The sequence below is a fragment of the Sphingobium sp. WR1 genome (genome assembly GCF_059693745.1).
In genome coordinates this window covers 170595-285937 of the sequence record NZ_JCATID010000005.1, presented here as the reverse complement: position 1 = coordinate 285937, position 115343 = coordinate 170595, and the positions used below count along the sequence as shown (strand labels likewise).

Sequence of the window (115343 nt, the reverse complement as noted above, 5' to 3'; positions counted from 1 at the left end):
GCCGGCCAGGATCAGCGACAAGGTACCGCCGCTGCGCGACAGCAGCAGGGCAAGGCCTGCCGTGACGAAGCCACCGATCAGCCCGAACAGCGGCGTCGCCAGCACGAAGCTGCTCGCGAAACCGTAATAGATGGCGATCACCGCCCCGAGCGCCGCACCCGCCGATACGCCGAGCGTGCCCGGTTCGGCCAGTGGATTACGGAGCAGCCCTTGCAGCACTGCGCCCGACAGACCCAGAATGGCCCCGACCATGATCGCCAGGATCACGCGCGGAAGGCGGATTTCGATGAGGATCAAGCCCGCGAGATCAGTCTGGGGATGGGCTAGCGTCCACACCACCTCTTCGGGGCGCAGCCAGACGGTGCCGGCCAGCAAGGACGCGCCCACCGTCAGCAGCAGGAGCAGCAACAGAACAGGCAGCAGCCACCGCGCCATCATCGGGCGCCGCCCGGCGCAAAGGGCAGCGGCGAGCGCACCGCTGCCGCCGCGTTACGAAGCTGCGCGCGCAAGGCCAGCACGGCATCGCCGATCAGGGGCGTGCCGCAGACATAATAGGCCTGCCGGATATGGACCGTGCGCGCGCCCGCCCAATAGTGGCGGACCAGCGGATGTCGCGCCAGATTGACGCCAAGGCCCGGTTTCTCGTCGATCGGCATACCCTGCACCAAAAGAGCCGGCGCGGCCCGCAGCAGCACTTCGGCATCGGGCGCCCCATAGCTGGACGCGGGCGGCCGGTTGGCCACATTGACCGCGCCGGCGGCGGTCAGAACCGCATCATACAGCGTGCCCTTCGCGGCACTGAAGCCCGAGCCATCCCAGGCGGCGACCCGGACGGGAGGCGCCGGATTTGCGGCGATGACGGCAAGCTGGCGATCCATCCGCGCGATCAGGGCCTCGCCCTGGGCGGTTTCGCCCACAGCCTTCGCCACCTGCCGCGTGATCGCCCGGATGCCGGCAAAATCATTGGCCGTTTCAACCTCGATCATCGGGTAACCCAGCCGCTTGAGCAGAGCGCGTGTTGCCGGGGTGGTGAAGCTGCCCGCGATCACCAGATCCGGCTTCTGGCGAACCACCTCCTCGGCCAGGCCGTGATTGATGCCGACATGCATCGCCTCGGCCGCCATCAGCGATCCGCCGGCATTGCGCGACAGCCAGGTCACCGATGCGATGCGATCCGGCGGCAGCAGCGCCAGCAGGAGTTGGTCGGTACACTGGTTCATCGACATCACCCGTATCGGCGGGAGGGAACCAGCCGGCGCGGCATGACGAACCGCACTGCCGACCCAAACCGGCAGCGCGGCCATCAGCAATCCCGCGAGAATGCCGATGCCTCTCATCAGAAGCGGACGCGCACGCCGCCATAGGCCGCACGGCCGGGGTTCGCGAAACTGAACACTTCCTCATAATCTTCGTCGGCCAGATTCTCGGCGCGGCCGAAGATCGTCACGTTGGTGGTCAGCTTATATTCCGCATTCAGGTTCACCAGCACATATTCGCGCAGCGAGACCGGCACCGGCACATAGCTGGGATCGGTATAGGCGACGTCGCGCTGACGGCCATTATAGCGCAGGGTCAGCGTGCCTGAGAAACGCTCGTCGGTGGAGAAGACCGTCGCGTTGAAACTCGCGACATGTTTGGGCCGCCGCACTTCGACCGCGCCATTCTCGCGCGCCTTGAGATAGGTATAGGCCGCGTCCAGGCGAAGCTGCGGGATCGGCCGCGCACTGACGAACGCCTCGATGCCGTGCTGCTTCGATTGCGTCGTCCGGTTGCCCGGCGTCGCGACATAGTCAGGGGCGGGATAGGTGGTGTAGATCTCGTCCTTCAGCTTGCTGTCGAAATAGGTGATGCCGATGGTCGAATTGCCGCCGATGGTCTGTTCGATCCCGGCTTCCCAGCCTTGCGACTTTTCCGGCTTCAGGTTCGGGTTGCCGATATATTCGCCGTCGGAATAGCCGTAGAGTTCATAATAGCCCGGATTCTTGACGCCCGTGCCATAAGCGCCGCGAATGCGCGTGCCAGTGGCGAAGACATAGCTGCCCTGGACCCGCCAGGTGGTGACATCATCGAAGCGGTTATTCTCGTCGCGGCGGATGGAGCCGCCCAGCGACAGGGCATCGTTGACCAGCAGTTCATACTGGCCGACCAGGCCGACATTGTCGGTATGACGCTTGCCGTTGAAGGCGAAGGCGGGCGCGGTGTTCCGGAACTGCTCGCGCTCCACATCGACGGCGGCGGTCAGGCGATGAACGACCGTGTCGGTGCCGAAGCGCAGGCTGCTGACGAACGATCCCTTGTAGCGCTGACCTTTGTCGCCATAGTCGAATGCGTCGGCATCATAGCCCTTGCGCGTCGTATCGGTAATCTGGCCCGTCAGGCTGTTGGTCCAGCGTCCGTCGAGCGCTATATGCTCGATGCTGACGAGACCGTAAAAGGCCTTGTTCTTATAATAGGAGCCGGGACTGTCGACGGTGTAGCCGAACAGCGGGCTGGCAGGGTTGCTCTCGCTGTCATTGATATCCGCATCGGTGTAGCTGTAGCGCGCGACGCCGGTGACCTTCAGGCTTTCGGTCGGCGTCCAGATCAGCTTGGCGCTCAAGCCCAGATTGTCCGAACCGACATCGCGGGTGCCGTTGCGGGCGGTGGGCGTACCATCGGTATGATAGTAGGCGGCCGACACCGCGTAGTCGAGGTCGCCCGCGACACCGGCGGCGCGCGCGTTGCCGGTATAGGTGCCGAACGAGCCGCCTTCCGCGCGGGCGGAGAAGCCGGGGGCTTCGGCACCCGACAGGGTCATATAGTGGATCACGCCGCCGATCGCGTCGGACCCGTAGAGCGAGGATTGCTGCCCGCGCAGCACTTCGATCCGCGCTTCGGGATCGGCGATCAGCGTGCCGAAATCATATTCGCCATAATAGGGGTCGGCCGCCTCTATACCGTCGATCAGGACCAGGACATGATTGCCCTCGGTGCCGCGCAGGCGGATCTGGGTCAGGCCGCCGATCGCGCCGGTCCGGTTGACGGCGACGCCCGGCACGTCACGCAATATGTCGGACACGATCCGGGTCTGGCGGGTCTCCAGCGCCTGTGTGTCGAGAATGGTGACGGACGCACCCAGCTGGCTCACCTTCACGCCTTCGCCCGATCGGCTGGCGGTGACGACAATCTGGTCATCGCCGGCGTCGCCGGATGCGGACTGCGCATGGGCGGGCGTGGCCGCGGCGATCGCGATCATCGATGCAAATATGGTCTTCATGGTCTTCCCCCTTGGCACCCGGAGTAACGTGAAAGGCGGGGCGTCTTGGATAGTCTCCGGCCGACGCGCAACGACGGGCGGGCGCCCCTGGCACCCGTTGTCACGCAACCGCGCGGCCCCGGCCGCATAGTTTGTCGCTCAGACGGAAAACTACCGTGCCGTGACCATCCCCTGGACCAAGGCAAGAGCGACCCGTGCGCCGGCAGGTCTCCTGGCTCGCGGGTCACAGCTGCCTGTCAGGGCGGCTGGCTAAAGATCATCGCGTCAGCGCCCCTGGATCTCGACCGTGATATGGGCAAGCTCATGCACAGGTCTTAATCGTGCCCGCACCATTTCCGCGTCGAGCGGCTCATCGCTCGCCAATGTGACGATCGCGCCATAGGCGTCGGGACCGAGGCGCCAGATATGAAGATCGCGAAGATCAAGACCGCGCACCTCGTCCAGACAATCCAGAACCTCTTCCTCGATCTGGAAGTCGGTCATATCGAGCAAGGTCGCGGCGGTATCCTGCATCAAGGCCCATGACCATCGGGCGATCACCACGGCGCCGACAAGGCCCATCACCGGATCGAGCCAGATCCATCCCAGCCAGCGTCCCGCCAGCAAGGCCAGGATCGCCAGGATCGATGTCAGGGCATCGGCCAGGACATGGAGATAGGCCGCGCGCAGATTATTGTCGCTGTGCGCATGGGCGTGCCCATGATGATGGTCCTGGTCCGGGCCGTGCCGATGACCCAACAGAAAGGCGCTGGCGATATTCACGACAAGGCCGAGAATGGCGATCAGGGCCGCTTCCTCGAACGCGACATGCACCGGTTCGAACATTCGCCATAGCGATTGCCATCCGATCCCCAGCGCGACAAGGCCAAGTCCCAGTGCCGAAGCGAAGCCGGCGAGGTCGCCGACCTTGCCGGTGCCGAAGCTGAACCGCCGGTCGCCGGCATGGCGCGCCGCAAAACCATAGGCCAATGCCGCGACGCCCAATGCGCCGGCATGGGTCGCCATATGGAAGCCATCCGCAAGCAGCGCCATCGATCCGGTCAGATAGCCCGCGCCGATTTCCACGACCATCATCACGGCGGTCAGGACGACCACCCAGTGCGTGCGGCGGGCATTGTGGCTGTGATGCGAGCCGAGGAAGACATGGGAATGCGGGGGAGCCAGAGCCTGCGTCACGACGGGAGGCAATCTTTCAGGGGCTGGGTCATAAACTGTTGAGGTCAGCATCAATCTTCGTCCATCCCGTCATGAATCTTGCGCCAGAGCCGGGCGGGACCGTGCGGATCGCGCTGGCCGATCCGGCGCAAGGCGATGCGTGCCACAGTGCGGGCGCGGCGAGTTTCCGGCCAGTGGAAGAATTCCGGTGCGACCGCCGCATCAACCACCTCTTCGATTTCCGCACGCACCCGATTTTCGTCGGCAAGCCCATAGTCCTGAAGGATCGCCAGAAAATCAGCATCAAGATATGGGTCGAACGGCACAGCCTGTCCCATGGCATCGCGCCAGGGGGAGAGCGGATGCAGCATCAGCGCCGGCTGCATTCCCTCGGGTATCGGCGCATTGGCGGCATGGGTGCGGCCGGCCTTGATCAATTTGGGCAGTAAATGGGTATGCGGCCCCGACGGGCTTTTGCCGTCGGGCGCGGGAATCGGCGTATAGATTTCGACCCGGCCGAGCGGCGACAGCAGAACCCGCTGGGGCTGTGCCCGCATGACATGCGTCATCACCGGCGCGGCCGTCTCGCTGAACAGCGGTTGATCGGCCGCGGCATCCAACGCCGCGATAAGCCCATGATCCTTGGTGCGCAGGCAAAAATGCACATGCCCTCTGCCTACGCCGAGATCGAACAGATGGCTGCCTTTGTCCTCCGCACGAACTGCATCATCGTCGAGACCCAGCGGCACGATCCGGCCATGTTCGGGTTCAGGCGGAAGCGGCAGGCAGAAGGCAACGGCCTGTCCCCAGCTTTCGCCGTCGCTCGACAGCGTTTCGAAGGCGATGATCGAAGGATTGCAGTCGAGCCGGATGCGGATTGCCGCGCGCGGCGTATGGGCGGCGACATTCTGTTCTGTCCGATCCCAGATCACCGCTTCATCGGCATCGCGCATATATTCGCCGACAGCGCCGAACGTGCCGATGCTCCAGCCGTGGCGGCTGTCGGCAAGCGCCGTGGTGACCAGCTGCGCGAAGGATGAAGCATTTGTCGATCTTTCAAGCACTATTGTGTCTGGCATACCCACTCCTGATTGCGTTTAAGACGCTCGGCGCCGGGAAGGATCGGGCAACTGGCGCAGAAATGCCGTTGGGGACCTTTATAGAAGAGGCAGCAAGCCTTGCGCCGCTGACAGATTTTCGACCGCTCGCCGAAGCGCACCTCATAGATTTCGGGCATCGCCTTGTTGAGTTGCGGTTCGTCCGCCAGCATCAATCGGGTTTCCTGGACGGCCGTATCGCGGCACCCGATCCGCTCGCCGATCGCCGTATATTGCGCGGCCCAGGACGAAGTGAGCATCGACCAGAGCGCATGACGGGAATAGCCCGACCAGCGGTGCTGGCTTTCGACCAGGGCCTCGCTGAACGCCATCAGAGCGCCGCGCACGGCCTGTCTTGTCGCTGCCGCCGATGGCCGTGCCGCAAAGCTTGCCCGGCGTATCCAGATTCCTTCCACCAGGGTCGATGTGGAGAAGCGCAGCGCAAAGTCATGGATGGTCATCGCCTGCCCCAGCACGAGATGCGCGGATGCGATCGGGCCGGCCGCCCAGCCATAACGCAGCATCAGCGATGCCGCGGCTGCCCGGCGATTGGCCCCAAAACCGGCTCCGGCAAATCGGTCGAGCAGGTCCGCCAGCGGCCCGGATTGAGGATCGGTCAGCGCCACCGCATCGATAAATTCGTCGCCGTCGGGGGGATCGTCGGTCACGCGCAAATAGGCCGTCGCCGCCGCCAGCGCCGCCATGTCGGACGGCGCGTCGCCCACCCGCGCACGCATGGGCGTCAATGCGGTCATGCCGCCGTTGCCCAGCCGAAACCGGCGCTGCTTTCGTCAAACGCCTCGGGCATTCGTCCCAGATAGCGGCGCGCGATATCGCGCCACATCGCCAGCCGCGACCAGTCCGGCGCATCGGCCAGCCTGTCGCCACCCGCCAGGAAGGGGTTGGCGAAGTAAATGGACAGCATCGGCGCGCCTGCGCCGTTGCGCATCTCAAATCCCCAGCTATTGGGCGCGCCCTGCGCGTCGAGCGACCGGAACAGGCTGGCCTCTCCGGGGCGCCGTTCCTGCAATGAAGCGGCATGGGCCGTATCCGTGGGCGCCGTGCCATCGGCACCGATGCAGAGATGAAAATGCGGCCCGCCAAAGCCGATCGTCAGATAGCCGCCGGACAATTCGATCCGGTCCGGTGCGACGGGGCAGGACCATTCATAGGCGGCGCCCGGAATGATGGGGCCAAAGATGATCTGGTCCCAATAGGTCTCGAAAATATCGGTCAGGATGCGGAGCAGATAATCAGGCGCCGTGGGGAGCATCCACCGCTGCGTCGCGGGGCGGCCATGCCGGTCGCGTTCGATCACGGGTTCTAGCGGTATCGTCGGCGCAGTCATGAATATCCGTCTCCATCCTTCATTGTTTTTGGGCGACCTTCCCCGGAAAAAGCGCGACCTGGCGGCAATGCCAGGTCGCCATGAGAGGGGAAGGAAAAGTTGAAACGTCCGCAAATGTTCGCGGCCGCCGGATGTATTCGATGCACTCCTCTGCTGTTGTGTCTCTTCCGATGGCAGGTGGCGGCGGCTCGATCACGTTAGTTACGGTTAACTCCAACGGTAACGGCACGTTCGCGACAACGTTGCTGTGCAGATTCGCTATTTGGTACGGTTGTCCTGGCGGCGTCTCGAACCGCGTCGCGCGCGTGCTTGCGCGGGCCGTTGCCGTTGATAAACGGCAACGGCCCGCTCGACCGTCCTCCGCGGACTTGCAACGACCCCAAGTTCATGTGCCAGAGCATTCCAATGGGTCTTGGCGGCATTCGATCCGACTTCACTGGCAGCAGAAGCGCGAGCAAGCCCTGCTAATAAACAGCGCAGCATTACTTGACATACAAATCTCTACTTAAATGATAGAAAAATCGTCCCTAACGCTGGAGGACGATAGCGATATGGCATGGACAAGGCGGTGGAAGGACAGGTTTGCCCGGTTGCAACATGCCGCCCGGCAGGAATTTCTCCGCGATCCGACGGTGACATTGTTCGAGCGCGACGGCGGAGGCGCGCGCGGACGGGACGTGGCTGGCGGTCGCTGAGATGTTTTCCAGACGCAATCTGCTGGGCGCGGCGGCGGGCAGCGTGCTGCTTTCGGCCTGCGGTACTGCCGGCAAGGGCCGCCCGGCCTTGCGCGTGTCGATCACCGGCAAGGGCGATGGCGATACGCGACTGCTGTTCAAGGCTGCTGGGATCCAGCCTAGGAACTTCGACCTTGTCTATAACGAGTTCCAGTCCGGCCATCTGGTGGTCGAGGCGCTCAATGGCGGATCGCTCGACTATGGCGGGATGAGTGAGATTCCGCCGATTTTCGCGGCGGCTTCGACCATCCAGAGCTTTCGCCAGATCGCGGTCGCCCATGGCGACGTCAACAACCAGGTGGTGCTGGTGCCGAAGGGATCGAAGGCACGCTCGATCGCTGACCTTAAGGGCAAGCGCATCGGCTATGTTCGCGCCACCACCGCCCAATATTTCCTGATCCGTATGCTGGAGGAGGCAGGGCTCAATTGGGACGACATCACCCCCGTCGCGATGGGCGTGTCGGACGGTGCGGCGGCTTTTTCGCGGGGATCGCTCGATGCCTGGGCGATCTACGGCTACCCGATCCAGCGCGCGATTGCGACCGATGGCGCGCGTATATTGCGCACGGCCTATGGCATCCTCTCGGGCAATTATCTCGTTTCCGCCCATGTCTATGCGCTGGCCGATCCGGGCAAGGCGGCAATCATCCGCGAATATCTGGCGCTGGTGCAGCATGGCTTCGGCTGGGCCGCGGCGCATCAGGAGGAATGGGCCGGCATCGTCGCCCAGGATATCGGCGTGCCGCGCGACTATGTGCTCGATCAGTTCCGTCGCAGGAGCGCGACCTATGAGCTGCGCCCGGTAACACCCGAGGCGATCGGATCGCAGCAGCAGGTCGCCGATGTCTTCTTCAAGGCCGGGCTGGTCCCCAAGCGGGTGGATGTCCGTCCGCTCTGGGACGCCCGCTTCAACGACGCCATTCCCAAGAGAGGCTGATATCATGGCCACCCAGGCAATTTCCGTGCAACCGCTGCCGCCCGAAGGATCGGTGCCTGCCGACCAGCTCGATCGGCTGACCCGGCTGCTGGCGGCCAACGCCGAACATTATGACCGCAGCGCCGAGTTTCCCCGCGCCAATTTCGACATATTGGCGGGGCAGGGGCTGATCGCGCTCACCGTGCCTCGTGCGCTGGGCGGGCGCGGGGCGTCGGTGTCCGAAGCGCTGCGCGTGCTGGCGGCGGTGGCGAAGGGCGACCCCTCGACCGCGCTGATCCTGTTCATGACCTATCATTATCATGCCAGTCCCACGCGCGCCCAGGGCTGGCCCTTGCATATTCATGAGCGGCTGGCGCGCGAGGCCGTGGCGGGCCGGGGCCTGATCGGCGGCCTGCGGGTCGAGCCGGAACTGGGGACGCCGGTGCGGGGCGGTCTGCCGGCCACGATCGCGCGGCGGACGGCGGATGGATGGGCGCTCAGCGGCACGAAAATCTATTCGACCGGATCGACCGGGCTGGACTGGTTTTCGGTCTGGGCGAAGACCGAGGAGAATGACCTCCGGGTCGGCAATTTCCTGATCCGATCCGACAGTCCGGGCATCACCATAGAGCCGACATGGGATCATCTGGGTATGCGGGCGACGGTCAGCCATGCCGTCCATTTCAACGATACGCCGACCCCCTTGGATCATGCGGTCGACATTCGCCGTCCTGAAGACTGGGCGGCCGGCGCAGGCGATCCCGGCCCTGCGATCTGGAACGCGCTGTCCATCTCGACCATCTATGATGGCGTGGCGCGGGCCGCGCGCGACTGGCTGCGAGCCTATCTCAATGATCGCGTGCCGACCAATCTGGGCGCATCGCTTGCCACCCTGCCGCGTGTCCAGGAGAAATTCGGTGAGATAGAGGCATTGCTTCAGGTCAACCGCACGCTGATCCGAGACGCAGCCGTGCGGCATGACGCGTGCGATCCGCCAGGCGCGGGCGAGGTCAACATGATCAAATATGTGACCACGGCCAATGCGATCAGGGCGGTAGAGATTGGTCTCGAACTGACCGGCAATCCGGGGATCAGCCGGAAGAATCCGCTGGAGCGTCATTATCGCGACGTGCTGTGCAGCCGTATCCATTCGCCCCAGACCGACACGATATTGATCGCCGCCGGTCGTGCCGGGCTGGGGAACTGATATGTCCTTGATCATCGCCAGTCAGCTCGACGCCGATTTCAACCGGGGTCTGGGTCAGCATCCGATCGCGCCGATTCTGATCGATGTCGCCGACGATGAGCCATGGAGCGCGGCAAGCGAGGCGGATCTGCTGCTGGTCCGTCCGTCACCCGCCTGGCGACAGCCGCCGGTCGCCCGCCCGCCGCTGTGGCCGGGCCGGCTGAAATGGGTCTACAGCGCCTCGGCCGGTGTTGATGTCTATCCCCAATGGCTGCTCGATGCGCCGCTCGTCACCTGTGGGCGCGGCGTCGCTGCGGACGAGATCGCCGATTATGTGATCGCCGCCATCTATGCCCATGCCAAGAATCTGGAAGCTGTGACGGCCCGGTCGCGTGCCGAATGGATCAACGTGCCGCTTGGCCGCGTGTCGGGCACGACGATCGGGATCGTCGGCCTGGGGGCGATCGGCCAGGCGGTGGCGCGGCGTGGCCTGGCGCTGGGCGCGCAGGTCGTGGGATTGCGCCGCTCGGGCATCCAGGCCGGCATCAGCGGCGTCGAGCATGTGCGTGACATCGGGGCGCTGGTGGCGCAATCCGACCATATCGTCATCGCCGTGCCGGCGACGCCGCAGACATATCATCTGTTCGATGACGCCCTGTTCGCGCGGGTAAAGCCCGGCGCCCATATCATCAATGTCGCGCGCGGATCGGTGATCGACCAGGACGCTCTGGTGCGGGCGCTCGACCGCAACGATGGGCCGGGCTTTGCGACGCTGGACGTCACCGATCCCGAACCGCTGCCGGAAGGGCACAGGCTCTACATGCACCCGCATATCCGGCTCACCCCCCATGTTTCCAGCAATCATACGCAGGTGCGTCATCGCCTGCTGGAAAAGGTGCGCGACGATATTTCCCGCTTCATGCGCGGCGAGCCGCCCAGCGATATCGTCGATCCGCTGCGGGGATATTGATGGAGGCAGCGCGGGAGGCGGTTCAGAGCGCCTCCACCGTTTCCCGCGCCAGTTCGGCCAGGCGATGGGCGGCCTGGTCCAGCTTGTCCCCGGAACGGAGGATGGCGGCGACGCGCGGGAGCGGCGGCAGGCGATCATGGTCCAGCGCCGGGCCGTCGCCAAGGAACAAGTGGGTGCGGCAGGTAATGCCCAGGCCCGCGCCCACCGCCGCCTTCAATGTCGCCAGATTGGGCGTTTCCACGGCGATCCGCCATTGCAGCCCCGCATCCTCCAGCCCCCGGATGGCGGCTTCGCGAAAGCGGCACGGTTCCTCCAATACCGCCAGCGGAATGACGGCGCGATCGGCCAGCGCGGCCTCGCCATACCAGCTCATCGGCGCGACCGTGACGGCATGGCTGTCATTGGGCGCGGCGAAGCCCAGCACGATGTCCAGTTCCCGCCGCTCCAGCAGCGTCTGCAGCTCGGCGGTGCCCGCGACTCGCGCGTAGATCTGCGCATCGGGGTGCAGTTCGGAGAAGCGCGACAAAAGGCCGCTGAGCAGCGTATCGGCGAAATCCTGCACCATGCCGATCCGCGCGGGACCGGCGAAGCGTCCCGCGCTGACGGCGGCGACGGCTTCGTCATGCAGCAACAGCACCCGCCGTGCATAATCGAGCAGAAGCTCCCCGGCCGCCGTCAGGTTGAGGCGACGGCCTTCGCGCAGAAACAGCGTCTGCTGCACCAGTTCCTCCAGCCGCTTGATCTGAAGGCTGAGCGCGGATTGGGTCACGAACACCTGTTCCGACGCGTTCAGCATCGATCCGGTGTCGACGATGGCGACGAAACTGCGCAGCAAGTTGGTCGGCAGATTGACCGGCACGGCAGGCCCTCCTTCATATATGGGAAGATGGTCGATCCGATGTCGGGACCGGGGCGTTCATCTATCGCCGATACTCATATATCAATCAAAATAGTAGAGATTTAATCCGTCGAGAAAAAACTTGCCAAGGATGATCCGACAGGCGGAGGAACCAGCATTTTCCGCGCTGATCCGCCCCGCAGCGGCGATGAAACGGGACCTATGAAGAATGCTGATAGGTTTGCCGCAAAAAACTCAATTGAATAAGTAGACAATTCATGTTGGCTTGTCCGGGCTTTCACAAAAGGCCCGGACATGGCGGTTTTGACGATCAACACTCTTTTCCGCGTGAGAAGCGGGCGCACGCCTGCTCCGGCGCGGCGCTTTTCGCTGTCCCGCTTCGGCGGCCGCTGGTTGTCCCCCTTGGCGTTGTTGCTGCTGTGGGAGGCGGGGTCGCGCATCGGCCTGATCCCGGAGCGCACGCTGGCGCCCCCGTCCGCCGTTCTCGGGACGCTGATCGAAATGGTCGTGTCCGGCGAATTGCCGTCCAACTTGCTGGTATCCTTCGCGCGCGTCGCCGCCGGTCTGCTGATCGGCGTCGGCCTGGGCCTGGCGCTCGGCTTGGTCGCCGGCCTTTCGCGCGCCGGAGAGCTGGCGGTCGATCCGCTCATGCAGATCAAGCGCACCATTCCAGCGTTGGCGCTCACACCGCTGTTCATCGTCTGGTTCGGCATCGGCGAAACGCCCAAGGTCGCGCTGATCGCCTTCGCGACGATCTTCCCCGTCTATCTCAACCTCTACAGCGGGATACGCGGGGTGGATTTGCGCCTGCTCGATGCGGCGAAGAGCTTCGGCCTCAGCCGCTGGGAACAGGTCTGGCATGTCGTGCTGCCTTCGGCGCTGCCCGCGCTGCTGGTGGGTTTGCGCTACGCCCTGTCGGTGTCGATCCTGGTTCTGGTTGTGGCCGAGCAGATCAACGCATCGGCGGGCCTTGGCTATCTCATCAACAATGCCCGTGATTTCATGCGGACCGACATCATCGTCGTCTGCCTCATGGTCTACGCCATTCTCGGTCTTGGCGCCGACTGGCTGGTCCGCACCATCGAAGCCCGCGCCCTCATCTGGCGCCCCAGCATAGTGGAGCAATAAGCATGGACGCTCGCCTCGGCTTTTCCACGGTGGACAGCGCCGTCCACCAGCCCCAGCCAGATCCCGTCGTCCGGCTGCGGGGGTTTATCCGCCGCTTCGGGGCCAACACCATCATCGACGGTCTGGACCTCGACATAGCGCCCGGCGAGTTCATCGCCCTGCTGGGCCGGTCGGGATCGGGCAAGACGACCTTGCTGCGGACGCTCGCGGGTCTGGACGAGGTGCGCGGCCAGGATGTGGACGTGCCCGATTCCCGCGCCGTGGTGTTCCAGGACGCGCGTCTCCTTCCGTGGAAACCCGTCTGGAAGAATGTGGCGCTCGGGCTGAAGAGCAATATCCGCGCCCGTGCGGAGGCGGCGCTCAGGGAAGTGGGGCTGGGCCATCGCATCGACGCCTGGCCGCTGACCCTGTCGGGGGGCGAGGCGCAGCGCGCCGCCCTGGCCCGCGCCCTGGTGCGCGAACCCCGGCTGCTGCTGCTGGACGAGCCTTTCGCCGCGCTCGACGCCCTGACCCGCTACCGGATGCATGATCTGGTCCTGTCGCTCTGGCGCACCCATCGCCCAGCCGTGCTGATCGTGACCCATGATGTGGAGGAAGCCATCGCGCTGGCCGACCGGGTGCTGGTGCTCGACAAGGGGCGCATTGTTGCAGAAGAACGCATCGTCGCGCCCCGTGGCGAACGCGCGAGCTTTGCCCCGCGCCTGCGCGAAAAGCTGCTGTCCCATCTGGGTGGCGACGATCATGGCGATGGCGTCGTGCGGTTCGCGCCGATCGCGGAAGCTGCGGAATGAGCGCGGCCGCTGTCCTCGAACGGCCTGTCGATACGGCGCGGTTGCGCGGCTTCGTCACGGCCTTTGCCGATCTGCTGGCGGCCACGCGGGATGAGCAGGCGATACTGGAAAGCGGCCGTTCGCTGCTCGCCCGCCTGATCGCGACCGACGACTGGCTGCCGCCGGCCTACACGCGCCCCGATCCCGATCGCTATCAGCAATATCTGCTCCACTGCGACAGCCGCGAACGCTTCAGCGTCGTCAGCTTCGTCTGGGGACCGGGCCAGTCGACCCCGATCCACGACCATGGAATCTGGGGCTTGGTCGGCGTGCTGCGCGGCGTGGAGAAGGTCGAGCGTTTCCGCCGCCTGCCGACTGGCGGACTGGTGGCGGAAGGTGACGAACTGCTGCGCCAGGGGGAAGTGGACGCCTTCTCGCCGCGACTGGGCGACATCCATCGTGTGACCAACGGCCTGACCGATCGGCCGTCCATCAGCATCCATGTCTATGGCGCCAATATCGGCGCGGTCGAGCGGGCGACCTACGCGCCCGACGGCGCGCCCAAAAGCTTCATTTCGGGTTACGCCAACGGCGTAATCCCCAACCTCTGGGACAGATCGAAAAGCATATGAGCCTTGATACACTGGACCGCGTCCAGACAGCGACGCCGCAGGATATTCGCCACGCTCTTCTCATCGGCAGTGAAATCGCCATCATCGACGTGCGCGAGGAGCATGAGTTCGCGCAGGGTCATCCGCTGTTCGCCGCGCAGATCCCGTTGCGTCGCATCGACGAGGAAGCGCGCTGGCGCATCCCGCGTCTCGACACGCCGATCATCGTCTATGACAATGGCGAAGGCCTGGCCCGCAAGGCGGCCGTCCGGTTCGAAGGGCTGGGCTATACCCATGTGCGCGAACTGGACGGCGGCCTCTCGGCCTGGCGCGACGCCGGCTATGAATTGTTCGAGGACGTCAACAGCTATTCCAAGGCTTTCGGCGAACTGGTCGAGCATCGCCGCCACACGCCCTCGCTTGCGGCGGAGGAAGTGCAGGCGCTGATCCGCGAAAAGGCCGACATCGCCATTCTCGATGCGCGTCGTTACGATGAATATCACATAATGAGCATTCCTACCGGCACCAGCGTGCCGGGCGCCGAACTGGTGCTGCGCGCGCGGGCGATCGCGCCCGATCCCGACACGACGATCATCGTCAACTGCGCCGGTCGCACCCGCTCGATCATCGGCGCCCAGTCACTGGTCAATGCGGGCCTGCCGAACAGGATCTTTGCGCTGCGCAACGGCACGATCGGCTGGACGCTGGCGGGGCAGGAACTGGAAAACGGCCAGACCCGCGTCGCACCCGAAGTCGATGATGCGGCAACCGAAGAAGCGCGCACCCATGCCCGCGACGTCGCCTATCGGGCGGGCGTCAAACGCATCGGCTGGGAGGAACTGGCGGCGTTCAGGGCCGATAGCGGCCGCACCCTCTACCTTTATGACGTGCGCCAGCCGCGCGACTATGAAAGCGGCCATCTGCCCGGATTCCGCAACGCGCAGGGGGGGCAGCTGGTGCAGGAAACCGATCATAATGCCCCGGTGCGCGGCGCGCGCATCGTCGTGACCGATCCTGTCGGGCCGCGCGCCGACATGACCGCCTCCTGGCTCGCCCAACTGGGTTGGGACGTGTCCATCCTGGATGTCGACTGGTCGACGGTCGCGCTCGAAAAGGGATCGGACGGCGCGCCGCCTCCGCGCGGGCCGGAGGGGCGCTACAAGCGGCCCTATGAGGGCACAGACAACAAGGCCGCCGCCATGCAGGCCTATCTCGACTGGGAATATGGCCTCGTCGCCCAGCTGGAGCGCGACGGCACCCACGGCTTCTACGTCATCTGACACTCTGGAGAAGGCATATGAGCGTCAAATTCATCGGCTATATCGGTTTCAACAACGGGTCCGAAACCCAATCGGCGGTGCGCAGCCGCGCGCTCGACACCGACTATGTGAACGCAGCCGCCAGAGCGCAGGAGGAGGGCGGCTTCGACCGCGTCCTCATTCCCTTCGGTTCCAACAGCCCGGAAAGCCAGATCGTGGCGGCCCATGCCGCCGCCATCACCACCCGTCTCGGCTTCCTGGTCGCGCATCGTCCCGGCTTCACCCAGCCGACCGTCGCTGCGCGCCAGTTGGCGACGCTGGACCAGCTTTCCGGCGGCCGCGTCGCGGTCCACATCATCACCGGCGGCGCGGACGAGGAAATGGCGCGCGATGGCGATACGCGGACGGTCAAGGCGGAACGTTATGCCCGCACCGACGAATATCTGACGATCCTGCGGCAGGAATGGACGGCGGCCCAGCCCTTCGACCATCAGGGCAAATATTATGATATCCGCCAGGCGTTCAGCGCGATCAAGCCCGACAATCTGCCGGTCTTCTTCGGCGGATCGTCGGACGAGGCGATCGAGGTCGCGGGCCGCCATGCGGATGTCTATGCGCTCTGGGGCGAAACGCTGGAAGCGGTGAAGGACACGGTGCGCGCCGTGCGCAAGTCGGCATCGCGCCATGGCCGCGATCCGGGCTTTTCGCTCTCGCTGCGTCCGGTGATCGCCGATACCGAAGAAGCCGCGTGGAAACGCGCGGCGGAGATCGAAGAGCAGGTGCGCGAAAATCGTCTCGCCGCCGGCTTGCCGCTCACCGGCCATCGTCCGCCCAATGCGGGGTCGCTGCGCTTGCTCGACACGGCCAGCAGCAACCGCCGCGATACGCGGCTGTGGACCGGCGTCGCGGCGCTGACCGGGGCTGCGGGCAACAGCACCGGGCTGGTCGGCACGCCCGAACAGGTGGCCGACGCCATGCTCGATTATTATGATATCGGCATCGATCATTTCCTGATCCGCGGCTTCGATCCGCTGGGCGATTCCATCCTCTATGGCCGGGAATTGCTGCCGGTGGTTCGCCGCAAGGTCGCCGAGCGCGAGGCGACGGGCCTCGCACTGGCGGGCTGATCCATGTCGAAGAGAAACGTCGCCATCCTGCCAGCGTCCCTTGTCGCGGTGGCGGGCCTCGGGCTCGCCGCCGCGACTTTTAGGCATAGCGACGACAATGTCCTGCGTGTCGCCAACCAGAAGGGACAGGTCCGGGCGATGATGCTTGCCTCGGGCGTGCTCAAGGGCGCGCCCTATAGCGTGGAATGGTCGGAATTTCCCGCCGCCCAGCCGCTGCTCGAAGCGGTGGGCGGCGGGGCGGCCGATCTCGGCCTTGCCGCCGACGCTCCCTTCATCTTCGCCTATCAGAGCGGCAGCCCGGTCAAGGCCATCGCTGTTCAGGCGCCCGCCAACCAGGCGCCGGAGGCGCTCGCCATCCTCGTCAAGACGGACTCGCCGGTGAAGGGCGCGCAGGATCTGGTCGGCAAGTCGATCGCCACGACGCGTGGGTCGATCGGCCATCATCTGCTGCTCCAGGCGCTGGAGCGCGCCCATATTCCGGCGGACAGGGTGCGCGTCACCTTCCTGCCGCCGGGCGACGCCAAGGCGGCTTTCGACAGCGGATCGATCGACGCCTGGGCGACCTGGACGCCCTATACCAATGTGGCGATCAAGGAAGGCGCGCGCGCTGTGGTGGACGCAAAAGACTATGGCCTGCCGCTCTATATCGACATCGCCCATGCCGATTCCATCGGTCCCAAACGGGCCTTGCTGGCCGATTTCCTCCAGCGCGAGGCCAGGGCCGTCGCCTGGGCGCGCGCCCATCCCGATCGGTTCGCGCAGGTGCTGGCCCAGGAAACCGGCCTGCCGCTCGACATCGCCCGCGCCAGCTTCGACCGCAACAATCGAGTGTCCCGACCGATCGATGCCGGGATCATCGCGCATGAACAGGCGATCACCGGGCGTTTCCGCAAGGCCGGACTGACCGATGGCGAGCGGGACGTCGGTGCGGCGTTCGACACGAGTTTCGGAAAAGGTAGTTGAAACAATAAATTTCGCTTTAGAAAGATGATCTAAAGTTAAGCCTTACTCATAGATCGTCACGCAAAGTCGATGTTCAACTAAAATTATAGAAAATAAACGGTCCCTCGAAATACATATGGGGGAATAGAAAATGCACCGCCACAAAACCTACCTTGCCTCCACCGCGCTCGCGATTGTCCATTTCGCTGTCGTGCCGGCGACCGCGCAGGCACTTGCCGCGCCGAAGGCGGCGGCAGGCGACGCCGCGGAGCCGGGAACGATCATCGTCACCGGCGTCCGCGGCGCGCCCCGCACCGTGGCGGAAAGTCCCGCGCCGATCGATGTGGTCGGCGCGGAAAAATTGCAGGCGACCGGCTCGGCGGAATTTGGCGAAGCATTGTCCAAATTGCTGCCGTCGCTCAATTTCGGGTCGACCCATGCCGGCGTCTTCTCAATCGGCCGCCCCGTCACCAATCGCGGTCTGGCGCCCGCCTATACTTTGGTGCTGGTCAATGGGAAGCGGCGGCACAATGGCGCCTTCCTCAACAATTCGACCGCCGATACGTCCGGCGCCAACCCGGTCGACATCGACCTCATCCCCACCAGCGCGATCGACCGGATCGAGGTGTTGAAGGACAGCGCCGCCGCCCAATATGGCACCGATGCGATCGCCGGGGTCATCAACATCCAGCTCGCCGAAAAGGAGGGGCTGAGCGGTGATTTCACCTATGGCACGCTTTACGAGGCCAATGGCAAGCCCGACAGTTGGAAGGGCACGATCCGCTATGGCACGAAAATCGGCGATGGCGGCTTCCTGACGATCAGCGGCGATGTCCGCAAGCGGGGCGGCGCCTGGTGGAACCTGCCCGCGACCGATGCCAATGTCTATGGCCTGCCGTCGGGTCGCACCATCGACCAGGTGGTGGCGACCAGCGGCCTGACCCGCGCGCAGGTGGAGGCGAACATCGCCGATGCCAACGCCCGCAATGCCCAGTGGAACCGCGACGGCGCGCATAATGGCGATCCGCAGATCAAGGCGTTCAACCTCGCCTATAATGCGCAACTGCCGGTGACGGACAACGCCACCCTCTACAGCTTCGGCACCTATGGCGAACGTGATGCTGAGATCGGTAATAATTTTCGCCGTCCCAACAGCACCGCCAATTTCACGGCCCTGTTCCCGGACGGCTATTATCCGCTGAACAATATCGACGAGAATGATTTTCAGTTCGTCGGCGGCCTGCGCGGAACGCTGGCCGGGTGGGATTATGACGTCTCCTCCTCCTTTGGCCGCAACGCCAGCCGCCAATATTCCAAACTTTCGATCCGCCCCTCGCTGGGACCGGACAGCCCGACCAGCTGGCCCAATCTCGCCAATTTCGAATTCCGCCAATGGACTCACAATATCGACCTGACGCGCGAGTTCGAGATCGGCCTCGCTAGGCCGTTGCAGATATCGATCGGCGGCGAATATCGGCTCGACCGCTTCCGCACCTTTGCCGGCGATCCCCTCGCCTATGAGGATGCGACCTACACATTCCAGCCGGGCGACCAGCAATATGACTGGAATGTCGGCCGCGTCGCCTCGCCGGTGGTGCAGGGCGCGATCGTGCTGTCGCCGGAGGACGAAGCCGATATCAGCCGGAAAGTCTATGCCGGCTATATCGACCTCGGCCTCTATCCGACCGACGCCTGGTATATCGGCGCGGCCATCCGCGCCGAACATTATAGCGACGGTTCGGGCAGCCCGGTCGGTTTCAAACTCAACAGCCGCTATGAGTTCAGCCCGGCGCTGGCCATTCGCGGCACGGTCGGCACCGGCTTCCGCGCGCCGTCGCTGACGCAGATCGGCTACGCCCAGACCGACGGGCGCACCTCGTCCTTCTTCAACCCGGCGACCGGCCAGACCGAATTGCGGCCCACCGTCGCCAAGCTGGTGACGGCGGATTCGACCGTCGGCCAGCTACTGGGCGCCAAGCCGCTCAAGGCGGAAAAGACATGGAATGCCGGCCTTGGCCTCGTCTTCACGCCCATCCCCGCGCTGTCGGTGACGCTGGACGGCTATTATATCCGCATCAGGGACCGCATCGAGCGCACGGGCCGCCTGTTCGGCGCCGGCATTTCCGCCATTCTGGCCGCCAACGGCCTGTCCGACATCGAACAGGCGGAATATTTCATCAACGCCGCCGACACCGAGACCAAGGGCTTCGACCTGGTCGCCGACTATAGCCGAAACCTTGGCGATCTGGGCAAGCTGGGCCTGACCTTCGCCTTCAACTATAGCAAGACCAAGGTGACGGATGTCGTCGCGACCCCGTCGCAACTTTTCGACACCGACGGCAATGCGCTGCTGGGCGCAGGTTCCGTCTTCTTCGGCGGCGACAAGATCGGCGAACTGGAAGTGCTTCAGCCGCGCACCAAGCTGGTCAGCACGCTGAACTGGTCGAAGGGCATTTTCGGCCTCAGCGTCACCGCCACCCGCTACGGCAAATATACCCAGCGCACGGCGGCGGGCGACGACCGGCATTTCGGCGCGAAGATCATCACCGACGCCAGCATCAGCGCGAAGGTGACGCGGTTCGCCACATTGTCGGTCGGCGCCACCAACCTGTTCGACGTTCGTCCCGAAACCAACGGGCCGGGCAATCCCCAGACGGGGCAGGGCTATTATGGCCCGTCGCCCTTCAATCCCGCAGGCGGCTATTATTATGGGCGTATCGCACTCGCTTTCTGATCGCCGGACCTTTGTGGCGGGCGCCGCCGCGCTCGGCCTCACTGCGTGCGGTGGCGCTGGGAAGGGCGGGCGTGCCCGGCTGGTCCTGGGCGATCAGGTTCACCTGCTCCAGTCGAAGGCGGAGGCGGCGGGTGCGCTCACGTCTCTTGGCTATGATATCGAGTGGGCCAATTTCGTCGGCGCCGCGCCGCTGCTGGAGGCTCTCAACGCCGGGGCGGTGGATACCGCGCCGGCGGGCGACCTGCCGGTCGTGCTGGCGGCGGCGGCGGGCGTTCCGCTGAAAGTCATCGCCGGCTCTGTTTCCTCCACCCGCGACATTGGCATCATCGTGCCGCCAGGCTCCTCCATCCGCCGTGTCGCCGACCTCGCCGGCCACCGCGTGATCGTGTCGAGCGCGCGCGGCAGCATCTCGCACTATCTGTTGCTCGAAGCGCTCAAGGAAGCCAGGCTCGACCGACGCAGGGTTGATATCGGCTTCATGCTGCCCAACGATGCCGCAGCCGCCTTCGCCGCCGGCCGGATCGATGCCTGGGCGACCTTCGGCACCTATCAGATCGCGGCGGAGGCGCGGGGCGCCCGGATGCTGCGCGACGGGCAGGGAATCAATACCGGCCTCACCCTGATCGCCGCCTCGCAAAAGGCGCTGGACGATCCGGCGAAGCGCGGCGCGCTCAAGGATGTGCTGGCCCGGTTTCGCACGGCGAGCCAATGGGCGCAGGCGCACCCGGATGGTTATGCCGATGTGTTCGCCAAAGCGACGGGCGTGGACCCGAAATTGGCGAAGCTGATCGTCGACCGGCAAAATCCCCTTCTCGTCCCGCCGGATGCGACGGTCATCAAACCGTTGCAGCGCGTTGTCGATCGCTTTCACGCCGATGGCGAACTGCCTGTCCGCGTCGATGTCGCCCATATCGTCGATCCGACGGTCTTCCCGACATGAGCAGCGCTGTCCGACCCTTCAGACATTCTCATTGGGCGGCAAGCAGCCGCCTTCCTACACTCGCCCGTAAAGGAGCATCGCCATGGCCACTGTCTTGAAGGATGATCGTTTCCGCCAATCCGGCGTCAGCGAGGCGGAATGGAAGGTTCGCATCGACCTCGCCGCCTTCTATCGCCTTTCGGCCCTCCATGGCTGGGACGACTTCATCTACACCCATATTTCCGCCCGCGTGCCGGGGCCGGAGCATCATTTCCTGATCAACCCCTTCGGCCTGATGTTCGATGAGATCACGGCGTCCAGCCTGGTCAAGGTGGACCTGGACGGCCATGTCGTCGGGGAAAGCGACTATGGCATCAACTATGCCGGCTATGTGATCCATTCGGCGATCCACGGCGCGCGCGAGGACGCCCATTATATCGCCCATTTCCACAGCGCCGACGGCATGGCGGTATCGGCTCATGCCGAAGGGCTGCTGCCCTTGAACCAGCGCGCGCTCGCGCTGATCCCGCGCCTCTCCTATCATGACTATGAGGGCGTGGCGCTCAATCTGGACGAGCGCGAGCGGCTGGTCGCGGATCTTGGCGATACCAAGGTCATGCTGCTGCGCAATCATGGCACGCTGGCGCTGGGATCGTCACCGGGCGAGGCGTTCAGCGGCATCTATCATCTGGAGGAAGCCTGCAAGGCACAGGTCCGCACGCTTTCCATCGGCCGCGACCGGATATTGATCGCGCCGGAAGAGGCGCAGGAGGAAGTGCGCCGCCAGATGGGCCGGGAGCGCAAGCCGGTGGAAGGCGGCAAGTCGCATTATGATCTCGTCTGGGAAGCCGCTCTGCGCAAGGCCGGGCGCCAGTCGCCCGGCTTCGACGCCTGAACTGGAGGAAAGCCATGACCAGGCGCCAATTGAAGCTGGGTCTCGTCCCGACGGGAGTCGGCGGCCCCGGCGACAGCAATCGGGGCCGCGACCTGGGCGCCACCATCGCCGACGCCATCCCGGCAGGGGCGTGATCCCGACGCCCCCTTCCCGGCCAGTCGTCACGCCTCGAACCGCGCGCATCGGGACGCCGCCTGAAGCTATGACAATTCATCGACGCTTCCCCGCCAACTCTCATTGGCGGGGCGCGTTGACGGCAGCCATCATGACCCCGACCGCAAGGAGATCATGATGGCGACACTTCTCACCGATACGCTCAAGGCCCGCTATGCCGCGTTGCAGGCGGAGCGGGAACGCAGTTGGACCGCCGCACAACTGGACGGGAATGCGCGTCAGCGCGCGCGGCTGGTCGACCGTTTCGATCCCGCGGCGGTCGCGCAGCCCGGCGCCATCCTGCCGCCCCTGTCCTTCGCTGAAGTCGATGGCGAGACTCTCAGTCTCGATGCGCTGACGGCTCACGGTCCCGCGCTTTTTCTTTTCTTCCGCTTCGCTGGCTGTCCCGCCTGCAATATCGCGCTGCCTTATTATGGCGACCACCTCTATCCCACGCTGCGACAGAAGGGCATCCCGCTGGTGGCGCTCAGCCCGCAGCGGCCCGACCGGCTGCGCGACATCAAGCTGCGCCATGCGCTGCCCTTTGCCGTCGCCACGGATGCGGACAATGGCCTTGCCCGGACATTGGGCATCAGCTTCGTTCCCGACGATCGTCCCTCGCCGCCGCCCGCCGGCTGGATCGGCGAAGTCACCGGCACCAACAGCTGGGAACTGCCCCAACCGGCCGTCCTGCTGGTGGGCGCGGGCCGCCGCGTCGAATGGCTTCAGGTCAGCCCGGACTGGCTCGATCGGCCGGAGGCGGAAACGATACTCGATCATGTCGCGCTGAGATTGCCCTGATCCCTCCCTTGTCCCAGAGCGCGTCTTTCCTTTCGAGACACAACGCGATCAGGCGCCGGTTGCCGCGCCGCCCATCGCCTTCACCAGCGCAATGCCGGCCCGCATCCGGTCGGTTTCGACCGCAAGAAATGCGCGCTGGGCTTCCAGCGCATCGGTCTGGGCAGTGACGACTTCCAGATAATCCGATGCGCCGTCGCGATAGCGGCTATAGGCGATCTTGCTGGTCCGCTCGGCCGCCTGCGCGGCGTCACGCTGGTCCACCGACTGGGCGGCGAGATGACGGCTGGCGGCGATCGCGTCCTCCGCCTGTCGGAAAGCGCCCAGCACCGTTTCGCGATAGGAAGCGGCCAGTTCGTCATATTCCGCGCGCGACATCTTGACTTGCGCGTTGCGTCGTCCACCATCGAACAGGGTGACGAGTGCCGACAACGGCCCAAGACCCCAGAAACTGTTGGGATTGCTCAGCAGGTCGCCGCGCGTCGTTTCCCATCCCCCGGTCAGCCCCAGCGTCAACGACGGGAAATAGGCCGCCCTGGCGACGCCGATCCGCGCGTTGGCGGCATAGATGCGCCGTTCGGCTGCCGCTATGTCGGGACGGCGCTGAAGCAGTTCCGACGGCGTGCCGGCCGGGATGGCGGGCATCTGCGGCAGCGCATCCTGCGAAGCGATGGAAAAGTCGGACGACAGTGCGCCGACCAGCGCCGCGATTTCATGCTCGGTCGCCGCCCGCTCGTTCGCCACGGCGGAAATCTGGGCACGCGCGTTGCTGAGCGTGGTCTTGGCCCGGTTGACGTCCATGCCCGACGCGATGCCGCCCTTCCGCCGCGTGGCGGTCAGATCATAGGCGCGGTCGAACGCCTCCACCGACTGGCGCAGCAAGGCGGCCTGCGCATCCAGCCCCCGCAGCCGGGCATAGGCGTCGGCGACGGCGGCCTGAAGGCTCAGTCGTGCCGACGCCAGATCCGCTTCGCTCGCCTGCGCGTCGGCGCGCGCGGCGGTCACGCTGTTGCGGATGCGACCCCAAAGGTCCAGTTCATAGTCGAGCGAACCGCCGACCACATAGTCGTTGTAAGTCACCGCATTGCCATTGCCCTGGAAGCGGTTGCCCGACACGCGGCGGCGGCTGGCGTCCGCGCCGGCGCTGATCGTGGGAACAAGGTCCGAAGCTTCGATCCGCGCGGCGGCGCGCGCCTGATCGTAGCGGGCGAGTGCGGCGGCCAGCGTCGGGCTGGCCTTTTCGGCGCGCATTTCCAGATCGTTCAGCACCGGATCGCCAAACGCTTCCCACCAGGCGCCGCGGGGTACGTCATCCATCGGCTGGGCGGCAGTCCAGCCGGCCACTTCCTTGAAGGCCGCTGGCGCTGCCGTTTCGGGCGGATGATAGTCCGGCGCCATCGAGCAGGCAGCCAGGAACATGGGCAGCAGCGCCGCGGCCCGGCGATCAACGCCCATTCGCAGCGTCCTTTCCACCGGCCGCCGCCGTCTGCACCTGGACCCGGTCGCCGGTGCGGATCGCGTCCGGCGGCGTGTCGATCACCCTGTCCTGCGCGGTGACGCCGCCCGAGATCTGGACGGTCGCCCCCTCGTCGCGCGCGATGGTGACAGGCTTCACGGTGACGCGGCCGTCCTGGCCGACCACGGCGACGGTCGGGCCGTCATTGCCATAGAGGATGGCGCTACCCGGCAGGCTCAGGGCATTGCCCTGACCCGCGCCGACCTGGAAGCGCACCTGTGCGAAGGCGCCGGGCTTCAGCGCGGCGTCGGGATTGGCCGCCTGCAATTGCACCAGAACCGCGCCCGACTGTGGGTCGATCGCGCCGGCGCTGCTCGTCATGGTGGCGTTGAAGGTGCGCCCTGGATATTCGGGCAGGGACAAGGTCGCCGTGGTTCCCGGCTTGACTGCGGCCGAATAACCCTGCGGCACGCGGACATAGATACGCACGCGATGGATGTCGGACACGGTGAAGAGCGGTTGGGCGGCGGCATTGCCCGCGACCACGAGCGCGCCGATCTGCGCCGAACGGCTGGTGACGACGCCGTCGAATGGCGCGGACAGGCGGGTAAAGCCTTGCAGCGCCTTCAAACGATTCACATTGGCGAGCGCCGCATTGGACACGGCGATCCGGGCGGCCAGATCGCCCGCCTTTTCGTCCGCTTCCTGTTGCGAGACGGCGTCTTCCTTCAGCATCGTCGCCCATCGCTTCGACGTGGTCGCCGCGAGCCGCTGGTTGGCGAGCGCGGTCTGATAATCGGCCTGGGCGGCGGCGAGTTGCTGATCGACATCGGGCGCGTCGAGGATCGCGAGCGGCTGGCCTGCGCCGACCCGGTCGCCGATATCGGCCAGCCAGCGGCGGACATAGCCATTGGTCCGCGCGTAGATGGCGGCGCTGTTGAAGGCCTGGACATTACCCGGCAGGACCAGCGCACTGCCCTCCGCATCGACCTTGGGCGCCACCACCGCGACGGTGGGCAGAGCCGCGTCCGCCGCCGTCTGGCGCAGTTCCTCGGTTGCGCTGATCCTTGAGATGACTCCGATCCCGACGATTGCGATCGCGATCACCGCGGCGCTGATCCCGACGCGCTTCAGTGTGCGGCTGTCCGGTCCCGTCGCGGCAGGGTTCTCGATGAGGGTGTTATGCTCAGACATGGCTCGGCTGCATTTCCGTAATGGGGGTCTTCTGGCCGTGCTTGCGATGGACAAGGGCGAAGACGGTGGGAACGAAGAAGAGGGTGGCGATCGTTGCGCAGATCAGGCCGCCGATGACCGCGCGGCCCAGCGGGGCGTTCTGTTCGCCGCCTTCGCCCAGGCCCAGCGCCATCGGACCCATGCCGATGATCATGGCAAGCGCGGTCATCAGCACGGGACGGAAACGGACCAGGCCGGCTTCCAGTGCGGCCTTGGTCGCGTCGCCCAGCTCGGCGAGCCGCTCGCGGGCGAAGCTCACCACGAGGATCGAATTCGCCGTCGCCACGCCCATGCACATGATCGCGCCCGTCAGCGCAGGCACCGACAGGGTCGTGCCGGTCATGAACAATATCCAGATGATGCCGGCGAGGGCTGCGGGGAGGGCGGTGATGATGACGAACGGATCGACCCAGCTCTGGAAATTGACCACGATCAGCAGGTAGATCAGCACCACCGCGGCGGCGAGGCCGAAGCCCAGGCCCGAAAAAGCGGTGTTCATCGTCGCATATTGGCCGCGGATGGTGACGGTCGCGCCCTTGGGCTGCGCCTTCTCCATCGACTTGATGATATTCTCGATATCGCCCGCAACCGCGCCAAGGTCGCGACCCTGAGTGGTGGCGAAGATATCGAGCACCGGCGCGATATTATAGTGGGACACGACCGGCAGGGTGTTCGACCGGACGATGGTGGCAAGCCCGCCCAGCGGCTGGACCGAGGTCGCATTGGCGCCTGACACGGGCACGTTGGACAGGTCGCTGAGCGATCCGACCAGATATTCCGGCGCCTGCGCGACGACCGGATATTGCACGCCATTTTCCGGGTTCACGAAAAAGACGGGTGCGGTCTGCGACGTGCCGGCGAGCTGGCTCGCCAGACTGGTGGTCACGTCGCGCTCGGTCAGGCCATATTGGCCGACGCGCGATCGGTCGACATCGACGTCCAGTTGCGGCGCGCGGCCGGGTTGCTGGATGCGCGCATCGGCAAGGCCGGGGATGGTCGCGATCCGCGCCAGCAGCTTCTGCGCATAGGCGCGGTTGGCTTCCGCATCCCTGCCCGCGATCTGGATGTCGATCGGGGCGGGCGCGCCGAAGTTCAGGATCTGGCTGGTGATGTCGGCGGGCAGGAAGGCGAAGGTCGTGCCGGGGAAGCGGCGCGGCATCTCGCGGCGCAGTTCGGCCACCAGCTGTTCGGTCGGACGGTGGCCATGATTGAGCGCGATCAGCATGTCGCCATCCTGCGGCCCGATCGTGCCGCTGTTGTTGTAGACGGTGTTGATGGAGCTGACCGGCAGGCCGATATTGTCCGTGATCGACCCGAGTTCGTCCGCCGGGATGATCTTGCGCACTTCCTGGCCGATGCGGTCGAAGCGGGCGGCGGTATCTTCGATCCGCGAGCCGACCGGCACGCGGATATGCATGGCGATCTGCCCGGAATCGACCGTGGGGAAAAAGTTGCTGCCCAGCATCGGCAGCAGGCCGAAGGACAGGATAACGATCCCCATGAAGCCCAGCAGGAAAGGCTTGCGCGCATTGAGCGCACGGTGGAGCAGCCCGACATAGCCGGTGCGGATCGTCTCGAACCGCGCCTCGAATCCGCGCTGGAAACGGACCAGCGGGTTGTGCGAGGTCGCGCTGCCGGCCATGTGGGCGTCACCATGTTCGACATGGGGCTTCAGCAGATACATGGCCAGCGTCGGGACCAGCGTGCGCGACAGGATGAAGGACGCAATCATCGCGAACACCACCGACAGCGCCATCGGCACGAACAGGAAGCCCGCGACCCCCGGCAGGAAAAACATCGGCACGAACACGATGCAGATGCAGAGCAAAGCGACGAAGGCCGGCGTCACGATCTGCGCCGCGCCGTCCAGGATCGCCTGGGTCACGCCCTTGCCCTGCTCCAGGTGCCAGTTGATATTCTCGATCGTCACCGTGGCGTCGTCGACCAGGATGCCGACAGCGAGCGCAAGGCCACCCAGCGTCATGACGTTGAGCGTCTGGCCGAAGACGGCGAGCGCCGCAATCGCGGCCAGGATCGCCAGCGGGATCGACAGGGCGATGATGACGGTGGAGCGCCAGCTGCCCAGGAACAGCAGGATCATCAGCGACGTCAGCGCCGCGGCGATGGCGCCTTCATGGACGACCCCCTCGACCGCCGCCTTCACGAACAGCGACTGGTCGCCGACGGGAAGGATCTTCAGGCTGTCCGGCAGGGTCGCCGCGATCCGGGGCAGCGCTTCCTTTACCCCGTCGACGATGGCCAGCGTCGAGGTCGAGCCATTTTTGAGCACGGTCAACAGGGCCGACCGGCTGCCTTCGACATGGACGATATTCTGCTGCGGCCCGTTGCCGTCTCGGACATAGGCGACGTCGCGCATATAGATGGTCGCGCCGTTCACCACCTTGACCGGCAGGTCGTTGAGCGCCGCGATCGAGGTGGGGGCGTTGTTCAGCCGCACGCTATATTGGGTCGCGCCCACCTTGACGAAGCCCGCCGGGTTGATCTGGTTCTGCGCGGCGATGGCGTTGCCCACATCCTGCGCCGACAGCCCCTTGGACTGGAGCGCCAGCGGATTGAGGTCGATCTGCACCTGCCGCTGCTTGCCGCCCGAGGGAAAGGGCATGGCAAGGCCCGGAATGGTGACGAGCTGCGGCCGGATCTGGTTCTGGCCCAGATCGAACAATTGCTGTTCCGACAATCCCTTGCCCGACAGGGCGAGTTGCAGGATCGGCACGGTCGACGCGCTGTAGTTCAGGATCAGCGGCGGGGTGATGCCCGGCGGCATCTGGCGCAGCACCGTCTGCGACACCGATGTCACCTGCGCCGTGGCGGTACGGATGTCGGCGCCGGGCTGAAAATAGATTTTCACGATGCCGATGCCCTGCAAGGACTGGCTTTCGATATGTTCGATATCGTTGACCGTCGTCGTCAGCACGCGCTCATAGGGACCGACGATGCGGTTTGCCATGTCCTCCGGCGCCAGACCGGCATATTGCCAGGCGACCGCCACGACCGGGATGCGGATGTTGGGGAACATGTCGACGGGCGTGCGGACGGCCGCAAGGATGCCGCCAATCGCGATCAGGATCGCCATAACGATGAAGGTCAAAGGACGGTTGAGGGCAACCTTGACGATACCGATCATCCACGACTCCGGGACGCGCCGGCGGAACCGCCGGAGTTGAAAATAATGATGCCTCTCCTGAAGGGATGTCCGTTGTTACCGCAATCATCCCGGCGGATAAAGCCGCTTGCCACGGCATGATCTGATGAATGTCATTCATGAATGTGACGATGGTCCGGGTCCGGCGGGCCACGGCATCAGGGGGGCGGATCGCGCGCGGCCTTCGGAACGACAGCGAACCACCGCCACATCCGGTTTCGCCATGCAACCTAGAATCTTCCGCGTCTAATATATAATATGGCATTATCGATAGCCTGGACGACTTGATTTATGGACCTGCGACATCTGCGCTATTTCCTGTGCGTGGCCGAGGAAATGCATTTCGGGCGTGCCGCCTTGCGACTGGGCATCTCGCAGCCGCCGCTCAGCCAGCAGATACGAGCGCTGGAGGAGGAATTGGGCGTGCAACTGTTCGAACGGACCAGCCGGCGGGTGTCGCTGACCGACGTGGGGCGGCTGTTCGTGCCGGAAGCGCGCGCCACGCTGGCGCAGGCGGAGCGGGCGGCGCAAACCGCGCGGCTCGCGCAGATGGGACAGATCGGCCAGCTGTCCCTGGGCTTTACCGCATCGGGACCATTCGTCCCGCGCGTTGCCCGCGCGCTCTATACATTTCGCCAGTCTTTTCCGAATGTCGAGCTGACCCTGCTGGAAATGGGGCGCGACGGGCAGATTGATGCGGTCGAGCGTCGGCAACTCGACGTGGCGATCGTCCGTTGCTTCGACCGGCCGTTCGTGACCGAGGGACTGGTTTCGATGCCGCTGATCGAGGAGGAAATGTTCCTGGCGATACGGCAGGATCATCGTCTGGCGCAGCAGGCGGAGGACCCGTCGATAGAGGATTTGAAGGACGAACCCCTCGTCCTCTACAGCGCCGTCATCGGCGCGGGTTTCAACGAGCATTTCTTTGACCTTTGCGAGCAGGCCGGTTTCCGGCCGAACATCGCGCAGGAGGCGGGCAGCCTTGCGACGTTGCTCGGTCTGGTGGCGGCCGGCTTTGGCGCGACGATATTGGCGCAGTCCTTGACGCGCCTGCATGTCGACAATCTGGCCTACAGGTCGCTGGCGACGCCGGTTGTCAGCCGCCTGTGGCTCGTCCATCGGGACGATTTATCGCCCACCTCGCAGGCGTTCAAGGCAACGATATTGGCCGCCGGCGACGCGAAGGAAACATCGCCGCCTGCGAAAATCCCTGCATAGCCCGACGCTCGGACCAGTTTGTTGACGCGAACAGGTCTGAAGCCGGCATGTCTATAACCTTATGGCATGGAAAGGTGCTTCATGCGCCCTTATCGTCATGGTCGGATGGTGGGATGTTGGCGGCTCGACACAGGAGCCGTCATGCCCAACGCCATCGCCACCGTTTCGCTCAGAGGCACGCTGGAGGAAAAGCTGCGCGCGGCCGCCGCGGCAGGGTTCGCCGGGGTCGAGATTTTCGAAAACGACCTGATCGGCTCGCCCCTGTCGCCGCGCGAGGTGCGCGGGATGCTGGGCGATCTCGGCCTTGCCTGTATGCTCTACCAGCCCTTTCGCGATTTCGAGGGGATGCCGGGGCATCTACGCCAGCGCGCGATGGACCGGGCGGAGCGCAAGTTCGACCTGATGGGCGAGCTTGGCGCGGACCGCATCCTCGTCTGCTCCAACTGTTCGCCCGTCTCGCTGGGCGAGCGCGAGCGCATCGTCGATGATTTCCGCGAACTGGGCGATCGCGCAGCAAAACGCGGCATTCTCGTCGGCTATGAGGCGCTGGCCTGGGGGCGCCATGTCTTCGACCATCGCGACGTCTGGTCGATCGTCGAGCAGGTCGATCATCCGAATATCGGCATCATCCTCGACAGCTATCATTCGCTGTCGCGCAAGATCCCGAGCGAGAGCATCCGCGCCATAAGCGGGAACAAGATCGTCTTCGTCCAGCTCGCCGACGCGCCGTTGCTCGACATGGACCTGCTCTATTGGAGCCGTCATTTCCGCAATCTGCCGGGGCAGGGCGGGCTGGATGTCGAGACCTATGTCGCGGAGATATTGCGCACCGGCTATGACGGGCCGCTGTCGCTGGAGATTTTCAACGACCGTTTCCGGTCCAACAGCGCGATGCTGGTGGCGGAGGATGGGCATCGCTCGCTCGACTATGTGCGGGACGCGGCCCGGCGGTTGCTGGGACGGGAAACGCGAATGCCCGCGCCGCAGCCGATGCTGGGCGCCGAATTCGTGGAGTTCACCGCCGATGGCGCCGGTTCCGCCCGGCTTGGCAGCATCTTCGCGTCGCTGGGCTTCACCCTGGCGGGCGAGCATCGGCAGAAGAAGGTGACGCGCTGGCGGCAGGGCGGCGTGAACCTCGTCATCAATGCCGAACCCAGGGGGTTCGCTTGCGCCTATCGCAGCGCCCATGGTCCCTCCATCTGCGCGATCGGCGTGCGGGTGAAGGACAAGGCTGCGGTGCTGGCGCGCGCGGCGGCGCTGGGGATCAAGGCCTATAGTCCCGAAGGCCGGCCCGGCCGCATGGCCATGCCGGCGCTGCGCGGCGTGGGCGGCAGCCTCGTCTATCTGATCGACGAGAATGAGGTGGAGGGGCTTTGGGCGCGGGAATTCGTGGCGCGCGATGTCGAGCCGGACGCGCCGGTCCACATGCGCGGCTTCGATCATCTGGCGGCCGTGGTGCATGAGGATGAATTCCTGTCTTGGCAGCTCTACTGGCGCGCGCTGTTCGGGCTGGAGGCGAAAGCAGCGCAGGACGTCATCGACCCGTCGGGCCTGGTCCATAGTCAGGCGCTCCAGTCGCCGGACGGGGCCTTCCGCGTGACGCTCAACGCCTCGGACGCGCGGGAGACCTTGTCTTCGCGCTTTCTGGAACAGGGTATTGGCGGCGGCTATCAGCATGTCGCGCTTGGCACCGACGATATCTTCGCCACGGCGCGGGCGCTGCGGGACGGCGGCGCGGCGATGCTGGCGATCCCAGCCAATTATCACGCGGATCTGGCGGCCCGCTTCGGCTTCGACGATGCGACGATCGCGCAGATGGCGGAACTGGGCATCCTCTACGACGAGGATGCCGACAGCAATGGCTATTGGCAGGTCTACAGCCGCGCCTTCGACAAGCTGTTCTTCTTCGAGATCGTCCAGCGTACACCCGGCTATACCGGCTATGGTGCGCCCAATGCCGGGGTTCGGCTGGCGGCGCAGAATAGGTTCCGGGACGAGCCGGTCGTGGACTGATGACCACGACCCTCCGCAATCACAGGATCAATTTCACCGTCAGCCCCGCCACGACCGCATCAGCATAGCGGCTCGTCGCACCCACGCGGTGGATATATTGCAGGTTCGGTCGCAACAGCAGGTCGCGCGTCGCCTGCCAGCCATAGAATATCTCTCCGCTGGCTTCCCATGTCTGCACGTCGACCGCCTGTCCCAGCGACTGCTGGTCGCGCTGGCGGTCGGAAATGCGCGGATTGACGCGGGCATAGACCAGCCCCAGGCCGAAATTATCCTTGGGCCGGCCGTCCCACAGCCCCCGTGCGACGAAGCCGCCGCTCAGGAACAGCGGCACGCGCGCGGTGTGCCGGTCCGACAGGGTGGCGGTGCCGAACAGCGACAGGCCACGATCGCCGGCGCCGAAGCGGACGATCATCTTTTCCGCCATCACCCAGGCGCTCCAACGCTCCTGCCGCATGGCCGGGGAAAGGCCGGATAGGACATAGCTGTCGCCATGGATGTCGTCGCGCACATCGGCGCGGTCGGTGGTGTCAACCAGAGCGCCGACACGCACCAGCCCCGGAAGCCCGCTTTCTTGCTGGCCGGATTTCCAACCCAGTTCGACCGGCAGCACGAAGCTGTCGAAGCGCGGCGCCAGTTGCCAGCCATTGCCGATCTGAGCGCGGATGCTGTTCACCTCGAACGCGGCGATGGTGACGCTCAGCCCCTTGGCGACCTCCTGCCGGGCGCGCACGCCCCAGCGGGGAATGGGAAAGCCCGAAAAGCCGCTATTGTAGAAGAGGGTCGTCGGACGCGGGCAGAAAGCGAAATTCTGGAACTGGCAGCCCGACGGCAAGGTCGCGAAATCGTCGCCCGTATGGTAGAGGCCGAACTTGAGCGCGGTCTTCCCGCCGTTCAGCTGCTGTTCGTAGCTCAGTTCGGCCGGACGCAGATCCTGCCCGCCGCCGAACAATTCCTGCACTTCGAACAGATTGCCGATACGGGTCGCGGTCAGATCCTCGCCCTTGCGATGGATGATGGTGGCGATGATCTTGCCGCCGGCCAGGCCGAAGGCCTTGCCGGTGTCGACCACGGCCGAGGCGAGCAATTGCTGTGTATAGGCCGCGCCCTGATCGCGCCCACCACTGATCGAGGCGGCGCTTTCCGACACGTAGGAGAAGGCGAGGGTAACGCCCCTGTCCTTCAGCTTGGTGCGCCAGCCGGGCTTTGCCATCGGCGCGGGGGGTGGGGTCTGCGGGCCGGCAGGCGGACCCTGCAGTTGCGGCGCTTCGCGGGCGGCGACCTGCACGGGCAGGATGATGGCGGGTGGAGCATCGGGGATCATGCGGCGGCGCTCCGCTTGGTGGCGCGATCGAATTCCGCTATCATGCGGCGATTGTCTGGTTCGGTGTCGGTGAACCGCGCGAAAGCGTGCGCCGCTTGCATCACCGCCATGCCGCCGCCATTGAGCGTGGCGCAGCCCTTGGCCGCCGCCGCTTCGAGTAAAGCAGTCTGGAGCGGGAAATAGATGATGTCCGATACCCACTGATCGGGCGTCAGCAGGTCGGGATCGAAGGGCAGGCCGGGATGGCTGAGCATACCGATGGGGGAGGCCTGGACCACGCCGTCGGCGCCTTCGATCGCTTCCCCCGCCGTGGCGGCGATGCCGACCTTCGCCATGGGGAAGAGGCGGCCAAGCCGATCCGCCAGCGTCTTCGCCCGGTCCTGCGCCGGATCGAAGATGATGAGCCGCTTCGCGCCCAGATGGAGATGGGCATAGCCCACCGCCGCCGCCGCGCCGCCCGCGCCGATCAAAGCGACCCGGCTGTGCGGGCGATCCCCCAACCCGGCAAGAAAATGCGCGCGATAGCCCGACCAGTCCGTATTTTCGCCATGGGCCTTGCCATAGCGGAACAGGATCGTGTTGACCGCCCCCAGCGCCCTGGCGGCGTCGGACAGGCTATCCATCAGCGGGATCACATCCTGCTTGAAGGGATGGGTGACGTTGAGGCCGTCAAAACCCATCGCCTGGAGAATCGGCAGCAGACGGGGCAGGTCGGCGGCGCCATAGTCCATCACCCCCCCATCGAGAATGCGGTAGACCATGGTCAGGCCGAGCGCCCGCGCTTCGGTTTCGTGCATGTCGGGGCTGCGCGATCCGGCGATGCCGCTGCCGATCAGTCCGCAGAGGATGGACGCGCGGGACCGGCCCGTATCGCGCACGGGATGCTGGAACATGGAAACGTCTTTCTTCCTAATATTGAATCAGTCGGCCTTGGGCAGGCGGATCATCGCGGCGCACAGGCCGGCGAGCACCACCGGCACCGCGAAGATGCCGAAGATCACCGGCAGCGACACTTTGGCCGCCAGCAGAAAGCCACCCAGCATCGGCCCGATCACCGCGCCGATCCGGCCCACGCCCATGGCCCAACCGATGCCGGTGCCGCGCGCTTCGGGCGGATAGAGGCTGGCCGCCAGTGGGTAACAGCCGTTGAAGCCGCCCTGCACGAACACGCCGATCAGGAAGGCGGTGGCCAGCGTCGCGACCAGCGGCATGGCGACCGATCCGAACACCACCAGTGCGGCGGCGGCCAGCACCATATAGGTCAGGATCAGCTTGCGCAGATCGAAGCGCATGGCCACCAGACCGATCGAGGAGGTGCCGAAAAAGGCGCCGATATTGTATATCGCCCCGGCATAGATGGCGTCCTTGGCCGGCAGGCCGGCCTCGACCGCCAGCTTGGGGATCCAACTGATCACGAAATAGAGCGTCATGAAGCTGAAGATGATCGCCAGCCACAGCAATATGGTGCTCGACGCGCGGCCGTCGCTCAGCAGGCCGCGGACGCCGGCATGATGGGCTGCACTCACATTTTGCGGCGGCAGCGCATCGAGGCGCGGCTGGCCGATCGATACGAGCAGGCGGTTCGCCTTGTCCAGCGCGCCCTTGGGCTGACGGCTGAGGAGGAAAGCGATGGATTCGGGCAGCAGCAGCCAGACCAGCGGAATGGCCACGGCGCACAGGATCGCCGCGCCCAGCAGCATCGCCTGCCAGCCATGGGTCGCCACCTGGCTGGCGACGACGAAGCCGGTGATGGTCGCACCGACCGGATAGCCGGCTTGCAGGAAGCCCACGGCAAAGGTGCGATGCTTCGCCGGCGCATATTCGGCGGTCAACGCGGCCATGCTGGCCAGCACCGTGCCGATGCCGATGCCGACGACGAAGCGGCTCGCGATCAGTTCGAAGATCGACGTCGCGATGCTGGACCCGAACATGGCCAGCGCCATCATGATGAGCGAGGCGAGGATCAGCTTGCGCCGGCCAAAGCGATCGGCAAGCGGGGCGATCAGTAGCCCGCCCGCCGCCATGCCGGCCAGGCCCGCGCTGAACACCACGCCCAGACTTTCGGGGCTGACCTGCCAGTCGGCGGACAGGGCAGGGGCGACATAGGACAGGATCAGCACGTCCATGCCGTCGAGCATGTTGAGGATGAAGCAGGTGGCGACGACCAGTATCTGGCGCGCGGTCCAGCGGGAATCCGAAGCAGGCGGGACGGCGTTATCCACGGTCACATAGGGCCGCACGGATACCGTGCCGGTGGGGGAATAGCTGGCCATGGAAACGCCTTTCATCCTCTCGGGGGCATGGCGCCCCTGCATTGCGAACCAGCCCGGCGGCCTGTCGGCTTCTATTCTGCGGGTATGCCTCCGTCCTCCTTTCCATGGGCAATTTCCACTAGAGGAATCTCGATCCTCTATGCTTTTATGTTATGCCTTGGGTGAACGCGGCAGGCCGAACAAGGCGGTCCGGGCGATCTCCTCAAACGTCTCGCCGATGATTGCGCGCGGCGATTCCAGATTGCGGTTGATATAGACCGGAAGGACGCCCGGGTCTTCAAATTCCAGAAAGCGAATGGTGTCGGCATGGGGCTGCATCGCGGTGAAGCTGTCGACCAGGGCGATGCCCATACCGTTGGCGACAAAGGCGACGGCGGTTTCTGCGAAGCGGATATAGGAGGCAATCTCCAACGCGCGTCCGGCGCGCGCGAACATCTCGGCGATGGCGCGGCCATGGGGGGTATCGGGACGGAAGGACTGCAATTGCTCGCCGGCGATGTCGGCGACGCTGATCCGTTCGCGCCCGGCGAGGGGATGACTGGCGGGCACCGCGCAGACCATGCGTCCGGCGCCGATCCGGCTCGACAATATGTTGGGATGGTCGATCGGAAAGACGCTCAACGCATAGTCGCCGCGTTGCAGCGCCAGATAGTCTGTCGCCTGCTCGACCGACAGGATGTCGAACTGGATCGTCAGACCGGGATAGTTGGCGGTGAGCCGCGCCAGCATCGGCGGCACGATCGAATGGCCGAGCGATGGGGAGGCGCCGACCCGGAACAGCCTGTCTTCGCCTTTGGCCAGGCGTTGGATGACATGGGAGAGGTCGTCGAACCCCTTGTAGATATGCTCGATCTCGTCGAACAGGATGCGCGCTTCCTGGGTCGGGACCAGCCGCCCGCGGGTGCGGTCGAACAGGCGGAAATGCAGCCTGTCCTCCATATGCGCCAGCATCCGGCTCAATCCGGGCTGCGACGTGCCCAACATGCGGGCGGCGCCGCTCACCGTCTTGGTGATCATCACCGCACGGAACATCTCAATCTGTCGAACGGTGAGCATGGGCCAGTCATCACCAAGCGAAGGGAAAAAATGGGGCTAGTCCATTGGGAGGCGATGAAACAACAGAAAAGGGCGTTCCGCTTCAGCGCGACCGACGCACGGGGTTGATGGTGAAGGCGCCCATCAGGGCCCTTTGGACGGGCCGGTGAGCATCTTGCCGCGGAATGGCCCTTCATTTCCGCGCCCTTTTCGGCTTAGCTGTGGACGTGAAATCCATGTCGAGGAGTTGATGCGTGACCATCCTGTTTGAACCGCAGGCGGCCATGATCGCCGCCACCAGCGAGGGCAGGGGCTTTCCCGTACGCCGCCTCTTTTGCATCGGCCGCAACTATGCCGCCCATGCCCGAGAGATGGGCAGGGACCCTGAGCGAGAAGCGCCCTTCTTCTTCACCAAATGGGCGGAAAATATTGTGCCGTCGGGAACCACCATCGCCTATCCGCCGGAAACGAGCAACTTTCACTATGAGGCCGAACTGGTCATCGCCATCGGCAAGGGCGGGCGCAATATCGCGGCGGCCGACGCGCTTGCCCATGTCTATGGCTATGCCGCCGGTCTTGATATGACGAGGCGCGACCTCCAGTTCGAGGCGCGCGAAAAGGGACGCCCCTGGGACGTCGCCAAAAATATCGAGCAGTCCGCGCCGCTGGGGCTGATCCATCCGGCCAGAGCAGTGGGTCATCTCTCGGCCGGCCGTATCGCCCTTACCGTCAACGGGCAGGTGAGGCAGGACGGCGATCTGGCGGAGATGATCTGGAATGTCGAGGAGGTTATCGCCTATGTCTCGCGCTTCTACCGGCTGGAGCCTGGCGACCTGATTTACACCGGCACGCCTGCGGGCGTTGGCGCAGTGGTGGAGGGGGACGAAATCATCGTGACAATTGAAGGCTTGAGTGATTGTGTCATCAAAATTGGGCCTGCCGCCAATGACTGAACCGGTCCTCCATGGCTATTTCCGGTCGACCGCAACCTATCGCGTGCGGATCGCCCTGAACCTCAAGGGTATCGCCTATGCCGATGCCATTCATCATCTGCGCATGGGAGAGCAGCGGACAGCCGACTATCTGGCGTTGAATCCGCAGGGTCTTGTGCCGGCGCTGGAGATGGAAGGCACGGTGCTGACACAGAGTCTTGCCATCTGTGAATATCTGGACGAGACGGTCGGCGGGCCTAAATTGCTGCCCGACGATCCGGTGCGCCGGGCCAAAGTCCGGGCCGCGGCGCAACTAATCGCCTGCGACATCCATCCGATTCAAAATCTTCGGGTTCTGGATCGTTTGCGGGCATTGGGCTTGGCCAAGGAAGAGGTTGCCGATTGGGCGAGGCAGGTGATCGATGAAGGGCTGGAGGCCTTGGACCGGCTGCTCGCCGATGAACAGGGGCCTTATTGCTTCGGCGATCAGGTGACGCTTGCGGACATCTGCCTGGTGCCGCAACTGGTCAATGCCCGTCGTTTCGGGGTGAACCTTCGCTGGCCAAGGCTGGAGGTCGTTGAGAGGACTTGCCTGACGCTGGACGCATTCAGCCGGGCGGCGCCACAGAATCAGCCTGACGCCGAATGATGGCGTCTCTTGCGGTTGGTTATTGGCGGACTGCGCACCTAAACTCCCAGGCCTTAAACGATCAGGTCACGGAGCATACGCGGGGCGTGAATCATCAGCTTTCCGTCCTCGCGGCTCACGATTCCCCGGCGGATCAATGTCGCCACGGCCCGTGATGCCGTCTCTCGGGTTGTGCCGGCGCTCATGGCCAGCGTCGTGATTTGTGGTGCGGGGGCGATATGATCCCGCCCGTCCGCGAGCGTCAATAATTCATTATAGACGCGCCCGGCAGCACTGTATGTCGAGCGGGTCGCCATGCGGTCCAGCGCACGATCCAACTGGCGGGCGAGCAGTCCGGCCATTCCCGCGCCAATCTGCGCGTCGGTGGCCACGAGCGTGGCAAGCGCAAGCGTGTCGGCGCGGAGCAGGAGCGTATCGACCAGCACTTCGATCTCGGCTCGACAGGTCGTGGCGGACGGATAAGCGCCGAAAAATTCGCCGGGCCCATGCCGGGCCAGCTGCTGCCGCTGCCCCTCCAGCCCGAAGGTCTGGATGGCGACATATCCTTCGACGACGAGCCAGCAGTGAAAGGAGGCTTCGCCCTGACGCGCCAATATCTGCTTTGCGGCGATATGCTGGAGAGTGAAGACCTGTCGAAGCGACTCAGCGGATTTCCGGTCGCACCGAAAAACCGCGCCGATCACTTCAATCTGGTCTTCCCGATCCAAGATCCGCGCCCCTGACATCATTTCCTGGGTCCTAGCCCCGGCATAACCCAATGTCCCGCCTGGAAAATAGGTAGGGGAAAAAAGAAGCTGCGGAAGATGTGATCTTCGTCACAGGTTGGGGCTGCCGAGTTGGATTATGAGGAGCGCGCGACCCGAAGGTAGCTCTGTCAGAGCAGCCTTTCTCCTGGCCCGGAGGCATGTGCCTCCGGGCTATTTTCGGTCGCCTCAAGCCGGTTCAATGTGGTCGACGGGCTGATTGTCACACCCGCCATGAGTGGCTCGGATATCCGCGTCATGGTTGATGTCATGCGTCTCAATCGCCCGCGCTCCAGCCGCCGCCCATGGCCTGATAGAGGGCAATGCGCGCCGTCAGCGCATCGGCCTGCGCCTGCACCAGCGCCAGTTCGACCCCGAACAGGCCGCGCTGGGCATCGAGTTGCTCCAGATAGGGCGAATAACCGGCGCGGTAGCGGTTCGACGCCAGTCGTAAGCCCTCGGCCGCCGCCTGGCGTTGACGTTCCAGCAGGACCCGTTGCGCGTCGCTGTGGCGCGTCGCCGCCAGCGCATCCTCGACCTCGCGAAAGGCGCCGAGCGCCGCCTTGCGATAGCCCAGCGCCGCCTGATCCCGCTGCGCGCCGGCCACTTCGGCGCCTCCGCGCAGCCGGCCACCTTGAAAGAGGGGCGCAAGGATGCTGCCCCCGATCGACCAGATGCTGATGGGATCGGACAGCAAGGTGGAGAAGGCTGCGCCGCCCGAGGCCGTCAAGCGGACCTGCGGCAGGAAATTCTTGCGCGCGGCCGCGAGCAATCGGTCGCTGGCCGCGAGTTGATGTTCGGCTTGCGCGATGTCCGGGCGCCGTCGCAGCAGGTCCGATGGCAGGCCGTCGGGAATGGCGGGCTCGGTCAGGCTGGCGAGAGATGCACCGCGCGCGACGGAGCCGGGCAAATCGCCGGTCAACAGACGCAGGCCATTTTCCTGCCGTGCGATCGCCTGCTCCAGCGGCGGGATCACCTGCGCGGTTGCCTGATATTCCGCCTCGGCCTGGGCAAGCTCGAGACGCGGGGAATAGCCGGCGTCGCTGCGGCGTTGCGCCAGTTTGAGCGCTTGCGCCCGCGCATCGAGCGTCTGCCGCGCGACGGCCAGACGGGCGTCGAGCGCGCGCAACGTGATATAGCCGCTTGCGGCGGTGGCTGCGACCGACAGACGAACGGCATCGCGCGCCGCCTGGCTCGCGAGCCAGCTCGAGCGCGCTGCCGAGGCGCGGTCGGAGAGGCGGCCGAACAGGTCGGCTTCCCATCCGGCCTGGACCTGCGGCTGGGCGGCGGTCTGGACCACTGGCTGGCCGAACGGATTGACGCTGCGCGATTCCGCGCCGGTGCCGACGGCATCCAGCGTCGGCAACAGCGCCGCGCGCGCGATGCTTTCCTGCGCCCGGGCTTCCCGGATACGGGCGCCCGCAATCGCAATGTCGATGTTATTCTGGAGCGCCCGTTCCACCATGGCGGTGAGGGCAGGATCGCCAAAGCCCTGCCACCAGTCGCGATCGAACGGTGCGGTTGGTCCGGCGTCGGTCCGCCAGGCCGAGGGCGCGACAATCGGTGCGACGTCAGCCGTCTCGACCTGCGGACCCGCGCAGGCTGACAATGGCAAGAGCAGGATGAGGAGGCGCCGCATCAGTCGTTCGTATGGATCTTGATGACGACCGACATGCCCGGTCGCAGGCGGCTGGCCAGTTGCTGGCCCGGGTCGATCCGCACTCTGACGGCGATCCTCTGCGCGACCTTCACGAAATTCCCGGTGGCATTATCGGCCTTGAGCACCGCAAATTCGGATCCGGCGGCGGGGGACAGATTTTCCACCCGGCCGGTCAGCCTGGCGTTGCCGAGCGCATCGACCCGGAATGTGGCGCGCTGGCCGATGCGCATCTTGCGGGTCTGGGCTTCCTTGAAATTGGCGATGATCCAGTGATCGTGCGGCACCAGGAACATGAGCTGGGTGCCGGCCGTGACATAGGCGCCGTTGCGCACGCCGATTTCCGACAATTGCCCGGCGACCGGCGCGCGGATGATGCTGTTGTCCAGATCGATCTGGGCCAGATGGAGTTGTGCGCGCGCGCCCTCGACCGCGGCCTCCAGGCCCGCGCGGCCGACCAGCACCGACCGGACATCCTGCGTGCCGATGCGCTGGGCGGCGCCCGCCTGCTGCAAGGATGCCTGCGCGGCCAGCAGGGCGGCGCGGGTCTGGTCGCGTTCCCGCTCGGAAATCGAACCATCCGCCACCAGCGCGTCGGCGCGGCGCATGTCGGCCTGCGCCTTCGCCAACTGCGCACGCGCGCTGCCGATCGCGGCTTCCTGTCCGGTCAGGGCGGCCTCGCGGGACAGCTGGTTCTGTTGCGAATTGGACAGGGCGGCGATCTGGGCGGCCAGATTGGCCTTCGCCTGCTCCACCTTGGCCGCGTAGATGCGCCGGTCGATCGTCGCAAGAATTTGTCCGGCCTTCACCTCGGCGAAATCCTGGAGAGGAACCGAGGTGACATAGCCGCTGACCTGCGGACTGATGATCGTCACCTTGCCGCGCACATAGGCATTGTCGGTCTGTTCGGAAAGGCCGGCGAAGGGCGGCAACTGCCAGGCATAGAGGATGGCCGAAACCGCGATGAGCGCGATCAGCACGATCGCAATGGCGGTGGTGCGACTGCGCGTGGGCGGGCGCCATCCACCTGCCGGGGGATGGATTTGCGGGTCGCTCGTTTCCGGTTCGTCCCCGGTTGCTGTCGGCTGGTTCATAGACCCCCTTATTTGCTGCCCGCGGCCTGCTGCGCCGCCTGTGCCTGCATCATTTTCTGCTGGAGCAGGATGACCGGCGATATTTCCCCGCGCCGCCGGATCGAATAACGGATGGCAAAGCCCCACAGGGCGGTCAACACCGCCAGCACGCCCAGCAGCAGGAACACGTCGTTATAGGCCAGGATATTGGCCTCCCGCGCCACCTGTTGGCCCAGGATCGCCGCCCCTTCCGCGCTACGCAGCGCCGGGTCGCCGATCACGCCCGCGACCGCGCCTCCGCCCGCCCGGACACGCGCCGCCACTTGCGGGTCCGTCATGACGATATGCTGCACCAGCTCATGCGAATGATATTTCTCCCGCACCACCTGGAATGTGCCGAGCAGCGCGGTGCCGACAAGGCCGCCGACGCTTTGGCTCATGCTGAACAACACGACGAAACTGACGAAATGCTTGCCGCCTGCGAGCAGGGTGCGCGCGATGCCGATCACCATCGCCTGCGCCAGGAACAGCAGTGACGCAAAGCCGATCAGCGCCTGGCTGAAATAGAGATTGGCCGGCCGGGTGAGGTTGGTGGCATCGGCGTCCATAAAGGCGCCGATCGCGATCAGGATGATCGCGAAGGTGATCGGACGGGTGACATTGTCGGGCCGAAAGGTCAGCACCGCCGTCGCCAGCCCCGCCAGCGATGCGGCCAGCACGATCAGGTTGAGCGTGATCATCTGGTCGTTGATCATGCCGACGATGTTGAGCAGGCCGACCGACCCGAACGCCTGTTCCGACAGCAAAATCCGCACCGATGCCGCGACCAGCATCAGGCGCGCTATCTCCCGCCGGCCCAGCCAGCGCGTGTTGATGAGGGGGTTGGCGCGATGATGCTCGACCAGCAGGGCAGCGCTGATCAGCAGGACGCTGCCCGCCAGCGCATATCCCATCCAGTCGCGCGCGGTCCACCATTGGATCCGTCCTTCAGAAAGCACCGCGATCAGCAGGCAGAGGCCCGGCGCGAACAGGCCGAAGGTCAGGAAATCGAGTGGCTCGAACACCTTCTCCCGCTCGCTCGGTGGCAACGGGAGGGCCATCACCGCCGCGAGCGAAGCGAAGGCCAGTCCCATCTCGAACCAGTAAAGCATGTGCCAGTCACCCGATTCGAGCAGATGGGGCGACAAGGCGCGGGCGAGCGGCGTCGCCAGCTGGGGGATGGATATGCCCATCATCACGCCCGCCAGTCGCTTGGGTGCGGGCAGGCTCTGCATCAGATAGAGGATGGTGAGGGTGGACAGGCCCGACGCGGCGACCCCGCTCATCGCGCGCACGGCCACCGACGTCCAGAAATCATGCACGAAAAGATGCATGATCGTCGTCAGTGCATAGGCAACCAGAATATAGCGGATGAAGGATTGCAACCCGAATTGCTGGCGATATTTCACCAGCAGCAGGTTGGCGGTGACGTTCGTCATGAAATAGGCGGCTGTCAGCCATGCGCTTTCGTCGCTGTTAAGACCCAGCGTGCCCTGCGCGAAATTGAGGTTCACCGCCACCAGCGCATTGCCGAGGCCGCCGGTGACGCCGATCAGGCAACCGATCGCGAAATAGCCCAGCCTCCGGCGCGAAGGATGATCGGGATTGGCGGGCGAGCCGGGCAGGGTCGGCCGTTCATGAGGCTTGAACACATAGGGCTGGGCCTCTTCCGACATGCCGGCCCGCTCTCAGCCGATGCAATGGCGAAGGCGCGCCGCCACGGGCGCGTGGAGCAACAGCAGAACGACCTCTAACCTCACCGGGCTACCCCTCCCTGGAGCAGGTTGAACACCAACCTCTTAGCGCGGCGAGGCGATATCGCCAACGGCCATTACGTGATCAGAACGGCCGCAAATGGGTGGCGTCAGTGATTTCCTCCGTCATCTTTCAGCATCGCCGTCGCTCATCCCGCCAGGCCTTGGGCGATTGGCCGATATGGCGGGTGAAGAAGCGAGAAAAATAGGCGGGATCCTCGAACCCGACGGCATAGGCGATCTCGGCCACCGACAACTGGGAATAGAGAAGCAGGCGGCGCGCCTCCAGCAGGGCGCGATCGTCGAGCATCTGCGCGGGCGAGCTGTTGGCGACACGGGCGCAGGCCTGGCGCAGGGCGGTGAGGCTGGCGCCGAGCGCCCTGGCATGGACGGAAACAGGTTCGCGCTGGCGGAAGCGTTGTTCGATCCGCTCGCGCAGGCGCGCGACCAGCGCCGCCTGCTTTGTGGTGCCCTGCCGGGCGGCTTCCGCCAGCGTCGCATGGCGCAGGGCGAGCACCATCAGCAACAGCAGGGCGGATTCGACGGCGGCGCGTTGGCCGGGGCCGGACCATCCCAGTTCCTTGGCCATCCGCGCAATGACCGCTTCGGCGTCCGCTCCATCCTCCCGCGGCAGCATCACCGCATGGGCGCGGGCGAACAGCGGTGCGAGATCGGCGTCGCGGGCCAGGAGATGCTGGAGATAGCTGGCGGCGATAGTGGTGACATAGCCGCGCGACTCCCGGTGCCAGCTGAAGCCATGGACGATGCCTGCGGGGATCAGCAGCAGGCAGGGCGCGTCGAAGGAAAGTTGGACGGTCTCGGCCTGCATCGCGCCGCCGCCTTCGGCGATCAGGATGATATGGTTGAGATCGTGATGGACATGCGGCCGGATCGTCCATTCGCTCGGGCGGGAGCGATCGTCCAGACTTTCGACATGGACGAAGCCCTCCGCCACGCTGCGCTGGGGTTCGCCATAGAGATAGAAGCTGGGGACGGGCGCGGTCGACATCGCGCGACCATAGTTTGGATCGGCCAGGGCAACAACGTCATGCGCCGTGCCGCGGATTTGATCCGTGGGCCGGTCAGTGCGGTTCGGACCGGTCGATCTGTCCGCTGTCGAGGAGGGGAGCGGCATCGATGCGGTCGGCGTTCATCAGCATGGCAAGCCGCTCCGCCGAAGCGAGGATCATCGCCTGTTCCCAGGCGGGCAATTGGACGAATCGATCCGTAAATGTCTTCTGCAACGGGTCGGGGGCATCGGCCAGCGCGATCTTCCCATCGGGCAGAAGGCTGAGATGGAATTGCCGCTTGTCCTTGTCGCTGCGCTGCCGCTGCACGAAGCCCAGCGCGGCAAGGCGGTCGATAATGGTCGTGATCGTGGCCTGGCTGAATTGCAGGGCATGGGCGATGGCGGACGGTGTGGCAGAGGACCGCGCGTCGATTTCGCGTAGCACCAGCAGTTGCGAAGGCGTGAGGCCGGTGGTCGCGGCCAGTTGGCGACTGCCGATCTCGGTCGCGCGCAGGACGCGGCGGAGTGCGCGGAGGGTCAGCGAGGCAATTTCAGAATCCATGGATTGGCGCATAGCCCGAAGCGGTAGCCGACACCAACTTGGACAATCGCCCATGACTGACATTCCCGATATATACTTCGATAAGTAAAATATAATTTCTCAATCAGGGTTGAAAGATACGCTGTATGTCGGCATATAAGCGCCCGTCTCGACGGGGAGATTCAATTTCCCATGGAAATATAATTCGGGAGATGAATAATCTTTGATTCCCAAGCTACAGCGGCCGTGACGCCGCCACGGGCTTCTGCGCGCTCCGAACGGGGCGAGGGGCAGGACATATTACTGCGCAAACCCGTCGCCACCGATGGGCCGGCCATCAGCGGATTGATCACGGCCTGTCCGCCGCTCGATCCCAATTCGGCCTATTGCAACCTGCTGCAATGCACCGATTTTGCCGATAGTTGCATCGTCGCGGAGCGCGCCGATATGCTGGTTGGCTGGGTATCAGGCTACCGCCCGCCGGTTGCGCCCGCAAATTTCTTCATCTGGCAGGTGGCGATATCATCCGCCGCGCGAGGCGAGCGCCTCGCTGGGCGCATGATCCACGCGCTGCTGACGCGACCCGAGCAGGCCGGCATCACCCATCTGACGACCACGATCACCGAAGACAATCGTGCGTCCTGGGCCTTGTTCGAGGGGCTGGCGCGTCGCTGGGGCACTCCCGTCGAAAAGAGCATCCGTTTCGAGCGCGAAGCCCATTTCGCCGGCGCTCACGCCACCGAGTGGCAGGTGCGCATCGGCCCGCTGCCGCTGTCGCCCCGCCCTTGAAGGAGATTTCCATGACCTTGACGACCCTGCCCAAGCCCACCGTCGCCATGCCCGATACCGCCATTTACGAGCGGCGCGAATCCGCCGTGCGCAGCTATGCCCGCACCATGCCCCGCCAGTTCAACCGGGCGCAAGGCGTGTGGATGCACGACAATCAGGGCGGCCGCTATCTCGACTTCCTGTCGGGCTGTTCAACGCTCAATTATGGGCACAACCATCCGGTGCTCAAGCGCGCGCTCGTCGACTATATCGCCGATGACGGCATCACCCACGGCCTCGATCTTCACACCGACGCCAAGGCGGATTTCCTCGCGGCGCTGGAGGATGCGATCCTCAAGCCCCGTGGCCTCGACTATCGGGCGATGTTCACCGGGCCGACCGGCACCAATGCGGTCGAGGCCGCGATCAAGCTGGCGCGCAAGATCACCGGCCGCGAACTGGTGATCGCCTTCACCAACGGCTTCCACGGCATGACGCTGGGGGCGCTGGCCTGCACCGGCAATGCCGCCAAGCGCGGCGGCGCGGGCGTGCCGCTCAGCCATGTCAGCCACGAACCTTATGACGGCTATCACGGCCCGGACGTCGATACCGCCGACCTGCTGGAGCGCCGCCTGTCCGACCCGTCGAGTGGCCTTGACGCGCCGGCCGCCATCATGGTGGAAACGGTGCAGGGCGAAGGCGGCCTCAACGCGGCCTCGGGTACATGGCTGCGCCGGATTGCGGGGATCGCGAAGCGCCACGGCGCGCTGATGATCGTCGACGATATCCAGGCCGGCTGTGGCCGCACGGGCAGCTTCTTCAGCTTCGAAGGCATGGGCTTCACCCCCGATATCGTCACCATGGCGAAGTCGCTGTCGGGCATGGGCCTGCCCTTCGCGCTCACCCTGTTCCGCCCGGACCTCGACCAATGGGCGCCGGGCGAACATAACGGCACCTTCCGAGGCAACAACCATGCCTTCGTTACCGCCACCGCCGCGCTGCGCCATTTCTGGGGCGACGACGCCTTCCAGCAGGACATTGCCCGGCGCGGTGCGCTGCTGGAGCGGCGGCTCGACGCGATGGCCGCCGAACATGGGCTGTCGACGCGCGGCCGCGGCATGATGCGCGGCATCGACGTCGGATCGGGCGAAGCCGCGCAAAATATCACCGCCGCCTGCTTCGCGCAGGGGCTCATCATCGAAACCAGCGGTGCGCATGACGAGATTGTCAAGGTGCTGGCGCCTCTCGTGATCGAGGACGCCATCCTGTCGGCCGGTCTCGACATATTGGAGGACAGCGTCCGTTCCGCCCTGATCGTCACCTATGGCGTCGCCGCAGAATAAGAGGAGGAGACAGAGATGATCGTTCGCAAACTTCAGGATATCCGCAAGTCCGACCGCAATGTGAAGTCGAAGAGCTGGGAAAGCGCTCGCCTTCTGCTGAAGGACGACGATATGGGCTTTTCCTTCCACGTCACCACCATGTATGCGGGGCAGGAACTGCACATGCATTACCAGAACCATCTGGAGGCCGTGCTGGTGCTCAAGGGCACGGGTACGATCGAGGATCTGGGCACGGGCGTCACGCATCAGCTGGCGCCGGGCGTCATGTATGCGCTCAATGCCCATGACAAGCATGTCGTTCGCCCGGAAACCGACATTTTGTGCGCCTGCACCTTCAACCCGCCGGTCACAGGCGGGGAAGTGCATGACGAGAACGGCGCCTATCCCGCCGACACGAGCGCCGCGCGCGCGACCGCGTTGGCCGACTGAACCAGTCTGAACCTCCAAAGGGGGAGTCCCATGAAAGACCTCTACCCGTCCCGCCACGCGCAAGTGGCGGAGTTTTTGCCGCGTCTTGATCCGGTCGTCCATGGCGACTGGAGCGAGGGTGCGCCCATCAGCCGCGAGAAGGCGGCGCAGTTCGACCGTGACGGCTATCTGGTGCTGGAGGATCTTTTCGCCGACGAAGAGATCCTCTTCCTCCAGCGCGAGGCCGGCACATTACTGGCCGACCCGGATGCGCTGGAAACCGAAACGGTGATTACTGAACCAGGCGGCAAGGAAGTCCGCTCCATCTTCCGCATCCATGCCCAGAGCCGGGTGATCGGGCGGCTGGCGGCCGACGAACGGCTGGCCGGGGTCGCCCGCTTTCTGCTGGACGACGAAGTCTACATTCACCAGTCGCGACTGAACTATAAGCCGGGCTTCCAGGGCAAGGAATTCTATTGGCACAGCGATTTCGAGACATGGCATGTCGAGGATGGAATGCCGCGTATGCGGGCATTGTCCATGTCGGTGTTGCTGGCGGAAAATACTCCGCATAACGGCCCGCTGATGCTGATTCCCGGATCGCATCGCCAATATCTAACCTGCGTCGGGGAAACGCCGGAGGATCATTATCGCCAGTCACTGAAACGCCAAGAATATGGCGTCCCCGACGAGGACAGCCTGGCCGAACTGGCGCACGAATACGGGATCGTCGCGCCGACCGGCAAGCCGGGATCGGTGGTGATCTTCGACTGCAATATCATGCACGGGTCGAACGGGAACATCACGCCTTTTCCGCGCGCCAACGCTTTCCTGGTCTACAACGCCGTGTCGAACCGGCTGGAGGCGCCCTTTGGTGTCGACAAGCCGCGCCCCGCCTTCATCGCAGCGCGCGGCGAACCAACGGTCATCACGCCTGTCGCCAGGCCGCTGATGAAGGAGGAGGCGCGGGCATGAGCCATCCTCATAGCGTGGAAAAGATAGGCGGCACCTCCATGGCCGCCACCGCCACCCTGTTCGACAATGTGCTGATCGCCGGGCGCAAGGGCGCGGACCTTTACAACCGCATCTTCGTCGTGTCGGCCTATGCCGGCATGACCGACCTGCTGCTGGAGCACAAAAAAAGCGGCGCGCCGGGCGTTTATGCGCGCTTCGTGGCTGATGAGGATGCCGACGGCTGGCGCCAGTCGATGGAGGCGGTGCGCCGCGCCATGCAGGATCGCAGTGCGAGCATGTTCGTGCGCGCCGACCGGCTGGCCGAAGCAAACGCATTTGTCGACATGCGCATCGACGCGGTCGCCGCCTGCCTCGACGATCTCGCCCGGCTGCGCAGCCATGGCCGCTTCTGCGTCAGGGAACAGCTGGTGACGGCGCGCGAACTGCTCGCAGGCCTGGGCGAGGCGCACAGCGCCCATTCGACCGCGCTGCTGCTGCGCGACCGCGGCGTCAACGCACAGTTCGTCGACCTGACCCTGTGGGACCAGCGGGACATGCGCGAACTGGACGATCGTATCATGGAAGCTTTCGCGCCGATCGACCTGACCACCACCCTGCCGATCGTCACCGGCTATGCCGGGTGCAGCGAGGGGATGGTGCGCCGCTATGCGCGCGGCTATTCGGAAATGACCTTCTCGCGCATCGCCGTCGTGACCAAGGCGCGCGAGGCGATCATCCACAAGGAATTTCATTTGTCGAGCGCGGACCCGAGGCTGGTCGGCATCGACAAGGCGCGAAAGATCGGCCGCACCAATTATGACGTGGCGGACCAGTTGGCGAACCTTGGAATGGAGGCGATCCATCCCGGCGCGGGCAGGGGGTTACGTCAGACCGACATTCCGCTGCGCGTGCGCAACACCTTCGACAGGGAGGATGGCGGCACGCTGATCTGCGGCAATTATGTGTCGGCCACCCCGCGCGTGGAGATCGTCACCGGGGTGCGCCAGGCGCAGGCCTTGCAGTTCTTCGAGCAAGACATGGTGGGCGTGAAGGGCTATGACGCCGCGATATTGGAGGCGCTGACCCGCCATGGCGCCTGGATCGTCAGCAAGGCGTCCAATGCCAACACCATCACCCATTATCTGTCGGCCGACGCGGCGACGGTGAAGCGGGTGATCGCCGACCTTCAGGCGCTCTATCCCGATGCCGCCATCTCGGCCCAGCCGGTTGCGATCGTCTCGGCGATCGGCAGCGACATTTCGCGGCCGGGGCTGGTGCGCGATGCCCTGAGGGCGCTGGACGCCGCGCATGTGCCCATGGTCGCGATGCAGCACCAGATCCGCAATGTCGATGTGCAGTTCATCGTCGACGTCGACCATTATGACATGGCCATCGGCGCGCTGCATCGGGCGCTGGTGGAGGATGCCAGCAAGATGGAGGACCGGCGCGCGGCATGAGCCGTGGCCGGAACGCTTCCCGATGCTGTCAGCGATCCACCCCGTTCGCAGCCTGCTGCTCGCCATCTTCATGGCCATGGCAGGCAGCGGCTTTCTGGCCACGTTGATCAGTCTCCGGCTGGAGCGCGCGGGGGCGGGCACCATGGCGATCGGCGCGGTCGCGACCGCCTATTTCTGTGGACTGGTGGCCGGCGCGCTGCGGGCCGGCGGGATCGTGCGACAGGTCGGCCATATCCGCGCCTTCGCCGCCTTCGTCTCGTTGCTGTCGGCCAGCACGCTCGCCTATGTGCTGCTGCAATATCCGCTTTTCTGGGCGATGCTGCGCCTTGTCGACGGCGTCTGCGTCGCGGGCATGTTCATCTGCCTCGAAAGCTGGCTCAACGACCGGGCGGAGATGGAGACGCGCGGCAGCGTGCTCGCGGCCTATATGGTGGCGCTCTATTCGGGGCAGGCGGTCGGACAATTGCTGCTGGCGGCCAGCGGCGCGTTGCCAGCGGTGCCGTTCCAGCTTGCCTCCATCCTGATTTCGCTCGCCGTCATCCCGCTTTGCATGACGCGCAGCAGCGCCCCGGCGCCGGTCGAGGCGCAGGCCTTCACCATCCGTGCCCTCTATATCGCCTCGCCGCTCGGCACGGTCGGGTCGGTCGCGACCGGGCTGATGCTGGGCGCCTTTTACGGCATGGCGGCCGTCCATGTGCGGCGGCTGGGGCTGGACCTTGGCGCGACCGCCAGTTTCATGATGATCGTCATATTGGGCGGGGTCGCGCTGCAATGGCCGCTCGGCCGCCTGTCCGACCGGCTGGATAGGCGGCGGGTGATCGTCGGCTGTTTCGCCGCCACGCTGGCGGTCTGCCTCACGCTGGCGATGTCGGCTTCGGGCGGGCCGCTGTTGCTCGCATTGGGCGCGCTGTTCGGGGGTCTCAGTTTCGCGCTCTATCCGCTGTGCGTCGCCCATTGCAACGACCGGCTGCTCGCGACCGAACGGGTCGCGGCAAGCGGGCGGCTGGTGCTGCTCTATTCGGCCGGTGCGGCGGTCGGCCCGCTGGGCGCGGCCATGCTGATGAGTTTCGTGCCCGGCGGCGGCCTGTTTCTCTTCATCGGACTGTGCGCTGGCGCGACGCTCGGCTTTGGCCTTTGGCGCCAGGCGGCGACCCCGCCCGTGCCCGTGCCCGACCAGCAGGACTTCCAGATCGTGCCGCGCACCACCCCGGTGGCATCGCTGCTTGACCCCAATACAGTCGACGGACAAATGTCATGACCGCTTCCGCCACCTTCGCGCCGATCCGGCCGGCCACTGCCGACAATGCCACCCTGCGCCGCGCCATTGCGGCTTCTGCGCTGGGCAATGCCACTGAATGGTTCGACTATGGCATCTATGCCTATGGCGTGACCTATATCTCCGCCGCGCTCTTCCCCGGCGAGGTGGACGACGCCGTGCTGTTCGCGCTGGCGACCTTCGCCATCTCCTTCCTCGTCCGGCCGCTGGGGGGACTCTTCTGGGGGCCGCTTGGCGATCGGCTGGGGCGCAAGTCGGTGCTGGCGCTGACCATCCTGCTGATGTCCGGCGCGACGCTCGCCGTCGGCCTCATCCCCTCCTATGCGCGGATCGGCTTCTGGGCGCCGGCGCTGCTGATCCTGCTGCGGATGGTGCAGGGCTTCTCGACCGGCGGCGAATATGGCGGAGCGGCGACCTTCATGGCCGAATATGCGCCGGACGACCGACGCGGCTTCTACGGCAGCTTCCTGGAGTTCGGGACGCTCGCCGGATTTTCCTTCGGCGCTGCGCTGATGCTCGGCTTCTCGCTGCTGCTGGGTGACGCGATCATGCATGAGTGGGGCTGGCGCATCCCTTTCCTGGTGGCCGCGCCGATGGGGCTGATCGGCATGTATCTGCGGTCGAGGATGGAGGATACGCCGGTCTTTCGCGAACAGGCGGCCGAAGGAAGCAGTTCACCCTCGCTCGGATCTTTGATCCGCGATCATATGCGGCCAATGCTGGTCGTCGGTGGCCTGGTGGTGGCGCTCAACGTCGTCAATTATACATTGCTCAGCTACATGCCGACCTATTTGCAGCGGCGCATCGGGCTATCGCCGGACGAGGCGCTGGTGGTGCCGATCATCGGCATGTTCTTCATGATGTTCTTCCTGCCGGTCGCCGGCCATATGTCTGATCGGATCGGTCGCAGGCCGATGTGGCGGCTGTCGCTGATCGGTCTGCTGGTGGCGGTGGTGCCGCTCTACATGCTGATCGCGACGGGCCTGGCCGGTGCGATCATCGGCTTCGTGCTTCTCGGCCTGCTCTACGTGCCGCAACTGGCGACCATTTCCGCGACGTTCCCCGCGTTGTTTCCGACGGCGGCGCGCTTTGCCGGCTTTGCCATCGCCTATAATATGTCCACGTCGCTGTTCGGCGGCACGGCGCCGGCGATCGGCAGCGGCCTTATCGGCCTGACCGGCAATGAACTGATGCCGGCCTTCTACATGATGCTCGCCTGTGTCGTGGGGTTGGTGGCGCTCCATTTCATGCCGGAAACGGCCGGCCGATCACTGTGGCATGATCCGTTCCGACGGGACTGAATGCCGATGGATCAGGCATGGCGTCCGGTATGGCGCGATTGCGCCGCCCATACCGGATTGCGCCAGTGTCAGGGATTGCCGAACGTAGAAGCGCCGGCCTGGACGGCAAAGCGTGCCAGAGATCGTGCCGTCCCCTTGGCCTCGTAGATGGTCGACATCGCGATATAGTCTCCCACGGCGCGGTCCGGCGTGAGCGTCAGCAGGATATAGCCCTTGGCGCCTTGATCGCAGAACAGGACCTCCGGGCTGGCCTGGCGGAGCAGCGATCCCAACGGCACCTGCGGCAGGGTGTCGCCGATCGACGGACTGCTGATCGAGGATGTGCCGAATTCCACGCCAACCGGATTGCCGTCCTTGTCGGCAAGTTGATTGGCCCAGAAGGCATGACTGTCCCCGGCCAGCACGAGGGGACGGGCGCCGGAGCGACGGATGCTCTCATAGAGCCGCTCGCGCGCGGCCGGATAGCCGTCCCAGGCGTCGAGGTTGAAGGGCAGGCCAGCGCGATAGCCGGCCTGCGCCATTTCGACTTGCGCACGCACCTGCGGTTCCAGCGCGGCGACGATCTGTGCCGCCTTGTCCGCACCGAACAATCTGGCCAGGTCCGGTCCGTTCACGCGCGCCATCACCACCTGATTGCCCAATATCTGCCAGGGCGTGCCGGCCTTGACCGATGCGGTCAGTTCCCGCTCCAGCCAGGCCTGTTGCGGTTCGCCCAGCATCTCGCGGTCGGGACGGTTGCGCTGCGCCAGCACGCTCTCGACCTCGGACCGGCTCGGTGTCTCGCCCTTGAAACCGGCCTGTTCGCTGCGTGCGAGCAGCCGCGTTTCGACCATCAGCAACGTCGCAAGATCGCCGAAATCGAAACGGCGGTTGATCGCCGCCCAGCCATCGTCGCCCTGCGGGTCGCGGATCGGCATCCATTCGAAATAGGCCTGCATCGCCACGGCCTTGCGCTTCGCCCAGTCGCCTTCGGTGGCGGGCTGGTGGTTTTCCGCTCCGCCGATCCAGCTGTCATTGGCGGTTTCATGATCGTCCCAGACGCAGATGAAGGCCGCCCGCGCATGTGCCGCCTGCAGGCTCGGATCGCGCTTATACTGGGCGTGGCGGGTGCGATAGTCGGCGAGGGTGACGATCTCATGCGCGGGTTCCGGCACCCGGCCGAGCTTGCGGCCGATCTCCGCGCCATAGCCGTCAGCCCCATATTCATAGATATAGTCGCCCAGATGCACGACGGCATCGATCCGTTCGAGCGCCGCGATCGAATCATAGGCGGTGAAGAAGCCGCCCGGATAAAGCTGGCAGGACACAACCGCCAGCACGGCGTCGGCAGCCGCGCCGTCCGGCAAGGTGCGGAAGCGGCCGACCGGCGATTTGCCGCCGTCAGCCAGTTCGAACCAGTAATGATAATCCCGCCCGGCTTTCAGACGGCGCGGTTCGACCTTCACGGTGAAGTCCCGCGCCGGCCGGGCCTGGGCTGTGCCACTTTCGACCGGCCGTCCGTTTGCGCTATCGGCCACATGCCAACGCAGCCCGATCGCTTCGCTCTGGGTCGGATCGGCGGGCGTGACGCGGGTCCACAGGATCGCGCCGCGCGGCGTGGGATCGCCGCTCGCTACGCCATGGGCGAAGCTGGCGGCGACGGGGGTTGCCGCCATGCCGACATTGGGCAGGATCGCGCCCGAACCGATGAGCCCCAGAGCGGAGCGGCGGTTCAGCTTCACCATGTCGCCGCTCATCGGGCACCGCCAAAGCGGAAGCTGGCGGAAATGCCGTAGAAACGCGGGGCGCCGGCGATGAAGGTCGGCATACCCAGGCTGTCGCCGGTATTGCCCGCATCCATGATATATTTCTTGTCGAAGGCATTTTCGATAAAGCCCTCGATCCGCCAGGCGCCATCCGGCGCTTCATAACCCAGCCGCGCGTTCACCAGCGCATAGCTGCCCTGCCATTCGTCTTGGATATTGTCGGCAACCAGCGCCGCCGGCGGTTGTTGCAGGTCCGGCCGGTCATTGTCGTCGTCGAAGAAGACCTTCGACTGCCAGGTGACGCTCGGCGTGAAGATGATCCGTCCGGGGCCGGCGGGCAGCGAGGCTTCCGCACCGAAGGAGGCGCTATGATCGGGCGACAGGCGGAAATGATTGCCGTCGCGCACCCCGGTCTTGAACCGGCTATGATTATAGGCATAGGTCGCGAACAGGGTGAGCATATCGTTCGGCACCCAGCGGAGCTGGCCTTCGAAGCCGTAGCTTTCCGCCTTGCCTGCATTGGTCAGGACGAACTGCGTTCCCTGCTGCACCGTGGTCTGGAAATTATCATATTGATAATAGAAGGCCGCGCCGTCGATGAACAGGGTGCGGTTCATCAACGCGGTTTTTGCGCCGACCTCGAAACTGTCGACCGTTTCGGAATCGAGGATGGAAAAGCGCGTCGCGGCGAGTGGCGCGGAGGGCGCGCTGGCAGCCAATACTTCCGGCCGTCGGCCGCGTGCATAGGTTGCGTACAGGCTGGCATCTTCGTTCGGCTTGTAGCGCGCGGTCAACCGCCAGGAAAAACCGCCATTGCTGAGCATATCGCTGTCCTCGCCGCCATTGCCGGCGGTCGGCTGCGCCCCCAGGCCGAACAGCGGCACCGGATAGGCGGCGGAGGGCGGGATGGTGGCTGCGCCCGGCACGGCAAGTGCCTGCAACAACGCCGTGCGCACCGCCGCCGGCTGGCTCAGCGCGCCGATAAAGCCGCCCAGTATCGACCGGCCATTTTCGACCGAAGAGACGAAAGTCGAACGCTTGTCGTCATGGGTATAACGCAGGCCGCCGCCAATCTCGAACTGATCCGACAGGCGAATGGTCACGTCGCCGAACAAGTCGAACGCGCGGGTGCGCGATCCGTTGGTGGTGCTTTCCAGATGATTGGACTTGAGGTTGGCGGCGATCGCTTGCGCCTGCGCGCCCGACAGCGCGACACCATAGGCATTCGCCACACCCTGTAGCAGGGCGCCGGTAAAGGCCGGACTGGCCAGGATGGCGGCGGGAACCGGATCGCTCGCCGGGCGGCCGGGGATCGCGCCACCACCATTCAGAGCGCCCGCCAGCCGTGCAAGCGCCGCGCGCTCATCGAACTGGGTCGGGGCGCGCTGGGTGCCTTCCTCATGGAAATAGCTCGCCCCCAGGAAGGCCGTGATCGGTCCTTCCTCATAGGTCAGGCGGAATTCCTGGCTGGTCTGACGGCCGCGCGCATCCTCTGCGGCGGTCAGCATCGGCAGCGAAATGCCATCCGCGTCGAAGATTTCGAGCGCGTCGAACCGGCGGAAGGCGGTGGTCGAGGTCAGGCTGAAGCGGTCGTCCAGCTTCAGCCTGGCGATGCCCGTCACGCCCCAGACCTGCCGGTCGAGGCCCAGATTCTTGCCGCCTTCGAAGCCGCTGCCGGCGACCAGCGCTGCGCCGCTGTTGCGGCCACGATTGCCGATCACCGCGCCGGTTGCGGGATCGGTTGGATTATAGGCGATCGACTTGAAGGCCGTGCCGTTGGGGCTGTCCTTCTGATAATTGCCGATCAAATCGAAGCTGAGGTCGCCCTTTTCGCCATGGAAGCTGCCACGCACCGCCTTGGTGTCGACCGAGTTGAAGTCCTCGCCGCCCAGCAGATTTTCGACATAGCCGTCGCGCTTGCGGATGCGTCCCGCGAGACGGATCGCCATGCCCTCGCCGATCGGCGCATTGACCATAGCCTCGGCCAGCCAGGCGTCGTAATTGCCGTAGGAAGCGCGGCCCGCGACTTCATAGCTGTCGAGCTTCGCCTTGTTCTGGATGATGTTGACCGCGCCGATCAATGCGCCACGGCCATAGAGGGTCGATTGCGGTCCCTTGGCGATCTCCACGCGCTCGACGTCGAACAGTTCGACATAGGAGCCGCGCGACTTGGAAATGGACACGCCATCCTGAAAGACCGACACGCGCGGCTCGTTGGACGCGGTGCCGCTGTCCGATGTGATGCCGCGCATGACGAAGCCCGGATTGTTGGGCGACTGGTTCTGGACCTCGAAACCGGGAACGAAGCGCGAGAGCGCATCGAATTCATAGAGGCCGAACCGGTCAAGCTGTTCGTTGCCGACGACGCTCAATGCCATCGGCACATCGATCGCGTCCTGTTCGCGCAGCTGCGCCGTGACGATGATCGAATCGCCCGATTCGACATCCGCGGCCTGCGCATAGGCGGTTGCCGTAGCGGAAGCGGACAGGCTGAGGGCTGCGATCGTAAGCGAACGAATATACATGATATTTCCCCTTCGGCGTCCGGTTAGGAGGGGAGTATGAAGCCAGCATGACAGTGGGAAACCGGATCGGAAATTGATCGTCCCAGCTCGGTAAAAGGCGATGACCACGCGATGGGCGACCCATCGCGTGGTCATCATCATTCATCCGCCTTGGCCGCGTTTACCTACAGGCTATGGTTCATATCCAGCAGCGGGCTCAGGCGACCAAGGATGAAATCCCCGATACCATCCAACGCGCCGCCCAGGCCCGGCTGGTGATCGGACCAATAGTCGGTATCGGCGAACTTGACCGCCTTGGCGTCGCTCACCCCCAACAGGGTGACGCTGGAGCCGAGGCTGAGCGTCAGGGTCAGGTCCTTCACCCCGTCGCGGTCGACGTCCGACACCTTGGAGCGGAGCACCGACACGCCGTCGTCGAGGACGATGCTGTCCTGAGCCACATTGAAATCGAGAATCCGGTCGCTGCCCTCAAGCCGGCCGAAATGGAACAAGTCAGCGCCGTTGCCGCCGGTCAGCATGTCGTCGCCAAGCCCGCCGAACAATATGTCGTTGCCATCGCCGCCATTCAGAATGTCGTTGCCCAGGCCGCCGAACAGCACGTCATGGCCGATGCCGCCGTTCAACCTGTCATTACCCAGGCCGCCGTCGAGAATGTCGTGCCCATCCAGGCCGTTCAGCGTGTCATTGCCCAGACCACCCGACAGCTTGTCCTCGCCCGCCGTGCCGTTCAGCGTGTCGGAGAAGATGGAGCCGGTGCGGGTAATGCCATCGGCGATGCCGTTCACGTTGATCTCGACCGTCGCCATGCTGGTCAAGCCGTTGCCGTCGCTCACCGTGTAGGTGAAGCTGTCGGTCTGTTTCGCGCCGGTCGCCAGTGTATCGAAGGCATCATTGTCCGCGACATAGCGCAATTCCTGACTGGCCGCGTCGAAGATGACGCTGCCCAGCGTGCCGCTGGTGTCGACCGCGCTGATCGTCAGGATCTGGCCTGTGTCGGGATCGCTGTCGTTGCCGATCAGGGTCGACCAGAGATTCGGGCTTGTCGCATCCTCGTTCACCGTGATGAGGTCGTTCACGGCGGTCGGGGCTTCGTTGACGTCGCCGACCGCGATGGTGAAGCCCTGTTGGGCCGACAGGCCGCCCGTGTCGGTCGCCTGCGCAACGATCATGTGGGAGGCGACCGCCTCATGATCGAGCGTGGCGGTCGTGCTGATCACGCCGGTTTGTGCGTCCACGATGAACAGGCCGTTCGCATCGTCGAGGAGCGTATAGGTCAGCACGTCGTTCGCCGTGTCCGTGGCCGCCAGCGTGCCGACGATGCTGCCCATGGGCAGGTTTTCGGCGACTTCGGCGTGGCTGAGCACCAGATCGGTCGGCGCGGCGCCCAGCATGAGCAGCGCGAGCTGCGGGTCATGATCGGTGGCGCGGCTGCCGTCGAACTGCGCATTGAGATGGACGGCATCATATTGCGCATTCTGGGCCAGACCGCCGGTGACGAGGATGTTGTCGAGCTGCTGGGCGTTACCCTCGAACATATAGCTATAGCGTTCTTCGGCCGGCAGCAGTGTATTGAGGTTGGTCAGCATTCCGCCCTGCGCCGGATCGGTCAGCTGGGTCTGGGCGTTCTCGAAATAGAAACCGTTCCAGTCGCCGAGCACCGCGATGTTGAGCGACGGGTCGTCGGCCAGATGCTCCTGGATATAGGCCTTGACGCCCGCCGCCTGGGCGGTGCGGGCCGCGTCGCCCGCGGCTTCGGCCGGCTGCGTATTGCCCCAGTTCGGGTCGCTGCCGCCGCGCGAGGTGAAGTGGACGTCGATGGCGGTGATCGTCTGGCCCGCGAAGTTGAATTGCGCGACCAGCGGGTTGCGGCTGCCATTATAGGCTGCGCCGGTGATCAGTTCGGCGCTGCCATCGACATAGGAGACGCGATCGACATTGTAGAGGAAGCCGTTGCGAATATTGCCATTGGGCTCGCCGCCGGTCGAATTGGCCGTATCGGGCGCGATCTCGATATAGGCGTAGGTCTTGCCCGACTGGGCGTAGATGGCGTCGATCAGGCCTTGCGCCGTCACCGTGCCGGACAGGTCCGATCCCGTGCCGGCGCCGTCGGCGTCCTGGATTTCCTGGACGGCGATGATGTCGGGCGCATTCAGATTATAGACGATATTGTCGGCCAATATGTCGAACTTGTTGTCGCCCACATCCAGATTTTCGAGATTATAGGTGGCGATCGACAGATGATTGGCGTCCCCCGCCAGCGTCGTCACCTCGCGCTCCAGCGTCACATCCTTGGTGACGGTGACGGCTTCGGTCGCCAATATCTCATAATTGTCGAAGGCATAATTGACCACGCCGGTAACGCTGGCCAACTGGTCGCCGATGCTGTGATCGGGGGTGTAGCCAGGCAGGATCATGCTGTCGGCGTCGATCTGAATCTTCTCGGGATTATAGTCGACCGTGCCGTCTTCATTGGGGGAAATGGTGATGCCCCCGCGATCGTTCATGCCGGTGGCGCCTGCGCCATGCGAAGCCACGACGTCGGTTTCGCCAAAGGCGTTGGTGTTGGACACGGCCTGCGGCGCGTCGATGGTGACGCGCATCCCTTCCAGCGCTTCCCAGAAGTCGATGCCGTCATTGGCCGGGTCGTAATTGGTGAGCGGGTCATGGTCGATCGCCTGGGTCGGCGGGGTCAGCCCGCCTTCGCCGATCAACACCGCCGTCGGCAGTGCGTTGCCGTGGCTGGTGACGTTGACAGTCGGCGACACGATCTCCGTGACCGACAGGCTCTGCGCATCGCCGGCATATTCCGCCACCGTGCCGCGCACGCTGGCGACGTCGCCGACGGCAACGCCGGGCGCGGAGGAGGTGAAGACGAAGACGCCGTCGGAGGTCCGGTCATTGCCGTCGCTCACCGCCGATTGCAGGTAGAAGCCGTTGCCGGCGACGGCGGTGACGATGCCGTCAGTCATCACGGTCTGGCCGACATAGGCCGACATATGGCCTTCGCCCTGGATCGCGCCGATGGACAGCGCGATGGGATCGTCATTGACGATGGTGCCGGTGGCGCCGCCCCGGTCGATGACCACGTCGCCCGTCGCCGCGCCCAGCTGGACCGATAGGGTTTCGTTGGTTTCGCTGAGCGTGTCGCCCTTGACCGCGACGAGGATCTGCTTGGTGAATTCGCCCGCCGCGAAGCTGATCGTGCCGGACAGCAATGCGTCGGCGGTCAGGTCGTCGACGGATGCCGTGCCGTCGAGGACGACGGCATAATCGACGCTCACCGCATTGGCCTGACCGCCGGCGCGATGGACGGTGAAGACCATGTTGGCGGTGCCGTCGTCGCCCTCGACGATCCGGGCGTCGTCGATGCGCAGATGGCTGGGGCCGTCGGCGGGCAGGAAGGACTGGCCGGCGTTGAGCGAGCCGAAGCTTCCGGCCGAACCCGCGGTCCAGCTGAAATCGGCGGCGCTCGACCCGGCGCCGGTCAACTGGAGCGTGAGGCCGGCGCCCGGCGCGGGTTCCTGCGCCACACCGATGTCGGTGCTGGTCATGCCGGCGGCCGGGGTGCCCGGCGCGGCGGTGAAGGTGCCTTCATAGGACAGAAGCTGGATCACCGTGCCGTCGGGCGCGACCAGCGCGAAACCATCCGCGCCGCCATTCTGGATGCCCGCCCGCGCGAAGGAGAGGGCGCCGAAACCATTGCCTTCATCGTCGATCACGCCCGACAGGGTGAGCGTGTCATAGACCGGCGCAGCGTCCGGCGTGTTGGTCCCGTTATAGAAAACCAGCTTGTAGCCGGCGAGGTCGGTGCCTGCGACCCCGGCGATCTCGATCGCCTCGCCCGCATCGGTGCCGACATTGTCATAATGGATTTCGTTGACGAAGACGTTGGCGGCGGGCGCGGGCGGCGCGGTATCGTCATTGCTGATGGTGCCGGTTGCGGTCGCGCGACCGATCGTTGCGCCACCGGTGACATCGCTCAAGGTGACGGCAAAGCTCTCATTCGCCTCGAACAGCGTATCGCCCCGGACCAGCAGGCGGATTTCCGCCGTGGTCGCGCCGTCGGCGAAGGTCACATTGCCGCTCGTGGCGATACCCGCGTCAAAATCGGCCGCATCGGCCGATCCGAAGCTCAGCGTCCAATCGGCCGAAACCGCGCCAGTGCTGCCGTCCGTGCGGCTGACGGTGAAGATGATTTCCTGCGTGCCGCTGTCGCCTTCGATCACGCTGGCGTCGGCGATGCCGAGCGTGCCGGGTGTGGGGGTCGGGCCGGTGCCGCCGAAGCTCTGGCCATTATTCACCGTCCCCGCCGTCGCGCCATTGATGAGCGCCCACTGGAAATCCCCGGCGCTCGTGCCATTGCCGACCAGGCCGATCGACGTGCCGCTCTGCGCGCCGTCCTCATAGACGCCGACATTGGTGCTGGTCATGCCGGCGGCCGGGCCGTTGGCCGCCACGAAACTGCCTTCCCAGCTCAGGAACTGGACGACATTGCCCTGCGCGTCGACCAGCGCCACGCCGTCCGGCTCGCCATTGGCGCCCGATCCGCCATTCTGGATGCCGTTGGCGGGATAGGCGACGCGAATCGTGCCATAGCCATTTTGCTGGTCGGCGATCACACCGCTCAGCGTCTGGGTGCTGTAGCTGGCGCGCGAACTGGGATTGCCATTGTAGAGGACGATGCTCCATCCGGTGACGTCGGTGCCCGCCAGCCCGGCGATCTCCACAAATTCTCCGCTGTCCGTGCCAGCATTGTCATAATGGATTTCGTTAATGAAGACGTTCGACGCCATGACACGCATTTCCCCACAAATGGACCGCGCCCACCAAATCCCGCATGGACTTGATGTGTCGCGAAAAGTCAGACCTGCCGCCATCCCTAGGACGGGCAGGTGACAAATCTGTGGCGGTCCGAAGCGATTGCGATCGCCCGCGAATTTGCCCAAAAAAGAGGAAGGAGCGGTGTCATCGAACTGACGCCGGTCGGTCATCAAACTGTCCGTAGCGACACCTAAGTCGCCTCGCCCATGGGCGATCAAGACATCGGGCACGGGCACAAGGCATCGACCAGCCGCCTTTGGGCAGGTTGGGCAGGTCTGCTCGTGCAGGTCGAGCGTCTCACCCGGCGTGCGGACAGCGAGGATCTGTTGCACGACGCCTATGTCCGCATGGCCGCGCGATCGGACCGGCCGGACAATGAGGAGGCCTTCCTTGTCCGGGCGGCGGTCAACCGGGCGCGGGACGCCTATCGCCGGGAGAAGGTCCGAGGCGCGAATACCGGGGATGATGCGCTCGACATGGTGCGTGACGGTGGACCCATGCAGGATGAGGCGATCATCGCGCGGGCCAGGCTCGCGCGGGTGCGTGAGGGGATAGACAGGTTGCCGCCCCGGACCCGCGAAGTCTTCTTGCTGCAACGGATCGACAATCTTAAATATCGCGAGATTGCCGAGCGGCTTGCAATAAGCCAAAGCGCGGTCGAGAAGCATATGGCCAGGGCAATGACGTTCCTGGGCGATTGGACGAAGGATTGGTGAGTTCCGATATGTCCGGTGAGCGCCCATCACCCCGGACCGCCGCGGACTGGATCGCAAGGCTCAATGCGGACGGCAAGACTGCGGACGACGAGCGGGCCTTTCACGCCTGGCTCGCCGCGGATCCAGCCAATGCGCAGGCCTTCGAACGGGCGACGGATATCTGGTCGATCGTGCCGGGCGTCGGTGTCGCGCCCCCTCAGGCGCGGCTGCCGCTTGTGTCGCGCCGCCGGGTGCTGGCCGCCTGCGCTGGAACTTTGGTGGTGGGCGGTGGTGGCATGGTCGCCATGCAGGCAGCCTATGCCGGCACGCGCTATGAGACAGATATTGGTGAGCAGCGCCGCGTGCTGCTTGCCGAAGGTTCGTCTCTTTTCCTCGATGCCGATACGCAGGTTCAGGTGTTCGCCAATGCGCGCCGCCGGCATTTATGGCTGCGTCGGGGACGGGTTGCGCTCTCCGTAAAGCCCGCACCCATTCCCTTCGCCATAGAGGCCGGCAAGGGCGCGTTCACCGCCGATGCAGGCCGGTTCGACCTGCGGCGCGACCGGGATGATCGTTTCGCGATGACGTCCCTGGCCGGAAAGGCGGAGGTCGCGATCGACGGCGTGCAGCGTCGCATGTTGGCGCCGGGGGAGCGGCTGCAATCGGATGCGCGCGATGCGGTAAAGATCGACCGCCCCGACCCCGAGACGACGCAGGCCTGGCAAAGCGGCCGGGCCGCCTTTCACGACGATCCGCTGGATGCCGTGGCGGCGGAGGCCAATCGCTACAGCCGGACGAAGCTCGTGATCGCCGATCCGCACACGGGCGGGCTGCGGGTGAGCGGCATGTACCGCATGGGGGACAATGTGGCGCTGGCGCAGGCCCTGTCGCAACTATTGTCGATCCGTATGCGGCAGGTCGATGACAGGATATTGTTGGGCGGCTGAAAAAATCTTTTCCTCCGGGGTGAGGTATCGGTCCCCTGGTGCGTCGGGGGAGCGCGGCACCGTTGCCGTGTTCATGGGGGTGTTTTCGTGACCGTCAATTCATCGCGCAAGATGCGCCGTTCGCTTGTGCTGGGTGTCGCACTGGCCGCTTTCTGCGCCGTGCCCGCACAGGCGCAGGAGCGCGTGGTTTCCGTCCAGATCGCGGCGCAGCCTTTGAGTCAGGCGTTCGAAACGCTCGCCCGGCAGACAGGCACCGACATATTGTTCGCGCCGCAGGTTGTCGCAGGCATGACCACAGCGCCCGTCAGCGGCCGGATGGGTGCGATGGCCGCAGTCGAAAGGCTCATCCAGGGCAAACCCTTGGCGGTTCGCCGCCAGCCCAACGGCGCGTTGCTGATCGTCGCGGCGGCCGCCACGCCACTGGATGCCGCCAGCACCGCGACGACGGACACCAATCCCGACATCATCGTTACGGGCTATGCCGCCAGCTTGTCGGGTGCGCTGGCGGAAAAGCGCAAGGCGGCCAATGTCGTGGACGTGGTGAAGGCCGAGGATATCGGCAAGTTTCCGGCGCAGAATATCGCCGAAGCTCTTCAGCGTGTGCCAGGCGTATCGATCGTGCGCGATCGGGGCGAGGGCGTATTCGTCCGCATTCGCGGTCTGGGCGCCAATTTTCAGGTCGTGACGCTCAACGGCCGCGCCGCGGCGGTCAATGAGAATGTCCGCGACAGCGGGCAGAGCGGGCGCCAGTTCCGTTTCGACACGCTGCCGTCCGAACTCATGTCGGCGGTGGAAGTGATCAAGAGCCCGCGCGCCGACCTGGCCGAGGGCGGCATCGGCGGTATCGTCAACCTGCAGACCTTTCGCCCGATCGACCTCAAAAAGCCGATGCTGGCCTTTTCCGCCACCGCCAGTTCGCCGCGCCTTGCCGACACGGTCGATCCCCGCATTTCCGGCATGGCGAGCTGGGTGAATGAGGAAGGCACGTTCGGCGCTTTGATCGCGGCGGTCTATGACGAGCGCACGACGCGGCAGGATCGCATCACCGGTGTAGGCTGGACGGAAGGTCGCATCGACAGCAATGGCGACGGGGCGCTCGACGGCGATACGATATTGGTGCCGACCAGCACGCGGCCGACGCTGGAACGCGAAAATCGCGATCGCATCGGCCTGAACGGCGCAATCCAGTGGCGGCCCGACGACCGGTTCGAACTGAATGTCGATGGCCTGTGGAGCCGCCTCAACATCGATTATGACGAACTGACCTATTCGACCGATTTCTCGGCGACAACGCCGCGCGCGATCGTGCCGGGAACGGCGGTGATCGAAAATGGCGTGCTGACCAGCGCAACCGTGGCGACCTCGACCCAGATCGGGCGTGAGACGTCTCGCCTCGAATATGAAAACTGGCTGATCGGCGCCAATGCCAAATGGTCGGCCAATGGCTGGACGCTGGCTGCCGACGCCAGTCTGGGACGGGCCTATTCCAATACGCCCACGCCCATCTACCGCACCCGGTTGCTGGGCGCGGTCGGCAATGTCGCGTTCGATTACGGCAAGGTGGGCGACCGTCTGCCCAACCTGACTTTCCAGACGGCCGATCTGACGGAATCGACGACCCTGCCGGGCCGGCGGATCGAATATCGCGTCAACGATTCGCTGGACAAGCAGCGCGCCGCGACCTTCGACGTGACGCGCGACCTGGATGGCGCGGTGCGCGCGTTGCGGTTCGGCGCCAAATATGAGAAGCGCGACCGGACCTATAACCGCCGGGATATCAATTTCACCAGCGGCATTGCGGGCCAGCGCTTCGACGACAGCTATTTCGACGCCTTTCCGGTCGACGATTTTCTTGATGGCGTCGGGGGCATTCTGCCGAAAAACTGGGTGATGCCCGACCCCGATCGGTTCTGGGCCGCTGCCACCGGCAAGGAAGCGTTGTTGAGCGCGGACCTGACGCGCGGGGACCGCCGCAACAGCTATGCGATCGATGAACGGATTATCGACGGCTATGGCATGGCGGAATTCAGCTTTCCGGTCGGCGGCGTGACCATACGCGGCGATGCAGGCGTGCGCTACGCCCATACCCGCCAGACTTCGTCGGGCTATGCCGACAATGGCAGCGCGGCGCTGCCGGTTCGCTACGAGCGCAATTATGGCAATGTCCTGCCCTCGTTCAATCTCGTCGCCGAATTCACCTCCACCCTTCAGATGCATCTCGCCGTATCCAAGGTCATCACGCGCCCGTCGCTCGCCGATCTCGCGCCGCGGCTGACCATCAATTCCAACCCCACGGTGCTGACCGCGGTGGGCGGCAACCCGGAACTGCGCCCGTTCGAAGCCTGGCAATATGACGGCACGGTGGAATGGTATTTCGCGCCGGGCAGCGCGCTGATCGGCGGCGCCTTCTACAAGGACATCACCACTTTCGTCTTCCAGCAGACCCGCAATTTCGACCTGGATGGCCAGATTTACCGCCTGACCGCGCCGCAAAATGGCGGCAATGCCTATGTCGCGGGGGTCGAGATCGCCTATCAGCAACTGTTCAGGATGCTGCCCGCGCCCTTCGACGGCCTCGGTTTCCAGGCCAACTACACGCATACCGCCAGCAAGGGCACCTATGCGATGTCGGATGGAACCACTTTCCGCGACGATCTAACCGATGTGGCGGCGGACAGTTTCAACCTCACGGCCTTCTACGAAAAGGGACCGATCGGCGCGCGCGCCAGCTATAGCTGGCGGGGCAAGGTGCTGCGCGACGTCGGCGGTGCAGGCCTGGCCGCGAATAACGACGCAGCCTTCGGCAGCCTCGATTTCGATATTTCCTACAAGGTGACGCCCAATGTCACATTCGTGGTGCAGGGCATCAATGTGGCGGGGGGCGTCCAGTGGCAATATGTCCGCGACGATCGTTTTGCCGGCTACACCGATTATGGCACGACGCTGATGGCCGGCGTGCGGGCGCGCTTCTGATGGAAGGAATGATTATGAAGATTTTGTCCCGCAAGGCGGCGCTGGCGGCGGGCGTGCTGCTGGCCACGTCCCTTTCCTGTGCCCCGGCCCGAGCGCAGGAAGCGCGCAATATCATCCTCTTCCTGGGCGATGCGGGCGGCGTTCCGACCCTGAATGCGGCCGGGATCATGGCGAACGACCGACCCCAGTCGCTGTTCATTCAATCCATGCCCAATATAGGCCTGTCGGACACGTCGGCGCTGAACAACTGGGTCACGGATTCGGGCGCTGGCATGAGTGCCATCATGACTGGCCAAAAGACGGACAGCGGGATGATATCGGTCGTGCCCAAGGGCGCGGGCGGCGGCGTCGCTCCGGTGAAGAGCTTCCTCGAATATGCCGAGCAGCGCGGGCTATCGACGGGCGTCGTCACCAACATGAAGATCTGGGACGCCACACCGGCCGCCTGCTACGCCCATGTCGCCTCGCGCAAGGACCAGGATGAGATTTTCCGCCAGATGCTCGCGCCCCGTTTCGGGGACGGCGTCGATATCCTGATCGGCAAGGGGCAGGCGGATGCAGCCACCTCTTTCGCCAAGCGGCAGACGACGCCCGAGCAGGCCTTTGCAAAGGCGGGATATAAGTTCGGTGCTGACCCCGCGCTTGTGCGCGCGGCCGGGCGGGCAGCCATTCTGCGTGACGCCGATTTCGCTCCGATCCCGGCAGTGGAAGCGACGATTGGCCAACTCGCGCGCAATCCCAAGGGCTATTTCCTGATGGTCGAATGGGACATGCATACCGACAATCCGCAACAGGGCCTGCGCCATGTCGTCGAAATGGACGATATGATCCGCCGGGTCAGCGCCATGGCCGGCAAGGATACCTTGATCCTGTTCACGGCCGATCACAGCTTCGCGCTGCGCATGGGTGGAGGCGTGCGCGGGACGCCGCTTGCTCAGCAATATGCGGCTGAGGCGGCCAAGCCGGGCGCGACGATTGCGACCAATCCGGTGATCGGCGTCGAGGATGGTCATACGGGCGAGGAGGTTATCGCTGCGGCTTCCGGGCCGGGGGCGGAGCGCGTGCACGGTTTCTTCCCGAATACGCGACTGTTCGACATCATGATGCAGGCGATGGGCTGGAACAAGGAGTCCTAATGGCGCATCGGACGTGGCTTTGAGCCGTCGGCGGATGAATGTGGGTGGAGAGGTTGGCGATACCCCCTTCGCCTCATAAGGCAGCGCAGCGTCAGCCTTGCGCCGCCATCTTCTTGGCGATGGCCAGGGATTGGCGGATCAGGGGCATACGCTTGCGCTCGGTCCTGACCGCCAGATAGCCCTTGACCTCGATCAGCGAGGAGCGCGTGTCGAGCGGCAGGACGCGGATGCGGCTGTCGGGTGGGCATTCCTTTTCGAACATGAGGCTCATGCCGATGCCCTGCGCGACTGCTTCCCGGATCATTTCGCGCGTGTGGAGTTCCATCGTCTGACGCGGCGTGATTTCCGTGTCGGCCAGCAGCCGGTTCATCGCGGCCAAAGTGCGCGAAGTCGCTTCGCGCACCAATAGGATTTCCTGTCCCAGTCGTTCGAGCGGCAAGATGCTCGCCCCGTCATCAGGCCAGGAAGCGGGCAGGATGGCGACCAGCCGGTCGGCATAGAGCGGGGTATAGCTATAGTCGGTCTCGATCGGCGGCTCGCAGATGATGCCGATGTCGATTTGCGCCTTGAGCAGCAGTTCGTTGGTCTGCATGGCGTTGGCGATGGTGACGCGAAAATGGGCGTTGGGCACTTCGGTCTTGAAGGCGGCCATGAATTCGGCGGCATAAGGTGGCGAGTCGGTGCCTAGGCGCAGCAACGCGCCACTGTCGATGTCGTCCTCCCCCAAAAGCGCGCCGATCTCGTCGGCGATGCCGAACAGGTCTTCGGCCTTCTCGAACAGCGCGCGCCCGGCGGATGTGAGCGTCAGCGGCGGGCGCGTGCCCTCGATCAGCTTGACTTTGTAGCGATCCTCCAAGGCCTTCAATTGCTTCGACAAAGTCGGTTGGGAGATATTAAGCCGCCGCGCTGCCTTGCTGACGCTGCGTTCGCTGGCGACGGCGTAGAAGGAGCGCAGATGGAGGAAATTGACGCTCAAACTAACCCCCTGCTCCATGTGGAGCGACACCAGGCTCCTCGCCGATCCTACCGCCCCTGTGACGCAAATATGTTACAAGTTGGTCACGGCAGCGACATGCGCATCGGTCGCGGCCGGTGTTATGGTCGTTCTTCGAAACGATCCTGCTCGCAGCCGTTGCCTTCGTTCAGTAGGGCGATCGACTGGTCGACCAGCAGCGCGATCTGTGCGTCGCTTGGGGCGATGCGCCGGATCGCGACATGGAAGATGACGCTGCCCACCAATGTATTGAAAGCGAAATCCAAAGCCTCTGCGGACATGCCTTGCGGACCGAGGCGCCTGAATTCGCGCAGATAATATTCCTGCTCGCCCGATGAGTGACGTTTTATTGCTTCCGCGAGCTCGGGATGGTGCGGAGCGCTGACCGAGACGTTGAGCGTGGCGGGACCGCGAACGTCCGACATATATTCACGAAGCGCGGTCGCATGGGCGATCAGCACCTCGCGCGGGGCCATATTGTCGGTATTGGGTTCAAGGGCGCGGGACGTCTGGCCAAGGACCGCTTCCACCAGTTCGGCTTTGCCGGCAAAACGTCGGTAGAGGGTCGAACGGCTGCACTGCGCAAGCTCCGCAACCGCCTCGAAAGTCAGCCCTTCATAGCCTTTTTCCGCCAGAACCCGCCAAGCGGCCTCACGAATGGCGCTGTCCTTTTCCTCGTCGCGGGGTCGCCCGCGGCCGCGCGTAACTTCCTGTGCATAGGCATCCATATCGCTTTCTACCCCGTGCTGCGGTCGCACACAAATTTGTCACATAATATCGATACAGGCGCGTCTCGTAAATAGTGTCACGTCAAAGGGTGTGCCTCATGCTCCGAAATTTCCTTACCTTTTCCAGTATATTGGCTTTGTCTGCGACTCATGTATCTGCTGCGGATCGGGTGGCTGCCGATGGCGCGCCGGAGGATGTTTCCGGTCCGTCGGGCGATATCGTCGTCACCGCGCAGAAGCGCGAACAGCGTATCACCGATGTGCCGATGTCGATCAGCGCCTATGGCGGCGCCTTTCTGGACCAGATCGGCGGCACCGAACTGATCAAGGTTTCCGCGATAACGCCGGGGCTCGTGATCCAGTTGCAGGACAAGTTCGCGCCGGGTTTTTCAGTGCGCGGCATCACTTCCAACGATTTCTCGCCGCAGGCCGAACAGCGCGTCGCGGTGTTTCAGGATGGCGTCGCCGTGGTCCAGACCGCTTCGGCCTATGGCGAATTGTTCGATATCGACCGGATCGAAGTGGAAAAAGGCCCCCAGTCGACGCTGCACGGCCGTTCGGCGCTCAATGGCGGCGTTTCCATTTTCCAGAAACGGCCGACCGATGATTTGTCGGTCGAAGTGAAGGGCGGCGCGGGCAATTATAATTATTACAGCCTACAGGGCGTCGTGAACCTGCCCATCAGCGAAACGCTGGCGATTCGTTTCGGCGCGCTCAAGCGCAAGCGCGACGGCTTCGTCGATGATAGCGACGGCAGCGGCACCTATAATGCCGTCAACGCGCAGGCCTATCGCTTTGCGGGCAAATGGGAACCGTCGAGTGACTTCAAGTTCAACCTGGTCGCCACCTATGATGTCGACGATACCAAGGGCGGTGTGCCGTTCAAGTCGCACACCTTCCTGCCGCTCGACCAGACCACAGGCGCCGTGGTGGGCGATCTCAATTTCTGGACGCCGACACATCTCGACACGTTCGGCACGCTGCCCGATCCCTATTTCCACCGCGAAATCGTCGGCGTCAGCGGCACCGCCGACTGGCGCCTCAACGACCGGTTCAGCCTGACCTCGATCAGCGGCTATCGCTGGTATGATGCCTGCCAGTCGGGTGACAATGACGGGACGCCGACCAACCTGATCGCCTATCATCAATGCAATGATGGCGAACAGATCTCTGAGGAATTGCGGCTCAATTTCTCCGGCCTCGGCATTTTCGAGGGCTTTGTCGGCGGCAGCTATTTCCACGCCAATAACGGCATGAGCATGGAAATGGGCTACGACGAGCGGGCCATGGCGCTGCTGCTGGGCGGCGTGCTGCAACAGTTCGCACCGAAGGGCCTGACCAACGATCAGATCAACGCGCTGCTCGGATCGAGGGCGAACGCGCTCAAGGCGTTTCAGCTCGACCAGCAGCTGACCGGCGCCAAGATCGATACCTATGACCTCTTTGCTGATGTGACCGCGCATCTGACCGATCGGCTGGAACTGTTCGCCGGTGGCCGCGCGACCTGGGACAAGAAGGATCTGACGCTCCAGGGGCTGACGCCATTGGGCGTATCATCACTGACCGGCGGCGGCCTGCTGTTGCAGCCGACGCCCGGCAATGCGGTGATCCGGGGCAGCAACAGTTCCAGCAATGTCACCGGTCGCGCGGGCGTGCGGTACAAGTTGACGCCCGACGTCAATCTCTATGCCGTCTATGGCATCGGCAAGCGTCCCGAAGTGTTGCAGCTGAACCCCAGGACGCCATCGCAGCTGATCCCCACGGAGACGCTGAAATCGGGCGAGATCGGTGTCAAGTTCCGCCTGCTCGACGGCAAGCTGGTCGGCGACGCGTCGGTCTTCCATTATAAATATGAGAATTTCCAGACGCTGGGCCTGAAGGACGGCATCGTCGCCACGGTCAATGCGGGCAAGGCGGACGCGACCGGCTTCGAAACCCAGCTGAGCTATGAGATCAAACCGGGCATCTCGATCTTCGGCAGCTATGGCTACAATCATGCCCGTTTCCGCGCTGGCCTGTATGACGGCAATTTTTTCCGCAACAGCCCGGACCATAAATTCGCGATCGGCGGCAATTTCGAAGCGCCGCTCAAGGGCGGCACCATCGGCTTCGCGCCGCTCTACAGCTGGCAGTCGAAAATGTTCTTCTTCGAGGATAATGACCGGCTGGACCTGCAGCAGCGCACCCCGGCCGCCTATTCGGACCGGGTGGTCGACGAATATCAGAATGGCTACGGCCTGCTCAGCGCCCGGATCACCTTCACGCCCGCCGACAAGCGCTGGAGCTTCGCCCTGATCGGCGACAATCTGACCGACAAGAAATTCATCGTCGATGCCGGTAATACCGGCGACTATTTCGGTATTCCGACTTTCATCGCCGGTACGCGCCGCACCTACCGCGCCGAATTCGGCTTCAATTTCTGACATCGTTCAACAGGAGACGCTGCATGACTTCCATCAAGACACTCGCGCGTCGTGCGCTCTTGGGCTGCGCCCTTGCTTCGCTGGCCGTTCCCGCGCTGGCGGCCGACGACAGCTTCACCATCGCGGTCATTCCCGACACGCAGAATTATATAGACTATACCCATCAGAAGGCGGAGGGCTTCGCCTTCGACGCCAGCCAGCAGTTTCTGGACCAGATGGCCTATATCGCCGCCAATCTGGAAAGTGCGGGCGGGGACATCGCCTTCGTGACGGCGCTGGGCGATGTGTGGCAGCACCAGACGCTGCCGATCGACCCCGCCCATGCGGCGCGCGGGTTCAAGCGCGTGGCCAATCCCATCATGGACACGCACTTCGCTCCGACGCCCAAGGTGAAGACGGTCGAAATGCCGATGGCGCGCAAGGGTTATGAGATGATCGCGGGGAAGGTGCCATTCTCCGTCGTGCCCGGCAATCACGATTATGACGCGATGTGGACCGACGCCAACCATCCACCCGCTGCGCAGTTCAAGGATATGTCGAGCCTGGGAATGTTGCACGCAGGCGGCCTCACCAACTTCAAGTCGGTCTTTTCCGACCAGTCGGACTTCTTCAAGGGCAAGAGCTGGTATGTCGCCAGCCATGACGACGGGGCGGACAGCGCGCAGATCTTCACCGCGGGCGGCTATAAATTCCTGCACATCGGCCTTCAGTTCGACGCGCCCAACGCCTCGCTCGCCTGGGCGGCATCGGTCATCAAGAAATATCCGGGCCTCCCGACGATCGTATCGACCCATGACTATCTGGACACCAGCGGCGCGCGGATCGCCAATCCGATGATCGACAATGCCGCCGTCGACCCGGAAGATAACAACCCGCAGATGGTGTGGGACAAGTTTCTGAGCCAGCACGACCAGATTTTCATGCTGCTGTGCGGTCACGAACATGCCCAGGCCTTCCGCGCCGACGACAACCGCTATGGACACAAAGTCTATCAGATCCTGTCCGACTATCAGGCCCGCGGCCAGACCGCCAAGGATGCAGGCGTGAAGCTGCAACAGGGCGAGGGCATCGGCGATGGCTGGCTGCGCCTCATGACCTTCGACATGGGCGCGGCGACGCCGGCGGTGAAGATCCGCACCTATTCCACCCACTATAAAAAGCTGAGCAGCGAAACGCCGGACTATGCCGCCTGGTATCGGCCCGTTGAGCAACCCAAGATGGACGATGCGACCTTCGTGAAGGGTGATGAGTTCGCCATCGACCTGACCGACTTCCGCGCGCGCTTCGACAAGACGGCACGCATCGATAACTGATCGGTATGCGGCGCGGACCTGAGTTCGCGCCGCAACCCTGGCCCGTGCGTCTATGGTCGCTATGCCTCATATGCATTGGCCTTGATCGGCCGTTCGGCCCAAACCGCCCGTGACGCAGGATTGCGACAGTTGGTCACAGGCAGGCAAGGGCAGCATGAACCGAGAATTTGACGTTGCGGTGGTCGGGCGCGGCATAGTGGGCCTCGCTCATGCGCTGGCGGCAGCACGGGCGGGCAAGCGCGTGGTCGTGATCGACCGCAATGCGCGCGCTACCGGCGCAAGCATCCGCAATTTCGGTTTCGTCACCGTGACTGGGCAGGAGCGTCATGGCATGTGGCCGCTCGCCCGCCGGACGCGGGAGATATGGGCGCAGGTCGCGCCGCGCGCGGGCATTGCCGTCGAGCAGACGGGATTGGTGCTGCCGGTGCGGCGCCAGGCGGCGGTCGCCGTGCTGGATGCGTTTCTCCAGACGGAAATGGGGGAGGGCTGCAACCTGCTGACCGACACGCAGCTTCGGATGTTGGACCCCGAAACGCCTTTCGCCCGTTGCGAAGCTGCACTGATCAGCCCGCATGAACTGCGCGTCGAGGCGCGGGAGGCGGTGCCCAGGATAGCCGCCTGGCTGGAGCGGGACATGGGCGTTACCTTCGCGCCGCCGGCAAGCGTGACCGGCTGCGAACAGGGACGCATCACTACCAGTAACGGAGCTTATCGGGCGGAGGCGACCTTCGTTTGTCCGGGCGAGGACCTCAACGCGCTGTTCCCCGATGTCATGGCTGCCCATGACGTTACGCGCTGCAAGCTTCAGATGCTGCGCCTCGCTCCGCCCGGCTATCGTCTCGCGCGGCCGGTGATGAGCGACCTTGGCCTAGCACGCTATGAAGGCTATACCGCACTGCCGCAGGCGACGGCGCTCGCCGCTCAATTGCAGGCGGAACAATCCGCGCAGATTGACGCGGGCGTCCATTTGATTGCTGTTCAGTCCGGCGACGGGTCGCTCGTCGTCGGCGACAGCCATGACTATGGCGATACGCCCGACCCCTTCCACCATGAACGGATAGACGCATTGATGCTGGACGAGTTCCGCGCGGTGCTGGGCGTGCCGCCACCAGTCGTCGAACGCTGGATCGGTGTCTATGCCTCCTCGTCCAAACAGAATTGGTTCACCCACGAAGCCGCGCCCGGTGTCCATGTCACCTCCGTGACATGCGGCGCTGGCATGTCCAGCGCCTTTGCCATTGGCGAACGGGTGGTCGGCGCGGCGCTCAACGCCCCGATCAAGGAGATTGCATGATGTCGGATATTGTCGCGGTGCTGTTCGATTGGGCAGGCACGATGATCGATTTCGGCTCCCGCGCGCCGGTCATGGCGATGGAGCAGGTTTTCGAGAAGGCTGGCGTTCCGGCCGACGAAATGATTATCCGCCGCTATATGGGCATGGCCAAGCGGGAGCATGTCGTCGCCATCCTGTCCGAAGACGCGATGGCGGAACGCTGGCGGTCGGTGAAGGGCGGCGCATGGAGCGAGGCGGATGTCGACGCGCTGATGGTCGAGCTGGAACCGGCAATGGCAGCCAGCGCCGCGCTGTGCCGCGATCTCATCCCCGGCGCAGCGACGGCTGCCTCGGCATTACGGCACAAGGGGATCAAGGTCGGGTCGACCACGGGTTATACCCGCGCGATGATGGCGGACATCATCCCCGCCGCGGCCGAGCAGGGCTATACGCCCGCCGCGATCGTCTGCGCCGGGGAAACCGCGATGGGGCGGCCGGCGCCGCTGATGCTGTGGCAGGCGATGGCAGCGCTTTCCGCCTGGCCCGCGGGATGCTGCGTGGCCGTGGACGATGCGCCGGTCGGCATCATCGCCGGGCGCAATGCAGGCTTGTGGACCATCGCCGTTGCCGGATCGGGCAATGGCGTCGGCATGGCCTATGACGACTTCATGGCGCTGTCGGCGGAGGAACGGATGACGCGCATGGCGTCGGTTATCGCTGCCTTTGCCGATGCGGGCGCCGATTTCGTGATCGAAAGTGTCGCCGATCTTTGCATTGCCATCCGGTCGATAGAGGAAGCGATGGCCAAGAGGCAGCAGCCCGGCGCCGCCGCCACCCGCACGCTGATCGGCCAGCCGGCGTGACCGCGTTGGTGGCGGAGCGCGTGCCCCATGGTCGGACGCTGACGGAGCGTCTGGCGCAGGCGCATCCGGCGCTGTTCGCGCTTTATGGTGGTCTTGTCGCCTTCGCTGCCTATTTTTCCATGTATGCCTTCCGCAAGCCCTTCACGGCGGCGACCTATGCTGACGCGCCGGGCTGGGAAGGGGTGATCGATTTCAAGATCGCGCTCGTGATCGCCCAGGTTGCGGGTTATGCGCTCTCCAAGTTTATCGGCGTCAAGGTCGTGTCCGAAATGGCGGCGTCTCGGCGCGGCGTGGCGATCATCGGCCTGATCGCCGCTTCCTGGATCGCGCTCCTGCTCTTCGCCGTGGTGCCGCCCAACTGGAAGGTCGCGGCCCTGTTCCTAAACGGCCTGCCGCTGGGCATGATCTGGGGGCTGGTCTTCGGCTATGTCGAAGGGCGGCGCACCAGCGAAGTGGTCGCGGCGATCCTGTGCGCCAGCTTCATCATATCGTCGGGCATGGTGAAATCGGTCGGCCTCTGGCTGATGACCGACATGGGTGTGGGTGAATATTGGATGCCCGCCGCGACCGGCATTATTTTCATGCCCCTGCTGATCGTCGCGGTCGTGGGCCTCGCGCAACTGCCGCCGCCGACGCCGGAGGAGCAGGCCGAGCGCATGGCCCGGCCGCCCATGCCGGCGGAGGCGCGCCGCGCTTTCCTGCGCCACTATGGTCCCGGCGTCGCCTTCCTTGTGCTCGCCTATATGCTTTTCACCGCGATCCGCGATTTCCGCGACAATTTCGCCGCGGAGATCTGGGCCGACCTGGGCTATGCGGGTGTGTCGAGCGTCTTCACCGCCAGCGAGGCGCCGATCGCGCTCGTGACGCTGGTGATCCTCGCCAGCTTGGTCTTCATCCGCGATAATATGCGCGCGTTGATCGTGATCCATGCCATCGTGCTCGCGGGCGCGGCGCTGATCGGCCTGTCGACATTGGCCTTCCAGATCGGCTGGCTGTCGCCGCTGAACTGGATGATCCTGTCAGGCCTTGGCCTCTATCTCGGCTATACGCCGTTCAACGCGATGCTGTTCGACCGTCTGGTGGCGGCAAGCCGTCGCGCCGGAACCGCTGGATTCCTGATCTATGTCGCGGATGCTTCGGGCTATGGCGGTAGCGTCCTGCTGACGCTGCTGCGCAACATGCCCGGCGTCACGATGGACTGGCTGCACTTCTTCATTGCGCTTGCCTATGCCGGGGCAGGACTCTGCCTGGTCATGGCGACAGCCTCCATCGCCTATTTTACCAAGAGACTGAGCGGAGGCAGATAAGACGTCGAAAACCGATCAACGTTGACGAATTTCGCCTCGCACGGCCCGGCTGTGCGAGGCGAAGTTCGTCCTGCTTTTCTATATTCACGTCTATTGCTGCAATGCACTCAATGAATTGGAGGCATCGCAGCATGTCATGGCAATGCATTCGTCATGATCCGGCCGCGCAAAAAAGGCGGCGCTATCAATCGAGGGGTGACATCATGACCAGGTTCGTTCTTCAGTCCGCAGTCAGCATTGGCACACTTGTCTTTGTAACCGCTGCACAGGCGGAAACGGCTCCGACGCCGGACGCCGCGTCCAGCGACATCATCGTCACTGGAACGATCGTCTCGGGCGAGATGAAGTCGATCGAGGCGCAGCGCAAGGCCGACAACATCGTCAATGTCCTGACGTCCGACGGCATCGGCCGCCTGCCGGACCGCAATGCCGCCGAAGCCGTGCAGCGCCTGCCCGGTGTCGCCATCGAGCGCGACCAGGGTGAAGGACGCTTTGTCGCGGTGCGCGGCCTGCCGTCGCAATGGAACTCGACCCTCATCAACGGCAACCGCCTGCCGACCGCCGAGGAGGAGACGACCAGCCGCGCGACCGCTTTCGACTTCTTCCCATCGGAACTGATCGAGCAGGTCGTCGTCGCCAAGGCGATCACGCCCGACATGGAGGGGGATGCGATCGGCGGATCGGTCAATTTCATAACCAAGACCGCGCCGGACAAGCGCACGCTGCAACTGACGGCGGGCGGCAATTATTCGGAAAAAGCCGACAAGGCGGGCTTTCTTGCCAGCGCGCTCTATGGCGATCGCCTGGGCGACGGCAAGTTCGGCTTCGTGCTGTCGGGCACCTATTATAAGCGCCATTGGGCGACCGACAATTATGAACCGCGCCGTGGCGGCGACGGTATCGGCATCACCCGTCTGGAACTGCGCGACTATACCGGCGTGCGCGAGACGATCGGCCTCAACGGCGCCATGGAATATGCATTCGACGATGGTGGCAAGCTCTATGCGCGCGGCATCTATGGCTCGCTCAAGGATGACGAGACGCATTACAAGCACCGTCTGAACTTCGCCTCCAACCGGGTCGAGGTGCAGAATATCTTCAACACCCTCATCACCGAATTGTCGGGCGGCGAAGTAGGCGGCGTTCACATGCTTGGGTCGGGCGGCGCGAAGTTCGATTGGAAGGCTTCGCGTTACGAAAATCTCTTCCACTATGGCGACACGCCCGATGGACGCGACAACAGCTATTTCGTGGTCCGCTTCGACCAGCGCAATGTCGGCTATCAGGGGCTGGAAAATCGCGGATCGGGCAATCTTGCCTATAATGAGATCGATGGCGGAACCGATCCGGCCAACGCGATCAGCAACCATCTGCCCTCCTCCTTCCAGATGGACCCGTCGTTGACGCGGCTCGCCAATGTCGAACTTTACAAGATCCGGGTGAAGGAAACCGACCGAATCGTGCTGGAGGGCAATGTCACGCTGCCCGCCAGCGACACGCTGACCTTCAAGGCCGGCGCCAAATATCGCGACAAGCTGCGCGACGCCTTTTTTGAGGATCTGTTTTACACATGGAACCCGGCGGCGGGGCCGGTGCCGACGCTGGCGGACTTCCCGCTGATGAACCAGCCGGGGCGCGGACAATATCTGGACGAGCTGGCGATCGGCTCCCAATATAGCGCGCAGTTTTCGCAGGTCGTGTCGGAAAAGGATCTGGTGGACTGGTATATCGCCAATCGCGGCAATCTGGTGCTGGATGCGGCGGGGTCGGCGACGGCGGAAAATGGCGGCGCGCTGGGTCGCACCTTTCGCCTCTATGAAAAGCAGACCGCCGGCTATGTCATGGCAACCTGGAACCCCAGCGATGCCGTGACGCTGCTGGGCGGCATTCGCCTGGAACACACCAAGACCACGGTGGCGGGACAGGTGCTGATCAACGGCGCGCTGGAAAAGGAGCGCCGTTCGAACGATTATCTGTCGGTCCTGCCTTCGTTGCACCTGACCTATCGGTTCGATGGCGACACAAACCTGCGCGCGGCCATCACCCGCAGCTTCGCGCGGCCCGACTTCGGCGACCTGGCGCCGGGCGGAGCGTTCAGCGAAGCGGATCTGGAATTTCAGGGCGGCAACCCGGACCTGAAGCCGACCTATGCCTGGAACGCCGATCTGCTGTTCGAACATTATTTCGGCAATGACGGCGTCATTTCGGCAGGCGCCTTCTACAAGCGGATCAGCGATCCCATCTATGATTCCCGCCGCATCGGCACCTATCGCGGCATCGATGGCGTCGCCTTCCTGACGCCGGCCAACGGCGCATCGGGCGATCTCTATGGTTTCGAATTCAACCTGCAACGCCGCCTGACCTTCCTGCCGGGGCTGCTGTCGAATCTGGGGGTCAACGCGAACTACACGCTGATCCGCTCCAACTTCACCCTGCCGGACGGTCGCGAAGTGCGGGTGCCGCGCCAGGCGAACAACCTTGCCAATGTCGCGCTTTATTATGACGACGGCCGCTTCTCCAGCCGTCTAGCCATGAACTATAAGGGCGCGTTCATCGAGGAATATGGCGCGGACGCCGCCAGCGACAGCTATTATGGCGCCTATACCAGCCTGGACCTGACGGTGAACTGGCAGTTGACCCCGTCGGTCACTTTGTTCGGTGAGGCGAGCAACCTCACTAACCAGAAGCTGCATTATTATCTGGGCAACAAGGGACGGCCGTTGCAGGTCGAATATTATGGCCCGCGCTTCCTGCTCGGGGTGAAGGCCGCGATCTTTTGATATAAGCGGCTCGGCCTGATGATCATTGGGCCGAGCCTTCCCATAGACTATTTCTTTGCGCCGTTTTCGGTCGGCACGACCACCCCCTTGTCCTTCGCATAGCGGGTCCAGTCCTCGACCAGTTCCTGGAGCTTTGCCGGTTCGCTTGCCGCCAGGTCATGGGCTTCCGCCGGGTCCTGGGCGACATTGAACAGCTGCCATGCGTCCGTGCCGTAGCTTTTGCGCGAGTATGTGCTGGCCGATGTGGGCAGGTAGACGGCCTTCCAGTCCCCCTTGCGCAGCGCGCGCCGGTAGAAAAGCTCCGTTCCGACCGCTTCCGTAGGCTGACGTATCTCCGCCGCCTCGCCGCTCAGCACTGGCCGCAGGCTATGGCCCTGGAAGGGCAGGATGGCGTGGCCGGCGAAGGTTGCCGGCTGTTTGAGGCCTGCCAGATCGAGCAATGTCGGCGCGACATCGGTCACGCCGAGGAAGCCGGTGGCGATCCGCCCGCCGGCGACTCCGGGGCCGGCTGCAAAGGCGGTGACGCGCGTGCCCCCTTCTGTGGGATAGCTTTTCACCAGCCATGAGGGCGAACTATTGGCCTGCGCCCAGCCGGGTCCGTAGCCGACATAGGATGTCGCCTTGCCGATATTGCCGAGGCTGTTGTCTATGTGCAGCCTGGCCTTGCCTTCCGGGTTCGGAACGGCCTGATGAGGGGCGTCGATGACATTGCCCTCCGGCCCGTTGTCGGAAAGGAAAAGAATGACCGTGTCCTCATATTTGCCGAGCTTCTTGAGCGTCTCGACCACGCGGCCGACATTCTGGTCCATCCGATCGACCATCGCCGCATAAACCTCCATCTTGCGCGACTCGATCGCCTTTTCCTCCGGCGTCAGCGACGCCCAGGGCTTTACATCCTGCCAGTCATGCGGGGCAAGATTTGCCGGGACCAGTCCCAGTTCCTTCTGCCGGTTGAGCCGGGCCTCCCGCAGCGCTTCATAGCCGGCGTCGTAACGCCCCTTATATTTGGCGATCACCTCCGATGGCGCCTGAAGCGGCCAGTGCGGTGTCGAATAGGGCAGATAGGCGAAGAAGGGGCGTTGGTCCCCGGCGCCTTCTTCGAGGAAGCCGATCAGCCGATCGGTGAAATAGTCCGCCGAGAAGCGCCCCTTGGGATAGGCGACGAGCTTGCCATTATCGCGATAGGTGGGCGCCGCGTCGATCGCTTTCCATGCCTTGTTCTGGTCAGCGCCGAAATGATTGCCCAGTCCCTGGAGCAGGGCATAGGATCGTTCGAAGCCGCGCGCGGCCGGGCCGCGTTCCGGCGTCAGGCCAAGATGCCATTTGCCCGACATCAAGGTTCGGTAGCCGCCCTGGTGCAGCAATTCGGCGATCGAGGCGACACGGTCGTTGAGATAGCCTTCATAGCCGGGCTGGCCGATCTGATCGGGCTGTAGCACTTCGGCCATGCTGCCCAGGCCCGCCTGGTGATTGTCGACCCCGCTCAACAGCATCGAGCGGGTCGGTGAACAGGTAGGCGCGGTGTGGAAGCCGGTGAACCGGACGCCGGACGAGGCGATCGCGTCCAGATTGGGCGTCTGGATTTCCCCGCCGAAAGAACCGAGATCGGACCAGCCCAGATCGTCCGCCACGATCAGCAGGAAATTGGGCTGATGCGTCGTCGAAGCGGGCACAGTCGGGACGGCGTGGGTGTCCGCGGCGGTCTGGGCCTGCGCCGGGATCGTGTTCGACAACATAGTTCCGGCAAGAAACATTAACAATTTCAATTTCTTATTCACTCGCCCATCTCCTGATCCGATTCCGAATGACAGCCACGGCCTAAGCGAGCGGGAAACGGATTCGAAACAATCAATTGTCTACTTCATTGATAGAAAAAATGTCTCGCCAAAAGTCCAGCCAATTCTCTACTCGCTCCATTGAGAAAGACTCAACCTTGTCAGTCGCCAGAAAGGGGGCCTCATGACCGCGCCGCTTCATTCCACATCTCTTGTCGTGCTCGCAGCCGTGGCAGCGGCAAGCGCCATGGCTCCAGCGCAGGCAGCAGAGGCTGCTGCTGCGACCCCAGCGCCGGAAGATGCGGCGCTGGATGCGCCGGACGGCGGCGGGCGCGAGATCATCATCACCGCGCGCCGGCGCAACGAGAAGATCCAGGACGTGCCCGTTGCCGCCAACAGCTATGGCGGGGAGCAACTGGCCGCGACCCGCACCTATAATCTGCGCGATCTTCAGGCGCTCAGCCCCAGTCTGGTGGTGACTGTCACCAATCCCCGCAATACCAGCATCAATATTCGTGGACTGGGCAACAATGTCTCGGTCTATAATGACGGCCTTGAACCGGCCGTTGGCGTCTATATGGATCAGGTCTATCTGGCGCGTCCGGGTCAGGCGGTATTCGACCTTGCCGATATCGAACGGATCGAAGTATTGCGTGGACCCCAGGGAACGCTGTTCGGCAAAAACACATCTGCCGGCGCGGTCGTGATCACGACAAAATCGCCGACTTTCGATCCGGAATTCGGTGGCGACGTCACCTATGGCAATTATGACTTCCGCCAGTTCCACGCCTATGCGAGCGGTGCGTTGGTCGACGACGTGCTTGCAGCGCGTCTGTACGTATCGAAAACGGATCGGGACGGCTATGTCACCAACCGCTATGACGACAGCAAGACGCAGGACTATCATGATTTCGGCCTGCGCGGACAATTGCTGTTTACGCCGACCGAGAATTTCAGGCTCCGTATCATCGGCGACTATGGTTTCCAGAAATCCCAGACCGCAGCATCCGTGCTGGCGGGCGTGATCCGCACCTATGACAATGGCGCCAATTTCGCGAACAACTATACCGATCGGGCAACAAGACTAGGGCTGGAGACTGTGACAGCGGCGCCGGGCGACCGTATTGTCGATGTCGACGGCAATCCGCGCTATAAGATGCAACAGGGTGGCGTTTCCGCCATTGCCGATCTGAGCCTGTCCGGCCACACGCTGACATCGGTCACGTCCTGGCGCCGCTGGGACTGGTATCCGCACAATGACGGGGACAGCACGCCGCTCGATGCCGGTACCGATTTCCACCAGAGCAACAACCAGCAGCAGTTCAGCCAGGAATTGCGCATTGCATCGGAAGGCGAGCGCAAGGTCGATTATATCGCCGGTGTCTATTATCTTTGGCAATCGATCAAGGCCGAGGCGCTCAATGCCTATGGGCGGGATGCGGCGGCATGGTTCCTGGCGCCCAGCGTCGATCCGGTCGTCGGCGCCGCGGCCCTCAACGGCTATACCATCATCAGCCATTCGAAGCCCGTCACCAACAGCTATGCCGCATTCGGACAGACGATCTGGCACATCACGCCGACGGTCGATCTGACCACGGGGTTGCGTTACACCTATGAGACCAAGAGCGGCTGGTTCGATCAGGAAGCGACCGGCGCTAGCCTCGACGGACTGACCGCCGCGCAGCAGGCGGCCGCCCTTTCCATCCGCGCCCGCTACGGTGCCGCCAACTTCTACGAAGCGCGCACCAAGGAAGGCCGTCTGTCCGGGCAAGCGACGCTGTCCTGGAAGGTGACGCCCGACGCGCTGCTTTACGCCACCTATGGCCGCGGCAACAAATTCGGCGGCCTCAATCTGGCCAACATCACCACGACCGGTCCCTATGCGGCCAACCCGGTGATCAAGCCCGAAACCATCGACAGCTATGAGGTAGGGCTCAAGACCAGTTGGTGGGCCGACAAACTCAGCGCGAACCTGGCGGGGTTCTGGACGGACGTGAGCGATTATCAGACGACGATCGTGGACGTCGACCGCAACAACATCTCCTTCTTCACCAATGTCGGCAAGGTACGCACCCGCGGCATCGAGGCGGATGTGCGCGCCAACCCGACGCCCTGGCTCTCGCTATACGGGTCGGGCACCTATACCGATGCGCAATATGTCAGCTATTCGACTGCGCCCTGCCCGATCGAGATCATCGGCCAGAGCTTGTGCGATCTGTCGGGACGGCGCCTGCCGGGCGTTTCGAAATGGGCCTTTTCCGCTGGCGGTGAAGGCAAGGCGCCGGTCGGAAAGGCGCTGGGTCATGATGCCGAGATATATCTGGGCGCAGACTATAGCTATCGGTCCAACTATTATACCACGGCCAGCCTTTCGCGCTATTCACTGATCGCCGGCTATAGCCTGCTCAATGTCCGTATCGGCATCCGTGCGGTCGACGGTCGCGTCGATTTGCAGCTTTGGGGTCGCAATCTCTTCAACAAGGATTATTACCAGAGCCTGTCGGCCGCCAATACGGGCGCGATCACGGGCACGCTGGGCGATCCGCGGACTTATGGCGTGACCTTGCGGACCCGCATCTAAAGCAGAGGCGGCGCCCGCAATGCCCAAGCGTTGAGCCGTCAACTCAGCCCGGCCCTTCGTCCCTTTGGGCGAGGTGCACGAGTTGCAGGAATTCCTCGCGCCAATAATTGCTCTGGCCGCCGGCGAGACGTGGGATATCGGCATAGCGGAAGTCGCCCAACCGCGTGTCGCCGCGCAGTTTTTGGCCGAAGGCCGCGACCGCCACGGCGAAGGCCATGTCGCCTTCGGGTCTTGTCGCACCGGCCAGCAGCGTGGCCGGGATCGGCCTTTCGATCAGGCTGCTGCGGCTACCCCCGGGCAACTTGTAGCGCAGGCGGACCGTGGCGATTTCGCTGATGTTTCCCGCCTGCGCGTCGGGCGCGGGGCTGACGGCATATTTGCGCGGAGCGGTCCATCCCTCCTCACCTTTGGGGACGATTTCATAGAGCGCCGTCACCTGATGCCCTGCGCCGATCTCGCCGGCATCGACTCTGTCGTCGGTGAAATCCGCTTCGGCAAGAGCGCGGTTTTCATAGCCGATCAGGCGGTATTGGCTGATCATGGCGGAGTTGAATTCCACCTGCACCTTCACGTCTTTCGCGATGACGAAGAGGGTGGAGGAAAGCTCCTCTTCCAGCACCTTCCGGGCCTCCATGGCGCTATCGATATAGGCATGGTTGCCATTGCCGAGGTCCGCCACGGCTTCCATCATCGCGTCATTGTAATTGCCCTGGCCGAAACCCAGCGTGGTGAGGGTAATGCCGTCTTCGCGGTTTTGCCGCACCATCTCTTCCAGACTTTTCTGGTCGGTCAGGCCGACATTGAAGTCGCCGTCGGTCGCCATGATGATACGGTTGATGCCTCCGGCGATATAGTGGGCGCGGGCGGTCGCATAGGCCAGTTCGAGCGCCGCGCCGCCCGCGGTCGATCCGGAGGCATCAAGTCCGCTCAGCGCCGCCTTGATCTCGGCCGGTTGATGGCTGCCCTCGACCAGCGTTTCGACAAAGCCCGCATAGGTGACGATCGACACACTGTCTTCGGGGCGCAGGTTGTCGGCAAGCATGGAAAGCGCTTGCTTGACCAGGGGCAGCTTGTCCGCATCCTGCATCGATCCCGACACATCGACCATGAAGACCAGATTGGCCGGCGGTCGCTCTGCCCGTGCGACATCATAACCACGAAGGCCAATGCGCAGCAGGCGCGTGCCGGGATTCCATGGCGTGGTCGACACGTCCGTCGTCACGCTGAAGGGGATGGAGCGGTCGTCGGGCAGGGGATAGTCATAGCGGAAATAGTTGATCATCTCCTCCGTGCGCACAGCGTCGGCCGGGACGACCTGACCGCCCAGCAACATGCGCCGGACATTGGCATAGGCACCGGTATCCACATCGACCGCGAACGTGGACACGGGTTCGGCCGCCACCTGATGGATCGGACTGACCGGGCGGCCGTCATAGCGTTCGCCATCGTTTCGGGCGGCCGCGCCATTCGCCGCTTCGCTATAGGCCTGACCGCTCGGTGGCTGGCTGCATCCGGCGAGGATCAGGCTGGGGCAAAGGGCCAGGGTGATTGCCAGGCGAGAGCGCATCCTTGTTTCTCCACTGTAACAGTAGAGAGAAAAATAGAGGCGGCAAAACGGGGCTGGCAAGCGACGAATGGAGCCTTGCCGGGCCTCGTGCCCAGCCGCCGGCGAAAGCCGCAGGGCGTTACCGACGGTTTTCCGCCCTTTCCGATGCGGCCTGCACATCTTCTGCACAGGATCTGCGCCAACTATTGACCGGCCGCACCCGACGATCTGCTTGGGCGCGTCGCATCTTGCCCGAAATTTCGGGGAGATAGTTGATGCACGCTTCCGCCTTGCCCTTGACCGCGCGCTTCCGATGGAAGTTGGCGCCCGCCGTCCTGATTGTCTGGATCGGTGACTGGCTATTCTGTCAGCGGCATTATTACGGCGGATATCTGGGACTTTTCACGCTGGCCGTGCTGGGCGCATTGCTTGCGGGGCGGCCGGCTGTGTGGCGCGACCGGCGAGCGTGGATGGCAGTGGCTGCGGCGGGCCTGTTCGGACTGGCGCTGGTTCACGATGCGAGCCTGCTGGCCTGGCTCCTGTTCTGGACGGCGGCGGGCATGGCCGCGCTGATCCCGGCAACGACGCGCATCGATGACGGATGGCGCTGGTTGCAGCGCTTGCTGTGGCAAGCTGTGCGGGCGCCGTTCGGCCCGCTGATCGATCTGAAACGCATTCTGAAGATAAGGGCGGCGGGGCGTGCCGGTCGCTGGAGCCTTCACGCCGCCTTGGCGGTGCTCGCTCTCCCGGCCATTGGCAGCGGGGTGATCCTCGGCCTGTTCGCTACGGCCAATCCGCTGATCGAGCGCTTCCTTTCGTCGCTGTTGCTGCCGGATCTGTCGCCCGAACTGATCGTGCGGCTGCTGTTCTGGGGACTTCTCTTCATCATGGTCTGGAGCCTGTTGCGCCCGCGTCTGCCGCGGCGTCTGCTGCCGACCTTTGACGGACGGGGCGAATGGCGCCTGCCGGGCGTGTCGGTCGCTTCGGTGACGCTGTCGCTGGTCCTCTTCAACCTGATCTTCATTCTCCAGAACCTGATGGACATTGCCTGGCTTTGGGGCTGGGCACCGGTGCCCGAAGGCATGACCATGGCGGACTATGCGCATCGCGGCGCCTATCCGCTGATCGCCACGGCCCTGCTGGCGGCCTTGTTCGTCCTCGTAACGTTGCGGCCCGGATCGGAAACCGCGTCGAACCCCGCGATCCGCAAACTGGTGATGCTGTGGATCGGTCAGAATATTTTTCTCGTCTCGTCCGCAATGCTGCGGACGGCGGATTATATCGAGGCCTATTCGCTGACCCGCCTGCGCATCGCGGCGCTGGTCTGGATGGCGTTGGTGGCGTTCGGGCTGGTAGCGATCTGTTGGCGGCTGCTGTATGACCGAAGCGCGGCCTGGCTGATCAACATCAATCTGGCGGCCGTGGGACTGGTGCTGACGATAGTCTGCTTCGTCGATCTGGGGGCGATTGCGGCGCAATGGAATGTCCGTCATGCGCGGGAGGTCGGCGGTCAGGGCGCGGCGCTCGATCTCTGCTATCTCAACGCATTGGGCGATTCCGCTCTGTTGCCCCTGTTGTCGCTGGAGCAGCGCGCCGATCTGCGGCCGGAGCTTCGCGAACGGGTGCAGTCGATACGACTGCGCCTCTATCGGGCGCTGGCGGAGGATCAGCGTCGGGGCTGGACGCTGTTGGGGCAAAGGCGGCTGGAAAAAGCGCGACTCATGTCAGCCCAGCAAAAGCCACCGGCGCTGACGCCGGGGCCGAGGGATTGCGCTGGTGCGCTGATCCCGCCACTGCCTGCTCCCCTCCGGAGCCCGACAATCTCGACCGCAAGACCGTCCGTGCGTTGACAGAGGAGCTTGGGAAATGATCCTATGTCCCATGCCCAGCACTATCCTGATCGTCGATGATGATCCCCATATCCGACAGCTTCTCGTCTTCGCCTTCGGCAAGGCGGGACTGGACACGATCGAGGCCGCCGATGGCGAGCAGGCACTGGACAAGGTCGAGCGGCACGCGCCCGACCTTGTCATCCTCGACATCAACATGCCGCGCATGGACGGGCTGGAGGTCTGCCGCAGGCTTCGGGCACAAAATGACGTGCCGATCTTCTTCCTCTCCTCGCGCGACGATGAGATCGACCGCGTGCTGGGCATCGAACTGGGCGGCGATGATTATGTGGTGAAGCCTTTTTCCCCGCGCGAAGTAGTGGCGCGCTCCATGGCGATCCTGCGCCGCACCGCCGCCCGGCCGCCGGCGGTGGAAAATGTCGGCGTCATCCGCCATGGGCTGCTCAGCCTGGACACCGAAAGCTGGTCTGCGCACTGGCAGGCCCGGGAGGTCGGCCTGACAGTGACCGAGTTCACCATCTTGCGCACTTTGCTCGCCATGCCGTCCCGTATCTTTTCGCGCGATCAGATCATCGATCGTTTCCGGGGACCGGGCTTTGCGTTGACCGACCGGACAGTGGATAGCCATATCCGTAACCTGCGCCGCAAATTCGCCGATGTCGGCGGCGTCGACATCATCGAGACGCGCGCCGGGATCGGCTACCGGCTGGGCGGATGCAGCGGGACGGCGCCGCCTGCATGATGGCAGGGTTCAAGGTGCGGATCGCCCGGCACTGGCCGGTGCTGCGGCTGCGCACGATATTGCTCGGGACTTTGCTGTTCGTGGCGGCGTTGCCGGGCTTCGGGGCGGTCTTCCTGCGCGTCTACGAAAATGCGCTGGTGCGACGGACCGAGGCGGAACTGGTGGCGCAGGGTGCAGCCCTGGCGGCAAGCGCGGCGGTGGTCTGGAAGGGGATGGTTGCCCGCCCCGCCACGCCCGCGCCCCCGGTGCGCTATCATGACCGGATGACCGAGGTGGACCTGCGCTCCTCGCCAATCCTTCCACCGCGGCCGCACGCGACGGTAACGCGCGACCGACCCGATGGCGCGGCCGTTGCGCTCGCGCGGCAGATGATGCCCGCCTTTGCCGAAACCAAACTGACCACCTTGTCGTCCATTTTGATGCTCGATCGGCACGGCGTGGTGCTGAACGGTCGGGAAGGCGGGCGAAGCCTGGCTGCTCTGCCGGAAATCCGGGCGGCGCTTGGCGGCCGGGCGGTAACGGTCTTGCGAGAGAATGAGGGCACGACAGCCCGCTATCCGCTGGAGTGGCTGAGCCGCGCCGCGAGTATCCGGTTGCATCATGCCGTGCCGATCAGTGTCGACGGGCGTGTTGTCGGGGCGCTGCTGATATCGCGATCCCCCCGTGCGCTTTTTCTGGGCATCTATGAGGATCGGGGCAAGATCGCGCTTGGCGCGTCGGCGATTTTCCTGCTGTTGATCCTGCTTTCCGCCGTGCTGTCCCGTGCGATCGTCAGGCCGATCGAGGGGCTGAGCCGGGCGACCCGCGAATTATCCTCGGGTCGTCGGGTCGCGCCGCGTCATCCTTCCCTGCAGGTGGTCGAAATCCGGGCGCTCTATCAGGATTTCGAGCAAATGGCCGACAGTATCGAGAAACGCTCCCGCTATCTGCGCGACTTCGCGTCCTCGGTCAGCCATGAGTTCAAGACGCCACTGGCTGGCATTTCCGGCGCGATCGAACTGCTGCAGGATCATGGCACCGATATGACGCCTGCCGACCGGGAGCGTTTCCTGGCCAATATGGCCGCCGATGCGGAGCGCCTGTCGCGGCTGGTGCGGCGGCTGATGGAACTGGCGAGAGCGGATGTGCTGGTCGGCGAACGCGATACGCGGACAGCGGCCGCGCCGGTGCTGGCATCGGTGGCGGACGCGCTGGCGAGCAAGGATTTCGCCGTCAATCTCCATGTGCCTGAACGGCTTCCCTCATTGACCATGGACGCGGGGGCATTGGAAACCGTGCTGACCACGCTGGCCGACAATGCGCGACAGGCTGGGGCGTCACGGCTCGATATCATCGTCACGGCGCGGGAGAATGTCGCATGGATCGATCTTGTCGATGACGGACCGGGCATTCCGCCGGGGGACAGGGACCGCATCTTCGATTTTTTCTTTACCAGCAAGAGGGGAGAGGGCGGCACCGGCCTCGGCCTCGCAATCGCCCGGTCGCTGCTCTTTGCCTATCGCGGGGAGCTGCACCTGCTTCCTACCGACCGCGGCGCGCATTTTCGACTCACTGTGGGGACGGCATTTCAAGGAACGGCGACTTAGGCGTCGCCTTTTTTGCCTCAGGGCCTGTGCAATTATGCCATCAAGCGCGGAGAGGCCGCACCGTTCAAGGCGGAAACCGTGCCCCACGCTACGGCGACGCAGCGCCCATGATCAGGGATGCAGCCGCGTCGCCGGCATCGTCCATATAACCGGCGTCACGGTGGAGAAGCACGACAGCAAAGGCTCCGTCGAGGAGAAGCATGATCTGCCGTGCCAGTTGCCGGGCGGACGCAGGCGGCAGCGCGTCGTCCAGGACTGAGCACAGCCAGTCCTCGACCCGCTTCTTGTGCGCGCGCCCGGTTACGATGGCGGGGTGTCCTGGCATATTGACGAGTTCGACCGACGTGCGCAGGAAACCGCATCCCTTCCATCCGGGGTGCCGGGCAGAGGCGGCGAGATTGCGGAAGATGCCGCGCACCTTGTCAGCCCTGTCGCCGTCGGTTTCCGCGAACCAGCGCTGGAACAGCGCCAGATTGGGCTGATCGCGCGCTTGCAGATGAGCCTCGATCAATTCGTCCTTGCTGCGAAAATGATAATAGAGCGTCCTCTTGGTCACACCCGCCTTTTCGGCAACCCCATCCATGCTGACGGCGCGGATGCCTTCCCTATGAAACAGCTTTCCAGCCGCTTCGATGATGCGCTCGCGTGTGGGGGCCGTCGCCTTCTTCATGCGGCAGATGTATACCGACTAGTGAATATACACAATTCTTCCGGCGGTCTATCTGGCCGGCATGAGTTCCGCAGCTTCCGACAAAGGCATGACCGGAGAAACGATCGAGATCATATGTCGTGATGGCGTGCGCCTTGGCGGCCATCTCTGGCCCGCGTCGGGCGATGGACCGGCCCACGCCGTCGTCATCAACAACGCCACCGGCGTCCTGGCGCGCTACTATCACCGTTATGCCCGCTTCCTGGCCGGGCACGGGTTCGACGTCCTGACCTATGATTATCGGGGTATCGGTCAATCGCGGCCGGATCGGCTGGTGCGCTGCGGCTATCGCTGGCGGGACTGGGGTGAGCGCGACTTCGCGGCCGCGCTCCGTTTCATGGACGAGCGGAAGCGCGGCGGCTCGCTCATCGTGGTCGGGCACAGCATCGGCGGATTCCTGCCCGGCCTGGCCGACAATGCGCCCGCGATCGATCGGATGCTGACGGTCGGCGCGCAATATGCCTGGTGGGGTGATTATGCCTCCGGTCGCCGGTTGCGCCTCTTCCTGAAATGGCATGTCGCGATGCCGGCTCTTACGGCGGCGTGCGGCTATTTCCCCGGTCGCCGGCTCGGATGGCTGGAGGATCTGCCGGCAGGGGTCGCCAACGAGTGGAGTTTTCGCGGCCTGCGTTTCGAACGCAGCCATCCGGTTGCCGAGCGTCAGGATAGGCTGCTGCGGATGGCAGCGGTTACGGCGCCTATCCTGGCGGTGGCGGTCTCGGACGACGAACTCGGCACCGTGCCGGCCATTCGCCGCACGCTGGCATATTATAGCGGCGCCGAGCGAACGGCGGTGCTGCTCCGGCCCTCCGACTATGGCCGCGAGACGTTGGGCCATTTCGGCCTCTTTCATGATAGCCATGCTTCCGACTTCTGGGTCGATACGCTGTCATGGCTGCACGAGGGGCGAAATTCGTGGCCGGACAAAGTGGTTTCCGATCGCGAAGGCCATCTGATGCGCAGCCTTGCCGGGCGGAGGCTGCTATGATCGGGCGGCCGCGTTGGTCGGTCTGTCCGATATAGCGTCATGGGGATGAAGATGGCCGACAATCCTGACTGCTTCTTTGCCGGCAACGTGCCGCTAGACCGCATAGCGGCAGCCACGCGCGACTGGCTGGCGGTGGCGGCGGATCGGCCGCTGATCCTGGGTCTGTGTGGCGCGCAGGGATCGGGCAAGTCGACGCTTGCAGCGGGGTTGCGGACGCTGATGGCGCGGGAAGGGCGGCGAACGGCGATTCTGTCGCTGGACGACCTCTATCTGGCGCGCAGGCAACGCGCACGTTTGGCGGCGGATATCCATCCCCTGTTCCGCACGCGGGGCGTGCCCGGCACCCATGACACCGTGCGGGGCATCGCCATCCTGGAGGCGGTGAAGGCCGGCGCGCCGGTGCTGTTGCCGCGTTTCGACAAGGGGCAGGATGAGCCTTTCGGGGACGGAGAAGCCATTGCGGGGCCGATCGATCTGCTGATTTTCGAGGGCTGGTGCGTCGGCGCCCGACCACAGCCGGAAGCGGACCTTGCCATACCCGTCAATGCGCTGGAGCGGGATGAAGACGCCGACCGGATATGGCGCCGCCATGTCAATCATCAGCTCCGCGGTCCTTATGCCGAGCTGTTCGCCTGGATCGACCGGCTGGCGCTGCTCGCCGCGCCCGATTTTCCGGTGGTGCGGACATGGCGCGGACAACAGGAAGCGGCGCTCGTCGCCCGCGGCGCGAGCCGGGCGATGGACGCGGCGCAGCTCGACCGATTCGTGCAACATTATGAACGGCTGACCCGGTATATATTGACCGAGATGCCGGACCGGGCCGACCTGACTCTGCCACTCGGAAGGGATCGGCGATTGAGGACCGGGCCATCATCATAATTGCTGCATGATCGGGATCGATGTGGGTGCCAAGCGGCTCCTGTTGCGCTGCCGACCCTGGCGACGCGGTGGTCACAAGAAGGGTCGTTTCGTCTTCGAATCGTAACCTGTGCCCTATAGGCGCGCCGGGGTCATCCTCCTTCAGGACATTCGGCCTTGTTTCCGATCCGCCGCGCATCGACGCCCGAAGACCAGCGGGACTGGACAGCGGTCCGTTCCGCCCTCGTGCGCTATGTGCGGGGCAGGACCGGCCGGTCGGACCTGGCGGAGGATGTCGCGCAGGAAACGCTGACGCGCCTCATCGCGCTGCAGCAGCGCGACGAAATCGGCAGCGTCTATGCGCTCGGCTTTCGCATCGCCGACAATCTGGTGGTGGACATCTATCGTCGCGAGGGGCGCCAGTCCGGGGAAGTGGACGAAAGCATGGAATGCACCGCGCCCTCGCTTGATCGCGTCGTCCATTCGCGCCAGGCGGTGGCGATATTGACCCGGACGCTGCAACATATGCCGCCTCTGCGGCGCGAGGTGATCGTGCGACGGCGGTTGCGGCGCCAGAGTTGCGCGGCGATCGCGGAGGAGTTGAAGCTGAGCGTCAAGGCGGTGGAGAAGCATATCACACGAGGCCTTGTGGACCTGAGAACGGCGTTCGAGCGCGCCGGGCTGGGCCCGGAATGGCTGGGAGAATGACCATGGCGCAGCAGCAGGACCGGGAGGCTGCCTTCTGGGTCGAACGGATGAGCGGACCCGCGCCCGCGCCCGACGTCGCGCGCGCGTTCGACACATGGATCATGGCCGATCCCGATAATGTCGCGCGTTTCGGCCGGATGCGGGCGCTTTGGGAATCCGACGCTATCGTCCAGGCGTTGTCGGAGGTCGCATGGCAGCGGCCGCGCCCGCATCCGGTGCGGGAAGCGCTGGATTGGATGATCGCCTTCCTGCGCAGGCCACTGACGCTGGGCGCCGGGGCCGCGCTGGCCTGCGCGGTGGCGGCGGCGCTGCTGCTGCCGCGGGTGATCGTCGATCGGTCGTTCGAAGTCCGGCCCGGCCCGGTGCAGCGCATTGCGCTGGCCGACGGCACGCAGGTGACGCTGAGCGGCGGCAGCCGGCTGACCGTGCATATCACGCCCTGGTCGCGCAGCGCGACGCTGGAGAAGGGCGAGGCCTTCTTCGACGTTGCGCATGAACGCTGGCGCCGCTTTGCCATCGCCAGTGCAGGTAAGCAGATCCTGGTCCTGGGGACGGCATTCGACGTCGACCGGCAGGGCGGGGACGCCGTTGCGGTGCGGGTCTATCGCGGGCTGGTGGGCGTCGAGGCGGCGGACGGTTCGGCATGGCGCCTGCCGGCCGGCACGGCGATCCGCATCGTCGGCAATCGTGGCCGTCGGCTGCCCGCCCCCTTTGGCGATGCGCCCGGATGGCTGGGCGGTTGGTACGAGACCGAAGAGGCACCGATGCAGCGACTGGTGGATTGGATGAACCGCTTTTCGGCAAAGCCGGTGCGGCTGGCCGATCCCGCGCTGGGGATCATTCCCGTCAGCGGCCGGTTCCGGGTGTCGGATCCAAAGATGGTGCTGGAAGCGCTGGCGGCGACGCATGATCTGCGCTGGCGGGAGGAAGATGGGAGCTATGTTCTTGGCGATCAGCTCTGATGTCATCGCAAATACATAATCATGTAATTGAAAAGTAATAATTTTCTTTTGTAGGGTTTGGATCATGAGCCACGTCTCCCGTTCGACATTCGTCTGAATCGGGGGAAATATGTTCTTGCCTAGCTTATTGAAATGTTGCGCGTCCGGCATCGTCCTTGCGACTGTCGCGCTTCCCGCGACGGTCGCCGCCGCGCCCGACACGGGCCAAAGCTTCCGCTTTTCCATTCCGGCGCAGGATCTGGCCGGGGCATTGGCCAGCTTCTCGCGCGTGACCGGGATGCAGCTGTCCGCCTCGCCCGATGCGCTGCGGGGGCGGCGCAGCCACGCGGTGAACGGCCGGATGAGCGCACAGCAGGCGTTGCGGACGTTGATTGATGGCGTTGATGTCGAGGTCCGCATCGTCGGCACGACCGTGATCGTGCGCCCCGGCGCGCTGACGCGCCCTGTCGCCGCACGCAGCGGGGAGGCTGCCCCCGCGCCGCGCGCCGCCGCTGTTCCGGTTGCGGGCGCCACCGAAGCACCGCAGGCGCAGATCGTCGTTACCGGCTTTGCCAAGGCGGTGAACGCGTCGCTGGAAACCAAGCGCCAGTCGGACAAGATTTCCGATACGGTGACGGCCGACGACATGGGCGAACTGCCCACCAACAATGTCTCGGAATCGCTGGCGCGCCTGCCCGGCGTCAATGCGGTGCGCAATCATACGACCGGTGAGGGCGACCGCATCACCATTCGCGGCCTGTCGACCGAACTCAACAATTATTCCATGAACGGCGTGCGGTTGGGCGGCGCGGGATCGCGCGACGATAATTTCTTTAGGGGCGTCCGCCTCAGCGTCCTGCCGCCTGACGGCATCAAGCAGATCACCGTCTACAAATCGCTGACGCCCGACCGCGACGGTGATGCGCTGGGCGGCTCCGTCGATATCCAGACGCCGACGGCCTTCGACCATGACAGGACCTATGTCCGCCTGTCCGCGGAGGGCGGCTTTCTCGACAAATATGACGACCGCAAGTCGGGCCAGTTATCGGGCGCCTTCGGCAGGCGGCTGACCGACAATCTCGGCGTCTTCATCTCCGGTAGCTGGAGCCGCCGTCGGTCGCAGTTCGAGCAGAATGGCGTCGATGGGGACAACCAGCCGATGAGCTGGTATGAGAACAGCGAGACCTTGGGCTGGGACCCCAACAAGTTCGTGATGCGCGGCATGGACATCGCCTTCGGCGAGACGGACGTGAAGCGCTGGGGCACCAATGGCAGCCTTGACTACAGATCGGACGATCACGACCTTCACCTGCGCGGCCAATATAACAAATATCAGAAGGAGGAATTTCTCAACCGGCTGAATTTCCGCAACGACACCGGCCGGAATTCGGCTCGCTTGGTGCAAGTGGACAGCAGCGACACCAGTCTGGCCCAGCCCGATGACAATGTCGTCGGCTATGACGAGGAACTGGGTCGTATCTATGGCTACACCACCGCCCAGATCGAGGATCAGGATGGCGACGGCATCATCACTGACGCCGACCGTTCCTCGCGCTCCTTCTACAGCCTCTATGGCGGGTCGGGCACCTGGGATCCGCAGGGTTTCCGTCTGCGACGCTTCTGGGAAGGATCGCGCGAGACAGGCAGCCTCGCCTCGGCCAATTTCGGTGGCGTCAGCCGTTTTGGCGCAGTGACGATCGATTATGACGTCTCCTATTCCCAGTCCGAGGATAATCTGGATGACGGCTATGAGCTGGAGTTCCGCAGCGACAAATATGGCTGGCTGGGAAATACGGGCGTGCTGTTCAGCAGCGCGGGTGACAGCCGCTTTCCCAAATGGCTGCTTAACGATGCCGGCATGGCGGCGGTGCAGGATCCGTCGGAATATGCCTTTGCCGGCCTGTCCGGCGAAATCGGCGGCAGCAGCGAGAAATTGTGGCAGGGCCAGTTCAACCTGCTCTGGAAGGTGGAAAGCGGCTGGCTCGACAGCATCAAGGTCGGCGCCAAATATTTCAACTCGCGCCGCCGCACCTATAGCGGCGAGTTCCTGAACCTGGACGCCAGTGGCACGCTCGCCGACTTTTCCGCCTTCTACGGCAAGGCAGTGACGAGCCTGTTCGGCGGCCAGTATAGCGGCCTCTATCGGCTCGGCACGACGATCGACAATGGCAAGATGCTGGCCGAACTGGGGCGCGCCGAAGAAGGGCAAAGCAGCGTGTTCGACGGCTTCGCCGTCAGCCCCGCCGACGCGGTGATCACCGATGAGGACAGCTTTCGCTTCAATGAGCGAGTCATCGCCGGTTATGCCATGGCAACGGCGAAGGTCGGCAAGGCGACCTTCATCGGCGGCGTCCGTGTCGAAACGACCCGCAACAAGATCGAGGCCTATAATCTGGATGAGGTGCAGGGCGGCCGCTATTCGACCGACCGCAGCGACTTTACCAATGTCCTGCCCTCCCTGCACATGATCTACGATTTCACGCCGCGCACCAAGCTGCGCGCGGCGGCCTGGACCAGCTTCGCCCGGCCGGACATCGCCCGTATGAGTTCGGCGCGCGAATATGGCTATGACACCGATCCCGATGGTGACGGCGAGGAAAACCCTACCAGCGACTGGGTGCTGATGTCGATCGAGCAGGGCAATCCGAACCTGAAGCCCATGCGCGCGATCAACCTGGACCTCAGTCTTGAACATTATGAAGGGGCGACGGGCGCCTATTCGGTCGCCGGATTCTACAAGCATATCAAGAATTTTCTCTATCGCTCTTCGTCCAGCAACATCCGTAACGGCACATCAGGCGAGAATATCTCGCCGGAAGGCGTAACAATATTGATGCCCAACAACGGCAAATGGGCGGAGGTCTATGGCATCGAATTCAACGCCCAGCAGATATTGCACTGGCTGCCGGGGCCGCTTGGTTCGCTGGGCTTCGGCGTCAACCTGACGCTGCAGAAGTCGCGCGCCGAAACCGGCATCAACTGGCATCCCGAAGGCTATACGCTGCCGCTGGTCGAAACGCCGGGCCGCATCGCCAATGTGCAGATCTTCTGGCAGCGCAAGGGCTGGGAAATCTACGGCGCCTGGACACACCAGTCCAAGTTCATGGAGGGCATTCAGGATTTCGGCAACAATCCCTATGAGCAGGGCTACAGCTTCGTCGACCTGACGCTGCGCAAGACTGTGTTCGGCAAGTCCACCGCCTCGCTCCAGGTGCAGAATCTCTTCGACGCCCACACTTATTGGTACACCGTGTCATCGGGCACGGGAGCCAGCCGCGCCTATATCAAGAATGGGCGCAGCATCACGGCCGGGCTGAATTTCGTTTTCTGATCCCGATTACCCTCTCCCGGGCGCCCCATTTTCACCGCGAGTATCCATCCATGATCTCTCCCCGCCTGCTTTTCCTCTCGACTGCGCTCGCCCTTGCGCCGGCCGCGTCCGCCCAGACGCCGGCCGAACCGCCGCTCGCCCCGGCGACGGTCAGGCCCGAGCGCATCATCCTCAACCTCACCGCCGATCCCGCGCATGAGATGGCGATCACCTGGCGTTCGGCGCCGGGGCAGGCGGGACAGGTGCAATATGCCGAGGCGACCGACGGGCCGGATTTCGTGAAGGCGCCGCTGGCCCAGCCCGCGGGCGACGAGGACGCGACCATCGCTGTGCGCGAGGATCCGGCCTTCCGCGCCAGCTATCACGCCGCGATTCTCAAGGGGCTGAAGCCCGCCACCGTCTATGCCTATCGCGTCGGGGACGGCGCGACTTGGTCGGAATGGCTGCAATTCCGCACTGCAGAGGCAGCGGAGAAGCCCTTCCGTTTCATCTATATGGGCGACATGCAGAACCAGATATTGTCCGAAGCCTCGCGCACGCTGCGCATGGCCTTCCGTCAGGCGGGGGATGTAGCTTTTGTGATCCATGCGGGCGACCTTATCAACCGGCATGACAGCGACGCGGAATGGGGCGAATGGTTCGCCGCCGGCGGCTTTCTCTATGCCCAGACGCCGCAGATGCCGACGCCGGGCAATCATGAATATGGCCGGGGACCGGTGCTGAACCCGCAATGGCGTCGCCAATTCACCTTGCCCGAAAATGGACCGGCAAAGATCGACCGGCTGCGCGAGACCAACTGGTATACCGATTATCAGGGCCTGCGCCTGATCTCGATTGACGCGCCGCAACTGCATGGCGACGGCGAATCCCGCGCCGCCATCGTTCAATGGCTGGAGCCGCTGCTGGCGCACAACCCTAACCGCTGGACGGTCATGTTCCTCCACTTCCCGCTTTTTTCCAGCGAACCCAAGCGGGACAATCCGCGCGTACGCGAAGCCTTGAAGCCGCTGATCGACAAATATCGGGTCGACCTGGTGCTGCAAGGCCATGATCATGGCTATGCCCGCGGCGCCATCGGCCCCGACGGCCCGGTCGAGGATGGGGAGGGCGCGACCTACGCCGTCTCGGTCGCCGGACCCAAAATGTACGACGTCGCCTCCTTGCCCTGGGCGCGCAAATCGGCCTCGCGCACGCAGGCCTATCAGCTGATCGACGTCGGTCATGACAGCCTGACCTATCGCGCTTTCACCGCGACCGGCAAGCCGCTGGACGAGGTTGTCCTGCGGAAATAATTCGCATTCTTCTGGCCCGTGGGTCATGCCGATCTTCCCGCAAGCCATGGCGCGCAGGTGAGGGCTGTGGCTTGTTCTCGAATAAAGAGAACCGCTCAAACACCGCTGATTTGTTCAAATTGACATGAGATCGGATCACATCATCTATTGGAATTTCTCGATACATGCGGGCTATTGCAAATAGGTGCGCATGAAAAGGAAGGATATTCGTACCCGACGATCCAACATCATAAGAAGGCGAGAATTTATCATGGGATTTGCGCCGCGTGATTTTCTACACCTCGCCATATCGCTCCATCTCGGGGAGCCATATGGCAGGAAAGGATCAAGATCATGTCCACAGCCGCAGCCGAACGGACTACCGCCAATTTCGACATCCGCCCGCTTCAGCCGACCATCGGCGCGGAGATCCATGGCATCGACATTTCCCGGCCGATAAGCCCGGAGGTGCGGGACGCGATCCGCACAGCCGTGCTGCAATATAAGGTCGTCTTCTTCCGCGACCAGCAGCTCGACAATGAAAGCCACGCCGCCTTCGCGCGCCAATTCGGGCCGCTCTACACACATCCCAGCACGACCCACGATCCCAAGGTCACGCCGATCCACAATATCTCCGCGCTGGACAATGCCCGCTTCGACAAGCGCCAGGCCAAGGTGAAGGTGAAGCCGGGCGAAGCCTATCATAGCGACACAAGTTGGCGCCTGGTGCCGACCTGGGGCGCGGTGCTGCGCGCGGTCGACATACCGCCGGTCGGGGGCGACACCGTCTGGGTCGACGCGCATCTCGCTTATGAGGGGCTTTCGGACGAACTGAAGGAGAAGCTGAAGGGGCTGCACGTCACCCACGACTATCGTCCGGCCTTGCTGGCGGACGGTCATGACTATCCGATCGTCGCGCATCCGGTGGTGCGAACCCATCGGGAAACCGGCCAGAAGATACTTTGGGTCAATCTGACGCAGGATCCGCAGATATTGGGCGTCGACCTGGCGGAAAGCCGGGACCTGATCGACCAGATATTGCTGCAATATAAGCGGCCTGAATTCCAGGTCCGCTTTTCGTGGAAGCCCGGATCGGTCGCTTTCTGGGACAATCGCGCTGCCGTCCACTATGCGGTGCGCAACTATGGCGATTATCCGCGCCTGCTCCATCGTGTCCTGATCGCCGACGAACCGCTCTACGCCGATCTCTGAACGGCGCGGCGGCGATGACCGATCCGGTCGCATCCGATTCGAACGGAACGGGGGTGGCGCGACGCCATCTCCGTCTCTGGCTGTGGGGCGCGCTGGGGCTGGTGCTGGCCGCGCTGACCTTCGCCCTGTTCCGTCCGGCATCCTGGGGCGCGGCGGATGATGCTCGGACCCTGATCGTGGGCGATCAGCGCGGAGGCGCGCGTGCGCTGCTCAAGGCGGCGGGAGAACTGGACCATGTGCCCTATCGGATCAAATGGGCATTGTTCCCGGCTGCCTCGCCATTGCTGGAGGCGCTGGATGCCGGCGCGATCGATGTCGGCGGCATTGGCGGGGCGCCCTTTGCCTTCGCTTATGCCGGCGGCGCGCATATCAAGGCGGTGACGGCCTACCGACCCGCGGGTGAACATGCCGGCAAGGCGTCGGCCATCATCGTGTCGAAAAATTCGTCCGTCCGCACCCTGGCCGACCTGCGGGGCAGGAAGGTGGCGACGATCCGGGGATCGGCCGGGCAGGATCTGGTGCTGCGCCTGTTCGAACGGGCGAAGATCGATGCCAGCACGATCCGCTGGACCTATTTGTCCAACGGCGAAGCGAAAGCGGCGCTGGCGTCCGGCGCGATCGACGCCTGGGCCACCTGGGGCAGCTATGTCGGCATCGCCGTGCTGGAGGATGGCGACAGGATATTGGCCGATGGCGGTAATCTGCCCACCGGCGTCGGCTTCTATGCTGCCAATGACAAGGCGATCGAACGGAAGCGCGTCCTGCTCGGCGATTATATCGCGCGCCTGGCGCGGGCGCGGGCCTGGGCGCGCAATCATCTCGACGACTATGCCCGTATATTGGCGCAGGAAACCGGCATCCCCTTTGCGGTGGCGCGTTTCGCCGCCCAATCCTATGTCGGCGATGCGGTGCCGATCGATACAGAACTTGTTCGCGAACAGGGCCGGATTTTCGAACGCTATCATGCGGCCGGGATTATCCCGGACATTCCCAGGGCGGACAAGGGCTATGACACATCGTTCAACCGGCAGGTGGCGGAAGCAATCCGCCCCGCCGGCGCATAGACGGTGGGCAGGATGTCGATGTTCCTCTCCCGCCGTCATGCGCTGGTCGGCCTTGCCGCAACAGGCCTGCCTGTCGGCTGCGGCCGTCACGAGGCTAATGCCACGTTCATTATGATGCGCAAGAATGGCCGCCTCGCCGTGCCAATCAGAATATCATCATCGATACGTTCAGACTGGCGGAGAAAATAGAAATAAACAATAGATCGATAAATATTCTCTATAGCTATAAATATTTTTTGCCGATATATTTTTAATTTTAATTCAAGTTTAAATAAACATTTTCCAATTTAACTTGATTAATTTGCCTTGCTGCGACCGATAGCAATCATCCCTGAAAATACACGTCTCAGGGAATGAAGATGATCCTATTGCCTCTGCTGAAGCACACGGTTTCTACCGTCTCTCTCGTCGTCGCGCTCGCCTGCAGCGCCCATGCGGTCGATAAGGTAGAGCCGGCCGCGCCCGATGACGCAATCGCCGAGGGTGGGGCCATCGTCGTGACGGGTGTGCGTGGCGCGCGTCCCCGCACCGTGGCCGACAGCCCAGTCCCGATCGACGTCATCGATACACGCGAACTGCAGGCGACCGGCCGCGTCGGCCTGAAGGATATATTGGGCAATATCGTCCCTTCGCTCACCGTTCCGGCGTTGGGCGGCGGCGGCACTTCCTCGGGCGCCAAGCCGATCTCCATCCGTGGGCTGAGCGGCGACTATGTGCTGGTGCTGGTCAATGGCAAGCGGCGGCACACGACCTCGCTCATCAACAATCTCTCCCGCGTGTCGGGCGGCAGCACCCCGGTGGATATCGACCTGCTCGCCACCAATGCCGTCGGCCGGGTGGAGGTGCTGCGCGATGGCGCCGCTGCCCAATATGGTTCGGACGCGATATCGGGCGTGATCAATTTCATCCTCGATGCCTCGCCCGAAGGTGGCGAGTTCGCCGCCACTGCCGGCAGCCACTATGAGAAGGGCGGGGAGCTAATCCAGCAATCGGTCAGCTACGGCACCCGCCTGGGCGCGGATGGCGGTTTCGTCCGCTTTGCGGTGGAAGGCAAGTTTCACGACCGCGCCGATCCGTCCGGCGCGATCGTCGCGGCCTCCGTCGATCTCTATCCCCGCCTGGCGGACGGCTCGCGCGATCCGCCCGAAGCGACGATCGATCGCAATCGCGCCGGCAATTATGGTCGCACCAATCGCGACTACATCGTCAACGGCTCCTATAATGCCGAACTGCCGGTCAGCGACGCCACAACGCTCTACAGCTTCTCGACGCTCAGCTACCGCGACATCAAGGACGGCCGCGGACAGTTCAACGCGAACAACATCAACGCGCTGCCCGAAATCTATCCCAACGGCTTTCTGGCGAAACGCCGCATCTGGGAAACCGACTTCCAGGTCACGACCGGGGTGCGCACCAGTCTGGCCGGCCTCGACGCCGATTTCAGCAGCAGCTTTGGCCGGGACGATGCGAAGCTGGGCGCGGTCGACACGCTCAACCCGTCGCTGGGGCCGGGCAGCAAGACCAGCTTCTTCATGGGTAAACAGATTGCCAGCCTCTGGGTCAATAATGCCGATTTCAGCCGCGCCTTCGACCTGGGTCTGGCTGAGCCGCTGACCCTGGCCTTCGGGCTGGAGCATCGGTGGGAGCGGTTTCAGAACAAGGCGGGCGAGCCGGACAGCTATCGCGATGGCGGCTATGTGATCCCGACCGGCGCGACGCCCTTCGAACTGGCCTTTGGCGGCCAGCGCCCGGCAGCCAGCCTCGTCTCCTTCACCGGCACGACGCCGGCCGATGCCTTCGTCCTCACCCGCAACAATGTCGCTGCGTCTGTCGATATCGGTGTCCACATCACCAGGGCATGGTTCGTCGGTATTGCCGGCCGGGCCGAACATTATACCGACAGTTCGGGCAATACGGTCAGCGGCAAATTCTCCACCCGTTACGAGATCGCATCCGGCTTCGCCCTGCGCGGCGGCGTGAACACCGGCTTTCGCGCGCCGTCGCTGGCACAGCAGGGCTTCTCGACCTCACAGAACACCAGCATCACCATCGATGGCGATCGCGTGCCGCAACTGGTCAAGTTCCTGGCGCCCAACGATCCGATCGCCGGCTATTTCGGCGCCAAACCGCTGACGCCGGAAAAGTCGTTGAACTTCACGGCGGGCGCGACCTTTGAAAGCGGCCCGTTCCGCCTGACCATCGATGGCTATCAGATTCGCATCAAGGACCGGATCGTGAAAACCGAAATCCTCAACAGCGCGGAAGCCAGGGCAATTCTCGCCAGTCCCGAAGTGACCGCCATCCTCGCCGCGCGCGGTGTGCCGGGCATCAGTAGCGCGCAATTCTTCATCAACGGCGTCGACACCCGCACGCGCGGTATCGATGCGGTGGCGGAATATATGCTGCGTACCGGCTCGCTTGGCGATTTCAAGCTCAATGCCGCCTATAGCTACAACAAGACCAGGCTGCTGAGGGTGGCGGACAATCCCGGCAACCTGTCAAACACCATATTGTTCGGCCGACAGGCGCGTGCGGACCTGACTAGCGCAACGCCCCGCGACAAGTTGGTGCTGAGTAGTGAATGGACGATCGGTCCGGTTCGTAGCCTGCTGCGCGTCACGCGCTTCGGCAAATATACGGAAACCGGGACCAGCCAGACCTCTACCGCGGATGACCGCACCTTCGGTCCCAAATGGGTGACTGACCTGGATATTTCGGCGCAACTGACGTCGATCATCAATGTAGCCATGGGCGCGAACAATCTTTTCGACATCTATCCCGATGCCATCGGCGTCATCCAGGCGAATACCGGCTCCGGCCTCTACGGCAATTTTGCGCCCTTTGGCCTGAGCGGAGGTTTCTATTATGCGCGGCTGGGCGTGAAGTTCTAAGAGCCGTAACGGCCTCAACCATCGATCCAACGGCGGCGCGCTCTGGCGAACGGGACTGGCCATGGCCTTTGCGTCGGCAGGCGGGTTTGGGGTAGCCTGGACCGGATGGAAGGAGAGTCTCCATGCGTGTCCTCATTCTCCCGGTCCTGATGCTTCTGGCGACGTGCGGTTCGGAGCCGCGTAACGAATCTACCGGTGGCGAGGCTGCACCCGACCTTGGGGCGAATACCGCCGAGGCGCTCCATCCGGCACCAGCCGCCACCGGTGCTGCGTCGCCACCGCCGCGTGATATCGCCCTGCCCGAATTCGCTCCCCGCTATCCGGGTTCAACGCTTGCCGCTGTAGTCCCGGCCGCCACCGAGGGTGGAAGCCATGAGGTGCGGTTGACGACCTCGGACGCCGCCGACGCCGTCATGGTCTTTTACCGGGACAGATTTGCGGCCGCCGGCCTGCGCAAGACGTCGGACTTTCTGTCGGGAGGCACAGGCATGATGTCGGCCATCGGAGCGGGGCGGAAGGCCGCGATCGCGATCACCAAGGAGGCGGATCATACGGCGATCATTCTGACTTATTCGGGCAAATGAGACGCGGGCTTGACAGCAAGGCCCGGGAATTGGCGTGTATAGGGCAGAAGGGAAGGCCCTGTGGATGAATGGGATGGTTTGTCGCGCCTGTTGGGCTCAGGCGCACCACGTCCATATGTTCATCGAGATTCCACCGTACGTCCCGGGCAGTGATTCGTCCGCCGTCGTACGTCCCGGGCAGTGATTCGTCCGCCGTGCCAAGGAACGGTGATCGCGGCGAAACCAGCGGTGTTCGGCCTTATCCGAAGAGTGACGTTACACCGAAGATAAAGAGGGCGATATCGATCGGTTCGGCGGCATCGACCCGCGCCGGTGGCCGACTAGTCGCAATCAACTGCGTGCGACTAACCCGTCGCGGTCCCGACGGTAGAAAGCAGCATATCCAGATAGGGATTGACGGTGTGAGAGACCGGCGGATCGAGACGCGCCCGCCCTGCAAGATGTAGCATGACAAGCCCATGCACGGTCGACCAGAGCAAATGGGCGGTCCGCACGACTGCCTTTTCGTCGCAGCGGGGATTCAGCCGCTTCACGAGCGAGATGAGCAGATCCCATCCGGGGGCGTCTGCTGGCGGAAGAGCTGAGGTGCGGTCGATCTCGCCCAGCCATTCATCAAACAACAGCCGATAGTCTTCCTCATGCTCCAACGCATATTCGAGATAAGCGATCGCCATGCAACGGAGCTGTTCCATCGGGGTCGAGGCAGCGTCGGATCCGGCCTTCAATGCAGCCGCGAATTTTGCGGCGATCTCATGCTTGAGATCTCGAAAAAGCTCTTCCTTGTCGACATAATATCGATAAGCCGTCATCGCACTGATGCCGAGCGAAGTTGCGAGACCGCGCATCGACAGATTTCGGGCGCCGTCTCGCCGGATGAGCTCAAAGGCCGCGCGACGCAGCATGGCGCGCGCTTCTTCATGACCGGCCCCGGCGACCCAGAGCGTTTGCATTTTGGCCGGACGATCTTGCTGTCGTTTCACGAGGGACTGAAGCTTTCGCGCACGGTTGCGGCGTAAGGCTGGGAGACTGGCACCACGAGGCCGTTCACCAGTTCCAGGATCAACGTGCGACCGCTTCGCTCGCTCACCTTAATGGCCGCAAGGGACACCCACCAGGATCGGTGGACGCGAAGCCCACGGCTTCCATTCATAGCCTCCACGGCGTCGCGCATCCGCATCAGCACGAGGGTCGACCCTTTCTCGGTATGGATCCGCACATAATGATCTTCGGTCTGCAGGCACAGGATCGGCCCGCGCAAATGAGGCGGGAGCCGGCTTTGCAGGGGACATGCGTCGGCATTGTCTTCCTGGCCCGGATTTGGCTCGATCGTCGAAGGCGCCCTTTCCAAGGGCGCTGCGTCGTCGACTCCCACGTCCGACGACGCGGGCTCATCGCGACCCGGCAGGTGCGCGGGCCGGCTGAGCAGGGCTGCCGAGACGAGCGTCAGCCCAGCACCGATCAACAGGGTCTTGGGATAGAGGCATAGGAGCTTGTGCAAGCCCGGCGCCCAACCGAACAGCGCTTGCGTGGCCGGCGCAACGAACAATAGCATCGGGAACGCGGCCAGCATCACCTTGATCACAAGCCGGCGAGGGGCATCGAGACGGTCTGGCAGCGGGCTGTGATCGATCAGCAGGTCGACCGCCATGGCGAGCACGAACCAGGCCGCCGAGAGTCCGATCCAGAATCCGATGCGCTGAAGCGGCTCGCCTTCATAGGTCCTGAACGGACCCATGGCCGCGAGAACGAGACCGAGCCCCACAGCCAAGCCGATCTCCGCCCACAGCTTCTCGACCCTGGCGGGAATTGGCGAAATCGCGAAGTCACGCATGCTAATGCTCCAGAGTGGCGCATTTACGGCGTAAATTACGAAGCGATTCGACGCAACCGCGCAGTTCGGGTCGCACCGTGTCGCCGGCTCCGCTTAGCGCAAGGGCGTTTCCTTCAACTCACCGGGAGTTGCCCATGCTCAAGAAGATCATGCCCTCGTCGCTGCTGCTCACCCTTGCCTTTCTGGCATCCCCCACGACCGCCTTCGCGCAAACCGCAGCCGAGGAGGAAGCTCCTGACGAAGAAGGCTGGTCAGGCTTCGTGGCGATCGGCCCTGGCGCTGCGCCGCGTTATGACGGGGCGGACGACTATCGCCTGATCCCGCTGGTGATCGGTACTGTCCGCAACGGCGACGTTTCGGTCGACTTCCAAGGCTCGCGCCTGCGCGTCGACATCGTGTCGCACGATATGATCGCGGCCGGCCCCGTCGCCAACCTTCGACTCGGCCGCGATAACGATGCCAAGGGGCAGATCGCGCTGCTTGACACCATCGACACCGCGGTCGAGCTGGGCGGCTTCGTTGGACTGCGGCTCGGCGGTAATGCGGCGGGGCAGGGCCAGGTACAGCTCGACCTGACCGCGCTCGCCGACGTCTCCGGCGCGCATGACGGTGTGCTGGTTTCCGCCAGCGCCGCCTATGTGGCGGTGCGCTCGCAAAGCCTGTCGCTGTCGTTCGACACCAGCGCGACCTGGGGCGATGCCAAATATACGCGGACCTATTTTGGCGTGACCGATGCCGAGGCTGCGCGCACGACCCTCGATGCCTACCGCCCCGGCGCCGCGCTGCGCGACCTGGGTGCGGGAGCAACCATCGGTTACCAATTCAACCGGCGCTGGGGTCTGATTGGCCGGATTGGCTGGTCCTATCTGGCCGGGGACGCTGCCGACAGCCCTATCGTCCGTGACGAAGGCTCGCGGCACCAGGCGATCGGCGGGCTGGCGCTGTCCTACCGCTTCTAGGGCCGGAATCGGCCGATGTGCTGGTGGAAGCGCGTCATGCTGGCCCTTGCCGGCCTCGTGCTCATCGCCTGCGGCATCGGCTGGTTCGCCACCTGCCTGTGCTTCGATGCCAATTCCGAGGAACGACAACCCCGATGATCCCTGCCCATACCCAACGCCTGCTGCCGGCGCTTGCCGTGACCGCGCTGCTCGCGGGCTGCGGCGCTGCCCAGCCCCAAAGTAAGGAGCCCGATCCACTGCCGGTCGAGGTCGTTACGGCGCGTGGGGGTGAGGCTTCGGGTAGCGTTTCGGCGGTGGGCCGGATCGCGCACGCGCGTGAGATGACGCTCGCCTTCCGTGTGCCGGGCACGCTCGCGCGGCTGGACGCCGATATTGGCGATCAGGTGTCGCGCGGCCAGGCGCTTGCGCAGCTCGACGCGACCGACCTCGCAGCGCGCGTGGCGCAGGGGCAGGGCGACGTCGAACGGGCGGAACGGGCGCTGGCGCGCTATGCCACGCTCAACGAGACCGGCGCCGTGGCTCATGCCCGCTATGAGGACGGGCGGACTGCCCTCGACCAGGCGCGCGCGGCACTGCGGGCGGCAGCGTTCAATCGCGCTTCCGCGACGCTCTCCGCACCCGCATCCGGTATCGTGCTGGAGCGCATCGCGCAGGCAGGCGAAACCGTCTCGGCCGGTCAGGCCGTGCTCCGCCTCGCCGACGTGGATAGCCCCCTGCTGGTGCGCATCCCGGTGCCTGAGAACGCGATCGGCCGCGTGCGCGCCGGCGCGGCTGCCCGGCTGTCGGTCGCCGGCCGCTCCGACGTGCCCGGCGTGGTGAGCCGGGTCGGCGCCAGCGTCGATCCCCGCACCGGCACCGTCCAGGTCGAGGTTCGTCTTGGCGACCCGAGCGGCCTGGTGAGCGGCATGACCGGAACCGTCGAGATCGCCAGCGCCGCCGCAGGCGCGCCGGATATCACCGCCGTTCCCGCCGAGGCGGTGCTGGAGGCGAAAAACGGCCTCGCCGCGCTGTTCCTGCTCGATGTCCACGCGCAGCGCGGGCGGCGGCGCATTGTCCGCTTCCTCGGCTTCTCGGGTGAGGACGCGCTGGTCGCGGGCCTGCCCGCCGGGGCGCGGGTCATCACTTCGGGCGCCGGCTTTGCCGCCGACGGCCAGCGCGTGCGCGTCATCGGAAGCGCCCGCTGATGCGCTTCAATCCCGTCGCCTTCTTCATCATCCGTTGGCAGTTCACACTGGTGCTGGTCGCGCTGTTCGCCCTGCTTGGGCTCAACGCCTTTTCGGCGATCCCGCGCACCGAGGACCCGCAATTCCCGTCGCCCTTCATGACCGTGCGCACGGTCATGCCCGGCGCCACACCGGCCGAGATGGAGCAGCTCGTCTCCAAGCCGATCGAGGATGCGCTCGACGCGCTCGATGATGTCGAGGAGGTTCGTTCGACCAGCGCTGACGGCGCCGCCCAGGTGCGCGTCCAGTTCACCTGGGGCACCAATCCCGATCGCAAATATGACGAGGTGGTGCGCGAGGTGAACGCACTGCGCGCCCGCTTGCCCGCCGGCGTCACCCGGATGGACGTGCTGCGCGCACGCACGATCGAGGTCTCGATCATGGAGGTCGCGCTGGTGAGCGAACATTTGCCGATGCGCCGGTTGGAGAAGGTCGCCGACCGGCTCCGCGAGGCGATCCAGCGCGTGCCCGGCGTGCGCGATGCCCGCTATTGGGGGGCGCCCCAGTCGGAGATGCGTGTGGCGCTCGATCTCGGCCGCCTCGCCGAGCTTCGTCTGCCGGCGAGCGCCGTCGCCGATGCGCTGGCCCGCGCGGGGGCGGAGGCGCCGGTCGGCGCGGTCCATGCCGGTGACCGGCGGCTGACGGTGCGTCAGGCTGGCGCCTTCGGCAGCATAGCTGCGGTCGAGGCTGTGCCTGTCGCGAGCATCGACGGCCGCATCGTCCATGTCCGCGATATCGCCACGGTCTCCTGGGAAACCGCCGAGGCCGAGCATATCACCCGCTTCGGCGGAAAACGGGCCGTGCTCGTCTCCGCCAACCAGAAGGAAGGCGCCGACGTCACCGCCATCACCCGCGACCTGCGCACGACGCTCGACGCCTTCGAAAAGACGCTGCCCGCCGGTGTGAAACTCGAGCGCGCCTTTTTCCAGGCAGACAATGTCAGCCATCGGCTTGGCGGGCTGACGCGCGATTTCGTGCTGGCGCTACTGATCGTCTCGGTGACGCTGCTGCCGCTCGGCTGGCGCGCTGCGGGCGTGGTGATGGTCTCGATACCTCTTTCGCTTCTGATGGGGCTGGCGCTGATCCATGCACTTGGCTTCAGCCTGAACCAGCTTTCGATCGCCGGCTTCGTGCTCTCGCTCGGCCTGCTTGTCGACGATTCGATCGTCGTCACCGAGAATATCGCACGCCGCCTGCGCGAGGGTGAGGACCGGACCACGGCCGCGCTCCAGGGCACCGGCCAGATCGCGCTGGCCGTGATCGGCTGTACGGGTTGCCTGATGCTCGCTTTCCTGCCGCTGATGATGCTGCCGGAAGGGTCAGGCGCGTTCATCCGCTCCCTGCCCGTCGCGGTGCTGGCGACGGTCGCCGCCTCTTTCGTCGTGTCAATGACGGTCATCCCCTTCGTCGCGAGCCGGCTGCTCTCGCGCCATGAGGATCCAGGAGGCAACCGGCTGCTTCAGGCGATCAACGGCGCGATCCACCGCCTCTACCGTCCGGTGCTTCATGTGGGGCTTGCGCGGCCGTGGCGGGCGCTGGCGGTCATCCTCGCGCTCTGCCTGCTCACCGTGCCGCTGCTCGGCGCGATCGGAAGCAGCCTCTTCCCCCCCGCCGAGACGCCGCAGTTCCTAGTGCGGGTGGAGACGCCCGAAGGTACGGCGCTCGCCGCCACGGATCGTGCCGTCCGCCATGTCGAACGTCGGCTCGCGCGCGAGCCCGGCATCGCCTGGTATGCGGCCAACAGTGGGCGTGGCAATCCGCAACTCTACTACAATGTCGCGCAGGAGGAACCCGCACCTGATTTTGGCGAAGTGGCGGCCGCCTTTTCCACCTGGCGCCCTGGGAAAAGCGACGCGCAGATCGAACGGATGCGCCGCGAGTTCGCCGCCTGGCCGGGCGCGAAGATCAGCGTCCATGTCTTCGAGCAGGGCGCGCAGACCGAGGCGCCGGTCGCGATCCGCATCAGCGGCCCGGACCTCGCCATGCTCAAGGCGCTTGCCCGTAGGGCCGAAGCGGTGCTCACCGCTACACCCGGCACGCGCGACGTCGGCAATCCACTACGGCTCGACCGCACCGACTTGGCGCTCGGCATCGACGAGGACAAGGCGGCGGCGCTCGGTGTGGCGGCGGGCGACGCGCGCCGGATCACCCGGCTGGCGCTGAGCGGCGAGTCCACCGCGCGCTTCCGCGATACCGATGGCGACGACTATCCGGTGACGGTGCGCCTCGCCATGGGCGCGCGCAACGAGCTTTCGGCGCTCGACCGCATCTATGCTCCGGCGCGGGGCGGCGACGCCGTGCCGCTCTCCGCCATCGCCGCGCCGAAGCCGGAAGGCGGTCCCGCACGGATCGACCGGCTGAACCGCGATCGCACCGTCACCGTCACCGCTTATGTCCGTCCCGGTTTCCTCACCTCGCGCGTGACGCAGGACGGTTTCGCTCGCATTTCACAGGCGCTTGCGCTGCCGCCGGGCTACCACCTGTCGCTGGGCGGCGAGGCAGAGGCGCAGTCGCGCAGCTTCGCCGGTCTGGGCGCCGCCATCCTGATCGCCGTGCTGGGCATCCTCGCTGTGCTGGTGCTCGAATTCGGCCGCTTCCGCACCGTCGCGGTGGTCGCCGGAATCATCCCGCTCGGCCTGTTCGGCGCGGTGACGGCACTCTGGCTCACCGGCTATTCGCTGTCCTTCACCGCAACGATCGGTCTGGTCGCCCTGATCGGGATCGAGATCAAGAACTCGATCCTGCTCGTCGACTTCACCGACCAGCTTCGCGCCGAGGGGCTGGCGTTGCGCGAAGCGATCGAACGCGCGGGCGAGGTGCGCTTCCTTCCCGTTCTGCTCACTTCGGTGACGGCGATCGGCGGGCTGCTGCCGCTCGCGATCGAGGGCTCGGGCCTCTATTCGCCGCTTGCGATCGCCATCATCGGCGGCCTCGTCTCCTCCACCATCCTGTCCCGTATCGCCACGCCGGTCATGTATCTGCTGCTCGCCGGCCGTGACCAGGAGAAGCCGGCATGAAGCCCGTCCTCGCGTCCATCCTCCTGCTGCCGCTCGCCGCCTGTGCGGCAGGCACCGACTATCGCGCCCCCTCGATAGCGGTCGCCCCGCAATGGCGCGGCCCCCCCTCCGCGCCGCCAGGCGCGGAGGGGAAATGGTGGCGAAGTTTTGGTGATGCCACGCTCGACCGCTTGGTCGAGACGGCGCTCGCGCAGAATCTCGACATCGCGCAGGCGATGGCCCGGATCGACCAGGCGCGGGCGGCCCTGCGCGGTGCCGGCGCGGCGCTGCTCCCCGGCGGTTCGGTCGAGGGGAGCGCCGCGCGCGCGCGCCAGTCGACCGAGAGCGGCCTCGGCCAGCTGGTCGGCCTCGCTCCCGGCATCGATCGCGGGGTCAGCCAATATGATCTCTCGGCCGGCGCGAGCTGGGAGGTGGACCTTGCCGGCGGCCTCAGGCGCGGGCGAGAGGCGGCCGTCTATGAGGCCCAGGCGGCGGAGGCGACCGGCGCGGCGATGCGCCTGTCGGTCGCCGGCGAGGTCGCTGACGCCTATATCCAGCTCCGCGCGCTCCAGGCGCAGCGCGCCATCGCCCGCGACCAGACGGGGGCCGCAGACTACCTCCTCCGCCTCGTGGCCCAGCAGCGCGAGACCGGGGAGGCATCCCGTCGCGAGACGGAGCAGGCGAGTGCCGGAGCCGAAGCCGCCCGCGCCACGATCGCCCCGCTCGATGCCGGCATCGAGGCGCAGCTCAACCGGCTTGCTATACTGCTCGGCCTTGCGCCCCAGGCCGACCGGCGCGGGCTCGACGCGCCCGCGCCGCTTCCCCAGTCGACCTTTGATGGCGCGGGTAGCCCGGCCGATCTGCTCCGCCGTCGCCCTGACCTGGTCGCGGCCGAGCGGCGGCTGGCGGCCTCTCATGCGCGGATCGGCCAGGCCCTCGCCGAATATTATCCGCGTCTCTCGCTCTCCGCTCTTTTCGGCTTCCAGGCCAATGCCGCCTCGAACCTGCTGACCGACGGCGCCAACGCCATCCAGGCCGCGGCCGGCCTGCGCTGGCGCCTGTTCGACTTTGCCCGCATCGACGCGCAGGTAGCGGGCGCGCGCGGCACGGAGCGCGAGGCGCTCGCCGCCTACGCCCAAGCCGTGCTGCGCGCGAGCGAGGATGTCGAGACCAGCTTTGCCGCCTTCGTCCAGAATCGCGCCCGCGCCGCCGTGCTGGCGCGCCAGGTCGCCGCCCAGCAGAGCGCCCGCGTCCTTGCCGAACAGGCATGGAAGGCGGGCGAGGTCAGCCTGATCGAGGTGCTCCAGGCGGATCGCGACCTGCTCGCGGCCCGATCCGCTGAAGTGGCGGCGCGGGCGGATATGGCGCGCGCGCTTATCGCTTGCCGTCGTGCGCTCGGCGGGTGAACCTGAAGAAAGCGAGACATCTGCGATGCCTCTCAAAGGCAAGATGGTATTCATCTCCGGGTCGACTGATGGACTTGGTCGCGCCGTCGCGCTGGTCACGAGCTGCGCCTGCGCAACCCGTTGCTGAGGCGGTCAGGCGGCGGCGAGCAACTGCCCTCTGAGGAACAGCAGCGGCGGTGCGTCGCGGTGAACCGTCATTTCCTCGACCGCGCCCATGACCATTAGATGATCGCCCGCGCCTGTTTCATCCCTAATGGCGCAGATCATCGAGGCGATAACGTTGTCGATCAATGGAAGCCCGCGCAACAGCCGATGGGCCATGCCGTCAAATTTGTTACCGCCCTTCGCCGCGAAACGCGCGCATATTTCGCTCTGATCGGCCGCCAGCATATTCACGCAGAATCGGCCTGACGGACTGATCAGCGGCCAGCTGGACGAACGGCGATCGGGAAAGAAGGCTACCAACGGCGGAGTCAGCGATACCGCAGTGAAGCTGCCGACGACCATGCCCGCTGGCGCGCCATCGGGGTCATGGCCGGTGATGACGCAGACACCGGTCGGATAATGGCCCATGACATAACGGAAATGGCCAGGCCCGATCGACTGGAGATCGTTCTGTGTCATCATTGACCCCCTAGTTCGAGCTGATGGCGCAGGCCTTCCCGCCAGAAGGCGATGCGGGTCTTGCGTGAATTGGGATCGATAGAGGGCGTGAAGCGCGTGACGTTGCTCCCCATCACCATGGCGTCGCCGATAGAGGCGTAGAGGCCGGCGCCCACGCCGGCCAGCATCGCCGCGCCCAGTGCGGTGGTTTCGATATCCGCCGGTCGCTCGACCGGCAAAGCCAGAATATCGGCCAGATCCTGCGCCATCCAGTCATTGACGCTCATGCCGCCGTCGATGCGTAGCTTCGTCCAGGCGGGGCCGTCGGCGGCGAAGGCCGATTGCAGGTCGTGGCATTGGTGAGTCATGGATTCGAGCGCCGCACGCACCAGATGCGCCCGTTTCGTGCCGAGGGTCAGGCCCGTCAGTACGCCCTTGGCATCCGGCCGCCAGTGGGGCGCGCCCAGCCCTGCGAGCGCAGGCAGGAACAGGACGCCGCCATTGTCGGGGACGGACCGGGCAAGCGCCTCGGTTTCCCCGGCGCTGGCGATAAGGCCCAGCTCGTCACGCAGCCACTTGATGAGGCTGCCCGCCACGAAGACGGATCCCTCCAGCGCATAGGTCCGTCGGCCGCTCTGCTGGTAAAGAATGGTGCCGAGCAGACGATGGGACGAGGAAGGCAGATTTGTTCCCATGTTGGTGAGGATGAAGGCGCCGGTGCCGAACGTTGCTTTCGTATCGCCGACCGACAGGCAATGCTGGCCGATCGCGGCGGACTGCTGGTCGCCGGCAAGGCCGCAGATCGGGATGGCCGCGCCGAACAGGTTGGGATCGCAGGCGCCGAACCGTCCTAGATTATCCACCACAGTCGGGAGCGCGGCGCGCGGCACGCCCAAAAGGTCCAGCAGTTCATCGTCCCAATCCGCGCCGTCCAGCGCAAGCAACTGGGTGCGGCTGGCGTTGCTGGCATCGGTGATATGGAGCCCGCCAGTCAATTTCCACACCAGCCAGCTTTCGACCGTGCCCAGCGCCAGCCGATCGCCCAGCGCCCTTGCTTCGGGCACATTGTCGAGCACCCAACGCATCTTGGTGCCCGAAAAATAAGGATCGATGACGAGACCCGTGCGCGCCTGAAGCATCGCTTCATGACCTGCTTTTCGCAATTCCGCGCAGCGCGACGCCGTGCGCCGGTCCTGCCAGACGATCGCGCGGGTTATGGGTTCTCCAGTCCGCCGATCCCATGCGACCACCGTTTCCCGTTGGTTGGTGATGCCGAGCGCAACGATGCGGTCGGCCCCGCCCACGGCATCCACCGCCTGTCGCGCGCAATCGAGCGTTCGGCTCCAGATTTCGGCGGCGTCATGTTCGACCCGGCCGGGCCGAGGATAATATTGCGTCAGTTCCTGCTGCGCCACATGCAGGATGGTCCCGTCGGGCGTGTAGACCATTGCCCGGCTCGACGTGGTTCCTTCGTCCAGGACCAATATATATTCGCCGCTCACTGCACCTCACCCATATATGTTCTGAGTTGTTCCTTCTGCGCCGCATTCAGCCGCAGGCCGAGCTTCGTGCGCCGCCAGAGTATGTCATCCGCCTGGCTCGCCCATTCCTGCGCGATCAGATAGTCCACCTCCGCCCCGGTCAGGCCATGGCCGAAATGCGGCCCCAATCCACCCATATCGGTCGCCTTGCCCAGCCACAACCGCGTGCGCGTCCCATAAGCGCGGGCGATACGGTTGATTGTCGGCGCGTCGAGGAAGGGATAATCGCGTGCCAGGTCTGCTTTCAGCGCCTCAATGCCGTCGATCGGGAAATCACCGCCCGGCAGCGGGGCGTGCGCGGTCCAATCGTTCCCCGTCAGGGAGGACAGATGCGGTTTCAGTTGGTCGACAGCGTCCTTGGCGAGATGGCGATAGGTGGTGATCTTGCCGCCGAAGATCGAGAGGATCGGCGCTCGCCCTCCCGCATCGCAGTCCAGTTCAAAGCTGTAGCCGCGCGTCGCGGCCTCCGGCTTGCCCGATCCGTCATCGATCAGCGGCCGGACGCCGGAATAGGTCCACACCACGTCGGCCGGGCCGATCGATTGCGCGAAATAGGCGTTGGCCGCGTCGCACAGATAGGCGATTTCCTCCGCGCTGGCATGGACCTCGCTCAGCGGACCCCGATGGTCACGGTCGGTCGTGCCGATCAGGGTGAAATCGTCCTGATAGGGAATGGCGAAGAAAATGCGGCCATCGGGAATCTGGAAAAAATAGGCATAGGGGTGATCGAACAGGCGAGGGACGACGATATGCGATCCGCGCACCAGCCGCATACGTCGGTCGGTCTTCTGTCCTGCGTCATTCAGCAGGTCGAGCACGGAAGGCCCCGCGGCATTCACGATCGCGCGGGCATGAAGGACCTGTCCGCCGCTTCGGATGGACCAGAAGTCACCGACGCGTTCGAGCGCCTCCACCGGGAAACGGGTGCGAATGGTCGCCCCTCGGTCGGCCGCGTCGCGCGCGTTCAGCACCACGAGCCGCGCATCGTCCACCCAGCCGTCGGAATAGATGAAGGCGGGGCCGAAGCCGGGCTTGAGTGGCGTGCCCGCAATGTGCCGCCGTAGATCGACGGATTGGGTGGCAGGCAGACGCTTGCGCCCGCCAATATGGTCGTAGAGAAACAGGCCAAGTCGCAATAGCCAGCGCGGTCG

General features: G+C 64.5%; 88 protein-coding genes (2 of these 88 cut by a window edge). 54 read left to right on the top strand and 34 right to left on the bottom strand.

What is annotated here, in order from left to right:
• The 7 genes from AC58EF_RS09220 to AC58EF_RS09190 all read right to left on the bottom strand — a co-directional run.
• Positions 1 to 435 carry the start of a FecCD family ABC transporter permease gene (locus AC58EF_RS09220; RefSeq protein ID WP_497275803.1) on the bottom strand. Its footprint begins 549 nt before the window's first position, so the window shows 435 of its 984 coding nt (coding positions 1-435); its start codon is at positions 433 to 435; its stop codon lies off the left edge, out of view.
• A complete protein-coding gene (locus tag AC58EF_RS09215) occupies positions 435 to 1337 on the bottom strand; it encodes an ABC transporter substrate-binding protein (RefSeq protein WP_497275802.1) in 903 nt (300 codons plus the stop codon). Before AC58EF_RS09215 ends, AC58EF_RS09220 begins: the two co-directional genes overlap by 1 nt.
• Entirely contained in the window at positions 1337 to 3256 is a 1920-nt protein-coding gene (locus tag AC58EF_RS09210) for a TonB-dependent receptor plug domain-containing protein (protein WP_497275801.1), read from the bottom strand. The genes AC58EF_RS09215 and AC58EF_RS09210 overlap by 1 nt, the downstream gene beginning before the upstream one ends.
• Before the next feature lie 264 nt (positions 3257 to 3520).
• On the bottom strand, positions 3521 to 4432 hold the full coding sequence (dmeF, locus tag AC58EF_RS09205; RefSeq protein WP_497275800.1) for a CDF family Co(II)/Ni(II) efflux transporter DmeF: 912 nt from the start codon (positions 4430 to 4432) through the stop codon (positions 3521 to 3523).
• A 50-nt stretch (positions 4433 to 4482) separates the two neighbouring features.
• The gene (locus AC58EF_RS09200; protein ID WP_497275798.1) at positions 4483 to 5490 is read right to left on the bottom strand and encodes a DUF6925 family protein; all 1008 of its coding nucleotides are present in this window, start codon (positions 5488 to 5490) and stop codon (positions 4483 to 4485) included.
• Complete coding sequence (locus AC58EF_RS09195; protein ID WP_497275796.1) at positions 5475 to 6263, bottom strand: (2Fe-2S)-binding protein; 789 nt, start codon at positions 6261 to 6263, stop codon at positions 5475 to 5477. Before AC58EF_RS09195 ends, AC58EF_RS09200 begins: the two co-directional genes overlap by 16 nt.
• Entirely contained in the window at positions 6260 to 6856 is a 597-nt protein-coding gene (locus tag AC58EF_RS09190; RefSeq protein ID WP_497275794.1) for a DUF7676 family protein, read from the bottom strand. The genes AC58EF_RS09195 and AC58EF_RS09190 overlap by 4 nt, the downstream gene beginning before the upstream one ends.
• Positions 6857 to 7407: 551 nt before the next feature.
• On the opposite strand from AC58EF_RS09190, the gene AC58EF_RS09185 reads away from it, so the two are divergent.
• The 4 genes from AC58EF_RS09185 to AC58EF_RS09170 are packed head-to-tail and all read left to right on the top strand — an operon-like array spanning position 7408 to position 10662.
• The gene (locus AC58EF_RS09185) at positions 7408 to 7551 is read left to right on the top strand and encodes a hypothetical protein (RefSeq protein ID WP_497275792.1); all 144 of its coding nucleotides are present in this window, start codon (positions 7408 to 7410) and stop codon (positions 7549 to 7551) included.
• Position 7552: 1 nt separating this feature from the next.
• On the top strand, positions 7553 to 8527 hold the full coding sequence (locus AC58EF_RS09180; RefSeq protein ID WP_497275790.1) for an ABC transporter substrate-binding protein: 975 nt from the start codon (positions 7553 to 7555) through the stop codon (positions 8525 to 8527).
• A 4-nt stretch (positions 8528 to 8531) separates the two neighbouring features.
• On the top strand, positions 8532 to 9713 hold the full coding sequence (locus tag AC58EF_RS09175) for an acyl-CoA dehydrogenase family protein (RefSeq protein ID WP_497275788.1): 1182 nt from the start codon (positions 8532 to 8534) through the stop codon (positions 9711 to 9713).
• Between the two features lies 1 nt (position 9714).
• On the top strand, positions 9715 to 10662 hold the full coding sequence (locus tag AC58EF_RS09170; RefSeq protein ID WP_497275786.1) for an NAD(P)-dependent oxidoreductase: 948 nt from the start codon (positions 9715 to 9717) through the stop codon (positions 10660 to 10662).
• A 22-nt stretch (positions 10663 to 10684) separates the two neighbouring features.
• Here AC58EF_RS09170 and AC58EF_RS09165 read toward each other — a convergent pair whose 3' ends face one another.
• On the bottom strand, positions 10685 to 11521 hold the full coding sequence (locus AC58EF_RS09165) for a LysR substrate-binding domain-containing protein (RefSeq protein WP_497275784.1): 837 nt from the start codon (positions 11519 to 11521) through the stop codon (positions 10685 to 10687).
• Between the two features lie 294 nt (positions 11522 to 11815).
• Here AC58EF_RS09165 and AC58EF_RS09160 point away from each other — a divergent pair, with 294 nt between their 5' ends.
• From AC58EF_RS09160 to AC58EF_RS09115, 10 genes are all read left to right on the top strand, one after another.
• Positions 11816 to 12649 (top strand): ABC transporter permease, encoded by an 834-nt coding sequence (locus tag AC58EF_RS09160; RefSeq protein ID WP_497275782.1) that lies wholly within the window; start codon positions 11816 to 11818, stop codon positions 12647 to 12649.
• A gap of 2 nt (positions 12650 to 12651) precedes the next feature.
• The gene (locus AC58EF_RS09155; RefSeq protein ID WP_497275780.1) at positions 12652 to 13440 is read left to right on the top strand and encodes an ABC transporter ATP-binding protein; all 789 of its coding nucleotides are present in this window, start codon (positions 12652 to 12654) and stop codon (positions 13438 to 13440) included.
• The gene (locus AC58EF_RS09150; protein ID WP_497275778.1) at positions 13437 to 14051 is read left to right on the top strand and encodes a cysteine dioxygenase family protein; all 615 of its coding nucleotides are present in this window, start codon (positions 13437 to 13439) and stop codon (positions 14049 to 14051) included. Before AC58EF_RS09155 ends, AC58EF_RS09150 begins: the two co-directional genes overlap by 4 nt.
• Complete coding sequence (locus tag AC58EF_RS09145; RefSeq protein ID WP_497275776.1) at positions 14048 to 15310, top strand: rhodanese-like domain-containing protein; 1263 nt, start codon at positions 14048 to 14050, stop codon at positions 15308 to 15310. Before AC58EF_RS09150 ends, AC58EF_RS09145 begins: the two co-directional genes overlap by 4 nt.
• A gap of 17 nt (positions 15311 to 15327) precedes the next feature.
• Positions 15328 to 16416 (top strand): LLM class flavin-dependent oxidoreductase, encoded by a 1089-nt coding sequence (locus AC58EF_RS09140; protein WP_497275774.1) that lies wholly within the window; start codon positions 15328 to 15330, stop codon positions 16414 to 16416.
• Between the two features lie 3 nt (positions 16417 to 16419).
• Positions 16420 to 17379, top strand: coding sequence for an ABC transporter substrate-binding protein (locus AC58EF_RS09135; protein ID WP_497275772.1), 960 nt, complete (start codon positions 16420 to 16422; stop codon positions 17377 to 17379).
• Positions 17380 to 17509: 130 nt separating this feature from the next.
• Positions 17510 to 20092, top strand: coding sequence for a TonB-dependent receptor plug domain-containing protein (locus AC58EF_RS09130; RefSeq protein WP_497275770.1), 2583 nt, complete (start codon positions 17510 to 17512; stop codon positions 20090 to 20092).
• A complete protein-coding gene (locus AC58EF_RS09125) occupies positions 20067 to 21032 on the top strand; it encodes an ABC transporter substrate-binding protein (RefSeq protein WP_497275768.1) in 966 nt (321 codons plus the stop codon). The genes AC58EF_RS09130 and AC58EF_RS09125 overlap by 26 nt, the downstream gene beginning before the upstream one ends.
• Before the next feature lie 82 nt (positions 21033 to 21114).
• The gene (locus tag AC58EF_RS09120) at positions 21115 to 21906 is read left to right on the top strand and encodes a class II aldolase/adducin family protein (protein ID WP_497275766.1); all 792 of its coding nucleotides are present in this window, start codon (positions 21115 to 21117) and stop codon (positions 21904 to 21906) included.
• A 291-nt stretch (positions 21907 to 22197) separates the two neighbouring features.
• Positions 22198 to 22860: a peroxiredoxin-like family protein gene (locus AC58EF_RS09115; protein WP_497275764.1), complete on the top strand. Its 663-nt coding sequence runs from the start codon at positions 22198 to 22200 to the stop codon at positions 22858 to 22860.
• A 48-nt stretch (positions 22861 to 22908) separates the two neighbouring features.
• Here AC58EF_RS09115 and AC58EF_RS09110 read toward each other — a convergent pair whose 3' ends face one another.
• From AC58EF_RS09110 to AC58EF_RS09100, 3 genes are read right to left on the bottom strand one after another with little or no spacing between them, the layout of a single operon-like run.
• Entirely contained in the window at positions 22909 to 24312 is a 1404-nt protein-coding gene (locus AC58EF_RS09110; protein WP_497275762.1) for an efflux transporter outer membrane subunit, read from the bottom strand.
• Entirely contained in the window at positions 24302 to 25507 is a 1206-nt protein-coding gene (locus tag AC58EF_RS09105) for an efflux RND transporter periplasmic adaptor subunit (protein WP_497275760.1), read from the bottom strand. The genes AC58EF_RS09110 and AC58EF_RS09105 overlap by 11 nt, the downstream gene beginning before the upstream one ends.
• Positions 25500 to 28691 (bottom strand): efflux RND transporter permease subunit, encoded by a 3192-nt coding sequence (locus AC58EF_RS09100; RefSeq protein WP_497275759.1) that lies wholly within the window; start codon positions 28689 to 28691, stop codon positions 25500 to 25502. The genes AC58EF_RS09105 and AC58EF_RS09100 overlap by 8 nt, the downstream gene beginning before the upstream one ends.
• Positions 28692 to 29000: 309 nt before the next feature.
• Here AC58EF_RS09100 and AC58EF_RS09095 point away from each other — a divergent pair, with 309 nt between their 5' ends.
• Positions 29001 to 29927, top strand: a complete 927-nt coding sequence (locus tag AC58EF_RS09095) for a LysR substrate-binding domain-containing protein (protein ID WP_497275758.1) — start codon at positions 29001 to 29003, stop codon at positions 29925 to 29927.
• A 141-nt stretch (positions 29928 to 30068) separates the two neighbouring features.
• Complete coding sequence (locus tag AC58EF_RS09090; RefSeq protein ID WP_497275757.1) at positions 30069 to 31940, top strand: bifunctional sugar phosphate isomerase/epimerase/4-hydroxyphenylpyruvate dioxygenase family protein; 1872 nt, start codon at positions 30069 to 30071, stop codon at positions 31938 to 31940.
• Between the two features lie 19 nt (positions 31941 to 31959).
• Here AC58EF_RS09090 and AC58EF_RS09085 read toward each other — a convergent pair whose 3' ends face one another.
• From AC58EF_RS09085 to AC58EF_RS09070, 4 genes are all read right to left on the bottom strand, one after another.
• On the bottom strand, positions 31960 to 33261 hold the full coding sequence (locus AC58EF_RS09085) for a carbohydrate porin (protein ID WP_497275756.1): 1302 nt from the start codon (positions 33259 to 33261) through the stop codon (positions 31960 to 31962).
• Positions 33258 to 34154: a shikimate dehydrogenase gene (locus AC58EF_RS09080; protein WP_497275755.1), complete on the bottom strand. Its 897-nt coding sequence runs from the start codon at positions 34152 to 34154 to the stop codon at positions 33258 to 33260. Before AC58EF_RS09080 ends, AC58EF_RS09085 begins: the two co-directional genes overlap by 4 nt.
• 27 nt (positions 34155 to 34181) lie before the next feature.
• Positions 34182 to 35534, bottom strand: a complete 1353-nt coding sequence (locus tag AC58EF_RS09075; RefSeq protein WP_497275754.1) for an MFS transporter — start codon at positions 35532 to 35534, stop codon at positions 34182 to 34184.
• A gap of 150 nt (positions 35535 to 35684) precedes the next feature.
• The gene (locus AC58EF_RS09070) at positions 35685 to 36590 is read right to left on the bottom strand and encodes a LysR family transcriptional regulator (RefSeq protein WP_497275753.1); all 906 of its coding nucleotides are present in this window, start codon (positions 36588 to 36590) and stop codon (positions 35685 to 35687) included.
• A gap of 233 nt (positions 36591 to 36823) precedes the next feature.
• Between AC58EF_RS09070 and AC58EF_RS09065 the strand changes: the two genes are divergently transcribed.
• Together AC58EF_RS09065 and maiA are read left to right on the top strand one after the other, a co-directional pair.
• The gene (locus AC58EF_RS09065) at positions 36824 to 37522 is read left to right on the top strand and encodes a fumarylacetoacetate hydrolase family protein (protein ID WP_497275752.1); all 699 of its coding nucleotides are present in this window, start codon (positions 36824 to 36826) and stop codon (positions 37520 to 37522) included.
• Complete coding sequence (maiA, locus tag AC58EF_RS09060) at positions 37515 to 38150, top strand: maleylacetoacetate isomerase (RefSeq protein ID WP_497275751.1); 636 nt, start codon at positions 37515 to 37517, stop codon at positions 38148 to 38150. The genes AC58EF_RS09065 and maiA overlap by 8 nt, the downstream gene beginning before the upstream one ends.
• A 53-nt stretch (positions 38151 to 38203) precedes the next feature.
• Here the strand turns inward: maiA and AC58EF_RS09055 are convergent, their stop codons facing one another.
• From AC58EF_RS09055 to AC58EF_RS09030, 6 genes are all read right to left on the bottom strand, one after another.
• Complete coding sequence (locus AC58EF_RS09055) at positions 38204 to 38857, bottom strand: Crp/Fnr family transcriptional regulator (RefSeq protein WP_497275750.1); 654 nt, start codon at positions 38855 to 38857, stop codon at positions 38204 to 38206.
• Between the two features lie 313 nt (positions 38858 to 39170).
• A complete protein-coding gene (locus AC58EF_RS09050; protein WP_497275749.1) occupies positions 39171 to 40532 on the bottom strand; it encodes an efflux transporter outer membrane subunit in 1362 nt (453 codons plus the stop codon).
• On the bottom strand, positions 40532 to 41644 hold the full coding sequence (locus AC58EF_RS09045) for an HlyD family secretion protein (RefSeq protein ID WP_497275748.1): 1113 nt from the start codon (positions 41642 to 41644) through the stop codon (positions 40532 to 40534). The genes AC58EF_RS09050 and AC58EF_RS09045 overlap by 1 nt, the downstream gene beginning before the upstream one ends.
• A gap of 8 nt (positions 41645 to 41652) precedes the next feature.
• Positions 41653 to 43338 (bottom strand): MFS transporter, encoded by a 1686-nt coding sequence (locus AC58EF_RS09040; protein WP_497275746.1) that lies wholly within the window; start codon positions 43336 to 43338, stop codon positions 41653 to 41655.
• Positions 43339 to 43549: 211 nt separating this feature from the next.
• A complete protein-coding gene (locus AC58EF_RS09035; RefSeq protein ID WP_497275745.1) occupies positions 43550 to 44425 on the bottom strand; it encodes a helix-turn-helix domain-containing protein in 876 nt (291 codons plus the stop codon).
• Positions 44426 to 44498: 73 nt separating this feature from the next.
• Complete coding sequence (locus tag AC58EF_RS09030) at positions 44499 to 44987, bottom strand: MarR family winged helix-turn-helix transcriptional regulator (protein ID WP_497275743.1); 489 nt, start codon at positions 44985 to 44987, stop codon at positions 44499 to 44501.
• A gap of 276 nt (positions 44988 to 45263) precedes the next feature.
• Here AC58EF_RS09030 and ectA point away from each other — a divergent pair, with 276 nt between their 5' ends.
• Genes ectA through AC58EF_RS08995 form a run of 7 tightly spaced genes read left to right on the top strand, consistent with a single transcriptional unit; the run spans position 45264 to position 52473 of the window.
• Positions 45264 to 45755, top strand: coding sequence for a diaminobutyrate acetyltransferase (gene ectA, locus AC58EF_RS09025; RefSeq protein WP_497275849.1), 492 nt, complete (start codon positions 45264 to 45266; stop codon positions 45753 to 45755).
• Positions 45756 to 45766: 11 nt separating this feature from the next.
• Complete coding sequence (gene ectB / locus AC58EF_RS09020) at positions 45767 to 47077, top strand: diaminobutyrate--2-oxoglutarate transaminase (RefSeq protein ID WP_497275742.1); 1311 nt, start codon at positions 45767 to 45769, stop codon at positions 47075 to 47077.
• 15 nt (positions 47078 to 47092) lie between these two features.
• Complete coding sequence (locus AC58EF_RS09015; protein WP_497275740.1) at positions 47093 to 47506, top strand: ectoine synthase; 414 nt, start codon at positions 47093 to 47095, stop codon at positions 47504 to 47506.
• A gap of 30 nt (positions 47507 to 47536) precedes the next feature.
• On the top strand, positions 47537 to 48460 hold the full coding sequence (gene thpD / locus AC58EF_RS09010) for an ectoine hydroxylase (RefSeq protein ID WP_497275739.1): 924 nt from the start codon (positions 47537 to 47539) through the stop codon (positions 48458 to 48460).
• Positions 48457 to 49896, top strand: a complete 1440-nt coding sequence (locus tag AC58EF_RS09005) for an aspartate kinase (protein ID WP_497275738.1) — start codon at positions 48457 to 48459, stop codon at positions 49894 to 49896. Before thpD ends, AC58EF_RS09005 begins: the two co-directional genes overlap by 4 nt.
• Before the next feature lie 22 nt (positions 49897 to 49918).
• Positions 49919 to 51154 carry an MFS transporter gene (locus AC58EF_RS09000; protein WP_497275736.1) on the top strand — a complete coding sequence of 412 codons (1236 nt, stop codon included), beginning with the start codon at positions 49919 to 49921 and terminating at the stop codon, positions 51152 to 51154.
• On the top strand, positions 51151 to 52473 hold the full coding sequence (locus AC58EF_RS08995) for an MFS transporter (RefSeq protein WP_497275734.1): 1323 nt from the start codon (positions 51151 to 51153) through the stop codon (positions 52471 to 52473). Before AC58EF_RS09000 ends, AC58EF_RS08995 begins: the two co-directional genes overlap by 4 nt.
• A gap of 68 nt (positions 52474 to 52541) precedes the next feature.
• On the opposite strand, the gene AC58EF_RS08990 is transcribed toward AC58EF_RS08995, so the two are convergent.
• The 3 genes from AC58EF_RS08990 to AC58EF_RS08980 all read right to left on the bottom strand — a co-directional run bounded on the left by AC58EF_RS08990 (position 52542) and on the right by AC58EF_RS08980 (position 61536).
• Entirely contained in the window at positions 52542 to 54209 is a 1668-nt protein-coding gene (locus AC58EF_RS08990) for an alkaline phosphatase D family protein (RefSeq protein ID WP_497275733.1), read from the bottom strand.
• The gene (locus AC58EF_RS08985; protein ID WP_497275732.1) at positions 54206 to 56743 is read right to left on the bottom strand and encodes a TonB-dependent receptor; all 2538 of its coding nucleotides are present in this window, start codon (positions 56741 to 56743) and stop codon (positions 54206 to 54208) included. The genes AC58EF_RS08990 and AC58EF_RS08985 overlap by 4 nt, the downstream gene beginning before the upstream one ends.
• 164 nt (positions 56744 to 56907) lie before the next feature.
• Positions 56908 to 61536, bottom strand: a complete 4629-nt coding sequence (locus AC58EF_RS08980; protein WP_497275730.1) for a DUF8508 domain-containing protein — start codon at positions 61534 to 61536, stop codon at positions 56908 to 56910.
• 234 nt (positions 61537 to 61770) lie between these two features.
• Between AC58EF_RS08980 and AC58EF_RS08975 the strand changes: the two genes are divergently transcribed.
• From AC58EF_RS08975 to AC58EF_RS08960, 4 genes are all read left to right on the top strand, one after another.
• Positions 61771 to 62280, top strand: a complete 510-nt coding sequence (locus AC58EF_RS08975; protein WP_497275729.1) for an RNA polymerase sigma factor — start codon at positions 61771 to 61773, stop codon at positions 62278 to 62280.
• Positions 62281 to 62288: 8 nt separating this feature from the next.
• Complete coding sequence (locus AC58EF_RS08970; protein ID WP_497275727.1) at positions 62289 to 63206, top strand: FecR family protein; 918 nt, start codon at positions 62289 to 62291, stop codon at positions 63204 to 63206.
• An 87-nt stretch (positions 63207 to 63293) separates the two neighbouring features.
• A complete protein-coding gene (locus AC58EF_RS08965; protein WP_497275725.1) occupies positions 63294 to 66179 on the top strand; it encodes a TonB-dependent receptor in 2886 nt (961 codons plus the stop codon).
• A gap of 14 nt (positions 66180 to 66193) precedes the next feature.
• Positions 66194 to 67315, top strand: coding sequence for an alkaline phosphatase (locus AC58EF_RS08960; protein ID WP_497275724.1), 1122 nt, complete (start codon positions 66194 to 66196; stop codon positions 67313 to 67315).
• Positions 67316 to 67406: 91 nt separating this feature from the next.
• Here AC58EF_RS08960 and AC58EF_RS08955 read toward each other — a convergent pair whose 3' ends face one another.
• Positions 67407 to 68321, bottom strand: coding sequence for a LysR family transcriptional regulator (locus tag AC58EF_RS08955; RefSeq protein ID WP_497275723.1), 915 nt, complete (start codon positions 68319 to 68321; stop codon positions 67407 to 67409).
• Positions 68322 to 68410: 89 nt separating this feature from the next.
• Positions 68411 to 69037, bottom strand: a complete 627-nt coding sequence (locus AC58EF_RS08950) for a TetR/AcrR family transcriptional regulator (RefSeq protein ID WP_497275721.1) — start codon at positions 69035 to 69037, stop codon at positions 68411 to 68413.
• 170 nt (positions 69038 to 69207) lie between these two features.
• Here AC58EF_RS08950 and AC58EF_RS08945 point away from each other — a divergent pair, with 170 nt between their 5' ends.
• From AC58EF_RS08945 to AC58EF_RS08920, 6 genes are all read left to right on the top strand, one after another.
• Positions 69208 to 71460 carry a TonB-dependent receptor gene (locus tag AC58EF_RS08945; RefSeq protein ID WP_497275720.1) on the top strand — a complete coding sequence of 751 codons (2253 nt, stop codon included), beginning with the start codon at positions 69208 to 69210 and terminating at the stop codon, positions 71458 to 71460.
• Between the two features lie 23 nt (positions 71461 to 71483).
• The gene (locus tag AC58EF_RS08940) at positions 71484 to 72773 is read left to right on the top strand and encodes a metallophosphoesterase (protein ID WP_497275718.1); all 1290 of its coding nucleotides are present in this window, start codon (positions 71484 to 71486) and stop codon (positions 72771 to 72773) included.
• 154 nt (positions 72774 to 72927) lie between these two features.
• Positions 72928 to 74067, top strand: coding sequence for a TIGR03364 family FAD-dependent oxidoreductase (locus AC58EF_RS08935; RefSeq protein WP_497275716.1), 1140 nt, complete (start codon positions 72928 to 72930; stop codon positions 74065 to 74067).
• Positions 74064 to 74909: a phosphonoacetaldehyde hydrolase gene (gene phnX / locus AC58EF_RS08930; RefSeq protein ID WP_497275715.1), complete on the top strand. Its 846-nt coding sequence runs from the start codon at positions 74064 to 74066 to the stop codon at positions 74907 to 74909. Before AC58EF_RS08935 ends, phnX begins: the two co-directional genes overlap by 4 nt.
• Positions 74906 to 76216 carry a DUF5690 family protein gene (locus AC58EF_RS08925; RefSeq protein WP_497275713.1) on the top strand — a complete coding sequence of 437 codons (1311 nt, stop codon included), beginning with the start codon at positions 74906 to 74908 and terminating at the stop codon, positions 76214 to 76216. Before phnX ends, AC58EF_RS08925 begins: the two co-directional genes overlap by 4 nt.
• A 203-nt stretch (positions 76217 to 76419) precedes the next feature.
• On the top strand, positions 76420 to 78996 hold the full coding sequence (locus tag AC58EF_RS08920; RefSeq protein ID WP_497275711.1) for a TonB-dependent receptor: 2577 nt from the start codon (positions 76420 to 76422) through the stop codon (positions 78994 to 78996).
• 47 nt (positions 78997 to 79043) lie between these two features.
• On the opposite strand, the gene AC58EF_RS08915 is transcribed toward AC58EF_RS08920, so the two are convergent.
• Complete coding sequence (locus AC58EF_RS08915; RefSeq protein ID WP_497275710.1) at positions 79044 to 80732, bottom strand: arylsulfatase; 1689 nt, start codon at positions 80730 to 80732, stop codon at positions 79044 to 79046.
• Between the two features lie 223 nt (positions 80733 to 80955).
• Between AC58EF_RS08915 and AC58EF_RS08910 the strand changes: the two genes are divergently transcribed.
• The gene (locus tag AC58EF_RS08910) at positions 80956 to 83352 is read left to right on the top strand and encodes a TonB-dependent receptor (protein WP_497275708.1); all 2397 of its coding nucleotides are present in this window, start codon (positions 80956 to 80958) and stop codon (positions 83350 to 83352) included.
• A 43-nt stretch (positions 83353 to 83395) separates the two neighbouring features.
• Here AC58EF_RS08910 and AC58EF_RS08905 read toward each other — a convergent pair whose 3' ends face one another.
• Positions 83396 to 84919 carry a vWA domain-containing protein gene (locus tag AC58EF_RS08905; RefSeq protein WP_497275707.1) on the bottom strand — a complete coding sequence of 508 codons (1524 nt, stop codon included), beginning with the start codon at positions 84917 to 84919 and terminating at the stop codon, positions 83396 to 83398.
• A 254-nt stretch (positions 84920 to 85173) separates the two neighbouring features.
• Here AC58EF_RS08905 and AC58EF_RS08900 point away from each other — a divergent pair, with 254 nt between their 5' ends.
• Genes AC58EF_RS08900 through AC58EF_RS08890 form a run of 3 tightly spaced genes read left to right on the top strand, consistent with a single transcriptional unit; the run spans position 85174 to position 89076 of the window.
• Positions 85174 to 86748 carry a DUF4153 domain-containing protein gene (locus tag AC58EF_RS08900; RefSeq protein ID WP_497275705.1) on the top strand — a complete coding sequence of 525 codons (1575 nt, stop codon included), beginning with the start codon at positions 85174 to 85176 and terminating at the stop codon, positions 86746 to 86748.
• A 31-nt stretch (positions 86749 to 86779) separates the two neighbouring features.
• The gene (locus AC58EF_RS08895; RefSeq protein WP_497275704.1) at positions 86780 to 87490 is read left to right on the top strand and encodes a response regulator transcription factor; all 711 of its coding nucleotides are present in this window, start codon (positions 86780 to 86782) and stop codon (positions 87488 to 87490) included.
• Positions 87463 to 89076 carry a sensor histidine kinase gene (locus tag AC58EF_RS08890; RefSeq protein WP_497275702.1) on the top strand — a complete coding sequence of 538 codons (1614 nt, stop codon included), beginning with the start codon at positions 87463 to 87465 and terminating at the stop codon, positions 89074 to 89076. The genes AC58EF_RS08895 and AC58EF_RS08890 overlap by 28 nt, the downstream gene beginning before the upstream one ends.
• A gap of 88 nt (positions 89077 to 89164) precedes the next feature.
• Here the strand turns inward: AC58EF_RS08890 and AC58EF_RS08885 are convergent, their stop codons facing one another.
• The gene (locus AC58EF_RS08885; RefSeq protein ID WP_497275701.1) at positions 89165 to 89746 is read right to left on the bottom strand and encodes a TetR/AcrR family transcriptional regulator; all 582 of its coding nucleotides are present in this window, start codon (positions 89744 to 89746) and stop codon (positions 89165 to 89167) included.
• A gap of 61 nt (positions 89747 to 89807) precedes the next feature.
• On the opposite strand from AC58EF_RS08885, the gene AC58EF_RS08880 reads away from it, so the two are divergent.
• From AC58EF_RS08880 to AC58EF_RS08835, 10 genes are all read left to right on the top strand, one after another.
• Entirely contained in the window at positions 89808 to 90773 is a 966-nt protein-coding gene (locus AC58EF_RS08880; RefSeq protein WP_497275700.1) for an alpha/beta hydrolase family protein, read from the top strand.
• 51 nt (positions 90774 to 90824) lie between these two features.
• On the top strand, positions 90825 to 91652 hold the full coding sequence (locus AC58EF_RS08875; RefSeq protein ID WP_497275699.1) for a kinase: 828 nt from the start codon (positions 90825 to 90827) through the stop codon (positions 91650 to 91652).
• Between the two features lie 156 nt (positions 91653 to 91808).
• Complete coding sequence (locus AC58EF_RS08870; protein ID WP_497275697.1) at positions 91809 to 92339, top strand: RNA polymerase sigma factor; 531 nt, start codon at positions 91809 to 91811, stop codon at positions 92337 to 92339.
• A gap of 2 nt (positions 92340 to 92341) precedes the next feature.
• The gene (locus AC58EF_RS08865; RefSeq protein ID WP_497275696.1) at positions 92342 to 93301 is read left to right on the top strand and encodes a FecR family protein; all 960 of its coding nucleotides are present in this window, start codon (positions 92342 to 92344) and stop codon (positions 93299 to 93301) included.
• Positions 93302 to 93416: 115 nt separating this feature from the next.
• Positions 93417 to 96611 carry a TonB-dependent receptor gene (locus tag AC58EF_RS08860; protein ID WP_497275694.1) on the top strand — a complete coding sequence of 1065 codons (3195 nt, stop codon included), beginning with the start codon at positions 93417 to 93419 and terminating at the stop codon, positions 96609 to 96611.
• Between the two features lie 50 nt (positions 96612 to 96661).
• On the top strand, positions 96662 to 97903 hold the full coding sequence (locus AC58EF_RS08855; protein ID WP_497275693.1) for a purple acid phosphatase family protein: 1242 nt from the start codon (positions 96662 to 96664) through the stop codon (positions 97901 to 97903).
• A gap of 333 nt (positions 97904 to 98236) precedes the next feature.
• A complete protein-coding gene (locus tag AC58EF_RS08850) occupies positions 98237 to 99094 on the top strand; it encodes a TauD/TfdA dioxygenase family protein (protein WP_497275691.1) in 858 nt (285 codons plus the stop codon).
• A 14-nt stretch (positions 99095 to 99108) separates the two neighbouring features.
• Positions 99109 to 100158, top strand: coding sequence for an ABC transporter substrate-binding protein (locus tag AC58EF_RS08845; protein ID WP_497275689.1), 1050 nt, complete (start codon positions 99109 to 99111; stop codon positions 100156 to 100158).
• Positions 100159 to 100517: 359 nt separating this feature from the next.
• Positions 100518 to 103049, top strand: coding sequence for a TonB-dependent receptor plug domain-containing protein (locus AC58EF_RS08840; RefSeq protein WP_497275687.1), 2532 nt, complete (start codon positions 100518 to 100520; stop codon positions 103047 to 103049).
• 122 nt (positions 103050 to 103171) lie between these two features.
• On the top strand, positions 103172 to 103633 hold the full coding sequence (locus tag AC58EF_RS08835; protein WP_497275685.1) for a hypothetical protein: 462 nt from the start codon (positions 103172 to 103174) through the stop codon (positions 103631 to 103633).
• Between the two features lie 344 nt (positions 103634 to 103977).
• Here the strand turns inward: AC58EF_RS08835 and AC58EF_RS08830 are convergent, their stop codons facing one another.
• Positions 103978 to 104478, bottom strand: a complete 501-nt coding sequence (locus tag AC58EF_RS08830) for a TetR-like C-terminal domain-containing protein (protein ID WP_497275848.1) — start codon at positions 104476 to 104478, stop codon at positions 103978 to 103980.
• Here AC58EF_RS08830 and AC58EF_RS08825 point away from each other — a divergent pair.
• On the top strand, positions 104386 to 104649 hold the full coding sequence (locus AC58EF_RS08825; RefSeq protein ID WP_497275854.1) for a hypothetical protein: 264 nt from the start codon (positions 104386 to 104388) through the stop codon (positions 104647 to 104649). The two genes, AC58EF_RS08830 and AC58EF_RS08825, sit on opposite strands and share 93 nt — an antisense overlap.
• Here the strand turns inward: AC58EF_RS08825 and AC58EF_RS08820 are convergent.
• Positions 104610 to 105464: a LytTR family DNA-binding domain-containing protein gene (locus AC58EF_RS08820; RefSeq protein ID WP_497275684.1), complete on the bottom strand. Its 855-nt coding sequence runs from the start codon at positions 105462 to 105464 to the stop codon at positions 104610 to 104612. The two genes, AC58EF_RS08825 and AC58EF_RS08820, sit on opposite strands and share 40 nt — an antisense overlap.
• A gap of 134 nt (positions 105465 to 105598) precedes the next feature.
• Between AC58EF_RS08820 and AC58EF_RS08815 the strand changes: the two genes are divergently transcribed.
• The 4 genes from AC58EF_RS08815 (at position 105599) to AC58EF_RS08800 (ending at position 112048) form a co-directional block, all read left to right on the top strand.
• Entirely contained in the window at positions 105599 to 106423 is an 825-nt protein-coding gene (locus AC58EF_RS08815; protein ID WP_497275682.1) for a MipA/OmpV family protein, read from the top strand.
• Positions 106424 to 106557: 134 nt separating this feature from the next.
• Complete coding sequence (locus tag AC58EF_RS08810; protein WP_497275681.1) at positions 106558 to 107607, top strand: efflux RND transporter periplasmic adaptor subunit; 1050 nt, start codon at positions 106558 to 106560, stop codon at positions 107605 to 107607.
• A complete protein-coding gene (locus tag AC58EF_RS08805) occupies positions 107607 to 110663 on the top strand; it encodes an efflux RND transporter permease subunit (RefSeq protein ID WP_497275679.1) in 3057 nt (1018 codons plus the stop codon). The genes AC58EF_RS08810 and AC58EF_RS08805 overlap by 1 nt, the downstream gene beginning before the upstream one ends.
• Entirely contained in the window at positions 110660 to 112048 is a 1389-nt protein-coding gene (locus AC58EF_RS08800) for an efflux transporter outer membrane subunit (RefSeq protein WP_497275678.1), read from the top strand. The genes AC58EF_RS08805 and AC58EF_RS08800 overlap by 4 nt, the downstream gene beginning before the upstream one ends.
• Positions 112049 to 112180: 132 nt before the next feature.
• On the opposite strand, the gene AC58EF_RS08795 is transcribed toward AC58EF_RS08800, so the two are convergent.
• The 3 genes in view from AC58EF_RS08795 to AC58EF_RS08785 are tightly spaced (each overlapping or abutting the next) and all read right to left on the bottom strand, a layout consistent with a single transcriptional unit that may run on beyond the window.
• Positions 112181 to 112672, bottom strand: a complete 492-nt coding sequence (locus AC58EF_RS08795) for a flavin reductase family protein (protein WP_497275676.1) — start codon at positions 112670 to 112672, stop codon at positions 112181 to 112183.
• Positions 112672 to 114153, bottom strand: coding sequence for a glycerol kinase (locus AC58EF_RS08790; RefSeq protein ID WP_497275675.1), 1482 nt, complete (start codon positions 114151 to 114153; stop codon positions 112672 to 112674). The genes AC58EF_RS08795 and AC58EF_RS08790 overlap by 1 nt, the downstream gene beginning before the upstream one ends.
• On the bottom strand, positions 114150 to 115343 hold the 3' portion of the coding sequence (locus tag AC58EF_RS08785; RefSeq protein ID WP_497275673.1) for a glycerol-3-phosphate dehydrogenase. Its footprint extends 291 nt past the window's final position; the window shows 1194 of its 1485 coding nt (coding positions 292-1485); its start codon lies off the right edge, out of view; its stop codon occupies positions 114150 to 114152. Before AC58EF_RS08785 ends, AC58EF_RS08790 begins: the two co-directional genes overlap by 4 nt.

Excerpts from the sequence above, each read along its gene's own strand:
- thpD (WP_497275739.1), top strand. The coding sequence starts at position 47,537 with ATGAAAGACCTCTACCCGTCCCGCCACGCGCAAGTGGCGGAGTTTTTG.
- AC58EF_RS08920 (WP_497275711.1), top strand. The coding sequence starts at position 76,420 with ATGACCAGGTTCGTTCTTCAGTCCGCAGTCAGCATTGGCACACTTGTC.
- AC58EF_RS08900 (WP_497275705.1), top strand. The coding sequence starts at position 85,174 with ATGCACGCTTCCGCCTTGCCCTTGACCGCGCGCTTCCGATGGAAGTTG.
- AC58EF_RS09210 (WP_497275801.1), bottom strand. The coding sequence starts at position 3,256 with ATGAAGACCATATTTGCATCGATGATCGCGATCGCCGCGGCCACGCCC.
- AC58EF_RS08805 (WP_497275679.1), top strand. The coding sequence starts at position 107,607 with ATGCGCTTCAATCCCGTCGCCTTCTTCATCATCCGTTGGCAGTTCACA.
- ectB (WP_497275742.1), top strand. The coding sequence starts at position 45,767 with ATGACCTTGACGACCCTGCCCAAGCCCACCGTCGCCATGCCCGATACC.
- AC58EF_RS08970 (WP_497275727.1), top strand. The coding sequence starts at position 62,289 with ATGTCCGGTGAGCGCCCATCACCCCGGACCGCCGCGGACTGGATCGCA.
- AC58EF_RS09080 (WP_497275755.1), bottom strand. The coding sequence starts at position 34,154 with ATGTTCCAGCATCCCGTGCGCGATACGGGCCGGTCCCGCGCGTCCATC.
- AC58EF_RS09155 (WP_497275780.1), top strand. The coding sequence starts at position 12,652 with ATGGACGCTCGCCTCGGCTTTTCCACGGTGGACAGCGCCGTCCACCAG.
- AC58EF_RS08935 (WP_497275716.1), top strand. The coding sequence starts at position 72,928 with ATGAACCGAGAATTTGACGTTGCGGTGGTCGGGCGCGGCATAGTGGGC.
- AC58EF_RS09185 (WP_497275792.1), top strand. The coding sequence starts at position 7,408 with ATGGCATGGACAAGGCGGTGGAAGGACAGGTTTGCCCGGTTGCAACAT.
- phnX (WP_497275715.1), top strand. The coding sequence starts at position 74,064 with ATGATGTCGGATATTGTCGCGGTGCTGTTCGATTGGGCAGGCACGATG.
- AC58EF_RS09135 (WP_497275772.1), top strand. The coding sequence starts at position 16,420 with ATGTCGAAGAGAAACGTCGCCATCCTGCCAGCGTCCCTTGTCGCGGTG.
- AC58EF_RS09200 (WP_497275798.1), bottom strand. The coding sequence starts at position 5,490 with ATGCCAGACACAATAGTGCTTGAAAGATCGACAAATGCTTCATCCTTC.
- AC58EF_RS09215 (WP_497275802.1), bottom strand. The coding sequence starts at position 1,337 with ATGAGAGGCATCGGCATTCTCGCGGGATTGCTGATGGCCGCGCTGCCG.
- AC58EF_RS08980 (WP_497275730.1), bottom strand. The coding sequence starts at position 61,536 with ATGGCGTCGAACGTCTTCATTAACGAAATCCATTATGACAATGCTGGC.
- maiA (WP_497275751.1), top strand. The coding sequence starts at position 37,515 with ATGACTGAACCGGTCCTCCATGGCTATTTCCGGTCGACCGCAACCTAT.
- AC58EF_RS09090 (WP_497275757.1), top strand. The coding sequence starts at position 30,069 with ATGCCCAACGCCATCGCCACCGTTTCGCTCAGAGGCACGCTGGAGGAA.
- AC58EF_RS09160 (WP_497275782.1), top strand. The coding sequence starts at position 11,816 with ATGGCGGTTTTGACGATCAACACTCTTTTCCGCGTGAGAAGCGGGCGC.
- AC58EF_RS09100 (WP_497275759.1), bottom strand. The coding sequence starts at position 28,691 with ATGATCGGTATCGTCAAGGTTGCCCTCAACCGTCCTTTGACCTTCATC.
- AC58EF_RS09145 (WP_497275776.1), top strand. The coding sequence starts at position 14,048 with ATGAGCCTTGATACACTGGACCGCGTCCAGACAGCGACGCCGCAGGAT.
- AC58EF_RS09110 (WP_497275762.1), bottom strand. The coding sequence starts at position 24,312 with ATGGGCGTTGATCGCCGGGCCGCGGCGCTGCTGCCCATGTTCCTGGCT.
- AC58EF_RS09140 (WP_497275774.1), top strand. The coding sequence starts at position 15,328 with ATGAGCGTCAAATTCATCGGCTATATCGGTTTCAACAACGGGTCCGAA.
- AC58EF_RS09195 (WP_497275796.1), bottom strand. The coding sequence starts at position 6,263 with ATGACCGCATTGACGCCCATGCGTGCGCGGGTGGGCGACGCGCCGTCC.
- AC58EF_RS09030 (WP_497275743.1), bottom strand. The coding sequence starts at position 44,987 with ATGGATTCTGAAATTGCCTCGCTGACCCTCCGCGCACTCCGCCGCGTC.
- AC58EF_RS08850 (WP_497275691.1), top strand. The coding sequence starts at position 98,237 with ATGTCCACAGCCGCAGCCGAACGGACTACCGCCAATTTCGACATCCGC.
- AC58EF_RS09175 (WP_497275788.1), top strand. The coding sequence starts at position 8,532 with ATGGCCACCCAGGCAATTTCCGTGCAACCGCTGCCGCCCGAAGGATCG.
- AC58EF_RS09125 (WP_497275768.1), top strand. The coding sequence starts at position 20,067 with ATGGGCGTATCGCACTCGCTTTCTGATCGCCGGACCTTTGTGGCGGGC.
- AC58EF_RS08830 (WP_497275848.1), bottom strand. The coding sequence starts at position 104,478 with ATGCGCGGTCTCGCAACTTCGCTCGGCATCAGTGCGATGACGGCTTAT.
- AC58EF_RS09045 (WP_497275748.1), bottom strand. The coding sequence starts at position 41,644 with ATGAACCAGCCGACAGCAACCGGGGACGAACCGGAAACGAGCGACCCG.
- AC58EF_RS09015 (WP_497275740.1), top strand. The coding sequence starts at position 47,093 with ATGATCGTTCGCAAACTTCAGGATATCCGCAAGTCCGACCGCAATGTG.
- AC58EF_RS08915 (WP_497275710.1), bottom strand. The coding sequence starts at position 80,732 with ATGTTGTCGAACACGATCCCGGCGCAGGCCCAGACCGCCGCGGACACC.
- AC58EF_RS08895 (WP_497275704.1), top strand. The coding sequence starts at position 86,780 with ATGCCCAGCACTATCCTGATCGTCGATGATGATCCCCATATCCGACAG.
- AC58EF_RS08820 (WP_497275684.1), bottom strand. The coding sequence starts at position 105,464 with ATGCGTGACTTCGCGATTTCGCCAATTCCCGCCAGGGTCGAGAAGCTG.
- AC58EF_RS08835 (WP_497275685.1), top strand. The coding sequence starts at position 103,172 with ATGCGTGTCCTCATTCTCCCGGTCCTGATGCTTCTGGCGACGTGCGGT.
- AC58EF_RS08880 (WP_497275700.1), top strand. The coding sequence starts at position 89,808 with ATGAGTTCCGCAGCTTCCGACAAAGGCATGACCGGAGAAACGATCGAG.
- AC58EF_RS09150 (WP_497275778.1), top strand. The coding sequence starts at position 13,437 with ATGAGCGCGGCCGCTGTCCTCGAACGGCCTGTCGATACGGCGCGGTTG.
- AC58EF_RS09075 (WP_497275754.1), bottom strand. The coding sequence starts at position 35,534 with ATGGCCAGCTATTCCCCCACCGGCACGGTATCCGTGCGGCCCTATGTG.
- AC58EF_RS09085 (WP_497275756.1), bottom strand. The coding sequence starts at position 33,261 with ATGATCCCCGATGCTCCACCCGCCATCATCCTGCCCGTGCAGGTCGCC.
- AC58EF_RS08855 (WP_497275693.1), top strand. The coding sequence starts at position 96,662 with ATGATCTCTCCCCGCCTGCTTTTCCTCTCGACTGCGCTCGCCCTTGCG.
- AC58EF_RS08940 (WP_497275718.1), top strand. The coding sequence starts at position 71,484 with ATGACTTCCATCAAGACACTCGCGCGTCGTGCGCTCTTGGGCTGCGCC.
- AC58EF_RS09005 (WP_497275738.1), top strand. The coding sequence starts at position 48,457 with ATGAGCCATCCTCATAGCGTGGAAAAGATAGGCGGCACCTCCATGGCC.
- AC58EF_RS08975 (WP_497275729.1), top strand. The coding sequence starts at position 61,771 with ATGGGCGATCAAGACATCGGGCACGGGCACAAGGCATCGACCAGCCGC.
- AC58EF_RS08905 (WP_497275707.1), bottom strand. The coding sequence starts at position 84,919 with ATGCGCTCTCGCCTGGCAATCACCCTGGCCCTTTGCCCCAGCCTGATC.
- AC58EF_RS09120 (WP_497275766.1), top strand. The coding sequence starts at position 21,115 with ATGGCCACTGTCTTGAAGGATGATCGTTTCCGCCAATCCGGCGTCAGC.
- AC58EF_RS09180 (WP_497275790.1), top strand. The coding sequence starts at position 7,553 with ATGTTTTCCAGACGCAATCTGCTGGGCGCGGCGGCGGGCAGCGTGCTG.
- AC58EF_RS08795 (WP_497275676.1), bottom strand. The coding sequence starts at position 112,672 with ATGACACAGAACGATCTCCAGTCGATCGGGCCTGGCCATTTCCGTTAT.
- AC58EF_RS08890 (WP_497275702.1), top strand. The coding sequence starts at position 87,463 with ATGCAGCGGGACGGCGCCGCCTGCATGATGGCAGGGTTCAAGGTGCGG.
- AC58EF_RS08885 (WP_497275701.1), bottom strand. The coding sequence starts at position 89,746 with ATGAAGAAGGCGACGGCCCCCACACGCGAGCGCATCATCGAAGCGGCT.
- AC58EF_RS08990 (WP_497275733.1), bottom strand. The coding sequence starts at position 54,209 with ATGAGCGGCGACATGGTGAAGCTGAACCGCCGCTCCGCTCTGGGGCTC.
- AC58EF_RS08810 (WP_497275681.1), top strand. The coding sequence starts at position 106,558 with ATGATCCCTGCCCATACCCAACGCCTGCTGCCGGCGCTTGCCGTGACC.
- AC58EF_RS09070 (WP_497275753.1), bottom strand. The coding sequence starts at position 36,590 with ATGCTCACCGTTCGACAGATTGAGATGTTCCGTGCGGTGATGATCACC.
- AC58EF_RS09105 (WP_497275760.1), bottom strand. The coding sequence starts at position 25,507 with ATGTCTGAGCATAACACCCTCATCGAGAACCCTGCCGCGACGGGACCG.
- AC58EF_RS08985 (WP_497275732.1), bottom strand. The coding sequence starts at position 56,743 with ATGTATATTCGTTCGCTTACGATCGCAGCCCTCAGCCTGTCCGCTTCC.
- AC58EF_RS09170 (WP_497275786.1), top strand. The coding sequence starts at position 9,715 with ATGTCCTTGATCATCGCCAGTCAGCTCGACGCCGATTTCAACCGGGGT.
- AC58EF_RS09035 (WP_497275745.1), bottom strand. The coding sequence starts at position 44,425 with ATGTCGACCGCGCCCGTCCCCAGCTTCTATCTCTATGGCGAACCCCAG.
- AC58EF_RS08995 (WP_497275734.1), top strand. The coding sequence starts at position 51,151 with ATGACCGCTTCCGCCACCTTCGCGCCGATCCGGCCGGCCACTGCCGAC.
- AC58EF_RS08960 (WP_497275724.1), top strand. The coding sequence starts at position 66,194 with ATGAAGATTTTGTCCCGCAAGGCGGCGCTGGCGGCGGGCGTGCTGCTG.
- AC58EF_RS09040 (WP_497275746.1), bottom strand. The coding sequence starts at position 43,338 with ATGTCGGAAGAGGCCCAGCCCTATGTGTTCAAGCCTCATGAACGGCCG.
- AC58EF_RS09190 (WP_497275794.1), bottom strand. The coding sequence starts at position 6,856 with ATGACTGCGCCGACGATACCGCTAGAACCCGTGATCGAACGCGACCGG.
- AC58EF_RS08840 (WP_497275687.1), top strand. The coding sequence starts at position 100,518 with ATGATCCTATTGCCTCTGCTGAAGCACACGGTTTCTACCGTCTCTCTC.
- AC58EF_RS08825 (WP_497275854.1), top strand. The coding sequence starts at position 104,386 with ATGCTTGAGATCTCGAAAAAGCTCTTCCTTGTCGACATAATATCGATA.
- AC58EF_RS08910 (WP_497275708.1), top strand. The coding sequence starts at position 80,956 with ATGACCGCGCCGCTTCATTCCACATCTCTTGTCGTGCTCGCAGCCGTG.
- AC58EF_RS08800 (WP_497275678.1), top strand. The coding sequence starts at position 110,660 with ATGAAGCCCGTCCTCGCGTCCATCCTCCTGCTGCCGCTCGCCGCCTGT.
- AC58EF_RS09050 (WP_497275749.1), bottom strand. The coding sequence starts at position 40,532 with ATGCGGCGCCTCCTCATCCTGCTCTTGCCATTGTCAGCCTGCGCGGGT.
- AC58EF_RS09130 (WP_497275770.1), top strand. The coding sequence starts at position 17,510 with ATGCACCGCCACAAAACCTACCTTGCCTCCACCGCGCTCGCGATTGTC.
- AC58EF_RS08875 (WP_497275699.1), top strand. The coding sequence starts at position 90,825 with ATGGCCGACAATCCTGACTGCTTCTTTGCCGGCAACGTGCCGCTAGAC.
- AC58EF_RS09095 (WP_497275758.1), top strand. The coding sequence starts at position 29,001 with ATGGACCTGCGACATCTGCGCTATTTCCTGTGCGTGGCCGAGGAAATG.
- AC58EF_RS08815 (WP_497275682.1), top strand. The coding sequence starts at position 105,599 with ATGCTCAAGAAGATCATGCCCTCGTCGCTGCTGCTCACCCTTGCCTTT.
- AC58EF_RS09000 (WP_497275736.1), top strand. The coding sequence starts at position 49,919 with ATGCTGTCAGCGATCCACCCCGTTCGCAGCCTGCTGCTCGCCATCTTC.
- AC58EF_RS08950 (WP_497275721.1), bottom strand. The coding sequence starts at position 69,037 with ATGGATGCCTATGCACAGGAAGTTACGCGCGGCCGCGGGCGACCCCGC.
- AC58EF_RS09115 (WP_497275764.1), top strand. The coding sequence starts at position 22,198 with ATGGCGACACTTCTCACCGATACGCTCAAGGCCCGCTATGCCGCGTTG.
- AC58EF_RS08845 (WP_497275689.1), top strand. The coding sequence starts at position 99,109 with ATGACCGATCCGGTCGCATCCGATTCGAACGGAACGGGGGTGGCGCGA.
- AC58EF_RS08865 (WP_497275696.1), top strand. The coding sequence starts at position 92,342 with ATGGCGCAGCAGCAGGACCGGGAGGCTGCCTTCTGGGTCGAACGGATG.